The organism is Promicromonospora umidemergens (assembly GCF_024171995.1).
GTDB lineage: Bacteria > Actinomycetota > Actinomycetes > Actinomycetales > Cellulomonadaceae > Promicromonospora > Promicromonospora umidemergens.
Window position 1 is genome coordinate 55,699 of sequence record NZ_JAMTCT010000013.1, and the last position, 110,626, is coordinate 166,324.

The 110,626-nt window shown below is 69.8% G+C and carries 121 protein-coding genes and 1 tRNA gene (2 of these 122 running past the window's edge); 57 read left to right on the top strand and 65 right to left on the bottom strand.

What is annotated here, in order from left to right; translation table 11 throughout:
* The 44 genes from APR04_RS18875 to APR04_RS19085 form a co-directional block, all read left to right on the top strand.
* Positions 1-23, top strand: partial view of a helix-turn-helix domain-containing protein gene (locus APR04_RS18875; protein ID WP_253873016.1) — the end only. The gene continues 226 nt to the left of window position 1, outside the view; 23 of the gene's 249 nt are visible here — the last part of the coding sequence; its start codon lies beyond the left edge, outside the window; the stop codon is at positions 21-23.
* 87 nt (positions 24-110) lie between these two features.
* The gene (locus APR04_RS18880; protein WP_253873018.1) at positions 111-404 is read left to right on the top strand and encodes a hypothetical protein; all 294 of its coding nucleotides are present in this window, start codon (positions 111-113) and stop codon (positions 402-404) included.
* A complete protein-coding gene (locus APR04_RS18885) occupies positions 401-580 on the top strand; it encodes a hypothetical protein (RefSeq protein WP_253873021.1) in 180 nt (59 codons plus the stop codon). Before APR04_RS18880 ends, APR04_RS18885 begins: the two co-directional genes overlap by 4 nt.
* Entirely contained in the window at positions 580-1,245 is a 666-nt protein-coding gene (locus APR04_RS18890; protein WP_253873023.1) for a hypothetical protein, read from the top strand. Before APR04_RS18885 ends, APR04_RS18890 begins: the two co-directional genes overlap by 1 nt.
* Positions 1,242-1,508 (top strand): hypothetical protein, encoded by a 267-nt coding sequence (locus APR04_RS18895; RefSeq protein WP_253873025.1) that lies wholly within the window; start codon positions 1,242-1,244, stop codon positions 1,506-1,508. The genes APR04_RS18890 and APR04_RS18895 overlap by 4 nt, the downstream gene beginning before the upstream one ends.
* Positions 1,508-1,915, top strand: coding sequence for a hypothetical protein (locus APR04_RS18900; RefSeq protein WP_253873027.1), 408 nt, complete (start codon positions 1,508-1,510; stop codon positions 1,913-1,915). Before APR04_RS18895 ends, APR04_RS18900 begins: the two co-directional genes overlap by 1 nt.
* Positions 1,916-2,000: 85 nt before the next feature.
* Positions 2,001-2,534: a hypothetical protein gene (locus APR04_RS18905; RefSeq protein WP_253873030.1), complete on the top strand. Its 534-nt coding sequence runs from the start codon at positions 2,001-2,003 to the stop codon at positions 2,532-2,534.
* On the top strand, positions 2,531-2,824 hold the full coding sequence (locus tag APR04_RS18910; protein WP_253873033.1) for a hypothetical protein: 294 nt from the start codon (positions 2,531-2,533) through the stop codon (positions 2,822-2,824). Before APR04_RS18905 ends, APR04_RS18910 begins: the two co-directional genes overlap by 4 nt.
* Entirely contained in the window at positions 2,821-3,165 is a 345-nt protein-coding gene (locus APR04_RS18915) for a hypothetical protein (protein ID WP_253873036.1), read from the top strand. The genes APR04_RS18910 and APR04_RS18915 overlap by 4 nt, the downstream gene beginning before the upstream one ends.
* Positions 3,165-3,467 (top strand): hypothetical protein, encoded by a 303-nt coding sequence (locus tag APR04_RS18920; RefSeq protein WP_253873039.1) that lies wholly within the window; start codon positions 3,165-3,167, stop codon positions 3,465-3,467. Before APR04_RS18915 ends, APR04_RS18920 begins: the two co-directional genes overlap by 1 nt.
* Positions 3,464-4,090 carry an Lsr2 family DNA-binding protein gene (locus tag APR04_RS18925; RefSeq protein WP_253873042.1) on the top strand — a complete coding sequence of 209 codons (627 nt, stop codon included), beginning with the start codon at positions 3,464-3,466 and terminating at the stop codon, positions 4,088-4,090. The genes APR04_RS18920 and APR04_RS18925 overlap by 4 nt, the downstream gene beginning before the upstream one ends.
* 313 nt (positions 4,091-4,403) lie before the next feature.
* Positions 4,404-4,604, top strand: coding sequence for a hypothetical protein (locus APR04_RS18930; protein ID WP_253873044.1), 201 nt, complete (start codon positions 4,404-4,406; stop codon positions 4,602-4,604).
* Positions 4,601-5,098 (top strand): hypothetical protein, encoded by a 498-nt coding sequence (locus tag APR04_RS18935; RefSeq protein WP_253873047.1) that lies wholly within the window; start codon positions 4,601-4,603, stop codon positions 5,096-5,098. Before APR04_RS18930 ends, APR04_RS18935 begins: the two co-directional genes overlap by 4 nt.
* Positions 5,091-5,645, top strand: coding sequence for a hypothetical protein (locus tag APR04_RS18940; protein ID WP_253873050.1), 555 nt, complete (start codon positions 5,091-5,093; stop codon positions 5,643-5,645). The genes APR04_RS18935 and APR04_RS18940 overlap by 8 nt, the downstream gene beginning before the upstream one ends.
* 3 nt (positions 5,646-5,648) lie before the next feature.
* Positions 5,649-6,035: a hypothetical protein gene (locus APR04_RS18945; protein ID WP_253873052.1), complete on the top strand. Its 387-nt coding sequence runs from the start codon at positions 5,649-5,651 to the stop codon at positions 6,033-6,035.
* On the top strand, positions 6,028-6,519 hold the full coding sequence (locus APR04_RS18950; RefSeq protein WP_253873056.1) for a hypothetical protein: 492 nt from the start codon (positions 6,028-6,030) through the stop codon (positions 6,517-6,519). Before APR04_RS18945 ends, APR04_RS18950 begins: the two co-directional genes overlap by 8 nt.
* Positions 6,512-6,946: a hypothetical protein gene (locus tag APR04_RS18955; RefSeq protein WP_253873059.1), complete on the top strand. Its 435-nt coding sequence runs from the start codon at positions 6,512-6,514 to the stop codon at positions 6,944-6,946. The genes APR04_RS18950 and APR04_RS18955 overlap by 8 nt, the downstream gene beginning before the upstream one ends.
* Positions 6,947-7,325: 379 nt before the next feature.
* Positions 7,326-7,946, top strand: a complete 621-nt coding sequence (locus APR04_RS18960) for a hypothetical protein (RefSeq protein ID WP_253873061.1) — start codon at positions 7,326-7,328, stop codon at positions 7,944-7,946.
* Positions 7,943-8,836: a hypothetical protein gene (locus APR04_RS18965; RefSeq protein WP_253873063.1), complete on the top strand. Its 894-nt coding sequence runs from the start codon at positions 7,943-7,945 to the stop codon at positions 8,834-8,836. The genes APR04_RS18960 and APR04_RS18965 overlap by 4 nt, the downstream gene beginning before the upstream one ends.
* Positions 8,836-9,114, top strand: coding sequence for a hypothetical protein (locus APR04_RS18970; RefSeq protein WP_253873068.1), 279 nt, complete (start codon positions 8,836-8,838; stop codon positions 9,112-9,114). Before APR04_RS18965 ends, APR04_RS18970 begins: the two co-directional genes overlap by 1 nt.
* A gap of 249 nt (positions 9,115-9,363) precedes the next feature.
* Positions 9,364-9,723, top strand: coding sequence for an HNH endonuclease (locus APR04_RS18975; RefSeq protein WP_253873070.1), 360 nt, complete (start codon positions 9,364-9,366; stop codon positions 9,721-9,723).
* 128 nt (positions 9,724-9,851) lie between these two features.
* The gene (locus APR04_RS18980) at positions 9,852-10,367 is read left to right on the top strand and encodes a hypothetical protein (RefSeq protein WP_253873073.1); all 516 of its coding nucleotides are present in this window, start codon (positions 9,852-9,854) and stop codon (positions 10,365-10,367) included.
* The gene (locus tag APR04_RS18985) at positions 10,357-11,850 is read left to right on the top strand and encodes a terminase large subunit domain-containing protein (protein ID WP_253873076.1); all 1,494 of its coding nucleotides are present in this window, start codon (positions 10,357-10,359) and stop codon (positions 11,848-11,850) included. Before APR04_RS18980 ends, APR04_RS18985 begins: the two co-directional genes overlap by 11 nt.
* Before the next feature lie 11 nt (positions 11,851-11,861).
* Positions 11,862-11,993, top strand: coding sequence for a hypothetical protein (locus APR04_RS30625; protein WP_301312714.1), 132 nt, complete (start codon positions 11,862-11,864; stop codon positions 11,991-11,993).
* Positions 11,993-13,345, top strand: a complete 1,353-nt coding sequence (locus tag APR04_RS18990) for a phage portal protein (RefSeq protein WP_253873078.1) — start codon at positions 11,993-11,995, stop codon at positions 13,343-13,345. Before APR04_RS30625 ends, APR04_RS18990 begins: the two co-directional genes overlap by 1 nt.
* Complete coding sequence (locus tag APR04_RS18995) at positions 13,323-14,105, top strand: HK97 family phage prohead protease (RefSeq protein ID WP_253873081.1); 783 nt, start codon at positions 13,323-13,325, stop codon at positions 14,103-14,105. The genes APR04_RS18990 and APR04_RS18995 overlap by 23 nt, the downstream gene beginning before the upstream one ends.
* A 5-nt stretch (positions 14,106-14,110) precedes the next feature.
* Entirely contained in the window at positions 14,111-15,535 is a 1,425-nt protein-coding gene (locus APR04_RS19000) for a phage major capsid protein (protein ID WP_253873083.1), read from the top strand.
* A gap of 88 nt (positions 15,536-15,623) precedes the next feature.
* The gene (locus APR04_RS19005; protein WP_253873086.1) at positions 15,624-16,001 is read left to right on the top strand and encodes a hypothetical protein; all 378 of its coding nucleotides are present in this window, start codon (positions 15,624-15,626) and stop codon (positions 15,999-16,001) included.
* Positions 16,002-16,004: 3 nt separating this feature from the next.
* Positions 16,005-16,538 carry a hypothetical protein gene (locus APR04_RS19010; RefSeq protein ID WP_253873089.1) on the top strand — a complete coding sequence of 178 codons (534 nt, stop codon included), beginning with the start codon at positions 16,005-16,007 and terminating at the stop codon, positions 16,536-16,538.
* Positions 16,535-17,011, top strand: coding sequence for a hypothetical protein (locus APR04_RS19015; RefSeq protein ID WP_253873091.1), 477 nt, complete (start codon positions 16,535-16,537; stop codon positions 17,009-17,011). The genes APR04_RS19010 and APR04_RS19015 overlap by 4 nt, the downstream gene beginning before the upstream one ends.
* A gap of 2 nt (positions 17,012-17,013) precedes the next feature.
* Positions 17,014-17,241 carry a hypothetical protein gene (locus APR04_RS19020; RefSeq protein ID WP_253873093.1) on the top strand — a complete coding sequence of 76 codons (228 nt, stop codon included), beginning with the start codon at positions 17,014-17,016 and terminating at the stop codon, positions 17,239-17,241.
* A 4-nt stretch (positions 17,242-17,245) separates the two neighbouring features.
* Positions 17,246-18,283: a phage tail tube protein gene (locus APR04_RS19025; RefSeq protein ID WP_253873095.1), complete on the top strand. Its 1,038-nt coding sequence runs from the start codon at positions 17,246-17,248 to the stop codon at positions 18,281-18,283.
* Complete coding sequence (locus APR04_RS19030) at positions 18,283-18,891, top strand: hypothetical protein (protein ID WP_253873098.1); 609 nt, start codon at positions 18,283-18,285, stop codon at positions 18,889-18,891. Before APR04_RS19025 ends, APR04_RS19030 begins: the two co-directional genes overlap by 1 nt.
* Positions 18,891-19,355: a hypothetical protein gene (locus APR04_RS19035; RefSeq protein ID WP_253873100.1), complete on the top strand. Its 465-nt coding sequence runs from the start codon at positions 18,891-18,893 to the stop codon at positions 19,353-19,355. The genes APR04_RS19030 and APR04_RS19035 overlap by 1 nt, the downstream gene beginning before the upstream one ends.
* Complete coding sequence (locus tag APR04_RS19040) at positions 19,355-19,528, top strand: hypothetical protein (RefSeq protein ID WP_253873102.1); 174 nt, start codon at positions 19,355-19,357, stop codon at positions 19,526-19,528. The genes APR04_RS19035 and APR04_RS19040 overlap by 1 nt, the downstream gene beginning before the upstream one ends.
* 32 nt (positions 19,529-19,560) lie before the next feature.
* Entirely contained in the window at positions 19,561-21,726 is a 2,166-nt protein-coding gene (locus APR04_RS19045) for a phage tail tape measure protein (protein ID WP_253873103.1), read from the top strand.
* A 4-nt stretch (positions 21,727-21,730) separates the two neighbouring features.
* Positions 21,731-23,260, top strand: a complete 1,530-nt coding sequence (locus APR04_RS19050; RefSeq protein WP_253873106.1) for a phage distal tail protein — start codon at positions 21,731-21,733, stop codon at positions 23,258-23,260.
* 1 nt (position 23,261) lies between these two features.
* Positions 23,262-24,371 carry a hypothetical protein gene (locus APR04_RS19055; RefSeq protein ID WP_253873109.1) on the top strand — a complete coding sequence of 370 codons (1,110 nt, stop codon included), beginning with the start codon at positions 23,262-23,264 and terminating at the stop codon, positions 24,369-24,371.
* A complete protein-coding gene (locus tag APR04_RS19060) occupies positions 24,368-25,342 on the top strand; it encodes a hypothetical protein (RefSeq protein WP_253873112.1) in 975 nt (324 codons plus the stop codon). The genes APR04_RS19055 and APR04_RS19060 overlap by 4 nt, the downstream gene beginning before the upstream one ends.
* 1 nt (position 25,343) lies before the next feature.
* Positions 25,344-26,357, top strand: coding sequence for a hypothetical protein (locus APR04_RS19065; protein ID WP_253873115.1), 1,014 nt, complete (start codon positions 25,344-25,346; stop codon positions 26,355-26,357).
* A 34-nt stretch (positions 26,358-26,391) separates the two neighbouring features.
* Positions 26,392-26,790, top strand: a complete 399-nt coding sequence (locus tag APR04_RS19070; RefSeq protein ID WP_253873118.1) for a hypothetical protein — start codon at positions 26,392-26,394, stop codon at positions 26,788-26,790.
* Positions 26,791-26,858: 68 nt separating this feature from the next.
* Positions 26,859-27,191 carry a hypothetical protein gene (locus APR04_RS19075; protein ID WP_253873120.1) on the top strand — a complete coding sequence of 111 codons (333 nt, stop codon included), beginning with the start codon at positions 26,859-26,861 and terminating at the stop codon, positions 27,189-27,191.
* 3 nt (positions 27,192-27,194) lie between these two features.
* Positions 27,195-28,094, top strand: a complete 900-nt coding sequence (locus APR04_RS19080) for a peptidoglycan recognition protein family protein (RefSeq protein ID WP_253873122.1) — start codon at positions 27,195-27,197, stop codon at positions 28,092-28,094.
* 90 nt (positions 28,095-28,184) lie between these two features.
* On the top strand, positions 28,185-28,490 hold the full coding sequence (locus tag APR04_RS19085) for a hypothetical protein (protein WP_253873125.1): 306 nt from the start codon (positions 28,185-28,187) through the stop codon (positions 28,488-28,490).
* A gap of 82 nt (positions 28,491-28,572) precedes the next feature.
* Here the strand turns inward: APR04_RS19085 and APR04_RS19090 are convergent, their stop codons facing one another.
* From APR04_RS19090 to APR04_RS19105, 4 genes are all read right to left on the bottom strand, one after another.
* Positions 28,573-29,340, bottom strand: coding sequence for a helix-turn-helix domain-containing protein (locus APR04_RS19090; protein WP_253873127.1), 768 nt, complete (start codon positions 29,338-29,340; stop codon positions 28,573-28,575).
* A gap of 77 nt (positions 29,341-29,417) precedes the next feature.
* The gene (locus APR04_RS19095) at positions 29,418-29,747 is read right to left on the bottom strand and encodes a hypothetical protein (protein WP_253873129.1); all 330 of its coding nucleotides are present in this window, start codon (positions 29,745-29,747) and stop codon (positions 29,418-29,420) included.
* Between the two features lie 181 nt (positions 29,748-29,928).
* The gene (locus tag APR04_RS19100) at positions 29,929-30,084 is read right to left on the bottom strand and encodes a hypothetical protein (RefSeq protein WP_253873132.1); all 156 of its coding nucleotides are present in this window, start codon (positions 30,082-30,084) and stop codon (positions 29,929-29,931) included.
* A gap of 69 nt (positions 30,085-30,153) precedes the next feature.
* Entirely contained in the window at positions 30,154-30,951 is a 798-nt protein-coding gene (locus tag APR04_RS19105; protein ID WP_253873135.1) for an HAD family hydrolase, read from the bottom strand.
* 134 nt (positions 30,952-31,085) lie between these two features.
* Here APR04_RS19105 and APR04_RS19110 point away from each other — a divergent pair, with 134 nt between their 5' ends.
* Complete coding sequence (locus APR04_RS19110; protein ID WP_301312729.1) at positions 31,086-32,294, top strand: helix-turn-helix domain-containing protein; 1,209 nt, start codon at positions 31,086-31,088, stop codon at positions 32,292-32,294.
* A gap of 178 nt (positions 32,295-32,472) precedes the next feature.
* Here the strand turns inward: APR04_RS19110 and APR04_RS19115 are convergent.
* Positions 32,473-32,545: transfer RNA gene (locus APR04_RS19115), tRNA-Lys, on the bottom strand.
* Positions 32,546-32,766: 221 nt separating this feature from the next.
* Here APR04_RS19115 and APR04_RS19120 point away from each other — a divergent pair.
* Entirely contained in the window at positions 32,767-33,051 is a 285-nt protein-coding gene (locus APR04_RS19120; RefSeq protein WP_129782914.1) for an iron-sulfur cluster biosynthesis family protein, read from the top strand.
* A 157-nt stretch (positions 33,052-33,208) separates the two neighbouring features.
* Here the strand turns inward: APR04_RS19120 and APR04_RS19125 are convergent, their stop codons facing one another.
* Positions 33,209-33,976: a M50 family metallopeptidase gene (locus tag APR04_RS19125; RefSeq protein ID WP_253873139.1), complete on the bottom strand. Its 768-nt coding sequence runs from the start codon at positions 33,974-33,976 to the stop codon at positions 33,209-33,211.
* 153 nt (positions 33,977-34,129) lie between these two features.
* Here APR04_RS19125 and APR04_RS19130 point away from each other — a divergent pair, with 153 nt between their 5' ends.
* Positions 34,130-35,665, top strand: a complete 1,536-nt coding sequence (locus APR04_RS19130) for a DEAD/DEAH box helicase (RefSeq protein WP_301312715.1) — start codon at positions 34,130-34,132, stop codon at positions 35,663-35,665.
* Between the two features lie 122 nt (positions 35,666-35,787).
* Positions 35,788-36,186: a peptide-methionine (R)-S-oxide reductase MsrB gene (msrB, locus tag APR04_RS19135; RefSeq protein ID WP_253873144.1), complete on the top strand. Its 399-nt coding sequence runs from the start codon at positions 35,788-35,790 to the stop codon at positions 36,184-36,186.
* 16 nt (positions 36,187-36,202) lie between these two features.
* Here msrB and APR04_RS19140 read toward each other — a convergent pair whose 3' ends face one another.
* From APR04_RS19140 to acs, 11 genes are all read right to left on the bottom strand, one after another.
* Positions 36,203-36,748 (bottom strand): MarR family winged helix-turn-helix transcriptional regulator, encoded by a 546-nt coding sequence (locus APR04_RS19140; RefSeq protein ID WP_253873147.1) that lies wholly within the window; start codon positions 36,746-36,748, stop codon positions 36,203-36,205.
* An 83-nt stretch (positions 36,749-36,831) separates the two neighbouring features.
* Positions 36,832-38,448, bottom strand: a complete 1,617-nt coding sequence (locus APR04_RS19145) for an MDR family MFS transporter (RefSeq protein WP_253873150.1) — start codon at positions 38,446-38,448, stop codon at positions 36,832-36,834.
* Positions 38,445-38,948, bottom strand: coding sequence for a MarR family winged helix-turn-helix transcriptional regulator (locus APR04_RS19150; RefSeq protein ID WP_253873153.1), 504 nt, complete (start codon positions 38,946-38,948; stop codon positions 38,445-38,447). Before APR04_RS19150 ends, APR04_RS19145 begins: the two co-directional genes overlap by 4 nt.
* 482 nt (positions 38,949-39,430) lie before the next feature.
* Complete coding sequence (locus tag APR04_RS19155; protein WP_253873156.1) at positions 39,431-40,873, bottom strand: sugar porter family MFS transporter; 1,443 nt, start codon at positions 40,871-40,873, stop codon at positions 39,431-39,433.
* Positions 40,874-40,969: 96 nt separating this feature from the next.
* Positions 40,970-41,974 (bottom strand): inorganic phosphate transporter, encoded by a 1,005-nt coding sequence (locus APR04_RS19160; RefSeq protein WP_253873159.1) that lies wholly within the window; start codon positions 41,972-41,974, stop codon positions 40,970-40,972.
* 1 nt (position 41,975) lies between these two features.
* Positions 41,976-42,593 (bottom strand): DUF47 domain-containing protein, encoded by a 618-nt coding sequence (locus APR04_RS19165; RefSeq protein WP_253873161.1) that lies wholly within the window; start codon positions 42,591-42,593, stop codon positions 41,976-41,978.
* 338 nt (positions 42,594-42,931) lie between these two features.
* Positions 42,932-43,531 carry a hypothetical protein gene (locus tag APR04_RS19170; RefSeq protein WP_253873325.1) on the bottom strand — a complete coding sequence of 200 codons (600 nt, stop codon included), beginning with the start codon at positions 43,529-43,531 and terminating at the stop codon, positions 42,932-42,934.
* Positions 43,532-43,614: 83 nt separating this feature from the next.
* Positions 43,615-44,568: an NUDIX hydrolase gene (locus tag APR04_RS19175; RefSeq protein WP_301312730.1), complete on the bottom strand. Its 954-nt coding sequence runs from the start codon at positions 44,566-44,568 to the stop codon at positions 43,615-43,617.
* 77 nt (positions 44,569-44,645) lie between these two features.
* On the bottom strand, positions 44,646-47,072 hold the full coding sequence (locus tag APR04_RS19180) for an RNA degradosome polyphosphate kinase (RefSeq protein WP_253873166.1): 2,427 nt from the start codon (positions 47,070-47,072) through the stop codon (positions 44,646-44,648).
* Positions 47,073-47,186: 114 nt separating this feature from the next.
* Positions 47,187-48,152, bottom strand: a complete 966-nt coding sequence (gene mshD / locus APR04_RS19185; protein WP_253873169.1) for a mycothiol synthase — start codon at positions 48,150-48,152, stop codon at positions 47,187-47,189.
* Positions 48,153-48,244: 92 nt separating this feature from the next.
* On the bottom strand, positions 48,245-50,275 hold the full coding sequence (acs, locus tag APR04_RS19190) for an acetate--CoA ligase (RefSeq protein ID WP_253873171.1): 2,031 nt from the start codon (positions 50,273-50,275) through the stop codon (positions 48,245-48,247).
* Positions 50,276-50,432: 157 nt separating this feature from the next.
* Here acs and APR04_RS19195 point away from each other — a divergent pair, with 157 nt between their 5' ends.
* Complete coding sequence (locus tag APR04_RS19195; protein WP_372496137.1) at positions 50,433-50,771, top strand: oxidoreductase; 339 nt, start codon at positions 50,433-50,435, stop codon at positions 50,769-50,771.
* Between the two features lie 503 nt (positions 50,772-51,274).
* Here APR04_RS19195 and APR04_RS19200 read toward each other — a convergent pair.
* Positions 51,275-52,117, bottom strand: a complete 843-nt coding sequence (locus tag APR04_RS19200; RefSeq protein ID WP_253873173.1) for an HAD family hydrolase — start codon at positions 52,115-52,117, stop codon at positions 51,275-51,277.
* 291 nt (positions 52,118-52,408) lie between these two features.
* Between APR04_RS19200 and APR04_RS19205 the strand changes: the two genes are divergently transcribed.
* The 3 genes from APR04_RS19205 to APR04_RS19215 all read left to right on the top strand — a co-directional run bounded on the left by APR04_RS19205 (position 52,409) and on the right by APR04_RS19215 (position 55,522).
* Positions 52,409-53,197 (top strand): CpaE-like family protein, encoded by a 789-nt coding sequence (locus tag APR04_RS19205; protein ID WP_253873176.1) that lies wholly within the window; start codon positions 52,409-52,411, stop codon positions 53,195-53,197.
* On the top strand, positions 53,194-53,805 hold the full coding sequence (locus APR04_RS19210) for an ATPase, T2SS/T4P/T4SS family (RefSeq protein WP_308292372.1): 612 nt from the start codon (positions 53,194-53,196) through the stop codon (positions 53,803-53,805). The genes APR04_RS19205 and APR04_RS19210 overlap by 4 nt, the downstream gene beginning before the upstream one ends.
* A gap of 217 nt (positions 53,806-54,022) precedes the next feature.
* Positions 54,023-55,522 carry a recombinase family protein gene (locus tag APR04_RS19215; protein WP_253873178.1) on the top strand — a complete coding sequence of 500 codons (1,500 nt, stop codon included), beginning with the start codon at positions 54,023-54,025 and terminating at the stop codon, positions 55,520-55,522.
* 486 nt (positions 55,523-56,008) lie between these two features.
* On the opposite strand, the gene APR04_RS19220 is transcribed toward APR04_RS19215, so the two are convergent.
* The 11 genes from APR04_RS19220 to APR04_RS19270 all read right to left on the bottom strand — a co-directional run bounded on the left by APR04_RS19220 (position 56,009) and on the right by APR04_RS19270 (position 66,703).
* On the bottom strand, positions 56,009-56,452 hold the full coding sequence (locus tag APR04_RS19220; RefSeq protein WP_253873180.1) for a hypothetical protein: 444 nt from the start codon (positions 56,450-56,452) through the stop codon (positions 56,009-56,011).
* Positions 56,453-56,597: 145 nt separating this feature from the next.
* Positions 56,598-57,125, bottom strand: coding sequence for a hypothetical protein (locus tag APR04_RS19225; RefSeq protein ID WP_253873183.1), 528 nt, complete (start codon positions 57,123-57,125; stop codon positions 56,598-56,600).
* Positions 57,126-57,423: 298 nt separating this feature from the next.
* A complete protein-coding gene (locus APR04_RS19230; RefSeq protein ID WP_253873185.1) occupies positions 57,424-58,554 on the bottom strand; it encodes a class I SAM-dependent methyltransferase in 1,131 nt (376 codons plus the stop codon).
* On the bottom strand, positions 58,554-59,384 hold the full coding sequence (locus APR04_RS19235; protein ID WP_253873188.1) for a hypothetical protein: 831 nt from the start codon (positions 59,382-59,384) through the stop codon (positions 58,554-58,556). Before APR04_RS19235 ends, APR04_RS19230 begins: the two co-directional genes overlap by 1 nt.
* 14 nt (positions 59,385-59,398) lie before the next feature.
* Positions 59,399-59,869, bottom strand: a complete 471-nt coding sequence (locus APR04_RS19240) for a single-stranded DNA-binding protein (protein ID WP_253873191.1) — start codon at positions 59,867-59,869, stop codon at positions 59,399-59,401.
* Between the two features lie 190 nt (positions 59,870-60,059).
* On the bottom strand, positions 60,060-61,130 hold the full coding sequence (locus tag APR04_RS19245) for a hypothetical protein (protein ID WP_253873194.1): 1,071 nt from the start codon (positions 61,128-61,130) through the stop codon (positions 60,060-60,062).
* On the bottom strand, positions 61,102-62,946 hold the full coding sequence (locus APR04_RS19250; RefSeq protein WP_253873197.1) for a type IV secretory system conjugative DNA transfer family protein: 1,845 nt from the start codon (positions 62,944-62,946) through the stop codon (positions 61,102-61,104). The genes APR04_RS19245 and APR04_RS19250 overlap by 29 nt, the downstream gene beginning before the upstream one ends.
* On the bottom strand, positions 62,943-63,284 hold the full coding sequence (locus APR04_RS19255; protein WP_253873200.1) for a hypothetical protein: 342 nt from the start codon (positions 63,282-63,284) through the stop codon (positions 62,943-62,945). Before APR04_RS19255 ends, APR04_RS19250 begins: the two co-directional genes overlap by 4 nt.
* A complete protein-coding gene (locus APR04_RS19260) occupies positions 63,281-64,438 on the bottom strand; it encodes an ArdC-like ssDNA-binding domain-containing protein (RefSeq protein WP_253873202.1) in 1,158 nt (385 codons plus the stop codon). The genes APR04_RS19255 and APR04_RS19260 overlap by 4 nt, the downstream gene beginning before the upstream one ends.
* Before the next feature lie 219 nt (positions 64,439-64,657).
* A complete protein-coding gene (locus APR04_RS19265) occupies positions 64,658-65,659 on the bottom strand; it encodes a DNA-processing protein DprA (protein WP_253873205.1) in 1,002 nt (333 codons plus the stop codon).
* Positions 65,660-65,683: 24 nt separating this feature from the next.
* Positions 65,684-66,703 carry a class I SAM-dependent methyltransferase gene (locus APR04_RS19270; protein WP_253873207.1) on the bottom strand — a complete coding sequence of 340 codons (1,020 nt, stop codon included), beginning with the start codon at positions 66,701-66,703 and terminating at the stop codon, positions 65,684-65,686.
* A gap of 299 nt (positions 66,704-67,002) precedes the next feature.
* Between APR04_RS19270 and APR04_RS19275 the strand changes: the two genes are divergently transcribed.
* Positions 67,003-67,149, top strand: coding sequence for a hypothetical protein (locus APR04_RS19275; protein ID WP_253873210.1), 147 nt, complete (start codon positions 67,003-67,005; stop codon positions 67,147-67,149).
* Between the two features lie 119 nt (positions 67,150-67,268).
* On the opposite strand, the gene APR04_RS19280 is transcribed toward APR04_RS19275, so the two are convergent.
* Together APR04_RS19280 and APR04_RS19285 are read right to left on the bottom strand one after the other, a co-directional pair.
* Complete coding sequence (locus APR04_RS19280) at positions 67,269-67,691, bottom strand: hypothetical protein (RefSeq protein ID WP_253873213.1); 423 nt, start codon at positions 67,689-67,691, stop codon at positions 67,269-67,271.
* 72 nt (positions 67,692-67,763) lie between these two features.
* On the bottom strand, positions 67,764-68,723 hold the full coding sequence (locus tag APR04_RS19285) for a class I SAM-dependent methyltransferase (protein ID WP_253873216.1): 960 nt from the start codon (positions 68,721-68,723) through the stop codon (positions 67,764-67,766).
* Between the two features lie 180 nt (positions 68,724-68,903).
* Between APR04_RS19285 and APR04_RS19290 the strand changes: the two genes are divergently transcribed.
* A complete protein-coding gene (locus tag APR04_RS19290) occupies positions 68,904-69,290 on the top strand; it encodes a hypothetical protein (RefSeq protein WP_253873218.1) in 387 nt (128 codons plus the stop codon).
* Positions 69,291-69,385: 95 nt separating this feature from the next.
* On the opposite strand, the gene APR04_RS19295 is transcribed toward APR04_RS19290, so the two are convergent.
* From APR04_RS19295 to APR04_RS19380, 19 genes are all read right to left on the bottom strand, one after another.
* Positions 69,386-70,870 (bottom strand): putative type IV secretion/conjugal transfer ATPase, encoded by a 1,485-nt coding sequence (locus APR04_RS19295; protein WP_253873221.1) that lies wholly within the window; start codon positions 70,868-70,870, stop codon positions 69,386-69,388.
* A complete protein-coding gene (locus APR04_RS19300; RefSeq protein WP_253873223.1) occupies positions 70,867-71,340 on the bottom strand; it encodes a hypothetical protein in 474 nt (157 codons plus the stop codon). Before APR04_RS19300 ends, APR04_RS19295 begins: the two co-directional genes overlap by 4 nt.
* A gap of 62 nt (positions 71,341-71,402) precedes the next feature.
* Positions 71,403-72,263 (bottom strand): hypothetical protein, encoded by an 861-nt coding sequence (locus APR04_RS19305; protein ID WP_253873225.1) that lies wholly within the window; start codon positions 72,261-72,263, stop codon positions 71,403-71,405.
* Positions 72,264-72,302: 39 nt separating this feature from the next.
* Complete coding sequence (locus APR04_RS19310; RefSeq protein ID WP_253873228.1) at positions 72,303-73,334, bottom strand: hypothetical protein; 1,032 nt, start codon at positions 73,332-73,334, stop codon at positions 72,303-72,305.
* 53 nt (positions 73,335-73,387) lie between these two features.
* A complete protein-coding gene (locus tag APR04_RS19315) occupies positions 73,388-74,512 on the bottom strand; it encodes a hypothetical protein (protein ID WP_253873233.1) in 1,125 nt (374 codons plus the stop codon).
* Between the two features lie 20 nt (positions 74,513-74,532).
* A complete protein-coding gene (locus APR04_RS19320; protein WP_253873236.1) occupies positions 74,533-75,978 on the bottom strand; it encodes an SCO6880 family protein in 1,446 nt (481 codons plus the stop codon).
* Complete coding sequence (locus APR04_RS19325) at positions 75,978-77,525, bottom strand: conjugal transfer protein TrbL (protein ID WP_253873238.1); 1,548 nt, start codon at positions 77,523-77,525, stop codon at positions 75,978-75,980. Before APR04_RS19325 ends, APR04_RS19320 begins: the two co-directional genes overlap by 1 nt.
* Before the next feature lie 37 nt (positions 77,526-77,562).
* Positions 77,563-79,962 carry a TniQ family protein gene (locus APR04_RS19330; RefSeq protein WP_253873240.1) on the bottom strand — a complete coding sequence of 800 codons (2,400 nt, stop codon included), beginning with the start codon at positions 79,960-79,962 and terminating at the stop codon, positions 77,563-77,565.
* Entirely contained in the window at positions 79,962-81,137 is a 1,176-nt protein-coding gene (locus tag APR04_RS19335; RefSeq protein ID WP_253873242.1) for an ATP-binding protein, read from the bottom strand. Before APR04_RS19335 ends, APR04_RS19330 begins: the two co-directional genes overlap by 1 nt.
* Positions 81,134-83,284: a TnsB C-terminal domain-containing protein gene (locus tag APR04_RS19340; RefSeq protein ID WP_253873243.1), complete on the bottom strand. Its 2,151-nt coding sequence runs from the start codon at positions 83,282-83,284 to the stop codon at positions 81,134-81,136. Before APR04_RS19340 ends, APR04_RS19335 begins: the two co-directional genes overlap by 4 nt.
* Entirely contained in the window at positions 83,281-83,991 is a 711-nt protein-coding gene (locus tag APR04_RS19345) for a TnsA-like heteromeric transposase endonuclease subunit (protein ID WP_301312716.1), read from the bottom strand. The genes APR04_RS19340 and APR04_RS19345 overlap by 4 nt, the downstream gene beginning before the upstream one ends.
* Before the next feature lie 572 nt (positions 83,992-84,563).
* Complete coding sequence (locus APR04_RS31330; protein WP_372496138.1) at positions 84,564-85,133, bottom strand: anti-sigma factor family protein; 570 nt, start codon at positions 85,131-85,133, stop codon at positions 84,564-84,566.
* 721 nt (positions 85,134-85,854) lie between these two features.
* Positions 85,855-86,328, bottom strand: a complete 474-nt coding sequence (locus APR04_RS19350; protein ID WP_253873248.1) for an acyl-CoA thioesterase — start codon at positions 86,326-86,328, stop codon at positions 85,855-85,857.
* Between the two features lie 214 nt (positions 86,329-86,542).
* Complete coding sequence (locus APR04_RS19355) at positions 86,543-87,658, bottom strand: GDSL-type esterase/lipase family protein (RefSeq protein WP_253873250.1); 1,116 nt, start codon at positions 87,656-87,658, stop codon at positions 86,543-86,545.
* A gap of 251 nt (positions 87,659-87,909) precedes the next feature.
* Entirely contained in the window at positions 87,910-90,087 is a 2,178-nt protein-coding gene (locus tag APR04_RS19360; protein WP_253873252.1) for a GMC oxidoreductase, read from the bottom strand.
* A gap of 69 nt (positions 90,088-90,156) precedes the next feature.
* Positions 90,157-90,576 carry a Dabb family protein gene (locus APR04_RS19365; RefSeq protein WP_253873254.1) on the bottom strand — a complete coding sequence of 140 codons (420 nt, stop codon included), beginning with the start codon at positions 90,574-90,576 and terminating at the stop codon, positions 90,157-90,159.
* A gap of 18 nt (positions 90,577-90,594) precedes the next feature.
* Positions 90,595-91,449, bottom strand: a complete 855-nt coding sequence (locus APR04_RS19370) for an SDR family oxidoreductase (RefSeq protein ID WP_253873256.1) — start codon at positions 91,447-91,449, stop codon at positions 90,595-90,597.
* A 29-nt stretch (positions 91,450-91,478) separates the two neighbouring features.
* A complete protein-coding gene (locus APR04_RS19375; protein ID WP_253873259.1) occupies positions 91,479-92,879 on the bottom strand; it encodes an MFS transporter in 1,401 nt (466 codons plus the stop codon).
* 60 nt (positions 92,880-92,939) lie between these two features.
* On the bottom strand, positions 92,940-93,488 hold the full coding sequence (locus APR04_RS19380) for a TetR/AcrR family transcriptional regulator (protein ID WP_253873260.1): 549 nt from the start codon (positions 93,486-93,488) through the stop codon (positions 92,940-92,942).
* Positions 93,489-93,639: 151 nt separating this feature from the next.
* Between APR04_RS19380 and APR04_RS19385 the strand changes: the two genes are divergently transcribed.
* Positions 93,640-94,515, top strand: coding sequence for an alpha/beta fold hydrolase (locus APR04_RS19385; RefSeq protein WP_253873262.1), 876 nt, complete (start codon positions 93,640-93,642; stop codon positions 94,513-94,515).
* Between the two features lie 73 nt (positions 94,516-94,588).
* Here APR04_RS19385 and APR04_RS19390 read toward each other — a convergent pair whose 3' ends face one another.
* From APR04_RS19390 to APR04_RS19400, 3 genes are all read right to left on the bottom strand, one after another.
* The gene (locus tag APR04_RS19390) at positions 94,589-94,957 is read right to left on the bottom strand and encodes a nuclear transport factor 2 family protein (protein WP_253873264.1); all 369 of its coding nucleotides are present in this window, start codon (positions 94,955-94,957) and stop codon (positions 94,589-94,591) included.
* Between the two features lie 49 nt (positions 94,958-95,006).
* Complete coding sequence (locus APR04_RS19395) at positions 95,007-95,846, bottom strand: DUF1684 domain-containing protein (RefSeq protein ID WP_253873266.1); 840 nt, start codon at positions 95,844-95,846, stop codon at positions 95,007-95,009.
* A 143-nt stretch (positions 95,847-95,989) separates the two neighbouring features.
* Positions 95,990-96,580: a helix-turn-helix domain-containing protein gene (locus APR04_RS19400; protein ID WP_253873268.1), complete on the bottom strand. Its 591-nt coding sequence runs from the start codon at positions 96,578-96,580 to the stop codon at positions 95,990-95,992.
* A 266-nt stretch (positions 96,581-96,846) separates the two neighbouring features.
* On the opposite strand from APR04_RS19400, the gene APR04_RS19405 reads away from it, so the two are divergent.
* The gene (locus APR04_RS19405; protein ID WP_253873270.1) at positions 96,847-98,325 is read left to right on the top strand and encodes an MFS transporter; all 1,479 of its coding nucleotides are present in this window, start codon (positions 96,847-96,849) and stop codon (positions 98,323-98,325) included.
* Between the two features lie 131 nt (positions 98,326-98,456).
* On the opposite strand, the gene APR04_RS19410 is transcribed toward APR04_RS19405, so the two are convergent.
* Positions 98,457-98,780: a DUF6112 family protein gene (locus APR04_RS19410; protein WP_372496140.1), complete on the bottom strand. Its 324-nt coding sequence runs from the start codon at positions 98,778-98,780 to the stop codon at positions 98,457-98,459.
* 139 nt (positions 98,781-98,919) lie between these two features.
* On the opposite strand from APR04_RS19410, the gene APR04_RS19415 reads away from it, so the two are divergent.
* Positions 98,920-99,285: a hypothetical protein gene (locus APR04_RS19415; RefSeq protein WP_253873274.1), complete on the top strand. Its 366-nt coding sequence runs from the start codon at positions 98,920-98,922 to the stop codon at positions 99,283-99,285.
* Positions 99,286-99,365: 80 nt separating this feature from the next.
* On the opposite strand, the gene APR04_RS19420 is transcribed toward APR04_RS19415, so the two are convergent.
* The 11 genes from APR04_RS19420 to APR04_RS19470 all read right to left on the bottom strand — a co-directional run.
* The gene (locus tag APR04_RS19420) at positions 99,366-99,650 is read right to left on the bottom strand and encodes a DUF6112 family protein (protein WP_372496139.1); all 285 of its coding nucleotides are present in this window, start codon (positions 99,648-99,650) and stop codon (positions 99,366-99,368) included.
* Between the two features lie 32 nt (positions 99,651-99,682).
* Positions 99,683-100,852: a M23 family metallopeptidase gene (locus APR04_RS19425; RefSeq protein ID WP_253873276.1), complete on the bottom strand. Its 1,170-nt coding sequence runs from the start codon at positions 100,850-100,852 to the stop codon at positions 99,683-99,685.
* Between the two features lie 17 nt (positions 100,853-100,869).
* Positions 100,870-101,547 carry a hypothetical protein gene (locus APR04_RS19430; RefSeq protein WP_253873278.1) on the bottom strand — a complete coding sequence of 226 codons (678 nt, stop codon included), beginning with the start codon at positions 101,545-101,547 and terminating at the stop codon, positions 100,870-100,872.
* Positions 101,544-102,671, bottom strand: a complete 1,128-nt coding sequence (locus tag APR04_RS19435; RefSeq protein WP_253873280.1) for a ParB/RepB/Spo0J family partition protein — start codon at positions 102,669-102,671, stop codon at positions 101,544-101,546. The genes APR04_RS19430 and APR04_RS19435 overlap by 4 nt, the downstream gene beginning before the upstream one ends.
* A complete protein-coding gene (locus APR04_RS19440) occupies positions 102,664-103,509 on the bottom strand; it encodes a hypothetical protein (RefSeq protein WP_253873282.1) in 846 nt (281 codons plus the stop codon). The genes APR04_RS19435 and APR04_RS19440 overlap by 8 nt, the downstream gene beginning before the upstream one ends.
* Positions 103,510-103,604: 95 nt before the next feature.
* Positions 103,605-103,991, bottom strand: coding sequence for a hypothetical protein (locus APR04_RS19445; RefSeq protein ID WP_253873284.1), 387 nt, complete (start codon positions 103,989-103,991; stop codon positions 103,605-103,607).
* Positions 103,988-104,935 carry a bifunctional DNA primase/polymerase gene (locus APR04_RS19450; protein WP_253873286.1) on the bottom strand — a complete coding sequence of 316 codons (948 nt, stop codon included), beginning with the start codon at positions 104,933-104,935 and terminating at the stop codon, positions 103,988-103,990. Before APR04_RS19450 ends, APR04_RS19445 begins: the two co-directional genes overlap by 4 nt.
* A gap of 797 nt (positions 104,936-105,732) precedes the next feature.
* A complete protein-coding gene (locus APR04_RS19455; RefSeq protein WP_253873288.1) occupies positions 105,733-106,128 on the bottom strand; it encodes a hypothetical protein in 396 nt (131 codons plus the stop codon).
* Positions 106,129-106,237: 109 nt separating this feature from the next.
* A complete protein-coding gene (locus tag APR04_RS19460; RefSeq protein WP_253873290.1) occupies positions 106,238-109,699 on the bottom strand; it encodes a LysM peptidoglycan-binding domain-containing protein in 3,462 nt (1,153 codons plus the stop codon).
* Complete coding sequence (locus APR04_RS19465) at positions 109,696-110,085, bottom strand: pilus assembly protein (RefSeq protein ID WP_253873292.1); 390 nt, start codon at positions 110,083-110,085, stop codon at positions 109,696-109,698. Before APR04_RS19465 ends, APR04_RS19460 begins: the two co-directional genes overlap by 4 nt.
* A gap of 89 nt (positions 110,086-110,174) precedes the next feature.
* Positions 110,175-110,626: the 3' portion of a TadE/TadG family type IV pilus assembly protein gene (locus APR04_RS19470; RefSeq protein WP_253873294.1), read on the bottom strand. Its footprint extends 19 nt past the window's final position; 452 of the gene's 471 nt are visible here — the last part of the coding sequence; its start codon lies beyond the right edge, outside the window — the gene reads right to left on this strand; its stop codon occupies positions 110,175-110,177.

A 110,626-nucleotide genomic window follows, 5' to 3' on the forward strand; every position in this document is an offset into this window, starting at 1 on the left:
GCGCGGTCCACGCCTCCGTCTGAACACCGACGCCCGGACGGTCTCCGGGCAAAGAGCAAGGCCCCGCGCGCTACCGACGCATTGCGGGGCCCCACCGAAGGGATCTTCCCATGAACAGCAGCATCACGACCAGCAAGCCGGCCCCGAAGGCAGGGCCGAAGACGACGCCCCGTGCGCTGGCGATCGCCACGCTCGAGGCCGCACAGGACCGCGGGCTGAACGCGGACGACGCGATCAAGGAGGCCCGCGCCAAGGTCTGGGCCGCGCGGTGGAAGGCGGTCCTGGCCGGTGACGACACGATGGCCGCCGTCTGGATCCAGGCCCTCGCGCTCCTCGGTGACAAGGGTGCTAAGCGTGCCGTCGCCGACCTCGCCGCCGCCGCTGCGAAGGAGGCCCGTCGATGAGCACCAACGACCCGTGGCGCAAGGGCTCCGTCGAGGAGGGCCCGCTGCCCCAGCGCATCACCGGCGCCAACCTGGACGACCTGACCGACGCCGAGGCGCTCGCAGCCATGGACCTCCGCGACGAGAAGATCGCCGCCCGCGTCCGCGCCGAGGGTGACCAGGGAGGTGTCCTCTGATGGCCCGCCGGAACCCGGTCGAGGTGGACGCCCGCCGGTACGCGCTGGCCGACCTGCTCACCGAGCGGAGGTACCGGAGCGAGCGGACCGCGGCCGAGTTGCTCACGGACTCGGCCGACAGCCTGGCACGCGAGGCTGCCCGCCTGCTCGTCGCCGGCGACATCCCCACCGCGCGTCGGTACGCCCGCGCCCACCAGCTCGTCGCCCAGTCGGGTGCCCGTCTGGTCACACGACAGCGCCGCGCCGTCGAGGCGAAGTACGCCCGCGAGGCTGCGGTGCACGGGATCACCGAGGGCACCGTCGTGCGCACCACGCGAGGCAATGCCCTGGTGCCGGCAGGGATCGTGTGCAAGGTCGAGACCGTCCGCGGTCCCGCCCTGTTCGCCACGATCGACGGCGAGAGGCGCGTCGTGTGGGGCTCCGACGTCGAGCGCGTCGAGCCGATTCAGGAATCCGGAATCGGCACCGAGCGCATCGACGTCGACGACACGGTGCTCACCCCGTCTCGCGGCATCGGCGTCGTCGAGCACGTCGACACCGTGTCCGGTGTGACAGTCCGCGTCGACGGCGAGCAGTGGCGCTACAACCCCGAGCAGCTCACCCGCGTTTCCGCCGTTGCGCCTGACGGCGCCGCTGGCAGCTGCCGACCGGCGGTGGCCCGATGAGCCTCAACCACCGCCCGCCTCGTGGCCAGGTGCCCGAGCAGCGCCTGCACGACGGCTTCCGGGCGCGTCTGGCTCGTGGTGGGCAGCCGCTCGTGGCGCTCCCGCTGCAGGACCTCCTGCCCCGGCCGCGCCGGTTCCGCCCCGCCCGGTTCCTGTACCTCGCCCGCCGGATCGTCATCGAGCTCCTGCTCGGCACGGTCCTGGGCCTGGTATCGGCGGCCGTCGTCGTCGGCCGCGTGGGCCACGAGATGGGGTGGATCTGATGCGCAAGCCCGACCCCGTCCTGCTCGCCCAGAGCGCCCTGTGCATCGCGGCCGCGGCGGCCTTCACCGGCGCCGGCATCGGCCTCGGCTTCCGCCTCGACGAGCCCAGGACCGAGACCGAGACCGTGATGCTCGACGCCCCGCCGGCGTGCCAGGAGATCGCACCCGAGCTGCAGGCCGAGCGGGCCCGCACCGAGACCCTCGCCGCCGCCGTCGACGCCGTGCAGATCGAGTCGGCCGCGCTGGCCGAGGTCGCACTGACGGCCGACCCCGACGCGATCGTCGAGCAGGCCGACCGGCTCGACGACGCCAAGCGCAACGAGCAGGAGCTGCGCCTGGCGCTCGCGACCGACGAGGCCGCGACCAACGCGGTCGTCGACAACTGCGCACCGGAGCGTGAGCAGTGAGCCCCGTCGAGACGTTCCTGTTCCTGATCACGCTCCTGGCGCTCGCCGTCCGGCTGTTCGCCCACTACCTGCGGAGGCACTTCTGATGGATGCCCGAACCCTGGACATGGCGCGTGGCGCCCGTCAGGCCCGCCTGGCCGAGGCCGCCGACGCCCCGCCGGTGCCGGTTCTCAAGCTCCGCCACGTCATCGCCCAGTGCACGGCGTGCGATACCTGGTACGACATCGACGTGGGCCACCTGTGCCCCACGGGCGGCGCCGCGGCACCGACCCTGCCGTCGGCCGTCGTCGACGTCGCGGAGGTCCCGGACGTGGACCGCCCGCACCCGGCCAGCCTGACGTGGGTTGCGCCGCTGGAGGCCCGCCCGATCGTGCTCGGTCCGTCCGCGGATCACCCGGACCTGCGGCCCGTGCTCGCCCTGGACGGGCACCGGTTCTGGTCCGGTGCCCGTCACGGGCTCGCCGTCGGCCGGGCCCGTGCCCGGTTCGACGAGGCCGCCAAGAAATACGCGTTCGCGCCGGACCTGCACCGCGCGCCGGCCGAGGCCGTCGAGCTCGCGCAGGCTGCGGCCGCGTGGGACGCCAAGGTCGCCGACTACTCGAGGGACCTCGCAGCGTGAGCGCCACCGAGTACACGCGCGTCTGCGGGGCGCCCCCGTGCGGCAAGTCGTTCACGACGACGAACGTTCGCAAGAAGTACTGCGACCACACGTGCCGTGCCGTCGCGCAGCGCGCGGTGGTTGCGGCGAACGCGGTGAACGTTCGGGTGCTCGCGGCGAAGAAGGCCCTGCGCGCTCTCGCGGAGACCGCGGACGCTGCCGGTCCGGAAGCGTGGAATGCCGCGTGGGACGAGGTCGAGGCTGAGGTCGACGACATCGTCCGAACGTTCTTCCCGGGGCGCGCACCGTGACGCGCACGCTCAAGACGTCACGGTCACCGTTCGAGACGGTGGCGTGCAAGGCCGGGTGCGGCGAGCAGATCCGTATCGTGCGGTTGCTCGCCGACGTCCCGTCACGGACGGCGACGTACGTCCCGCTCGTGACGGGCTACCCGACCTATCACGGTGACGTCCCGCCGTCGCACGCGCTGTCCGCCGGTCGCAAGACCTGCCGACAGCTGCGCCACGGCGAGTCCCCGGACACGACCGAGGTCCCGGCCCTGATCCACCACGCCGTGTGCGCGGCGACCAGGCGGCCGGCCCCGGTCCCGGACTTCGACGACTTCGACCACTACGCAGGAGGAGACGACTGATGCCGTGGATCCGGATCAACTCCGACGTGGCCACGGCCGCGGAGATCGACCTCGACGTCCTCACGATCCCGCAGGTCGACCTCCGCGCCGCCGTCCCGTGCTCGAGGGCACGACGCGGTTGCCCGGACCCCGCACGGTGGGCGACCTGCCCACCGTGCGGGCACCCCGTCCTCGGGTGCGACGCCTGCCGTGCCTTCACTGACGCGGCCATGGCCGCCGAGCTCGCGCTCGGCTACACCACGACCAGCTGCAACACCTGCAGCGCGCCTGCCGTCATGCCCATCCCGTGGAGGGAACTGTGACCACCACCGACACCACCACCACCCCCGCGGGCGGTCAGGTCCTCGACCTGCTGCCCGCGACGATCCGCCAGTGGGCCAGGACAAAGGACCTGGACGTCGCGCCGTCGGGCAGGATCCCCGAGTCGATCGTCGACGCGTACCGCGTCGCGCACGGCATGCCCCGGCCTGCACCGAAGCCCGCTGCGCCGGCGAAGCCGATCGCTACCCCGACGGCGACGCAGCCTGCCGGTGCGGCCGAGGTGGCGCGGCTGCGGCGTGAGCTGCGTACAGCGGGTGAAGCTCTCACGGAGGCCCAGCACGACGCCGAGACTGTCCGGGCCGTGCTGCTCACCACGGAGGAGCAGCGCGCCCAGGCCCGCGTCGAAGCCAACGGGCTCGCCGTCGAGCTCGCCCGGCTGCAGGAGCTCGTGCCGCCCACCGTGGTGTCGACGCTGTCCGGCCCGCTGCCGGACGAGATCGTCGAGCTGCTCGATGCGTGGCACGCCCTGTTCGCGAAGGCGACCGAGGTCGACACGGCCGCCGGTCACACCCTGGCCGAGGTCGCGCTGCCGGCGCTCGTCCGTGAGGTCGCCGACCAGGCCCACGACCTGGTCCGCCTGCTCGACGGCGACACGACCCGATGAGCACACGCACGCGGACGACCCGCCGGCCGGCCTGCCAGTCCTGCCGCCGCGGGTGGGACACCGTCAGGTACCACGGCCGCGGGCTCTGCAAGGTCTGCCACTCGGCCGCGCGGTGGCGCGCCTCGGCTGGCGAGCCTGTCCAGCAGAAGATGCCGGAGCGGTGCATGTCGTGTGGTCAGAGGCTGCGGTCCCAACGGGCCGCGAGGGTCGCAGGCACCGTCAGGTACGCCGGCAAGGGCCTGTGCGGGTCCTGCTGGAACAGGACGGCCCGCGAGGAGCGGGCGCTCCTGGCCTACGTGCTCGGGACCGCCTCGTGACGGCCGTCGCGGAGGCGCCGGTCGAGGCGCCCACGTCGACGGTCGTCCGGCTCTGGTGCGGCACCTGCCATGCGCTGGTGCCCATCCGGCCGACGCGGGCATCACAGCGGCCTCGCGGCCCGGTCGTGCAGCACGTCACCCCGGCCGCGTGGGCCGACCACCGCGCCACCCACACCACTACCAAGGGAGCAGAATGACCCTCGACCTCACGGTCCGCCAGGCCGAGATCCTGGCCCAGCTGCAGGACGCGTACGGCGGGATCACGGTGTACGTGATCCCCGGTGGCAACACCGACGTCGCGGACCTGCACACGTACGGTCCCGAGAACGAGCACCTGCACTCCACGGGCACCACGTACTCCCGTGTGCTGTACCCGCTGCGCGACGCCGGCCTGCTCACGATCGCGGAGGACCGCACGACCTACGGCCGCCTGGTGAAGATCACCGACCACGGCCAGACGACCCTGACGGCACGCACGTCCCATGGCCTGCCCGGGATCGAGGCCCGCCTGCAGCTCGCGCCGAGCCGCGCGTTCGTCGAACGGTTCCTCGACCTCGGCACGGACGCCCGCCGCATGGCCCGGGTGCTGCGCGAGATCGAGCACCGCCTCGACGTCGCGCAGCGCCTGGGCGGTACCACGGTCCCGATCTCCGTGATCCGTCACCACTTGAAGGAGATCAGCCGTGGCTGACGAACACCTCACGCAGATGTCCCTCACGATGCCGGACACCGGCCCGGCCGAGCCGTGGCCGTTCAAGCCGGGCGACGTCGTGCGCGCCGGCGTTGAGGTCGACGAGCTGGAGTGGCTGGACATCGCACCGCCCGGCGTCGTCCTGCGCGATGGGTTCGAGCTCGAGTGGAAGCGGCACGCGTCCGGGTGGGCGGCCCCGGCCGCACTCCCGGCCGAGGTCGCCGCCGGCCCCGCGACCTCGGCCTACCTCGCCGGTCGCGAGCCGCTCACCGTCGTGAGCGTGCCGGAGCCGTACGTGCTCAGCCCCGAGCCGACGCGGGCGGTCCGCCGGGCCGCTGCCGTGCTGTTCGAGGCCGAGCTGTCCGGGCTGATCTTCGACGACGTCCGCGCCGGCCTGGCCGCCGCGTTCGACGTCGGCGAGGTGGCGCGGGCGCTGTTCGCGTTCGAGTACCCCGACCGGTCATGGACGGACGCGGAGGGGTGGATGCAGGCCCGGTATGTCGAGCGCGCCACCGCCCTCCGCACCGCGATCGTGGGCGCGAGCTGAGCCGTGAGCATCTACCAGTCCGAGACCGCAGTCGGGTGGGACGACGTGCCCGAGTCCTGGGAGCAGCCCGTGGGCGACGTCCGGACCTACGCCGGGTCGCACCTGTACCCGACCGACGAGAAGCCCGCCAGCATCGGCCTCGGGTACATCCCGCCGTGGTGCGTGCCGGGGAACACCGACCACGAGCCCGACGACGGCCCGTGGTGGGGTCCGTGGCTCCGCATGGACGTCGCCACCTGGAACGCCAAGCACGACCGGCCCATGGTCGCAGCCACCGTCGTCATGGACCCCGCCGCCGCCCGCGCGCTTGGCCAGGCCCTCATCGCCTGGGCCGCCGGCGAGCACACACAGCCGAAGAACCAGACCCCTGGAGAGACCACTGATGACTGACCAGACCACCCCCACGGCTGTCCTGCCGGACCACGTCGCCGTGACGGACACCGTCGTTGCCCGACTTGCGCAGTGCTCGCAGATCAAGTTCCACCACACCGACGGCGCGACCGGCAGCATCCCGCGGTACATCGCCGACGAGATCGGGCAGGCCGTGCTCGCGCTCGTGCCCGACGCCGCGCCGGTCGAGCTCACGCCGGTGCAGTACGCCCTGCTCGACGCCCTGCGCGAGGTCGCACTGTCGTCCGAGGCGCCGTCCGGGAAGTACGCCGGCGAGCAGTTGGCGCGCCTGGTCGCGGCCGAGTTCGGTCACCCGCTGCCCGAGCCCGTCGAGCGCGACGGCGGCCTCACCAACTTCCTCTACGGCCGTCCCATCGTGACGAACCCGAAGACTCCGCTCGGCACGTCGCCCATCGACCACGCGGCCCGCCAGGCGCAGGCCACGGGCGGCCCCATCAAGGGCGCGGAGGCCGACCGTGGCTGACCCCCGCATCAAGGTGCGCCCGCCGTCCGACGACCCCGGGCGCCCGCCCCGCGGCCCCGCCGGCGTGTCCACCCCGAAGCCGCCCGTCATCTTCGTGCAGCCCGAGATCATCGCCGCACTCGACCGCATCGCCACCGCGTTCGAACAGACCGCCGCGGCGCTCGCGGCCCGGCCCGTCGACCCGCCCGACCTTGTTCTGAACCTGCCCATGGGCGTCCCGTGCTGCGCCGGGATCTACCGACGCGGGGACCCGGCCGTCTATCGCTGCAACCGGGAGAACGGTCACCCGGCCGCAGAGCACGACGCCGGCCACGTCGCCGAGGTCGACGGCAAGGTCCTCGCCTGCTCGACGTGCACCGAGTTCAACCGTCGCACCACCGGCATGGTCTGCGAGACCTGCGGCACCGACTACGCCAAGGAGGTCTGAGTGGGTCCTGTGCACATCCCCGAGCTCGCGATCACGTACGTGGTGGTCTGGGACGAGCTCGGCATCGTGAAGGTGGGCCGCGCCTACAAGGCGTCGCGCCTGGGCAACCTTCACGCCACCGGCGGGCGGGTCGTGATCGCGCAGCGCGACACCCCCCGCGGGTGGGAGCAGTACGCGCTCAAGGAGCTCGCTGCGGCGGGGTTCGAGCGCGCCTTCGCGAACGAGGTGGAGGCCGCCGGCGTGCTCGCGCCGGCGGGGCGTGGGTGGACCGAGTGCTTCCGCGTCACAGCGGGGACGTTCGAGGCAATGTTGAGAACTATTTTCAGGGGGTTCGCCCGTTATGGCCGTGACCAGCAGGCAGCGAAGCGTGCCGTCGAGCATGTTCGCCGACGAGATTCTGTTGGAGCTGCCGACCGACGTCCGATTGACGGGCCTCGGGTTGAGATTCTTCGCAAACGAGTCGGGCAGGCAAACGGCGAACCCGATCTTGCTCAAGGGGTCGCTGTACCCGCTGACGGACGAGGTGACCACGGAGGTGATCGACGGGCACCTGCTCGCCCTCGAGTACGTCGGGTACATCCAGCTCTACACCGTCAACAAGCGAACGTACTTCCAGGTCGTGGACTGGCCTTCGGTGGACAAGCGCGGGATCGACATGTCGCGGGTACCCCCGCCGCCGCCAGACCCGTCAATCACCGGTCAAACCAACCCGGATACCTCTATACAGACCCTCGCGGTAGTGGAGAGAGAGGAAGAGAGAAGAGAGGAGAGAGGGAGAGAGGGAGAGAGGGAGGAGAGTGCCGAGGGAGCGGGCGAGGCCCCGCAGGGCGCCCGATCAAGTCTCCTGGGTACGCCCAAGCCATCCCCGTTCTGCACGAAGCACCCCCGGGGGACCAACCGACCGTGCCAGCCGTGCGGCCGTGCCCGCCTGCTCAGTCAGGAGTGGGTAGAAGCAGAGATAGAAGCCGCGGATCTCGAAGAACTGGGGGAAGCATCATGAGGCTGTCCAAGTGCCAGGTAGGCGGTGGCCGGTGCAACGCGCTGGTGCCGCCGGGGATGGTGGTGTGCGGGTCGCACGCTGATCAGCTCGCGTTGGAGTTGCTCGGTGCGAGCTCGCTCCTCAACGCGCTCGAGGACGCGCACATCAAGGGGCAGCGGTTCTCGACCGGCTCGACGTCCGCCGGCGTGCTGGACGAGGCCCCGGTGCCGTTCAACCGGCTCGCGAGCGAGGCCCGTACCGAGCTGCTGACCGCGCTGACGTCGGCCGCCGACCGGATCGCCGAGGAGCGCAAGATGTTCCAGGCGTTCAACAGCGACCGGGCGTTGGGTCCGTGGTTGGCCCGGCAGGTCCCGTGGCTGCGTGCTCACCCCGAGGGCGCCGAGCGGGTCGAGTACCTGCTCGACGTGCTCTACCGGGCGGCCCGTGTCGTGGACCGTCCGCCGGACCGCGTCTACCTCGGTCGGTGCGTCGGCAGGGTGGTGCCCGGGGGCGATCCGGTCGAGCCGTGCACCGAGGAGCTGTACGCCGTGCCGACCCGGCCGGAGTTCTCGTGCCCGCGCTGCGGTTGGATCTACCAGCTGGCCGAGCGGCGTGCGCACCTGCTCGGGATGACGACGGGCCTGCAGCTGGGCGCGACTGACTGTGCTCGTGCGCTGGCCGGCCTCGGCCTGGACATCACGGCGTCGAGGGTCCGGGTGTGGGCGTCGCGGCATCTGATCAAGCCGGTCGAGGACGGGGACGGCAACCCGGTCCGCCGCCGTGGCCACGCGGTGTACCTGGTGGCCGACGTGCTCGCCGTCGTCGAGCGGATGGCCCGCGACCGTGGTCGGGACACGTCCGTGGTCGATAGTCTGCGTCGCATGGTGAGCCCCGACGGAAGGACGGCCTGATGGTCAACGAGCTCTCGCCCACGGCTATGGGTGCGCTCGTGGCCGCGACCGTTCCGTCGCCGATCGCGCAGGCGATCTTCGGGCCCGCGCTGGCGTACGAGAAGGACCTCGCCGAGCGGGCCGCGCGTGGCGAGGAGGTCGACCTGATGGAACCAGCGGTCGGGGAGTGCAACCGGTGCCACCGTCAGACCTGGGATGAGGTGAACATCGGCACCGAGGACCGCATGACGCAACCTGACGGCGGCCCGTGCGGTGGACGATTCGAGCCCACACACTAGACACCCGCTTCAATGAAGCGGGTGCGCAGGCCATGGAATAGCGCCTTGACCTGCACTTATGCCCTATGGAAGGGCGCTCCTGTAGGCGGGCAGTGAGCACATGGTGAGCCGGACGCGCCGAAACCGCAGGTAGATCCGTGCATGCGTGGGCCGTGTGCGCTAAGTTATGCCACGGTAAGAAGTACTGACGAAAGGCCCGGACATCCCCCAGGGTGGCCGGGCCTTCGTGCTGCCCGCCGGAGGTGCACCGTGGGTCAGGTGCACAACGGGCACCGCTGGCGGAAGCTGGTCACCGAGCTGTGCCCGCCCGGATCGTGGTGCGAGATCGAGGAGTGCTGGGCCCCGAGCAGGGAGATCCAGTACGGCCTGCGCCCTCGCCATCCACTGGGCCCGAGCCTCGACCACATCGTCGAGGTATGGCAGGGCGGCGCCGAGTACGACCCGCGCAACCTGCGCCCCTCGCACCTGCGATGCAACGTCATCAAGTCGAACCAGCTGCGCGCCGCGGCACGAGCTGACGCTGTGCAGCCTCGCCGGCAAGGCAGGGCACGGGCGGCCGCGATGGGCACCTCGGGACGTCGACGACGGTCCTCCGTGGCCCTCGACTGACCCCCGATCCGTGCATCTTCCCAGGTCAGCGCACATTTTTAGGTTTTGCCCACTGCAGAGACCCGCGCATGTCCATTTTTCTAAACACGCACGGGGCTAGACGTGTAACAGGTTCGGGGGTGTAACACGTGGCCAAAGCCCGCAAGTTCCTCGAAGGCGTGAAGCATGGCCGCTCCTGCTACGTCGCGGGCTGCGACTGTGCGGTCGGCCGGCAGGCCAACTCCGAGTACCTCAAGGACTACCGGGCACGGAAGCGCGCCGAGCAGCTCGAGGCCGCCGGCGTGCAGCTGCTCGACGTCGAGCCACCCGAGCCCGAGCCGGAAACGACGCCGGCAGATCCGCCCGTCGTCGGCCCGATCGAGCAGGCGCTCGCGGACGACCTCGCGCGCAACGACGGCACGGCGACGTACCTCGAGCAGGTCGCCGTCACGGTCGCTCGCTCGCTGGACATGGCGGTCCGCACCTACCGGCTCGACCTGATCTCGCCGCTCGCGCAGCGCCTGGTCGACGTCGGTGTCCGGCTGTGGCCGCCGGCGCCCGCCGAGCCCGCCGGCGACGACAAAGACAAGCGCGCTGAGCTCCTGCTGCTGATGGGCGGCGAGGGGCAGACCACTGCCGAGCCGGAGGCTGCCGGTGGCGCGTGACCGCGCCGAGGCCGTCCCGCTGTTCCACACCCCGCGACACCCGACCCGGGACACGACCGGCAACCGCAAGGCCGGCGTCGCCCGCGCACTGGGTATGCCGTTCATCCCGTGGCAGCGCGAGATGGCCGACGTGTGGGGCGAGCTTGACGGAGCCACGGGCACCTACTGGTACGACACGCTCGTCCTGCTGGGCCTGAGGCAGACCGGCAAGACGACGTTCACGCTCACCGACCAGCTGGAGACCGCGCTCTACTTCCCCGGCTCGGTGATCCGGTACACGGCCCAGACCCAGACCATGGGGCTGGCCCGGCTGGAGAACGACTTCTACGTCCCGATCTCTGACTCGCCGCTGTCTCTGTTCCTCGACAAGCGGTACGGCCGGCGGACACAGAAGCTCGGATGGGACGGGCGCACGGGCTCCGAGCAGATCCGGTTCCTGAACCGGTCGCGCTGGGAGACCGAAGCTGTCAAGGAGGAGAGCGGCCACGGCCCGGCGCTGACCAAGGGCGTCGTCGACGAGGCCTTCGCGCACGAGACAGGCGCCGTCGAACAGGCCATGCGGCCGGCCATGCAGACGATCGACCACGCACAGATCATCATCGCGTCGGCCGCCGGCACCGCGAAGTCGAAGTACCTCGCCGGCAAACGCGAGCAGGAAGAGACAAGATTCCAGTCGCTGGTCGAGCAGTACGGGCCGCTCGGCCCGACCAGGTCCCGCACCATGTTCGTGCAGTACGCGGCACCGCTCGACGCTGACCCCGCTGACCCCGCCACCTGGTGGGGGTGTCACCCCGGCCTCGGCTGGCTGACCACCGAGGCGAAGATCTCTGCCGCGCTCGAGGCGACCGAGAACGACCCGTGGGAGTTCTACCGCCCCTACCTCGGGTGGTGGAAGCCGACCGGCGCGGACGAATGGGTCATCCCGCAGGCGTCCGTCAAGGCCTGCATCGTGGGCGCCGACGACCCCAACGACTGGACTGGCGACCCGGTCTGGGCCGTCGACGTATCCCCCGACCGGTCCCTGACCACCGTGGCGCTCGCGGGCGTCACGCCCGGTGCCCGCTGCTGGGTGGAGATCGCCGAGCAGGACGCCGGAACGGCATGGGTTGTGAGCCTGCTCAAGCGGCTGCGCGGCGAGCTGGGCGGCAACACCGTGGCGATCGACGGTGCGGGCGGCGCCGGCGCCCTGGAGCAGGACCTGATCGATGCCGGATTCGACGTCGTGCGGCTGTCGCACCAGCAGAAGGTCGACGGATGCGGCGGCTTGTTCGACGACTTCGCCCAGCAGAACGTTCGGTTCGGCGGCGACTCCGAGATCGTCTCCGCGATCAAGGCGGCCGCGAAGAAGAAGACCGGCACGGACGCGTTCATCTGGGCCAAGGGCAAGAGCCTCGGCGACATCACCGCGCTGTACGGCGTGACCCTCGCCAGGCAGGCCCTGGTCATGAAGGGCGTCTACGACCCGATGGAACATCTTCGATGAGAGGAGCCACCTTGCGACTCGTCCGCTATCTACCGGGCGTGCTCGGCGCCCTCCTGGTCGTCACCGGCGCCGCCCTCGTGTACATCCCGGCCGGCCTCCTGGTCGCCGGCGTCCTGCTGCTGCTGCTCGATCGGAGGATCTGATGGGGCTGTTCAGTGGGGAGTCTCTCCGTGGTGCGCCAGCTGCGCAGCACGAGGACCGCAGCCGGTCCTACCAGGCGGTCAAGTCGCCGGTCGATATCGGCTCCTACTCCGACGTCGTGGTCACCGCGGACACCGCGGTGCAGTCGGTCGCGGTACGTACGACGGTCGACCTGATCGCGTCCCTGGTCTCCGAGCTGCCGACCACGGTCTCCACCATGCGCGCCGGGACCAAGCGCGCGGTGGCCGCGCCCGACAACATCCTCGACCCGGGCGGCGACGGCAAGGGCTATGAGGACTGGGTCTACCGGGTGCTGAGCTCGTGGCTCCTGTCGGGCAACACGTACGGCATGGGGATGGTCTCGGGTCGCGACCTGTTCGTCGACCTGTGGAATCCCAACGAGGTGACGTGCTCTCTCGTCGAGGGCCAGGAGCAGTGGTACTTGCGGGGTGAGCACGTCACGGAAGCCGCGCTGTTCGCGCACTGGCGGGTCAACCCGCAGGCCGGCCGGGTGCTGGGCCTGTCCCCGATCGAGCAGCACGCGTCCACGCTCGGGGTGTCGCTGGCCACCACCCGGTTCGGTCGCTCCTGGTTCGCTGACGGAGCCCACCCGTCGGGCATGCTGACCAACTCTGACGCGGTGCTGGACGACGCCCAGGCGGACACGGCCAAGGGCCGGCTGAACGCGTCGCTACAGGGCACACGCGACCCCCTGGTGCTGGGCCGCGGCTGGGGTTTCAAGGAGATTCAGATCTCCCCGGAGGAGTCGCAGTTCCTGCAGACCTCGAAGATGTCCGAGGCGCAGTGCGCGCGGATCTTCGGGCCGGGCTGGGCCGAGCTGCTGGGGTACGAATCCGGTGGCTCGATGACGTACTCCAACGTCGTCGACCGCCGCCTGGACGCGCTCGTCCTCTCGGCGAACCGGTGGATCCGTCGCATCGAGCGGGTGCTGCGCGAGCTCGCGCCCGGCATGCACATCGAGATCAACCGCGAGGGTCTGCTCGAGGCCTCGACGCTGCAGCGCTATCAGTCGCACGCGTCCGCGCTGACCAACAAGTGGCGCACCATCAACGAGGTGCGGGACATCGAAGGCCTCGCCCCGGTGGCGTGGGGCAACGACCCTGACGGGGTCGCACCGGCCACCGGCACCGCGCCGGCCCCTGGCACCGAGCCGGCCGACGATGCCACGCCGACGGAAGCCGAGCAGGCGCGTGCTGCGGCCGAGCTCATCCAGAAGATCTACCTCGGAGTGGGCGTCGTGCTCACCGCCGAAGAGGCCCGGAACATCGCTAACCGTGCAGGCGCCGGCCTGCCTACTGGAGGAATGCCAGATGGAAACGCTGCCGGGCTTTGAGGTGGTGCGCGCGCACTCGGCGCGCTCGCTGCTCCGTGCGGAAGATGACGAAGGCCTCGGCATGCTCGAGGTCCGGTTCTCCGTGTTCGACGAGTGGTACCGGATCCGCTCGTGGTGGGAGGGCGACTTCCTCGAGCGCATCCAGCGTGGTGCGTTCGCGAAGACGATCACCGAGAACAGGGACCGGATCCGTGTGCAGTTCCAGCACGGCATGGACTGGCAGATCGGCGACAAGTTCCTCGGCACGATCGACGACCTCCGGGAGGACCAGGACGCCGGCGTCGCCGACGTCGGCCTGTTCGACACCTCGTACAACCGCGACCTGCTGCCCGGCCTGCGCGCCGGCCAGTACGGCGCCTCGATGCGGATGACCGTCATCAAGGACGAGTGGAACGAGGAGCCGGGCCGCACGGAGCACAACCCCGACGGCGTGCCGGAGCGGTCGATCACCGAGGTCCGCCTGCACGAGCTGGGTCCCGTCCCCTTCGGTGCGAACCCCACGGCCTCGGCCGGGATGCGTTCGGGCACCGACGACTTCTACGAGTGGCTTGCGCGCCGTGACCCCGAGCGGGTCGACGCGCTGCGCTCCACCCGAAACACACTTCGCACTCCACCTGACGATGCAGCCGGTTCGACCACTGCGCCGTCCGACGGAGCCGCAACCAGCACGACCCACGACGAGCCGGGTTCGCCCCACTCGGGTGGTCTGTCGGCCGCGCAGCGCGACCGGCTTATCACTCTCAAGATGAAGGGAGCGTGACGGTCATGGACCCGATCGCCGTTCTCCGGGCACGCCTGGAGGCAGTCACCACCGAGTTCCGTTCCATCCACGACACCGCGGGGGAGGCGAAGCTCGACGAGGCACAGGAGGCCCGCTGGGCCGAGCTCGACGCGGAGGAGACCGAGGTCCGCGCGGAGATCGAGAAGCTCGAGGTCGCCGAGGTCCGCGCGGCCAAGATCGCCGAGCAGCGCGCGAAGTTCCAGTCGGTGCAGATCGGGGCCCCGGTCCCGTCCGACGACGTCGACGTGCGGAGCCTGTCCCGGCCCGACGCCCAGTCCCGCGCGCTCAAGCGCTCGGAGGAGACCTCCAAGATGCTCGGCCTGCGCGCCGACCAGGAGTCCAAGATCGAGCGTCTGCTGCGCGCCTCGAGCGGCAACATCAGCGGCGACTTCCTCGCCCGCCGGCTGCTGCTCACCGAGACCGACGCGTACCGCTCGGCCTACATGAAGGGCATGACGTCGGCTTCCCCGGCGTTCACCCCGGAAGAGGCCCGTGCGCTCGCGGCGTTCCGTGCGCTCGAGGAGCGTGCGATGAACGAGGGCACCGGTTCCGCCGGCGGCTTCGGCGTCCCGGTCCTGATCGACCCGACGATCATCCTCACGGCGCAGGGTTCGCTGAACCCGTTCCGTGCGATCGCCCGGGTCGAGACGATCACCAACAACGAGTGGAAGGGCGTCAGCTCGGCGGGCGTGTCGTGGTCCTACGACGCCGAGGCCACCGCGGTCTCGGACGACAGCCCGACGCTCACGAACCCGTCGGTGCCCGTGCACATGGCGCGCGGCTTCGTGCCGTACTCCATCGAGCTCGGACAGGACTACCCCGGGTTCGCGCTGGAGATCTCGCCGCTCCTGGCCATGGGGTACGACGAGCTGCAGGCGGAGTCGTTCGCGACGGGTACCGGTGTCGGCCAGCCGACCGGAATCCTCACGGCGCTGGACGCCAACCCGGCATCCGAGGTCGCCGTGATCACCAACGACGCGCTCGTCGCTGCTGACATCTCCAAGGTCTGGAACGCACTGCCGGACCGCTGGAAGCAGGCCGCTACCTGGGTGATGTCCCAGGCCGTGGGCACCGACATCGCAGGCTGGGGCGACGCATACGGCACCCGCACCGTCGACGCCACGGGGACGCTCGAGAAGCTGCGCGAGCGGCCGATCGCGTACTCGTCCTACTTCCCGCAGTTCGCGGGCACCGCCTCGCAGAACATCCTGGCAGTGGGCGACTTCCGCAACTTCCTGATCGCCGAGCGGGCGGGCATGACGACCGAGTTCGTCCCCCACCTGTTCGACACGACGACCGGTCGCCCGACCGGTGAGCGCGGCTGGTTCGCGTTCGCCCGCCACGGGTCGGACTCGATCAACGACGCCGGCTTCCGCCTGCTCAAGAACCAGGCCACCGCGGACGTCTGATCCGCTCCCATGCCCGCGGCCCCGACAGCTCCGGCTGCCGGGGCCGCGGGCATACCCCGCAAGCCCACAAACTTCCACGAGGTGAATCGTGAGCAACATCGTCATGGCCCTGCAGTCGGCGACCATCGTCGGCCGCCAGGGCGAGAAGATCTCCGTGCGCCGCGGCGAGGCGTGGTCCTCGGACGCAGTAGTGGTGCACTCGCACCCGGACCTGTTCACGTCCGACCCGGGCGACGCGCTCGGCGTGCACATGGAGGGGCTCCCGGCCGAGCTCGTCGAGCGCACAGAGCCAGCCCCCGACCCGACGCCCGTCACGCCCGAGCCCGAGCCCGAGCCGGAGCCGGAGCCGGAGCCCGAGCCGGAGCCGGAGCCCGTCGCCGACGACGACGACGCGGACGCGAAGCCGCGCCGCCGGCGCTCACGTGCGGTCGCCGAGGCCGACGCCGAGAAGCCGGCCGAGGCCTGACCGGTGGCGCTGTCGTGGCCCATCACGGGCGAGGACGTGTGCACCGCCTTGAAGTGGGACACGGCGCGCGCATCCGAGGTGACCGACTATGCCGAGGCCGCCGTCGCACGCGTCGAGCGGGAGTGTGGCCCGTGGCAGGGGCAGCCGATCACGCACCGCCTGACGACGCGGGCCACGCGCGCAGCTCTGCGCCTGCCCTGGCCGATCGCGCACGACAGTGTGCCGACGGTCACCGTCGACGGCAGGGCCGTCTCTCCGGTCACTCCTGACCCCGACGCCGGCCTGATCTACGGCCGGTTCCCCGTCGGCCAGGTCGTGGTCACTGCGACCGCCAGAGCGGCCGACACCGTGCCCGACGACGTGATCCTCGCCGCCCGATACCTCGGCGCTTTCTGGGCCAAGCAGGAGAAGGTCGGCAACCCGTCGCGCAGCTCGCGCGGCACCGAGCCCGACACTGACGTGCAGCAGGGATTTGCGATGCCGCGCCGCGTCTCCGAGATGCTCCGCCCCTACATCCTGGTCGGTGGTTTCGCATGAGCACCGGCATCCACCGCTCGCTCGGCGAGGCAGCGACCGCCGTGAAGACTGGCCTGCACAACGTCTCTGTCTCGGCGCTCGCAGCTGCGGCCCGGACCGACGTGCAAGCCGCGTTCGGGTACCCGTGGCCGATCGAGCACGACGACACCATCGCGGTGACGGCGGTCCGTGCCGCACCGCAGGACGGGACCGTGTCGTCGACGCGGCAGCGGCAGCAGGACATCTACGTCGACGTCGAGATCGACAGCTACCGGCAGACCGCGTCGGACCGCGAGGTGCACGACATCGCGTACGGCGTGCTCGACATCTTCGACCGGGCAGTGCGCGCCGACCCCACCCTCGGCGGCGCTGCGCTGTGGTGCTTCTCCGACGACCTGGTGTCTGACGGAGCGACCGAGGACGAAGAGACCGGCGAGGGCCGCATATGTGCGATCCGCGCCACGTACAAGGCCCGCGTGATGGTGAGGAGCTGAGCATGCCCAAGTTCAAGAACGTGTCCCCGCTGGGGGCACTCGACCTGCCGCTGATCCGCCGGGTCGTCGACCGCGGCGAAGTCATCACGGTCACCGCCGCCCAGGCGAAGCACCTGCACGGCCAGACCGCCACATGGAAGCCGGTCGCCAGCAGCAACCGGACCGGCGGCCAGACGCCGCCCGACCCCGACGCCGGCGCCGCCGGCGACGACAACCAGAGCGAGGAGTAACCCCGTGGGCATCCAGAGCGACTACACCCTTGGCATGGCCCAGGAGGCCGAGTACGGCACCGCCGTGGCGCCGACCCGGTTCTTCGAGCCGGAGACGTTCTCTCTCAAGGAGACCGTCGCCACCGCGCAGGGCACGGGCATGCGCCCCGGCCAGCGCGTGGCACGGTCCGCACGCCGCGCGATCGTCAAGCGCGAGGCCGCCGGCGACATCCAGCTCGACGCGACCACGGTCGGCCTCGGCTACCTCCTGTCTGCGTTCTTCGGCGTCACCACCAACACCGAGACCGCCGTCGCGTCGGGTGTGTTCCAGCAGGTACACACCCTCAAGACCGAGGACTGGGCCGACTCCTACACGATCCAGCAGGGCATCCCGCGCCTCGGCTCGGCAGTCACCGACGCGTACACGTACACGGGCGCACAGTGCACCACCCTGTCGCTCGAGGCGCCGGCCGACGACATCGTGTCCCTGTCCACGTCGTGGGTCGCCCGCGCCCTGTCCCTCACCGAGGCGTACGCCGCACCGTCCTACCCGGCCGAGCTCGACCTGTTCACGTTCGTCGGCGGCTCGATCTACATCGGCGCCGCCGCGTTCGTCGCACCCACGGCCACCGCCCTCGCGTCCGCCGGCGCCGAGCTCGCGACCGTGCGCACCGCACAGGTCAACCTCGACAACGGCCTCGACAGCAACGGATTCAACCTCGGCGGCGCAGGCCGGCGCTCGCGGCCCGCGGCGTACACGGGCGGCAAGAACGACGCCGTGGCCGGGTCGTTCGAGCTGGAGTACACGAACCGGGATCTCGTCGACGCCTACCTCGACCAGGCCGAGCTGTGCATGCTCCTGACGTTCGAGGGCCCGACAGAGATCGCAGCCGGGGAGAAGCCGACCCTGCAGATCGCGGTGCCGAGCGTGTTCCTGGACGGTGACCTGCCCGAGCCGAACGGCGGCGACGTGATCACGACGTCGCACGACTGGACGGGTCTGCAGGGCACGGACCCGCAGCCGGTGTACGCGGTCTACCGCTCGGCCGACCTGGTCCCCTGATGGCCAAGAAGCGGCCGTCGGCCTCGACGGCCGCGGCGTCCGGCTTGGACTTCGAGCTGGACGTGTCGAACCTGCGCGAGGTCCTCGGGGCGGTGAAGGAGTTCTCGCCGGCCCTGGCGCGCAAGCTCCGCAAGGAGCTGCGCGGCACGGGCGACGAGATCATCGCCGACCAGCACAAGGAGCTCGACGGTCCGCTGCCGCCGGGTGTGGCGGTGACCGGGAAGCGCACACGGCTGATCGTGCCGAACGACGGCAGCAAGCCGTACTTCCGTCGCGTGAACGTGTACGAGGAGCGGGAGCGGGCGGCCAACAACCGCCCGAGCCGCGGCATGCGGCAGGGCATCAAGCGATCGCTGAAGACCCGGGTCGTGGCGGGCAAGACGAGGCAGGGCGTGCAGGTGCGCGCCAACTCGAAGGTCTCGGACATGACGCACGCGTGGCAGGCCAAGATCTTCCGCCACCCCGTCTTCTCCCACACCGGGAAGTTCGTGCACCAGCGCGGGCAGCAATATTTCTGGGGCCCCGCGGTCAGGGGCCGCGACCGGGCCGCGATCAAAGTGGACCAGGTCATCGCCCAGGCGTTGACCGAGATGAGCAAGGGGAGCTAGTGCGTATCACGATTGAGGGCCAGACGATCCGAGCGGTCAACCTGACCACCGCGCCGGGGCGGGCCGTGATGGCCCTGCAGCAGCAGACCGGCTACGGCCTCGAAGAGATCGCGGCGATGGGCGAGGACACGGCCCGGCAGACCGAGTGCAACAAGATGATCGAGTTCCTGTCCGAGCACAACCGCGGCCGGTTCGTGACGTGGGACGAGGTCCTCGACCGGCCGCTGCCCGCGATGATCCCTGACAAGGACGAGATCGCCCGTGCCGAGGCGGCCGAGGCGGAGGCCGAGGGCGGGGCCGACGGTGAGGGCCCTACGCCAGCGTCGACGGATTCCCCCTCCGTCGACGCCGACCTCGCCGACGAGCCGGCGCCGGCAAAGCCCGCACGGACCCGGAAATCCTCAAGCTCTACCAAGACGAGCCGTGGCTCGACCAGCAAATCACGAGCCGCATCGTCACAGTGATGCGGCTTTTCCCGGGCCTGGTCCCGGGAGTCGTCTACGACCTCGAGTGGCGGGTGTGGACGGCGGTAGCGCTGTCGGTGGACAGGCACGTCGAGCAGGCCAAGAGGGACCGCGAAGAGGCCGACAGGGCTTCCCGTCACCGGCGCCCGCGCACAGCTGGCCGTCGTCGCTGACCCAGAGCTGAGACCGTGAGGGGGGTGCAGTCGTGGGTGCTGTGAGGGATTTCGTCGTCAACATCTTGGGCGACACGGGCGGGATCGACAAGGCGTTTCAGGCGCTGCAGGACAACGCCGGCAAGGCGGCCGTCGGCGCGGCCGCGGCGTTCGCGGGCGCGCAGCTGGGGCAGGCGATCCTCGGGGACCTGGACGCCGAGGTCGCCACCGACACGATGAACGCCGCCTTGGGTGGCACGCCGGCCGAGGCGGAGAAGTGGGCCAACGCCGCGGGCGACCTGTACGAGGGCGCGTGGGGCGAGTCGATGGACGAGGCCGCCGGTGCGGTCGACTCGGTGATCTCGTCGATCGCGGGCATGCGGGACGCCTCGGAGGAGGACATCCAGCAGGCGGCCGGCTACGCGCTCGACTTCGCGAAGGTGTTCAAGACCGACGTCGCGCAGGCCACGGGCGCGGTCGGCGTGCTGATCAAGGAGGGCCTGGCCGGCGACGCCACCGAGGGCTTCGACCTGATCACGGCCGCCATGCAGAAGGTCCCCGAGTCGATGCGCGGCGAGACCCTCGACGCCGTCAGCGAGTACAGCCGGAACTTCGCGGCGCTCGGGATCGACGGCGAGAAGTCGATCGGGATCCTGGCGTCGGCCGCGAGCTCGGGCATCACGTCGGTGGACAAGATCGGTGACTCCCTCAAGGAGCTCACGATCCGGGGCACCGACATGTCCGCGTCGACGGGCGCGGCGTACGACACGCTCGGTCTGGACTCGCAGGAGATGGCCAACGCGCTCCTGGCCGGCGGCGACCAGGCGTCCGGTGCGCTCGACAAGATCGTCGGTGGGCTGCAGGGCATCGAGGACCCGGCCGAGCAGGCCGAGGCGTCGATCGCCCTGTTCGGCACGCCGCTCGAGGATCTCGGCACCGACGAGATCCCCGCGTTCCTCGACGCGCTGTCCGGCACGAAGTCCGGTCTCGGCGACGTCGAGGGCGCCGCCGGCCGCATGTCCGACGAGCTCAACGACAACGCGAAGACCCGCGTCGAGGAGCTGACCCGCGGCTTCGAGGGCTGGAAGCAGGACCTGATCGAGACCGAGGGCCCCCTCGGTGACGTCGCGGTCGGTGTGCAGGCGTTCGGCGCCGACGCTGCGGCGGCGGCGACGTCGGTGGGCCTCGGGGTGATCGCCCTGTCACAGCTCAAGCTGGGCACGCTGGCGGCCCGTGGAGCGTCCATGCTGGGCGCGGCCGCTACCGGTATCGCTACGGCCGCTCAGTGGGCGTACAACGCTGCCTTGACCGCGAACCCGATAGGCGTCGTGATCCTCCTCGTGGCTGCCCTGGTGGCCGGCATTATCTGGTTCGCGACGCAGACCACCGTCGGGCGTGCCATCGTGGGCAAGGCGTGGGCCGGGATCAAGAACGCAGCCAAGGCCGTCGCGGACTGGTTCACCGGCACCCTGGTGCCCGGCTTCAAGAAGGTCATGGGCAACGTGACCGGATTCTTCAAGGACGCCGGCCGGAACATCAAGGCCGCGTGGAACGCCACGGTCACCTGGTTCAAGCTGATTCCTGCTCGGGTGGCGCTCGCCGTCGGGACCGTGGCGAGCAAGATCTCGGCGAAGTTCGACGACGCCCGCTCCGGCGCGCAGAACATCTTCAACCGGGCCGTCGACTGGTTCCGGAACGTCCCGAGCCGGATCGCCTCCGGACTCGGGTCGATCGCCGGGAAGATCGCCGTCAAGTTCCTCAGCGCGCGCGACCGCGTGTACGGGATCTTCAACGGCCTGGTCGGCTGGGTCGGCGGCCTGCCGTCCAAGATCGCCCGTGCCGCGTCCAACCTGTGGGACCCGATCTGGTCCGGAGCTCGCGCCGCGATCAACAACGTCATCGGTGCGTGGAACGGGTTCTCTCTCACGATCGGCGGCGGCACGATCGCCGGCGTCACCCTGCCCAGCGCCACCCTGAACACACCGAACATCCCGTTCCTCGCCGACGGCGGCATCGTCACCGCACCCACCCTCGCCATGATCGGCGAGGGCCGCGGCCCCGAGGCCGTCGTCCCCCTCGACCGGCTCGGCGACTTCATGGACAACGTCAACGCATCCGCCAAGGGCGGCAACGCCGGCGTGCACATCGAGAAGTTCTACGCCGGCACCCAGAGCCCCGGACAGATCGCGTCCGAGCTCGCCTGGCAGATGCGGAGCTGACCCCATGTCCTCACCTGCTGAGCAGATCCTCACGCCCCCGCCCGCCCTGACCGACTGGCAGGCATCCCTCAAGGGCCTCATCCTCGGCCCCGGCACCCCGTACGAGATCGCCGCGCTCGACGGCGTCGACGAGCTCCCCGCCATCCGGACCGAGGACGAGGCCCGCCCCTGGGCACACGGCGACTGGACCGCACCCGACTGGGCCGAGGCCCGGAGCATCACCGCGACCATCGAGATCGCCGAGGAACCCGGCCTCGGCATCACCTACCACGAGGCGCTCGCGGCGCTGCGTCGGGTGATGGTCCCGACCAGTGACGAGGACCTGGCGCAGATGTGGGTCAAGCTGCCGGGTCGTGACCTGATGCGGTGGGCGATCAAGATCCGCCGGCACCGGCTGCCGACAGACCAGCAGTACGAGCTGGGCCTGGCGGTGGGCGAGTGGATGGCGTACGCGCCGGACCCAGTCGGGTACGGCGTCGGGCTGTCCACCTCGACGGGGTTCCGGGAGCAGGCCGGAGGCCTCGAGTTCCCGCTGTTCTCGGACGGTGGGACGCAGCTCGGGTTGGAGAACAGGTTCACCAACCCGAGCATGGAGACGGACGAGGCCTGGTTCGAGAGCGGGTCGGTCTCCGCCGTGAACCGGTCGACTACCGGCGTCATCCAGCCCGACTACAGCGCGTTCATCATCGTCGACAGCGCACCCACGAGCACCGGCACCGGGGTTGGCCAGTCCGGCGGCGCGGTCGTTGAGGGTGACTGGTTCGCCGCTCGCATCCCCGTGCGCCCGTCAGGAGCATCACCGGCACCTCGTGCACGTGTCCGTATCCAGTGGTTCGCCGCTGCTGGTGGCGTCATCTCGGCTACCGACACGGCGATCCAGGACCTGCCCGCATTCAGCTTCACCAGGATCGTGCACGTCGCGCAGGCCCCGGCCGGCGCCGCGTCGGTGCGCGCGTACCTGTTCCTCTCAGGTGCCAGCACGACCGTGCCCGACCCGGACACGACAGCATCGACGGACACGTGGATCGGTGCGGTAGCGGACACCGAGAGCGCAGCGCTGGCCGCCGTCGACACCTACTTCGACGGTGGCACACCCGGCGCGCAATGGACCGGCACACCGAACGCCTCGACGTCCACCATGTTCACGACGGCCGGCGCGCTCGACGTCGGGCACCTGGACTTCGGCGCGCCCGGCGACGCGGGCGAGCTCACACTCACCAACCCCGGCACGGCCGAGTCGTGGCAGGTGTACCGCATCGACGGCCCCACACCCGCCGAAGGGTTCGACATCCTCGACGTGTCCACAGGACGGCGCCTGCGGTACACGCAGGAGATCCCGGCGGGTTCCACCGTGGAGATCGACGCAGCGACCGCTGACGTCACCCTGAACGGGGTAGCCGACCGGTCCCGGTTCCTCACGATCCGGGAGTGGACGCCGGTCCCGGCCGGCGGATCGACGACAGTCGCGTTCCTGCCGCTCGGCGCCTGGGCTGCCGGCATGCTCACCGCGGTGCACGCCCCGGCCTGGTGGTGACATGACCATCCGCATCATGGCCGGGCTGCTACGCACCGGCGAGTTCCTCACACAGGTCCCGACCACGAAGACCGGCGCCAGCTGGGCGATGTCCCTCAACCAGGCCGGCACCGTCGAGGCCACCGTGCCGCTGCGCTCGCTGCCTGACCGGGCGAGGGACGGGCTGCTCGCGAACCTCGAGCCGTGGCGGTGTTTCCTCGCTGCGGTGACGGACGCGGGCCGGGTGCTCGAGGCGGGACCGATCCAGCCGCACGACTACGACGACAAGTCCGGGCACCTCAAGGTCGGGGCGGACGGGCTGTGGTCGCTGTGGGATCACCGGTACGTCCTGGACCCGACGCTCGCGCACGTCGACCTGTCGTGGTCGGGCCTGTCGCTCGGCACGATCGGCAAGCGGATCGTCGAGACGGCGACCGCGCACGACGGCGGGTCTCTGCCGCTCGTGCTGCCCGACGACATCGCCGGCACGCACGAGCGGGTGTACCCGTGGTGGGAGTACGGCAAGGTGGCCGAGCGGCTCAAGCAGCTCGTCGAGGTGCAGCGTGGCCCGGACATCGCGTTCCAGCCGCGGCTGACGCCTGACGGGCTGGGCCTCGAGTGGGTGATGCGCACCGGCACGGACAACGACCCGCTGCTGCACCAGGTCGGCGCCGACTGGCAGTGGGACCGCGGCGCCGTACGTAGCCCGCTCCGGCTGCTGTCGGTCAAGCGCGACCCGTCCAAGATGGCGTTCCGGCAGATCATCACGGGCGACGGCATGGAGGACGACCGGCCGATCTCGCTCGCGCAGGACCTGACCCCGACGACCGACGGCATGCCGCTGCTGGAGAGCGTGGAGTCCACGAACGCGACCGACCAGGCCACCCTCGATGGGTACTCGTCCGCGTACCTGCAGGCGGCGCGGCGACCGTGGCAGACCTGGGCTCTCGCGACCGACCAGTCCTCCCCCGAGGTCGGCCTGTACCGGCCGGGCGATTGGGCCACGGTCCACATCCCGCAGGGCCACATCTACCTCACGGCGGGGGAGTACCGGACCCGGATCCTCGAGGTCTCTGGCGGCCTGGACAGCAAGGTCAATCTCCAGCTCGCACCCACATTGGAGAACCGATGAGCGACACCGACGGGTGGAAGGGCCGGCAGCACCCACCGCCGGGGAGCATGGGCTGGCTCGCCGCCCAGCTCCGCACCCTGCAGGCCAGGATCCGGGCACTGGAGAACTCGGCGCCGCTGCGGTCGGCGTCGATCAGCGCGGGCGACCTGACCATCAAGGACGGCGGCAACGTCGTCGTCCAGGACGGCGGCAACCTGCACATCCAGGACGGCGGCGACGTCGTCGTCGAGGGCGGCACGTTCCGTGCGGAACATGCCGACGGCACCCCGGGCGCCGCGTTCGGCCCGCTGTGGCTTGACTCCGATCCCGACGTCATCGAGTCCGTCGGCCTGCTCGTCCAGGCCGACCTCGCCGACGCGAACCGCGATGTGTTCCGCGCCAAGACCGTGCTCGCCTCAGGGTCGAAAGAGGTGTACATCGGGCAGGCCGACAACGACGGCGAGGTGGACTGGTTCGGCGTCTGGTCCAAGGACGTCGACATCCGCAGCACCGGGCAGGTCGAGATCGGCAGCGCCATCGGCGAGGTGTTCATCCACACCGGGCAGACCAGCGAGTCCGCGAACGCGTACATCTCCAACACGACCGGCTACACCGCGCGCATCGGATCCTCACTGCGGTACAAGCAGGACGTCGAGCCCCTCGACCTGGGCGCCCTCACGGCCGACGAGATCGTCGACGCCCTGCAGGGCTACACCTGGCGCGACAAGGCCCAGGTCGAGGCCGACCCCGACACCACCCGCCGCATCCCCGGCCACATCGCCGAATACCTGCACGAAGCCGGCCTCGGGATCTTCGTCGGGTACGACGACCAGGACCGCCCCGACAGCGTCACCTACGACCGCGTCACCGGCGCGCTCGCCCAGGCACTGCGCACCACCCGCGACGAGGCCGCCCAGCTGCGCGACACCGTCACCGCACAGGGCAAGGCGATCGCCACCCTGACCGACCGACTCGACGCCCTGGAGGCATGAGATGGCACAGTCCCGCTCGATCGTCCGGCCCGCCGGCGACCCCCTGATCGGCACATCCCCGACCGAGCTGCGCCAGGCGCTCGCTGCCGGATTCGCTCGAGCTGACGCCAGCGCGTTCGGTGTCCGCCCGGGGGTTCTGTGGGGTGGCGCTGTCTCCGGCACCGCAGGCTGGTCCTACAACGTCGCGCCCGCCGGTCTGGTCATGTCCCGCGGCGCGGTGCAGGGCGCCTACCCGGCCGCGATCACTGGAGTGCAGGCCGTGCCCACCGACCCCGCACCCGGCTCGGGAAGCCGGATCGACATCGTGTACGGCCTGCAGCCCGACGTCGACCTCGGCGACACCGGCAACACGCCGGTGATCGACGTCGCGATCGGCGTCGCTGCCGGATCTCCGGCCGCACCAGCACTTCCCCCCGGCGCCCTCGAGCTCGGACGCGCAACCATCAGCTCGGCCATGGCACAGACCCTCGACGCGACGGTCGCGTCCACCGCACCGATCACGACCGCCGCCGGCGGCATGTACGAGGTGCCATCCTTCTCGGCACTGTCCCGGGTCGTCGCACCGCAGAACCTCGACGTCGCACGCGTCGGGACCAATGCCCTCTACGTCTACCAGAGCGGCGCCTGGCGGACGATCTGGCAGGCACCCGGCGGTGTCGCCCGCCGCCAGACTTTCACCGGGGCCTCGGCGTTCGTCGGCGCCACGGGCGTCACGTTCAGCAAGCGGCTCGCGATCGTCGACCACGGCACCGACGGCAGCCGCACCGTGCACCTGGCCCTCGAGGCCAGCGCAGCCCCCTACGTCACCGGCGTGTCCACCGCGGTCTGGGGGAGCGTCGCCGCCGGGGTCCCGGCTCCCGACTCAGACGCCGGGGCGATGTTCATCCACAACTCGAACATGGGCTTGGGCATCGTGGCACCCTCCCGCGTCCTGCAGATGCAGTGGGGGACCTTCAACTCGTCCGGCACCACCAACCTCCGCGCGACCGCCAGCTACCCGGTCGCCGCCCCCTGACCCCCGCCCGCACCCGAAGGGAAAACCCGCACCCATGCTTGACACCACACCCGAGCACCCGTACGCCGCCGGCGTCATCCGCTTCCCCGCCACCGGCCCGGAGTGGTACGCCAACTCCAGCCACATCACGCGGGGGTTCGACACGAGCATCCCGCCGGAGATCGTCAGCAGCGGGCGCCTGTACGTCAGGCTCCTCACGTCGATGCCCGTCTCGTTCGCGACCGCATCGCCCGACGAGACGTTCGCTGAGCGCGGCATCACCGTCGGGATCTCCGGTGCCGTCAGCGGCTGCAACATCGGCCTGTCTGTGCCCGGCCACCGTGACGGCCCCGTGCGCCGCCGCCTGCAGCTGGACGACCCCGACGAGTACGCCCTGGTGGCCAGCGACCTCGCCAACCTCTGGCTCTACCTCGCCCGCGTCCCGACCGCCTGACCCACCCGCCGAGGCCCGGATCCTGACAGGTTCGGGCCTTCGCCATACCCGCACCCGAAAGAGGCGCCATGCCCGACCTCACCCTCGCCGCGGCCGCCGTGCCCGACGCCGCCACCATCAACTCCTGGCCGGCGCTCGCTGCCTACGCCGTCGGTGCGCTGGCGCTCGGGTACAGCCAGTGGCGTCAGAGCCGCGCGACGAAGGACGTGAAGCACCAGGTGACCAATAACGGCGGCGGATCGATGAAGGACGCGGTCGACCGCACAGAGGAGCTCATCACCAAGCACATCGACGGCGAACCCGCCCGCCGCTGGCGCGCCCGGGGCGAGGCTGCCGGCTTCGCAGCACTGGCCGCCGTCGTGTCGGTAGCCGTGACCCTGTCCAAGATCCGGAGGCATTGACCCATGACCGAAGACATCCGTTCCCGCCACAGCTGGGGCGCCCGCTACCCCGACGGTGACCTGACCCTGTCCGGCCTCGCCCTCGAGGTGTTCGTGCACCACTCGGTGACGACGCAGCTCTCCCCGGGCGCGAGCGTCGCGGCCGAGGAACAGGAGATGCGCCAGCTCGAGGCAGTCGGGCAGTCCCGGTTCAGTTCCGGGATCTCGTACAACGTGGTGATCTTCCCGTCCGGCCGCGCGTACCAGGGTGTGAGCTTCCACCGCCGCGGCACCCACACGGGCGGTCGCAACAGCAAGGCGCGGTCGATCTGCCTCGCCGGCAACTACGAGACGCACAAGCCCACCGACGCACAGATCGCGACGGCGCACGCGATCTACGACGACGGCCAGGGCAAGTGGTGGCGCACCCGTGCACCGCTGCGTGGCCACCGTGACGTGTCGCAGACCGCGTGCCCCGGCCGGCACCTGTACTCCCGGATCGACGACATCCGCGACGGCGGCAAGCTGGTGAGCAACCCGAAGCCGACCGCACCCAAGCCCGGCCCGAAGCCCGGCGGCGGCGGCCTGGTCGTCGACGGCCGGTGGGGCAGCTCCACCACGTGGGCCCTGCAGGACGAGCTCGGCACACCGGCCGACGGCCGCGTGTCCTCGCAGGCCCTGCGCTGGCGTGACGACAACCCCGGCCTGACCACGGGCTGGGACTGGACACGCGACCCCCGCGGCTCGCAGGTCATCACCGCACTGCAGGCCCGCATCGGCGCCGAGCGTGACGGCGTCCTCGGGCCCGACAGCATCCGCCGCCTGCAGCGCCACCTCGGCGTGATCGCCGTCGACGGCGAGATCTGGAACCCGTCCGCCACCGTCAAGGCGCTCCAGCGCCGCCTGAACGCCGGGCGCATCTGACCCGCCCGCATCGGTAGTAGCGGGAGTCGCGCGCGACTACCGCTACTACTAGCCCGCGCGCCCCGCGCCACACCTGACAAAAGGAGCACCATGACCACCACCCAGCAGGCGCACCCTGCCCGCGCCGCCGCCCGTACGTTCGTGCAGTCCTGGCTTCCGCAGATCGCGGTCGGCCTGGTCCTTGTACCGCTCGTCGTGGGCGCGGTCACCGACACGGCCGCCGAGTACGGCATCCTCCTGCCCGACTGGCTGGGCCTCGCGCTGGCCGGCGTCGTCACCGGGTGCGCCGCGCTGTCTGCGCTCCTGGCCCGCCTCATGGCGATCCCCGGCGTAGACGCGTTCCTCGAGCGCTTCCGCCTCGGGTCCGCGCCGCGGCGTGTCAGTCGCTCGGAGTAGCCTGACCCCGACACTCGCCCAAGAGGTCGAAAAAGAGCCCCCCACCGCCTCGAGCGGTGGGGGGCTCTTGCCTTGCCTGGGGTCAGTCGCGGTCGGTGACGTCGCGCCAGAGCACGGTGACGCGGAGGGCCATCTCGCCGGCGGGTCCGCCGTCCCAGGTGTCCTCGCCAGCGACGATCCGGCGGGCGAGCTCGCGGGCGGCGTCCGGGTCGCCGTCCGGGTCGTCGTCCGGGTCGTCGTCGGCGAGTCCCTCCAGCCACTCCGCGAGGTTTGCGGCCTGGACGACATCGCCGAGCGGCCCTTCCCAGCTACCCCCCTCGACCTCGCCGTCCTGGGCGATCCACACGCGCGTGCAGGGCACGCCCAGGTGGCGGTGTAGCTCGATGACGGCCGGCAGGTCAGTGCCCGACCTGAAGTCCTCGCGCGCCTGATCGAGCGTCGTCCCCTTCAGGCCGCGCGTATCGTCCGGCAGGCCCTCGACCTCGTCGGGATAGCAGACGACGACACCGGGCACGTCGTGGACGGCGCGTGCGACGACGTGGCGCCACCACGGCGCGCCGAAGCGGGCGACGTCGGGCCGGTCGGCCGGCATGTCCTCCGTGTCGCGGTAGACGACCACGACTGCGTCTCGCGCGGACTCCAGCTCGGTGATCAGCTGCCCGACGGCGTCAGTTGTCACGGCCTCGATGGACTCGATCTCCTGGCGGACGCGCTCCGGGACACGCTCGCGACCGGTCTCCCAGCGGCGCACGGAGTCTGGGCGCACCTCGAGCAGGCGCGCGAGGGTGACGGTGGACAGGCCGAGCCACTCGCGGATCACGCGCAGCTCACCAGCGGGCATGTGGGACATGAAACTCCTTCGGGGATTGAATCCATTCAACGGACCGACCGGACTAGCCCCCGCCTCCGGAGAGGCAGGGGCGGTCCTCACCGGCGCCCGAGCCTGACCGCCAGCAGGTGGACGTTCTCGCCGCCCATGCGGAGCGCGGCGGCCCGGTCGGCCGGCGTCAGGGTCTTCTGGTTGAACTCCGGGATGATCATCACGGCCGGCTCGCGGGCCATCTCCAGGAGGGCCGCGTCCAGGTTGGCGCGGGGCACGTCGGCCAGTGCAGCGCGCAGCCGGGCCAGGCCGACCCAGGCGCCCGGCTCGCAGGCGAGGCTCTCGTAGGTGGCGCGGATGTCTCCGACCAGCTCGGCACGGCGCTCGGCGCGGTACTGCTCGATCTCCTGGGCCTCAGTGCGGGCGATGTCGGTCATGGTGGCCTCCTGGCCTCATGGTCCGGGGCTGTTCCCCTTGACCTGATGCCTCAACCCTACCCCACGCGACGTGGGGTAGCAAGGCCGGAACGAGATTGACCGGGTGAATACAGGTGTTCGATTAATGAATGGATTCAATCCGTCGCCCGATCAGTGAGCCCGGCGCAAAACGCGCGTTCGCTCAGACCCGCTCGCTCCGCGCCCGCGCGAGCTCCTCAGCGAGGCTGTCGGCCTGGACCGCCAGGCGCTCGGCGTGGGCGCGGAGAGTGGCCGGGACGACGCGGGCGTAGGCGCGCATCTCGTCGCCGAGGTGGCTGGCTGCAGGGTTGTCGCTCATGGCCTGATGATGCCGCGCCCGATGTACTAATTGACAGGGTGCGGCGGGGTGAACAACGCGCGCCCGGAGTCAGCCCAGCAGCGACAGCAGGGCGCGCGCGGCGCCGTCGTCGTCGATGGTGCCGGTGACGTGGTCGGCGGCCGCGATCACGAACGCCGGGGCGTGTGCCATCGCCCAGCCGTGAGCGGCCCAGCGCAGCATCTCGACGTCGTTCTCGGAGTCGCCGACCGCGCTCGTGTCGCCCGGCTCGACGCCGAGCTCGGTGCGCACCTTCTCCAGTGCGCTCGCCTTGGAGATCCCGCCGGCGGTGACGTCGACCCAGTCGCTGCGCGTGCGGATCGCCGTCAGCCCGAGCGCCTGCAGCGGCCACACGAGCCGGTACGCGTCGGGCCCGTAGAAGGCCAGCCGCGGCGTGGGGCGCGCCCACAGCTGCTCGAGGCCGGTGACGCTGTGCTGCTGGCCGTTCAGCTGCCCGTCGGGGAACGGGATGTTGACGCGGTAGCCGGCGCCGACGACCTCGGCCGCGATCCGCACGCCGGGCGTGGCCGCGACGGCAACTCTGATCGCCGCCTCGGCGTCGACGTCGTGCTGCTCGGTGACCTGGTAGCGATAGCCGACCAGGTGCGCGGTGACCGCACCGTTGGACGAGGCGATCCACACGTCGTCGAGGCCGAGCTGCAGGGCGACGGGCAGCGCGCCGACCAGGCCGCGCCCGGTCGCGAGCACGATATGGTGCCCGGCGGCGCGGACGGCGGCGCTCGCGGCGACTACGGCGTCGGTGGCGGGGCACCCGGTGCGCACGAGGGTGCCGTCGATGTCGCAGGCGATGAGACGGGGCGCCGTTGAAAACGAAGCGTGGGTTGTCATGTCAGGACGGTAAAGACTTTCACTGTCGGCAAGGGGGACAGGTTGTCCCCCCTAGGCTCACGCCGAGGTTCGGACGTACGCTGGAAATGTCGCCCCTACACCAGGGAGTACCCATGACGGACCTACCCGAAGGAATGACAACCGGCGAGCGGATCCGAGTATTGCGAGAGCGGCGAGGGTTGTCGCGCGCTGTGCTTGCGGGTCTCGTCGGCCGGTCGCCGGACTGGCTCAAGAAGATCGAGACCGGGACTCGCGACCTGACGTCCATCACGCACCTTGTGAGGCTCGCGAATGCCTTGCGTGTACCCGACGTCGCCATGCTGACCGGCGGGGATCTGAGCATTCCCGCTCGCGACGTCGGCAAGTTCTCGCACGGCGCTGTGCCGGACATCCGGGCCGCGATGCACTCCGTCTCATTCGTCGGCCCGGTAGCGCTCGGGGCTGTGGGCCCTGACGTGCTCCGAGGGCGCGTCGATGGCGCCTGGCGGCTCTGGCATACCAGTGCCCACCAGCGAACCGAGGTCGGGACGCAGCTGCCCGCCCTCATCCGGGACGCGCACGGGTGCATCAAGGCCCACCACGGCAAGGAGCGGCGGGCCGCCCACGCTGCTACGGCCGACCTGTACCGGCTCGTTCAGCGGCTCCTGGCCCACATCAGCGAGCCCGAGCTGTACTGGCTGGCCCTCGATCGCGGACGCAGCCACAGCGAAGAGGCGGACGACCCCGTAGCGCTCGCGCTGGCAGCGTGGTCCACGGCCATCGGGCAGCGCGCCGGAGGATTCACCGACGAGGCCGTCCTGACCGACGAGGCCGGCATGGCACTCCTGCGTGACCGGCTGGAGGGTGGGTCCGCCGAGGTTCTGGGCGTCTACGGTGCCCTGCAGCTACAGGCGGCCATCTCTACCGGCTTGGACGGGCGCTCGGGCGATGCCGAGCGTTACCTGGCCGAGGCCGACCGCACGGCGCAGCGACTTCCGGCCGGCTACACCCACATGGCCTCGGCGTTCGACGCGTCCAACGTCGCGATCCATGGTGTCGGGGTCGGCGTCGGATTGCTGACGCCCAGCGAGGCACTGCGCCGATCCGAGTCCATAGACCTCGAGCGGATCGGCTCCCTTGAGCGCCGGTCGCGCCTGCTGCTGGACATCGCGTCTGGGCACCAGCAGAAGCGCGAGACGGCAGCCGCCGTGCAGTACCTCGGGCAGGCATACCGCGTGAGCCCCGAGGGAGTCCGCTACGTGCCGACGGCGAGGTCACTCGCCGTGCAGCTCGCGAGGTCGGCCACTGGACCGCTGAGGCGTGAAGCGGTCGAGCTCGCGGAGGCCATCGGCGTAGCGGCATAGCCCCGACACGTCCGACAGGGCGCCCCCACCCAGCTGGGTGGGGGCGCCCTGTTTTGCGTCTGCCTGGCCTACGCGCTGACCGGATCGAGGCCGTGTCGTGGTTGCTCGCTGCGCCATTTCTGCGCCATCTGCGCCGCGCACTAGGTAAAGCGTTGATCAAACATGCAGGTCATAAGGGTGGGCCCCCCGGGGATCGAACCCGGAACCCGCGGATTAAAAGTCCGCTGCTCTGCCAGTTGAGCTAGAGGCCCGCGCGCCCGGCATCCAGGCGGCGCGAGAGGAAAGCCTACCGGTCCGGTCGCCGACGCCGTGGATCTCGATCAGCGGGGCACGGTACGGCTAATGCGGTCGGCTGTCATGCGCTGTCTCACCCACCGGGAGATATCGGGCTAAATGCGTCTCACGCTTGCGGTGAGCCGATGGGCTTGGTTCGGTGGACGGGACCGCGGAGAACCAATGTGAGGAGCTCAACGTGCTCACCGTGACCGACAATGCCCGCACGGCCGTCCAGGACCTCGCCCAGCAGGCAGGCGTGCCGGTCGAGGGTGGCCTGCGCATCGCGCAGGCGTCCGGCCAGCCGGGCAACTTCGAGCTCGCGCTGGTTCCGGCCCCGCAGCCCGACGACCAGGTCGTCGACGCCTCGGGTGCCACCAACGTGTTCGTCGAGGCGCAGGCTGCCCCTGCTCTGGAGACGCTGACTCTTGACACCGACCCCGGTGCCGAGGGCCCAGGTTTCGTGCTCACGCCCAAGGCGTGACTCCTGGCGTCCTTGACCGGGCGCCGACATCGTCGAAGAGCCCCCGGGGCGCTGCCGATCAGGCAGCCCCCGGGGGCTCTCCGTCGTTGGTGCGCGTCTACCCAGCGATCGGGCCCGGAAATCACGTGGATCCGGGCCCGATCGCTGAGTAGACGCGTTAGAGCGCGACGCCGAGGATCCATGCGCCGCCGAGCGCCAGCGCACCCAGCGTGACCAGCAGGAACATCGCCACCCAGAACAGGCCGGGGACACCTGTCAGCCGGGCGAGCATGTCGGCGTCGGACGTCCGGGCGCGGCCACGGGAACGCTGCACCTGCAGCTCGAACACGGGCCGCACGGCGCCGAGCAGGAGGAACCACGTGACGGCGTAGGCGACGGCGCTCTGCACGGCGGGTTCGAGGAACCACGTGACGAACACGAGCGCGGTGCCGCTGACGAGGATCGACCAGAGCCCGAACCAGTTGCGGATCTGCAGGAGCAGCAGGGCGAGGAGGACGACGAGCAGCCACAGCAGCCCGACGGCGTAGCCGAGCTTGAGGAGCCACGCGGCGCCGAGACCGATGAGGCCCGGCCCCACGTAGCCGACGAACGCCGTGATGACCATGCCGGGGCCGCGCGGCTTGCCACGCGACACCGTGAGGCCGGAGGTGTCGGAGTGCAGCCGAATGCCCTCGAGCTTGCGGCCCGTGAACAGCGCGCCGAGGCCGTGCGACGCCTCGTGGGCGATGGTGATGACGTGCCGCGTCACGTGCCACAGGGGCCGGAACAGCACGACGACCAGGGCGACCGCGCACATGCCGAGCACCATGAGCTGCGGCGGAGCCTCGACAGGGGTGACCGCGTTGGTCCAGATGGTGCCGACCACGTCGCCGATGGCGGCAAACGGTCCGGCGGAGCTGGTCGCTGCGGGAATCATGCGCCACATAGAACCACACCGAACGTGACGTGCGCCGCAGCCCACTGCCCGGCGGACGTGAGAGACTGGGCGGTCGTGGGCGGTTTCAGCTGCCCGACGTCGTGGCCCCGGCCCGGGTTAGCATCCCAGCCGCCGGTGTGAGCACGGCGGACCACCGGCGCGATGCGCGCCGCCACCGAGCCCGAGAGGCCCATCCCCTTGACTACCTTTGCCGACCTCGGTCTGCCCGCGCCCGTTCTGCGCGTTTTGACAGACCGCGGCATCACCTCGCCGTTCCCTATCCAGACGGCGTCCCTGCCGGACTCCCTCGCCGGGCGTGACGTGCTCGGCCGCGGACGCACCGGCTCCGGCAAGACGCTCGCGTTCGCCCTGCCGGTCGTGACGCGCCTCGCGACGTCCGGCGCTCGCTCGGCCGCTGCGGGACAGACACGCCGTGGGGCGGGCCGCCCCCGCGCACTGATCCTGGCCCCCACGCGTGAGCTCGCGAACCAGATCGACGAGTCGATCGCACCGCTGGCCCAGGCCCTCGGCCTGAAGACCACCACGATCTTCGGCGGCGTGGCGCAGTCGCGCCAGGTCACCGCGCTCAACGCGGGCGTCGACATCGTCATCGCCTGCCCCGGCCGGCTCGAGGACCTCCTCGGCCAGCGCCACCTCGCGCTCGACGACATCGAGATCACCGTGCTCGACGAGGCCGACCACATGGCCGACCTCGGGTTCCTGCCCGGCGTGAAGCGCATCCTCGACCGCACGCCCTCGCGGACCCAGCGCCTGCTGTTCTCGGCGACGCTGGACAACGGCGTGGACGTGATCGTCAAGCGCTACCTGCACCAGCCGGTCACCCACTCGGTGGACGACGCCGCCGCGCCGCCCCCCCTGATGACCCACCACATCCTCGCCGTGGCCGACAAGGACGTGAAGAAGAACGTGGTGCACCAGCTCGCGCAGGGCACCGGCCGGCGAGTGCTGTTCATGCGGACGAAGCACCAGGCCAAGAAGCTCGCCAAGCAGCTAACCGCCGCGGGCGTGCCCGCCGTCGACCTGCACGGCAACCTCGGCCAGGGGGCGCGCGAGCGTAACCTCGCAGCGTTCTCGTCGGGTGACGTCCGGGTGCTGGTGGCGACGGACATCGCCGCGCGCGGCATCCACGTGGACGACATCGAGCTCGTCGTGCACGTGGACCCGCCCGCCGAGCACAAGGCGTACCTCCACCGCTCCGGGCGGACGGCGCGAGCTGGTTCCGGCGGCGACGTCGTGACCATCATGCTGCCCGAGGAGCGCGGGGACGTGCGTGACCTGACCCGCAAGGCGAAGATCAGCGCCCGACCCCAGGACGTCCGTCCCGGCGACGCGACCGTGACCAGCCTGGTCGGGGAGGTCGCACCGTACGTGGAGTACGTGCCGCCGGCCCCGCAGCCGCAGGGCCGTCAGGGCCAGTCAGGGAAGCAGGGTGGGCGCTCGCGCTCCGGCGGCCAGGGCACAGGCCAGGCGAGCCAGGGTGGCGGCCGTCAGGGCCAGCCGCGCAGCCAGGGTGCCGGTCAGTCGACCGGTCAGCGCAGCGCCGGCCGGCCGGCCTCGGGCGGCGGGCGCACCGCTGCCGACCACTTCCCGAGGACGGATGGCGCGGGTGCTCCCCGTCGTCGGCGTGGCGGCCGTGGTCGCGGCGCGGGCAACGCGAACGCGTCCGCAGCGCGCTAGCCGCCAGTACCTCCTGAACGCGTCAGGCCTACCGGTCACCTCGGTGATCTGTAGGCCTGACGTGTTCGTCAGGTGGGAACAGCGTGCCCCGACCGGGAGTTGCACCGCACGGAGGTGTCGACATGACCTACAAGATCTCGAAGTCCGACCAGGAGTGGCGTGAGCAGCTCTCGTCCCAGGAATATGCCGTGCTGCGGCAGGCTGGCACGGAGCGGGCGTGGACCGGCGAGCTGCTCGACGAGAAGCGCGCCGGCGTCTACCGGTGTCGTGCGTGTTCCGCCGAGCTGTTCCGGTCGGACACCAAGTTCGACTCGCACTGCGGCTGGCCGTCGTTCTACAGCCCGCTCGCGGGTGACACCGTCGAGCTGATCGAGGACCGTTCGCTCGGTATGGCGCGCACCGAGGTGCGCTGCGCCGCCTGCGGCTCCCACCTGGGGCACGTCTTCGACGACGCGCCCCAGACGCCGACCGGTGACCGGTTCTGCATGAACTCGGTGAGCCTCACGTTCGAGGAGAGCTGACGACCGGCAGACCGGTTCAGCGACCGCTCTGCTTCCACGCCACGATGTCCGTCGAGTAGCGGTTGAGGAGTCTGGCCAGCTGGGCGACGTCCTCCGTCTCCCAGGTGGCGAGGGCTCTCTCCAGCATGGCGACCCGGCTGGTGCGTGCCTGGTCGAACCGGGCGGCGCCGTCGGGCGTCAGAGTGATGCGCTGGCCGCGGCTGTCCTCCGGGTCGACGGTGCGCTCGACCAGGCCGAGCTCGGCCAGGCGGCTGAGCTGTCGCGACACGGTGGCGCGCCCGACGCCGAAGAACGTCGCGAGGTCCGAGCCGCGTGCACCGGGCCGTTCGGCGATGTGCGCCAGGAGCGGGTAGGCGCTGGCGTCGAGCTCGGGATGGACACGCCGGGCGATCGACGCTCCGGACGACTGCGCCCGGCGGATGAGCAGCCGGATCTCACGTTCCAGGCCCTCGAACGGGCCTGGGCCGGCCTCGTCGTCACTGGCCACCAGGTCTCCGGCACCAGTGCCGGGGACCTGGCCTTCGGACGCGTCCGTGCTGGATCTGCCTGTACTCGGGAGCATGGGCCCATGATGACGGGTCGAGCGCCCCGAACACAGCCCGGGGCCGCGAAATCCTCCGGGTGCCGCGCGCAGGCCCCGCCCGGTTACGCCCCGGTGGGTTCCAGGTCCTTGAGCTGGTCGATTCCCGAGCGGTGGTCCAGCGGGACCTCCTTGATGAGGGACACGCAGATCAGCGCGATGACGGCGAGCGGGACGGCGGCGAGGAAGATCTCCGCGATCCCGTTCGCGTAGGCCTTCTCGATCACCTCGACCAGGATGGGCGGGAGCACCGACAGGTCCGGCAGCGCACCGCTCCCCGACTGCAGCGCGGACGGGTCGACGCCCTGCTTCGCCAGCTGCGGTGCGATCTCGGTGATGCCCTCCTTCAGGCTGCCCTGCACGCTGTGCCCGAGGATGGCGCCGAGCGCCGAGACGCCGAGGGCACCGCCGAGCGACCGGAAGAACGTCACCGTGGACGTACCGCTGCCCGAGTCCTTGATGTGCAAGGTGTTCTGCGTGGCCAGCACCATGTTCTGCATCAGCAGGCCCACACCGGCACCCAGGATGAACAGGTAGATCGACACCAGCACGAACGAGGTGCGGTAGTCGAGCGTCGACAGGAGCAGCAGGCCGGCCGTCAGGGACACCGCACCGCCGACCATGTAGGGCTTGTACCTGCCGGTCTTGGAGATCAGCTGCCCACCGACCGTGGACGACAGGAACAGGCCGACGACCATCGGGATGGTGTACAGGCCGGACTCTGTGGGCGTCTTGCCGCGCGAGAGCTGCATGTACTGGCTGAGGAACACCGACGAGCCGAACATCGCGACACCCACCGCGACCGAGCCGATGACGGCGAGCACCAGGGTCCGGTTCTTGAACAGGGACATCGGGATGAGCGGGGTCTTGACCCGCAGCTCGACGAGAACGGCGGTCGCGAGGACCACCAGGGCACCGCCGGCCAGCGCCGCCGTCTGCCAGGAGATCCAGTCGAACTCGGTGCCGGCGAACGTGATCCAGAGCAGCAGGGCGGCGATGCCCACGGAGATCAGCGTGGCACCGGCGATGTCGAGCTTCTCGGTACCGCGCGGCCGCTTGGGCAGCCGGAGCGTCATCTGCAGCACGATGATCGAGGCCACGGCGAACGGCAGGCCCACGAAGAAGTTCCAGCGCCAGTTGATGGCGTCGGTGAGGAACCCACCGAGGACCGGGCCACCGACCATGCCGATACCCATGATCGAGCCCATGAGGCCCATGTACCGGCCACGCTGCCGCGGGCTGATGATGTCGGCGATCAGGATCGCGGACAGGGACTGCAGGCCGCCCGCACCGATGCCCTGGAAGGCGCGGAACGTGATGAGCTGGCCGGCGTCCTGCGCGAACCCGGCGGCAGCGGCGGACAGCACCGAGATGATCAGCGCGATCTGGATCAGCGTCTTGCGGTTGGTGAGGTCGGCGAGCTTGCCCCAGATCGGGGTGGAGATCGTCGAGGTCAGCAGGGTGGCGGTCACGACCCAGGTGAAGGCGGACTGGCCACCGCCGAGGTCGGTGATGATCTTCGGCAGCGACGACGAGACGACCGACATCGCCAGGACCGAGACGAACATGCCGAGGAGGATCCCGGACAGGGCCCGGAGGACCTCGGGGTGGGTCATGGCGGGGGGTTCGCCCTGGAGGTGTTCGGGATCCGCCACGAGCGCTTGGGGATTGGGGCTGGTCATGCAAACTCCTGCTGGTTCTGGGGCGATCTGCGGTGCGTGGTGTCCGCACCGATGGTGTCGACGAGGCGGTTGAGCGTGCGCGTCGCTGCGGCGAGGTCTTCGGGCGACCAGGCGCTGAACGCCTGGTCGATCAGGTTCGTGTACGCCTCGGAGGCTTCGGCCGCGAGCGTGTGCCCCGCCGCTGTCAGCTCCACCGTGCGGACCCGGCGGTCCTCGGCGTCGACGGTGCGGACGACATATCCGGCGTCGGCCAAGGTGCTCACCTGACGGCTCGCGACGGAGAGGTCGACGCGCAGACGCGCGGCGACGTCCGTGAGGGAGACCGGGCCGCACCTGGCGAGCAGGTGCAGCACGGGCACGCCGGACCGGGGCCAGTCGAGCTCCTGGGCGATATGTGCTGCCGCCTCCCGCTGGGCGCGCGAAAGGCTCTGGAGCGCGGAGACCAGGGCGACGGCGGGAGCCTCGGTGCCGGACGGGGTCCGGCTCAGGTGGGATGTCATCATGCCTCGCGATTGGTTGCTTAAAGCAACTATATCTCGATGGTTGCAGGATGCAAGCGTTTCCGGGGTGGTGATCCGGATAGTGCGGTGTGACCTGCACGACACGGTTCCGGGAGCCGCGCCGGGCGCACGAGAACGGTGTCGCGTCCTCTGGTGGGGGTCGGCGGGGGCTGGTGGGGGCCGGGGCTCGTGGGGCTGGCGGGGCTGGCGGGGCTGGCGTGAGTCGGCGTGAGTCGGCGACGGGCGTGTGCGTCTGAGCTTGTGCTTGCCGTCAGCGGCCGAGTCGGTCCGGGAGGCTGGTGCTCCTCGGGTGTCGAGCCGCAAGTTGGTCGTCGCACGTGGCGTCGAGCCGAAGGCTGCGCGTCGATACGGACGTCCAGCGACGTGCTTGTTGCGGTTCGGCACTCAAGCCCACGAGCAGCTTGCGGTTCGGCGCCGGTGATCAGCCCGATCAACTCGTATCTTGCGGTTCGGCGCCGGCGTCAAGCCTTGGTGTGGCCCTTCTCGCCCATGTCCTCGAGCTCCATGCCCTTGGTCTCCGGCACCTTGGTGAGCACGAAGAAGAAGCTCAGTGCCGCGAAGGCCGCGTACATGAGGTACGGCACGCTGGCACCGAAGGCGGCCAGCATGGGCGGGAACGTCATGGTGATGGCGAAGTTGGCGATCCACTGCATCGCCGCGGCGACACCGAGGGCGGCTGCCCGGATGCGGTTGGGGAACATCTCACCGAGCAGCACCCACACGAGCGGCCCCCACGAGGCGCCGAAGAAGACCACGAACGCGTTGGCACAGATCAGCGCGATCACGCCCCAGGGCCCGCTGAGCGAGATGTCGTTGCCGGTGCCGGTGGCCTGCGTGAAGGCGACGGCCATGAGGCCCAGCGACACGGTCATGCCGGCGGAGCCGATGAGCAGCAGCGGGCGGCGACCCACCTTGTCGATGAGGGCGATGGCGATGAAGGTGACCGCGACGTTCGTGACCGCCGTGAACGTGGAGACCAGGAACGCCCTGCTCTCGTCGAACCCGACGGCCTGCCACAGGGTCGTCGAGTAGTAGAAGATCACGTTGATGCCGACGAACTGCTGGAAGACCGACAGGAGGATGCCCACCCAGACGATCGGCTTGAGGCCAAGGGTGCTGCCGCGGAGGGAGGCCTGGGACGCGTTGGCCTCGTCGACCGCGATGCTGCGGTGGATCTGGACGAGCCGGTCGTCGACGTCCTCGTCGGGACCGAGCACGCTGGTCAGGACAGCGCGGGCCTCATCATCGCGCCCGTTGGCGGCGAGGTAGCGGGGCGATTCCGGGATACGCAGCGCGAGAATGCCGTAGACGGCGGCTGGGACGACCGCCACCAGGAACATCCAGCGCCACGCCTCCCACCCGAGCCACAGCACGTTGGCGGCGCCGCCGGCCGACTCGGCGAGGATCTGGTCCGAGAGCAGCGCCGCGAAGATACCGACCGTGATCGCGAGCTGCTGCAGCGAGCCGAGCCGGCCCCGCATCGCTGCGGGCGCGATCTCCGCGATGTACGCCGGTGCGATGACGGACGCGATGCCGATGCCGATGCCGGCCATGAAGCGCCAGAGGCCGAGGTCCCAGGCGGAGAACGCGATGGCCGACAGGATGGACGACACGAAGAACAGGACGGCGCCGAGCACCATGACGCGCGTGCGGCCCCAGCGGTCGGCCAGCCGCCCGCCGGACCACGCGCCGAGCGCACAGCCGAGCAGCGCGATGGCGACCACGATGCCGGTGACCGAGGGGTCCAGAGCGAACTGGCCCTCGATGGCGTTGACGGCTCCGTTGATCACGGAGCTGTCGAAGCCGAACAGAAAGCCGCCCACCGCTGCGGCGATGGCGAGGGCCGTTGCTTTGCGATGGGCTGTTCTGGCGCCGGCGTGCGGCGCCGATGGGGCGTTGCTCATAGCCGATGCTAAGCAGCGTCCGGCGTCAGTCGCGCGCCGAGCAATCTGCTGTGAGAGCGTCTCCGCTCCGGCTCGCCCTGGTCAGAGCGGTCGGGGTCAGGCCAGGACCGGCCAGAGTGCCCACGTCGCGAGCGCTGCCACGAGGGCTGCCGCCGGGATGGTGAGAACCCACGCGACGGCGATGTTCTTGGCTACGCCCCAGCGCACGGCGGACAGCCTGCGGGTGGCGCCGACGCCCATGATCGCCGAGGTGATCGTGTGCGTCGTGGACACCGGTGCGTGCAGCGCGAACGCGTTGACGTACAGCACGAGGGCCGAGACGGACTCGGCCACGAAGCCGCGTGCGGGGTCGAGCTCGATGATCTTGCGGCCGAGCGTGCGCATGATGCGCCAGCCGCCCGAGTAGGTGCCCGCGGAGATGGCCGCAGCGGCGGAGAGCTTGACCCAGAGCGGGATGCCCTGGTCGGGATCGGCCCAACCGACGGTCAGCAGCGCCAGGTAGATGACGCCCATCGTCTTCTGCGCGTCCTGGAGGCCGTGGCCCAGCGCCATGGCGGCGGCCGAGGCGGTCTGCGCGATCCGGAAGCGCCGATTCGTCTTGGCGGGGGCCGCGTTGCGGAAGATCCACATGACGCCGACCATCACCGCGAAGGCGAGCCCGAAGCCCACCAGCGGCGAGACGATCATGGGCAGCACCACCTTGTCCACGATCGCCGACCAGTACACGGTCATGCCGCCGGCGATCCCCGCCCCGACCAGCCCGCCGATGAGGGCGTGCGTGGACGACGACGGGAGACCGAACCACCAGGTGATCAGGTTCCACGCGATCGCACCGAGCAGGGCGCACAGCACGACGGTGAGCTCGGCGTGGGTGCCCGCGCCCCCGAGGTTGACGATCGACGTCGCGATCGTCTCCGCGACCTCGGTCCCCAGCAGGGCTCCGGCGAAGTTCATGGTGGCGGCCATGAAAAGCGCGACGCGCGGCGTCAGCGCCCGGGTCGAGACCGAGGTCGCGATCGCGTTGGCGGCGTCGTGAAACCCGTTGGTGAAGTCGAAGGTCAGGGCGAGCGCCACCACGAGGACGACAAGGGCGACCTCCAACTCAGGACTCCTTGAGGGCGATGGTCTCGACCATGTTGGCGACCTTCTCGAAGCTGTCCGCCGCGTTCTCGAGGACCTCCACGATCTCCTTCAGCTTCATGAGCTGGACCGGGTCGCTCGCCAGGTCGTCGAAGAGCTGGGCGATGAGCTTGCGGTGCAGCTTGTCCGCCTGGTTCTCCAGACGGTTCACCTCGACCCAGTAGTCGGTGAGCTTGTCCATCGAGCGTAGGCGGGGCATGGCCTCGGCGGTCAGCTCAGCGCACCGCTGCAGCACCTGGACCTGCTCGGACACGCGGTCCGGCAGACCTTCGACCTTGTACAGGACGATGAGGTCGGCGGCCTCGTCCATGTCGTCCATGCAGTCGTCCAGCGCCGAGGCCAGGCCGGAGATGTCCTCGCGGTCGAACGGCGTGACGAAGGTCTGGTTGAGGCGGCGCATGATCGAGTGCGTTGCGTCGTCCGCCAGGTGCTCGACCTCGTGCATCTCTTCAGCGAGCTTCTCTCGTCCCGCCTTGTCCGCGCCGAGCAGCTCCGCCAACAGGGACGAGCCCCGGACGAGGTGCTGGGCCAGGGCGGCGAGAAGATCGAAGTACTTGGTGTCGCGCGGAGTAAGGCGCACGAGTGCTCCCCTTCTGAGGGCTCTGGAACAGGCTCAGCGTAGAGCTGTTGCCGACTATCGCCAATTTGCAAGGTTGCGCTTTGGTAACCCGTGACAAACGGCACAGGTGCCGGAGCAGAACTCGGCCGCCGGCCCATGCCGGTCAGGAGAGGGGAAGTTAGAGCGACGCCGAACCGGGAGCGCCTCTCGGCGCGGGGCCGCTCGTAGCGGCTTGAGGTGGAGCCCGGGGCTACCGCAGCCCGGCGTCGCCTGCACCATCCTAGTGGCGTGTGCGGATCTGCCAAGGGGGTCGGACGTCACAACGCTCCTGCGAGCCGTCTGCTTGACACGGCACAGGGCTACTCGAGGGAACCGGTTCGCCACAGGCCACCGGCGTGTTCCAGCTCTTCCGCGGTGCGCAGCAGGGAGCTCGCGCTACGGGTCATCCGGGTGGCGCCGGTGGGATCGGCGACCTCACGGGAGTCGGCGTCGAACGCTGCGCCGGTCGACAGGATGCGGCAGAACGCGCCTGCCCGTTCGAGAGCGACGGCGAGGTCGCCCGTGAAGACGCCGGACAGCACGGCGTCGGCCAGGATCTGCAGGTCACCGGGTTCCGGGGGGCTCGGGACACCCGCGACGGCCTCCTGGACGGGCGCGGCTTCCACACCCAGCCGATACCTGAGCATGACGGTAGCCATGTCGCGGCGCACCCACTCGCGCAGCACGTACAAGCGCCAGAGCGCGCCGGGCAGCGAGACGGGGGCGGCGTCCGCCCACAGCCCGGCCACCGTGTCGAGGCCCTCGTTCTCGACCAGGTGGATGAGCCGTTCCACGACCGTCGGGTCCTCGGTGGTGCGCGCTCGGTCCACGAGGGCACGCGCCGTCGCGTGCGCGACCTCGTCACGCAGGGCAGGGTCGACCTCACCCGGGAGCGCCTCGGCGTCCCGGGGGTCCAGCATGGCCGGCCGTCTCGGCGGTCGTTTGTCGCTGCTCATGGTGACCGATAGTGCGCCCGAAGTCGGGCGTGTGTCTACCACGACGCTCACCAGACCGGCGGGTTCACCTTCTCGATGGCCACGACGCGCGGCCCGGTCGCCGTGTCCGCGACATGCGCCACCAGCACCTCGCCCGGTTCGAGGAACGGGTCGCTCGTCGGCAGGCTGTCCGCCACCGCCCGTGGTGCATGCTGGCCCAGCACGTCCAGCACCGTCGGCAGGACCGGGCGGTGGGTGCAGATCACCGATGACTCGGTGGTCTCCTCCAGGAGGTCACGCACGGTGGCGGCGACGCGCGACGGCGACCGCTCGTGCTGCGCCTCGGTGAGGTACTCGCTGTAGCTCGGCCGCAGTCCGGCGGCCCGCACGTACGGATCGATGGTGGTGGCGCACCGCTCCCACCGGGAGCTGATCACGTGCTCGACGCCGTAGGCCGCCAGCACCGGGACCAGAGCGGCCGCCTGCCCGTGCCCGAGCGGGGTGAGGGGGCGGTCCCGCTCCGAGCCGTGCCACGCGGTGCGCGGTACAGCCCGGCCGTGCCGCGCGATGACGAGGGTCCGGGTGTCGAGCAGACCCTCCGACTCGGCGGCCACCAGGGCGTTCAGGGGGCCACGGTCCGACGGCCGGGTGAGTCGCCGCTCTGCCTCGGCCACGTCGATCCACTCCGTCCGGTCGACCTCCGCGCGATCGACCGGCGCGACCGGCGCCCGCGCCGTGAGGGCCGCGGAGTCGCGCCCTTTGCGGGCACGCCGCGACGCCCAGTAGTGCACGCGCTTCACGCGGCCGTCAGGCGTGAGGTACTGCAGCCCGGGCAACGGCCGGCCGAGCACTATCTGCTTTCCCGTCTCCTCGCCGACCTCGCGGATCGCGGCGCCCTGGAACGACTCCCCGGTCTCGAGCTTGCCCTTGGGCCAGGACCAGTCGTCGTAACGGGGGCGGTGGACCAGCTGCACCTGGAGTCCGCCATGACGACGGCGCCACGCGACCCCACCCGCCGTCATGACGACCGGGGTGTGCAGCTCCGCGGTGGGGGAGGGAGCCGCCGCCGGGCCTGTGCCCACCACCGACCGGCGCCCGGTCACCGGGCAGGCTCGAGCCGACGTCGCTGCCGCTGGATCAGGACCGCCTGCAGGTCGCGAAGGCCGATGCCCTCAGGGCCAGAGGACGGGCGCTCCCACCGGCCGTCGGGCAGGAGGTGCCATGCCGCCGTAGTGTCGGCCATGGAGTCGTCCAGCAGGCCGAGCAGCTCGCTCACGTGGTTCGGGTCGGAGATCCGGATCAGCGTCTCGACACGGCGGTCGAGGTTGCGGTGCATCAGGTCGGCCGAGCCGATGAAGACCTCCGGACCGGACGCGGGCCCTTCGGCGAGAGCAGGGCCCACCGAGTTGGCGAACGCGAAGAGGCGGGAGTGCTCCAGGAAGCGTCCCAGGATGGATCGCACCCGGATGTTCTCGCTCAGTCCCGGGACGCCCACCCGGATCGCGCAGATGCCGCGCACCACCAGGTCGACCTGCACACCGGCCTGGGAGGCACGGTAGAGGGCGTCGATCACCGTCTCGTCGACCACCGAGTTGATCTTCATCTTGACCCACGCCTCGTGGCCGGCGCGGGCGGCCGTCGCCTCGCGCTCGATACGTTCCACCAGGCCCGAGCGCACAGCCCGGGGTGCCACGAGCAGGCGATGGAACGTCGACTTCGGGGCGTACCCCGAGAGCTGGTTGAACAGGCGGGTCAGGTCCTGGCCGACGTCCGAGTCGCAGGTCAGCAGACCGTGGTCGGTGTAGATGCGTGCGGTCTTCGGATGGTAGTTGCCCGTGCCGACGTGGCAGTAGCGCAGGAGCGAGCCGTCGGGCTCCTGGCGCACCACGAGCGACAGCTTGCAGTGCGTCTTGAGACCGACGATCCCGTACACCACGTGCACGCCCGCCTCCTCGAGCTTGCGCGCCCAGGAGATGTTGGCCTCCTCGTCGAACCGGGCCTTGATCTCGACCAGGGCGAGGACCTGCTTGCCCGCCTCCGCGGCATCGATGAGCGCGTCCACGATGGGGGAGTCGCCCGACGTCCGGTAGAGCGTCTGCTTGATCGCCAGCACGTGCGGGTCCGCGGCGGCCTGCTCGAGGAACGTCTGAACGCTCGTCGAGAAGCTGTCGTAGGGGTGGTGCAGGAGGATGTCCCGGCGCCGGATCGCCGCGAACACGTCGGTCGGCTTGGAGCTCTCCACCTCGGCGAGGTGACGGTGCGTGGACGGCACGAACGGCGGGTAGTGCAGCGACGTCAGGTCGAGGTCGGCGATGAGGGTGAGGCCCGTGAGGTCCAGCAGCGCGGGCAGCTCGTAGACCTCCTCCTCCTTCACGCCCAGCTCGCGGACGATCAGGTCCCGGATGCGCGGGCTGATGTCCTTCTCGATCTCCAGGCGCACCGGCGGCCCGAACCGGCGCCGGAGCAGCTCCTTCTCCATGGCCTGGAGCAGGTTCTCCGCGTCGTCCTCCTCGACGTCCACGTCCTCGTTGCGGGTGACCCGGAACGTGTGGTTCTCCCGCACCTCCATCCCGGGGAACAGGTAGTCGAGGTGCTGTGCGATGACCTCCTCGAGCGGCACGAACGAGAGCGGCCCGCGCTGCGGGTCGGCCTTCTTGGTACCGGGGCGCCGCGGCTTGCCCGACGCGTCCACCGCGATGAAGCGCGGCAGCAGCGGGGGCACCTTGACCCGGGCGAAGTGCTCCTTGCCCGTGGTCGGGTTGGCGACCACCACCGCGAGATTGAGCGAGAGGCCCGAGATGTACGGGAACGGGTGGGCCGGGTCCACGGCGAGCGGCGTGAGCACCGGGAAGATCTGCTTGCGGAAGAACTTGTGCAGGCGCTCCTGCTCCTTGGTGTCCAGCTCGTTCCAGTGCACCAGGGTGATGCCCTCACCGGCCAGCGCGGGCTGCACGTCGTCCTCGAACACGCGCGCATGCCGCTCCATGAGCGAGTGCGCCTCCTCCGAGATGCGCGACAGCGCCTGGCGCGGGCTGAGGCCAGAGGCGCTCGTGACCGCGATGCCGGTCGCGATGCGTCGCTTCAGGCCGGCCACGCGGACCATGAAGAACTCGTCCAGGTTCGACGCGAAGATGGCCAGGAAGCGCACGCGCTCCAGCAGCGGGATGCGCGGGTCCTCCGCGAGCTCCAGCACGCGCCGGTTGAACGCGAGCCAGCTCAGCTCCCGGTCCGCGAACCGGTCGACGGGCAGCGGCTCTCCGAGATGGGGCTCCAGCAGCGTGGTCCCGCCAGGGCTCTCCGCGATGTGCTCGGCGATGTGCGCGGCCAGGCTCTGGTCCAGGGAGTGCGGGTCCAGGATCTCCTCGGCCGAGGCCTCGCCAGGCTTGATCGCCGTGGTCTTCGGGGCTTTCGTGGTGACGCCGGTCGCGGTTCCGTCGCCGTTGCCGGACCTCTCTGCCGGGTCGCGGTGGCCGTCGGGCGCGCCGTTCACGGTCTCTGCGCTTGCCGTGCGGGGAGTCTGCTTCATGAATCGGCCGTTCTGGTCCCGGGTCCTTGCGGAGGTGTGCCCAGCGCTGTCCTTCATATGGTTCATCGTGTCACCGTTCGGTACACAGTGGGTGACGCTCTCGGAGAGCGTGCGTCACGGGCGGGCATACTGAACATGTACGGCCGCACGCGTGAAACCGGCCCGCTCGTAGGTGGCCAGAGCCGGTGCGTTGTCGCCCTCCACGTACAGCACGGCGCGCGTCGCTCCGGTGCGTGCGAGGTGCGCCAGCCCGACCTCGGTCATCAGCCGGCCCAGGCCCTCGCCCTGATGGCCCGGCTCCACGCCGAGCACATAGATCTCACCGTCGCGGGCACCGTCCGGCTGGCCCGGCTCCGTCTTGGTCCAGAGGAACGCCGCCGGGTCGGCGTCGTCCGGGCCACCCTCGGCGTCCTCGGGAACGAGCAGGAAGAACCCCTCCGGGTCGAACCACGGCTCGCTCAGCCGTGCCCGCAGGTCGTCGCGAGTCATGCGGCCCTGCTCCGGATGAGTCGCGAACGCGCGAGCGTTGACGCGGAGCCAGCCGGCGTCGTCGGCCACGGGGCGGAACGCGCGAAGGCGGTAGCCGGCCGGTGCCGCGGGAATCCGGGGCGCCCCCGCCGCGTCGAGCGGACGCGCAAGGAAGCGGAGCTCGCGCACCGCTCGCAGACCCGCCGCCCGGGCGAACCCACGGGCCGGCTCGAGATCACCGTGCGCCCAGACGCGCAGGGGCTTGCCGTGCTGGCCGGGCTCACCCGAACGGGACGGGAGCGTCGCGTCACGCTCAGCGGTCTTCAGGAGCATGCGGCCGTGCCCGTTGCGGCGGTGCTCCGGGTGGATCACCAGCTCGGCGCTCGCGGTCTCGCCGGAGCGGTCGACCTGCACGTAGCCGATGGTGCTGCCCGCCTTGGTGTGCGCGACGACGTGGGTGATCCACTCCGCGTCGGTGCCCAGGTTGAGCAGTGGTTGTTCGGAGAGCGGCGCGACGCCGTCGCGCGACTCGGTGGCCGCGGCCAGGGCTCGGACGGCCTGCTGGGCGTCGGCGTCGAGCGGGCCGATCTCGATAGGAGCAGCGATACGCATACCCCCCATCCTCCTGCACGCCGCGTTGAGTGCCGGCTATCCGTGGGCTCGCGGGCGGATCAGCCACAGCCAGCCGGCACTCAACGCAGAGGTCAGTCTTCCGACGCGGCCGACGGCACCGCCAGGCCCGCGGTGATCAGGTCCATCACCGAGGAGTCGGCGAGAGTCGTCGCATCGCCGACGGTCCGGTCCTCGGCGACGTCGCGCAGCAGGCGGCGCATGATCTTGCCGGACCGGGTCTTGGGCAGCTCCGGCACCACCAGGATCTTCTTGGGCTTCGCGATCGGGCCGATCTCCTTGCCCACGTGGTCGCGCAGCTCCTTCTGCACCTCGGCGGCGCCCTCCGGCGTCGAGGCCCGGTTCGCGTGCTCACCGCGCAGGATCACGAACGCGACGACGGCCTGGCCGGTCGTCTCGTCGTTCGCGCCGACGACGGCGGCCTCGGCCACTATCGGGTTCGACACGAGGGCCGACTCGATCTCCGTGGTCGACAGGCGGTGGCCGGACACGTTCATGACGTCGTCCACGCGTCCGAGCAGCCAGATGTCGCCGTCGTCGTCCTTCTTGGCGCCGTCGCCGGCGAAGTACAGCCCCTCGAACCTCGACCAGTACGTGTCCTTGTAGCGCTCCAGGTCGCCCCAGATCCCGCGGAGCATGGACGGCCACGGCTCGGACAGGACGAGGTAGCCGCCACCGCCGTCGGGCACGGGCTTGGCCTCGTCGTCGACGACGGTCGCCGCGATGCCGGGCAGCGGAACCTGCGCCGAGCCGGGCTTCGCAGCGGTGACGCCAGGGAGCGGGCTGATCATGATGGCGCCGGTCTCCGTCTGCCACCACGTGTCGACGACCGGGGCCCGGTCGCCGCCGATGACGCGGCGGTACCACATCCACGCCTCGGGGTTGATGGGCTCGCCCACCGAGCCGAGGACACGCAGTGAGGACAGGTCGAACTCGCCCGGGATGTCGTCGCCCCACTTCATGCAGGTGCGGATCGCCGTCGGCGCCGTGTACAGGATGGAGACCTTGTACTTCTGGATGAGCTCCCACCAGCGGCCGCGGTGCGGCGTGTCGGGCGTGCCCTCGTACAGGACCTGCGTGGCGCCGTTCACGAGCGGCCCGTAGACCACGTAGGAGTGCCCGGTGACCCAGCCGACGTCCGCCGTGCACCAGTAGACGTCGGTCTCCGGCTTCAGGTCGAACACGTACTTGTGGGTGTAGGCGGTCTGCGTGAGGTAGCCGCCGGTGGTGTGCAGGATGCCCTTCGGCTTCCCGGTGGTGCCGCTCGTGTACAGGATGAACAGCGGGTGCTCCGCCTCGACGGCCACGGGCTCGTGCACCGGGTCCGCGGCGGCCAGCGCCTCGTGCCACCACACGTCACGGCCCTCTACCCAGTCGACCTCCTGCTCGGTGCGCCGGACGACGAGCACCTTCTGCACCGAGGTCTCGGGCGCGCCCTCCTTGGGGGCGAGTGCCTCGTCGACGGCGGGCTTGAGGGCCGACGGTGCTCCACGGCGGTATCCGCCGTCGGCCGTGACGACCAGGGTGGCCTCGGCGTCGGCGATCCGGCTGCGCAGGGCGTCGGCGGAGAAGCCGCCGAAGACGACGGAGTGCGGGGCGCCGATGCGGGCGCACGCCAGCATGGCGACTACCGACTCCACGAGCATCGGCAGGTAGATGACCACGCGGTCACCGGTCCGGACGCCCAGCGTGGTGAGGGCGTTCGCCGCGCGGGACACCTCCTGCTGCAGGTCGGCGTACGTGACCGTGCGGGTGTCGCCCGGCTCGCCCTCGAAGTGGATGGCTACCCGGTCGCCGTGACCGGCCTCGACGTGCCGGTCCACCGCGTTGTACGCGGCGTTCAGCGTTCCGTCGCCGAACCACCGCGCGACCGGGGCACCGCTCCAGTCGAGCGTCTCGGTGAACGGGGTCTGCCAGGTCACGAGCTCCCTGGCCTGCTCGGCCCAGAACTCCTCGCCGGCTGCCGACGCCCTCTCGTACAGACCGGCCTTCGCGTTGGCCTGTGCCGCGAACTCCTCGCTCGGGGGGAAGCTGCGGGTCTCGTGCAGCAGATTTTCGAGGCTGGGGCCGGATGCCGGATCCGACGTCGGGTTGGTGTCTGTCACGGTGACCTCCGGTGCGCGTCTTCGCGTGTCGTTCGGGCAGGCGCTTGGCGCTGCCTTGACGTTCTCTCTGCCCGGTGAGTGTAGTCCCGGACGGTGACAGTCCTCACACCCCGGTGTCACGTGCTGAGATTCAGCACGGCTGCCTCGGAATGGCCCGGTGACCGGCCGTGTTGGTGGGTCTCGTGAGCCTCCTCTTCGACCCGCCCCAGGACACCGGGATCTGGAACGGCCGGGCTACCAGGTGCCGCACGCACGCCGCGTCCGGGAGGTGTCCGGGCTGCCGGTGAGCGCGGTCGGGCTCATCAGCGAGCCGGCCCAGGCCGAGCAGATCCTGGTGGAGGGTTCGGCGGACGCCGTCCTGCTCGGTCGTGAGGCGCTGCGCGATCCGTACTGGCCGCTGCGCGCCGCACACGCGCTTCGTGCGCAGATCGGTGTGCTGCCGGTGGAATCAGGGGTGGGAATGCAGCCGCAGTACGCGCGTGCTCAGTGGCGGTGACCGGTGGCGGGGGGTGTGACGAGCGCGATTCCCGTGCCTGCGGCGTCTCGACGCCGGGAGGAATGTCGAGCGCGGTGATTCTTTTCCAGGTGCGGCGCATTCCGCGAAACGATTCGCCGTGCGGCCGGGCTCCTCGCATTTTCCGTTCGCGATCCGGAAGTGCAAGGGCCCGGCCACTGCGGTGGCGAGATCTCGGTCTACGAGTACGGCGCCCGGGAGCATCCTCAAGCCGGGTGCCGCTCTCACCAGCTGGGTGGGGTGACCGTGCACTTCGCTTGCTGCCCGATCAGGTCAACACCCTTTCGGCCCCCAGGGCACGGTCCCTTCCGCCCTGAATGCTTGCTGTGAACACAATCACACTGCCTTCTGCTAATAAAAGCAACTGGAGCCGACTCATCTTCACAATTGCCAATTCCTGTCATGTCAGCAATTGGTTGGGAAAATCTTCGGCCTTGCCTTGGCTTGACCTGATGCGGTAGATCGGTCGACCGTGAGGTGCGCGTTCAGCCGTGCCGGAGCTGGCGTCGGGACCGGCGTCGGGCAGCGCGCCAGATCAGCCAGACCGCGACTCCGAGCGCAGCCGCGCCGACCACCGCGATGACCGGGGCGGGCTCGATGCGTGGGCGCAGCGCGATCGGACGGGTGAACGCTAGGACGCCCCAGCCGTGCTGCGCCGCCCGCCGCCTCAGACCTCGGTCCGGATTGACCACGTACGAGTGGCCGACGGCGGCCAGCATCGGGGCGTCGGTGATGGAGTCGGAGTAGGCGAAGCTCCGCGCGAGGTCGTACTGCTCGCGCGCGGCGAGCCGGTTGATACCTACCGCCTTGTTGTCGCCGTAGTTGTAGAAGTCGATCTCGCCGGTGAAGCGGCCGTCCTCGACGGTCATCTGCGTCGAGAGGACGTGGTCCGCACCCAGCACCGCGGCGATGGGCTCGACCAGCACTGCCGCCGACGCCGACACGACCACCACGTCCCGCCCCGCCGCGTGGTGGTCGGCGATGAGCTCGACCGCCTCCGCGTAGACGTACGGGTCGATGAGCTCGTGCACCGTCTGGGTGACGATCTGCCGGACCTTCTCCACGTCCCAGCCGGTGACCAGCGACGACAGGTGGGCACGCATCCGTTCCGTCTGGTCGGCGTCGGCATTGCCGATCATGAAGACGAAGTGGGCGTACGCGCTGCGCAGCACATCGGCGTGCGAAAGGAGCCCGCCCGCGAGGAACGGCTTGGAGAACGCCGCCGACGAGCTGGTAGCGATGATCGTCTTGTCGAGATCGAAGAACGCGGCCGTACGCGGGGCGTGCGACAGCGGTCGAGTGGCGATCTGGGGAGACTGCTCGGTCACGCGACGAGCCTAACGGGGCAACCCCCGTCGGAGGCTGTCTCCCGCGGGGTGTTCCGCCGTCGGGATGAAAACTCGTCCGCTCGACCCGCAGACCCTGGTGACGGCGGCAGGGGCGTACGAGCCCGACCACAGGCACCACTTTCCCCCGCCTGTGCACAGCCGGGCCGGAGGGGCGCGCCGGCGTGGAGCCGATCGCCCAACCTGATTCCGGAGCCCGGGCAGTCCGCCCGGGATGGATCCCGGGCAGCGTGCCCGGCGTAGGCCCGGGACAGCCGGGCGGGGGAGGCAGCGATGGTCCGCACAGTGGGCGGCGTGGTGCCGGAGCCGGGACGGGTGATCGGCGTGGTCGGGGCGTGCGGTGGGGCAGGCGCGTCAGTGGTGGCCGCGTGCGTGGCCCACGGTCTGCGCCGGGGCGGTGAGCGCGCCACGCTCGTGGACCTCGACGCGCACGCACCGGGCACCGACCTGCTGCTGGGGGCCGACGGCGGGCCTGGCGCACGATGGCCGGACCTGATCGGGGCACGCGGCGAGGTCGAGGGCACGGGGGTGGTAGCGGCGCTGCCGCGCTGGGGCCTGGTGCCGGTCCTGAGCGGCACGGCATCGGGTCCACCGCCGGACGACGAGGTGGTGCTCGATGTCTGCCGCGGACTGGTCCGGGCGGGCGAGACCCTGGTGCTCGACCTGCCCCGGCCGGGCGCCTGGGGCACTGCCACGCGCCGCGGCGTCGGTGCAGCGGCCGAGGCGCCGGGCAGCGCCGGCCAGGCGGTGCGCACCCTGCTGGCTCGCTGCGAGAAGGCGCTGCTCGTGGTGCCGCTGACGTTGCCGGCGACCGTCGGCGCCCAACGGGTGCGTGACGCCCTACGTGGGACCGGTGTGCCGGACGTGCGGCTAGTGGTGCGCGGCCCGGCGCCGGGATCGGTCGACGAGGACGACGTGTCCGCAGCCCTTGGGCTGCCGGTCATCGCGGTGATGGGCAGGGACGCAGGGCTCGCCCGGGCGATCGAGCGCGGCGAGGGGCCTGCGATGTCTCACCGGGGCACACTCGGCCGGTTCGCGGCCGACGCGGCAGGTGCGCTGTGAACGGGCCGTCCGGTGCGGCCACACTGCTCGACGACGTCCGCGCCCGCCTCGCGACCGGTCGCACCGGCGCTGGTGCCGCCGTCCGCGACGCGGTACGGGACTCCGGCCGGGTGCTCGGGTCCGACGCGCTCCGGGACCTGGAACGCGCGGCCCGGGCAGAGCTCACGGGCGCCGGCCCGCTGCAGACCCTGCTCGACGCACCGGACGTGACCGACGTGCTGGTGAACGGACCCGACGACGTGTGGGTCGATCGCGGCGCCGGGCTCGAGCAGGTACCGGTGCACCTCGGCACGGCCGCCGGCGTGCGTGCGCTCGCGGTCCGGCTCGCCGCGCTCGGCGGCCAGCGGCTCGACGACGCCTGCCCGACCGTGGACGCCCGCCTGCCCGACGGCACCCGGTTGCACGCGGTGCTGGAACCGCTCGCCGAGACGGGCGCGGTGATCTCCCTGCGGGTGCTCCGCAACCGCGTGTTCACGCTCGACGAGCTGGTTGCCGGTGGCGCCCTGCCGGGCCAGTGGGTGGGCCTGCTGCGCTCGCTCGTGCTGCGCCGGGCGAACGTGCTGGTCAGTGGCGGCACCGGCACCGGGAAGTCCACTTGGTGTTTCTGACACCCCTAATCAGTGGAGGTGGTGACCAGGTGAGCAGAAGGTCCGAACGACTCTCCCCTACCGGATCAGCAGCCGTGCCATGCGCTTGGGTTCGTCCTTGTATTCATGGGAGGAAGCCCAGATCCGAGAGCGCGGTGTCCATCGCAGGACAGCGAGCGACTCGTCGCTCGTGGGTTGGGCAGCACGCTGCCGTAGCGACTGAAGCGGGTGAGTTCAGTTGATCGAGAGTATTGGCCTGCGCTCCAAGCATGGGCTGTCGGTCGAGGTGGCTGAGCAGGTTCTGGTCTATCTGCGGATCAGTGAGGACCGCACGGGTGAGGCTGCTGGCGTCGAGCGTCAGAGAGACGATTGCCTCGATCTGTGCGCACGGCTCGGCTTGGTCGTGTCGGACGACGACGTCTATATGGACAACGACACGTCGGCGTATCTGAACAAGAAGCGAAAGAGCTTCGACAGGATGCTCGCCCGCATCAAGTTGGGGCCTTCGCGTGTTGTCGTCTGGCATGTCGATCGCCTCTATCGCAAGCCTCGTGAACTTGAGGACCTGATCGAGCTCGTCGAGTCCCATCCGATCCGCATTGAGGCTGTGATGGGCGGTGCGTTCGATCTCAACACTCATGAGGGGCGGCTCATGGCGCGCCAGCTCGTCGCGATGGCTGCGTATGAGTCGGGGCACAAGGCTGATCGGATCCGGCGTGCGAACAAGCAGAAGGCGGAGCGCGGTGACTGGCACGGAGCCCCAAAGTTCGGCTATGGCATCGGTGGGGTCCTCATCCCGGAAGAGGCCATTGTCGTTCGCGAGATGGCGGACAGGTTCTTGGCGGGACAGTCCCTCGGGGCGATAACCAAGTGGCTGAACGAAGAGTCTGGCGTGCCGTCGCCGCGTGCGGGAAAGGGCACACTCGGGGTGTGGCACGCGACCACGGTGAAGTCGATCCTTGTCTCTGCACGCATCTCTGGGCAGCGTGCCTACGATCCGTCGCTGGGGACCACAGATGGCCCCAATGGTCGGCAGATCTTGGGGCCGGGCAACTGGGAAGCGATCATCACCCCCGAGGAGACTGTCCGCATCCGAGCGATGCTCGGGAGCATGGACCGCAGGGTCGGCGCGTCGTCGGTCACTTTGCTCTCGACGATTGCCCGGTGCGGCAAGTGCGGTGCGGGTCTCGTGTCCGGGCAGCGTGGTCGCGGCAGCAGGAGAAGGGCGAGGCGGGACTACAGGTGCAAGCCGCACCCGGGCTACCCGGAACGGGGCGGCCTGAATGTCGCGGCACCGGCACTGGAAGAGCTTGTAAGCGAGGCAGTGATCGCACGTCTCGCGGTGACAAAACTGCCCGATACGGCATCTGACTCCTCTGGGATCGTGGCAGATGCTGTGGCGCAGATCGTCGCCGCCAGGGCACGACTTGAAGACATCGCCCGTGACTACGGGGCGGGGCTGGTGAGCCGATCCGAGGTATCTGCCGGTCGGGCTGCGGCGCAGAACGTGATCCACCAAGCCGAACTCATGCTTGGCAAGGTCAACCGCACCAGCGCTCTGAAGGGCCTCCCAATTGGCGACGAAGTGGCCCTGCGACGCGCCTGGGCGGAGGAGTGGTCGATTCCCCAGAAGCGGGCAATCATGTCCGCACTCATCGACACTCTTGTCGTCAACCCCGATCCGAATTGTGGGTCCCGCTTCCGGCCCGCAAGAGTCGAATTGACCTTCAAGGCGTAGGCGCCGCATGAACCGGTGATCTGGACTGTCAGCGACGGGCGGGAGGGTCCTGCCTGACAGCACACTCGCCGTTATGCCGGGTGCTTGGCCAGGTCTCGGAGCTTGAGCAGCGCCAGCGGGTCCTCCACTGCGAATGGCACCCCGGACGCGTCACAAGCTGCTCGTGTCCAGGCCTCGACGTCGAAGCCGTCTGGCAGTGCAGAGGGCCGGCGTGTGGTGTCGGCTGACGCGGGCGTCCTTGTCGGTGCTGCATCGTGCGTTGTCCGCCTCGGGGTCCTCATAACCACTCCTCTCCTCCGCCTGTGTCGGTCGTGACGGACGGGATCGGTGCTGACCGGCGACGCCCTCAACACCTGCACTCTCGATGGACAGGTGAACTGCGGGGTCCGAAGCGGTGTGCGACTCGCGCTGTGAGCTTCACGGTCGAGTCAGTAACCCGGCCGCAAAGGCGTCCATCCGATGTGCTCGGGACCTGATTCTCGGTGGTCAGCGACAAGTTAACCTGGACCGAACCTTTGATGGCGGAGACAGAGGTACTGCGCCCCCGGTGTTTGCCGTGTGTCGATTGGGCGCGGGTGGCACCGTGTCGTACCAGGCGATGCATCCCGAGTGCTTCGCCGCCAGGTCCAGGCTCGTGTGCGCCTGCCGCAGCAGGTCGGCCACTCGACGCAGGTGGGCCGCTGCGGTCAGTGCCTTGACTTCGCCGACGGCGGTCGAGCCGTTGTAGTCATGTGCCAGGTGCAGCTTCTCGCGGTGCGCGGAGGCGACTTGGATCGCGACCTGCTCCATGCGGCGGGTTGTGGCGGCCAGGTCGGACACCACCCAGTACGTGTCGCATGGGTCGACGAAGCTGCGGGTCGCGAAGACCAGGTTTCGCATGGCCTCGGCAGCATCCTCTGCGGCGTGCTGCGGGTTAGTGAGGGTCGGCATGTCCAGCTCCTGGGGATCGGCGAGAACGTGACACTCACAGGTGTCGGACCAGCACCGAGACGAGCCACATTTCGGCATCGCACGCAGCCGGCGGCGCTACGAACCGGGCACGATTGTGCGTGGCGCGCGCGAGGCGTCCGGGGTATCAACGCAGAGCTGGGTCTGCTCCTGACTGCCTTCCCGGCAACAGCAGCACCTCGGTTCGCACCCCGGTGACTCGCTCACGGACGCCGACCCGCCGCGTGATGCTGTGCCGGTCCAAGCCCAGCGTTTCAGCAACGGCGTCGAAGTCCTCGGCGTACAGTCGCGCGAGCGCGGGAACCCGGGTCGTAACTCGCACGGTGACGTGGGGATTGGTTCGGAGGATCGTGGTGATCAGGGTTCGCCGCATTGTCCGGACGGTGTCCGAGGAGGTCCCGGGAAGCTTGGCGTGATTGGACAGCTCGACGACGTCTCGGCCTGTGCCGGTGGCCCGCGCCTCGATGACCGCCGTCCCGTCCTGCAGCACGTAGGTCGCGCGCCGTGTGCGGGGCCGCGGGCACCGCGCCGGGACAGCGGTCTGTACGACGTGTGCGACAACGACAGTGACCAGCACGGCGTAGACGGCCCCGGCGACGATCGCCGCCGGCCAGCCCTGGGAGTACGCGGACGTCGCGACGATCAGCACGAACATCGACAGCACCAGTGGCCCGGTAGCCGAGGATATGGTTCGCAGCACCGGCCGCCGAAGGAGCCGGACGTGAGCTGGCGTGCAATGGTCGGTCAGACCGTCGAACGACGACGGGTCCGGAAGGACGACCCTCTCTGACGCGCTCATGGGGACAAGTCTCCAAGGCTCGGCGGCGAGCCTCCACCGCTGAGCTCTGCCGCCCCGACGCCTTGTTGCTGCTAGCCGGGGGCGCGGCAGAGCTGCGACAGGTGGAGCGCAGCGACCGGTTTGGGCCTGAGCTGCGTGTTCGCCCGTTCAGCGGTCACATGCCCGGACTGGGCTTCGTCCCGCCCGGCCGTGAGGGACCGTTCTCGGAGTCCGGGGCTTGCTGGGCTGAGCGGAGCTGGTTGATCCTGTCCCGGGCCACATCCAGGTCGACCCTGTGGGTATCTCCGGGCAGGTCCAGAGAGACGTACCTCTTCGGGGCGTCCAGGTTGGTCTCGTATGCCTCCAGTGGTGACGCGAGCGTGTCGGCGGTGAGCCCGGCCTGGCGTGCGTAGGTGACGATGGCGGACATGCCCACTGCGAGGTCGTGCTCGAGTCCTACGCTGTAGGGCCGGACGGTGAGTTCGGCGGGTGACCAAATGGTCTGCTGGATCGTTGGGTCGCCGAGGATTTGCTCGGGGTGTTTGAGGTAGTACTCGTTGAGATGAGCCTGGAGCCCGTTGCGTTCGTAGGCCAGGGATCGCAAGAAGGTGTGCGGGTTGCGGGGTGCTCCGAAGTGGCGGCGCAGGACGAGAATGTCGACGCAGCTGTCGTTGCCCGGATCGGTGCGCAGAGCGCCGGCAGGGAGACGCACCGCGCCGGCGAGCTCGCCCAGGTGGGCGATGTACTGGCGAAACTGCGGGTCGGGGTCGTCGAGCAGTTCCTGGGAAACCAACGCGACGGTGAACCCGCCCGGTTCCGTGGTTTCCAGCATCGTGAGCACTCCGATGGTCTGGGTGAGCTGGCGCTGGTCGGCGATGCCGGGGCGGCGCAGGGCGACATCGACGTACGGGGCGACGCCGATCACGGCGTCGTGCTCGTCGTGGAAGGTATCCCCGTCCATCACCCGCAGGATCGTTCCGTGATGGGGCCAGGACGTCGCCGGGTCGTGCCCGGCGGGGATCTGCCCCGTGAAGCCGTTCGCCTGTCCCGGCTCGAGGCGGCGTTCGGAGGGCGGCAGTCCTGCCAGCACCTCCGGGTCCGGGCCGTGGGCCAGGAATCTGCCTTCGTAGATGCCCAGTTCACGCAGCGTCTTCCACACGTGGCGGGCGATCAGGTCGTGGGCAGCTGTGGCGTCCGCGGCGTCGTGATCGTGCATCGCGGCGATGTCCGCGCGTGCGGCGGCCTTGGCGTGCTCGTCATCGTCGTAAGCGTCGTCGAGGAAGCGCTCGACTTCGTCGTTGAACATCATGACCTTCCCGAACCGGCCCGCTGCTGCGGCATGACGCTGGGCGCTCGGCGTCGCGTCTCGGACCGGACCCGGCCTTCGACCGCGCGTCGGGCGGCGATGTCCTGGGCGACCCAAGCCTCGAAGTCCGCAGCCCTGTCAGTGAACGGGCGGGGTCGGACAGCGTCGGAGTCCCAGGTCTCCTGGGAACCGAACCCGGTCTCGCCGGGCCACAGGGTGACCGGGGTCGGGCGGTCCTCGGTCAGCCCGGTGCCACTGTGAGAGACCCACTCGGCCAGTCGGACCTGTGCCTCGACCAGCTCGCGATGCCACGTGATGGGGGCGGAGGCCGATGTCTTGGGGTCGTACGCGGCCAGCCATGCGGTGTGCAGGGCTGACAGCTCCCACCGCAGCTCGGCGTGCCGGTGCCACAGCGGCGGGATCACCGTGATTCCGAGCCCGTAGTCGCGGCGCAGCCATGTCACCCACGCGTCCAGGTCCCGCCAGTACAGGCTGGCCTCCAGCGAGGACAGGAGGTTCAGGTTCATCGGCCGCAGCGGCAAGCTCGGTACAGCCGGCCGTCCCGGGCGATATGCGGACGCACCGCCAAAGCCTGTTGGTAGTGCGAAGGGGTCCTCATCGTCGGTGGGGTCGTCGTCCCCGTTGTGGTCGGTGCTCTCGTCGGGGCTGTCGAAGTCCTCATCCAGGGCCTCGACGTCGCTGGGCAGCATGAACGCGTTGTTCACGAAGTCGTCGAGCATCGTCTCGTCCGCCACGGAGCGCTCGGCCGAGTCGTGCGTGGGCCGATCGTTCTGGGCGTCGTCCGGAGTTGTGGTGTGGTTCTCATCCATGGCTGCGGGCTCCTTCACGCGGTCCAGGAATCGGGCAGGATTCGGCCGGCGACGATCAGCTGGTCCAGATCGGCAGGCTGCCCCGGGCGGTGGTTGTCACTGGCCTTGAGCGCGTTCGTCCCTCTGCGAGCGATGCGACGAGCCCGGGTGACGCGGTAGGTGGTGCGGGCGGCGTCGTGCCCGATCCGGCGGGCCACGAACCAGGCCTCGCCGTCGCTGGTGGTCTTCACCCGCCCGGAGGCGACGAACCGGTCGCCGAACCGGAACCGACTGGTCATCCGGTCGGCGGCCTTGCCGAACACGACCAGATCGCACGGCACCGCTGGGAAGTCCGCGAACTGACCGTCCCCCAGCGAAACCGGGACGGCCTCGGCCTCAACCCGCACCCGGACGAACGACCGACCGGCCCTGGTGTGCTGGAGCACGGGGTCTGCAGCCAGCCGACCCTCCAGGCTGACGGACGTGGGAATCGTCGAAGAAGACATCGCAAGCTCCCTGTCGTTCAACCCCCACCGGCGTAGCGGGGTGCTGAGTGACAGGTGCGTTCCCGGACCCGCCGAAGCCGTCCTCACGCCCCCCGTATGCACTTCCCGCCGGTCAATGGGGAGCGATTCGGGCGTGCGCCGACCAGCTGGTGCCGAACCTGTGCACCTGCACACCGCACCAGGAAGGGCTTCAGCAGCCAGGGCCGGGCGAGTCGTGCGAGAGCCGCTGCGGCGCGATGCGGAACCGATCGCGGTGGGGGAATGGTGCGGATGTGATGCGGCGATGGTTCTGCTCGTCGACGATGTCCCGGATGTGCTCCGTGGTGGTGATCAGGTTCACGACGACGCCACGTGACGCGGGCGTGCGTCCGGCGTGCCACTGATAGCGGTCTAGGTCGACGGCGAGCTCGTTGAGCTCGTCCTGCAGGTGCTGATGGCCGTCGGGGACGTTCTGGTCGGGGCGGTCGGCCACCAGGCGCAGCATCGCGCCGATCATGCTCCGCTCGATACTCACGCCTTGCGTCATGTCGCTACCGGAGGGCAAGTTGCGGGCGCAGTCCGCGAGATCACGAGCGATCAGGTACTGATCCAAGGCGCTCACAGGGAGCGAGCTGTCCAGGAACTCGTTGGGCAGCTCGGCGAGCAGGACGTCGGCCTCGACGGCCCACTCGGTGCGCAGCACGGGCACGTTGTCCGGGTCGGACCCGCTGTCGAAGTTCCACTGGTCGTACGCCTCACGGTCCTCAGACCATGCCGCGTCCATGCGCTCGATGAGCTCGTCGGCCATCGCGTGGAAGCGTTCGATTCGCTGGGCTGGCGTCATCGCGGTGACTTCGGCGGGGTGGGCTGCCAGCGTGGCTTGAAAGGCGAGCCAGGCGTACATGCCGCGTCGCCCGCCGACCACGGACGACGCGTCCAGCACAGGCCGGTAACTGGCCAGATGATCGCGCACCTTGTCCCATTGCTGGATGATCGGCGTGCGCAGCTCGGCAACGGTATGCAGACGGCTATCAGCGAGCGCGAGATGGGCGACGACGTCGCCCCATCGGGGCGCACCAGTCGCCTCCCAGTCCTCCACCAGGCGCAGATCGCGGACCGCATTCTCGGAGGCTTCGACGTAGTCGCGGTAGTCCGTGTCGGCCCAGTCCCTCAGATGCTGGTACGCGTCCAGGGACTCGGCGAGACTCCTGCTCGCCTGCACGGCCTGAGCGAAGGCGTTCTCCACCAGGGCCTCAGGCGGCAGCATCGTCTGCTCGCTCATCGACGTGGTCGCCTACTTCGTCAGGAACGGCGTCCCCGCTCGCGGCGGCCGTGCTGGCGCCGCTGCGGACGGTGGCTTCGAATGCCTCACGCCCGGCCGCCAGCTGCGCGGCGTCGGCGCGCTTGGTCCAAGGGCGCAGGGTGGCGATGATCGGCGGGGCCGAGCGCAGCAGGACCAGGTCGGTACCGAACGGCAAGGTCCGGATCGCCTCTGGCGGCATCACGGGCACCCGACGCAGGGAGCGCTGGATGCTGCGTGCTCCGGTCTCGTTGATCGTCACCGAGTCGGTGACCTCGTCCTTCTCGCCGATCAGGGTGGACAGGTCGCGTAGGTCCCCGGTGGTGGAGATCCCGCCCAGGACGATCTTGACGATCGCTGAGTCCCACATCGCTGCCGCGGTCTCGGCACCCCATTGGTCACGGGCCTGTGCCAGGGACTGGAACACCGGGATCGTGGTCATCCCGCTGCCACCGCCGTCGGCCATCAGGAACCGCAGCGAGGGCAGGGCAGCGATATTGCCGATCTCGTCCAGGGCAAGGAGCAGCGGCGGGTCCAGCCGCTGCCGCGGCGAGACTGCGGCCAGGCGGCGTGCGGTCTCGGTGATGTCCTCGATCAGCGCCGCGATCAGGGCGCCGGACGCGGAGGCCCCGGAACCGGTGGCAAGCAGGTACAGCGTGCCGCGCTCGCGCAGGAACGCCTCGGGATCGAACACCTCGTCCGGGCCCGGGCTGACGGCATCGAGCACATCCGGGTCGGCCAGACACGACAGGGCCTGGCCAACCCCCATCCAGATGTTGTCCCGGGTGCGGGAGTCACCGTTGAGCATGCCGTCCAGCCCTTCGCCCCACCCGTGCGCGGCACGCGGGTGAGCGCGCAGGATCGCGACGGCGTCCGCAGCAGCGGCCGGCGACAACGACCACACGTACAGATCCTTGGGAGTACGGCCAGCCAAGGCCGCGGCATGCAGCAGGGCCTGCAGGGCGCCGCGGGTCGTGTTCTCCCAGAAGCTGCCGTTGTCCACGCCCTTGCCACCCAGCCCGGTCTCCTTGGCCAGCCCGGCTGCTCGCACCATGGCGCGGCGCGGGGTCTCGCACCCACGGATCGGTGACCATCGCAGCCCGGCGGGCAGGTTCCCGGCCAGGCGCTGCGGATTGAACACCGCCACCGGTCCGACAGCCTGTCGGGCGGCCATGGTCACGGCGAGCGTGTCCGGCCGGGTCGCGGTGGTGATGACAGCGCCGGGTGCGTCCAAGACCGCCGAGATGACCAGGTGCAAGCCTTTGCCGGAGCGGGGCGGACCGAGCACGAGCATGGAGTCCTCCACCGACGCCCACAGCTCGTGCCCGTGGGCGTAGCCCAGCAGGTACCCGACGTCGGTCGGCTCGGCCCTGGGGACCGACGGGCGCAGCGTCCCCGACCGCTTCAGCAACGCCCGCCGGGACGCGGAGCGGGCCAGGTCGCGGGAGGTCGCAAGGCCCGCCTTGCTGGTGTGTGCCGACGGTGTGCGCAGGCTGGCCGCCGTGCGCCACACGACCCAGGCCAGCACCCCGCACCCGCCCAGAAGGACAGCGACGGCGAGCCAGTACACGAACGGGTTCAGGCCGGCGGCGCCCACCACCCGGCCGGGGTCAGTCGGACTGGCCAGTACGCCAAGGCCGGAGGCCGGACCGCCGTCGGGCACGGTGTGGCCGGTCACGAGCGCTGCCAGGTTCGCGGAGAACCGCAGCACCGCCGACAACGTCAACAGCGCGACGAGCGCGCCCAGGGCCAGGTTGGTCAGCTCGTCGCCCATCGGGCGACCTGCCGCGGGAGTCATGATGCACCCAGCCCGATACCACGCCCGCTCGGTGCCGGTCGGCGTGGTGGCTCAGGCGGACCGGTCGGGAACGTCAGGTCGGAGTGCTTCAGGTGTTCGGGAACGACCAAGCCCTTGAACGTGCGTCCTGCGCTCCTGGCGATGACCCACAGCGGCATGTCCTGCTCGGTCACGAGCTCTCGAAGGATCCACGGGACATCCGTGCGGCCCAGTGAGACGTCGGCATCGTTCGAGAGGGGTGGCCAGGGCTGGCCGTGGAGGGTGACCGTGATGTGGCCGTCCTGGTCGATGTCGAGGACGACGTCGGCGCGATCTTCGTCGCGCAGTTGGCGGGTCATCGCCCGATCCCCGTCGTTGACACCGGACGGGCACGGTCGGGTACCCCGAGTTCAGATCCGACGGAGTCGCCACCAGGGAGCGCCGTCGCTTCAGTCACGCCGGTTGACAGGGCGGCAGCGCGACGCCGTGTCCCGCTTCGGGCGGCCCGTTCCGGCTTCGCACTTTGGTCCAGGCCCGGCGGGTCGCTGTCGGGGACCAGGACCGTGTCCAGCGCGCCCAGGATCTCCAGGGCAGCTCGACGCACGCGGACTGCGGTCTGGGCAACCAGGGCGGACGGGTCCTGGCCCTCGACTCTGGACGCCCACGTCGTGACGTAGGGGATGGAGTAGTCGTCGGTCTGCATCCCGTGGGCGGCGGCGACCATCAGCGCGACCGATTCGGCCTCGACCTCCTTGATGCCACGGTGCTGCGCGGCATCTTGGTCCGTGCGGTCGTGCAGGAGGATGTGCCCGGCTTCGTGGATGAGCGTCTTGCAACGCTGCACGTCGTCCCGGTCGGCCCGGAGCTGGACGCTCTTCGTGTCGTAGTCGGTGAGCCCGTTACGGCTGCTCGGCCAGCCAGTGGCGGGTGCGTCACCGACGGTGAAGCCCTTGGCCTCGATGACCTTCTTGACTCCGTCGAACAGACCGGCCGGCGCCTGGCCCTGCAAGAGCTGCGGGCTGGGCGCGACGGGTTTGGTCGGGACCGGGTCACCGTCGGTCAGTGCCAGCGGCCACACGTACGCGGGCGCCCATCCGACCACCCGCGTGTCGATCGTCTCGTGCGGCTCAGGCGTTTCGCCGCGCGCCAGTCGGCGGTAGGAACCGTCCTCGGAGACGGCGACGCGTCCTTCGACGGGCGCCAGGATCTGAAAGCCCGCCATGTCCTTGATGACGTGGCGGCCCAGCTTCTTCCACTGCTTGTACCCGGCGACGTACTCCGGAGGGCCAGCGGGCACGAGTCCGGCCTCATGAGCCTGGGCGTTCTGGACCCAGATCAGCATCGTGTTCCCGAACGAGTACCTGCGGAACTTCGCCGCGAACTCGAGCGCACGCCGCCAGTCCTCCGGCGTGATCAGCTCGGCGACCGCGACGGTCAGCTTCTCGTGTAGCGCGTCGACCTTGGCCTTACGATCGGCGATCTTCTGATCCAGGGTCCGGCTGTCTTTGCGCATTGTTGCCTCCCAGACGTGTCTGGAAGGCAGGGGGAAAGACGGCCCCGCTGACCGAGCAGCGTCCGGCAGCTACGTCACTGGCGGCCAGCCGCGACGCTGCGGGAGGTTGGCGCTGGTCGCAGGATCGACTGTCGGGTCGTTCTCGTGCGCGGCGTAGTCGGCCTCGCTGACCGGTGCTGGGCTTGGTGCCACACCGTCCGCACGACAGACGTGCCGGTGTCACCTCAGCCGGCCGTGAGGAGGTGCCGGGCGCTGCGACGGCGCCGGACCCTCGAGGGGCACCGCGCCACGGCTGGCGCGGCGGAGCATCCGGGCGACGTCGTCGGCGTTCGTGACCAAGACCGCCTCCCCGCTGCTGATCAACTCGTGCGAAGCCACTGAGGTCAGGCTCGTGACAGGGCCCGGGAAGGCACCAAGGGGGCGACCCAGAGCGAGGGCTTCCTCGCACACGCCTGGGGTCTTGGAGCGGTTACGAGCCTCGATCGCGACCATCCCGCCGGACAGTGCGGCGGTGATTCGGTGCCGGGCTCGCGCAGCGGCATGGGAGGGGAGGATCCCGGGAGGTGTCTCGGTGAGCAGGACACCCCCGTTGTCACGGATCCGGTGAAACAGGCTCATGTTCGCTGGCGGGAGGGGGTTGTCCAGGCTGCCGGCCAGGACGACGATCGTCGCTCCGCCGGATACGTAGGCTCCGCGGTGGGCTTCGAGGTCGATGCCGTGCGCGCCGCCGGAGACCACCTGGAGGCCCCGGCCGGCCAGGTCGTGTGCGAGCTTCTGAGCCGTGACCAGTCCGTATTCGGTCGCTGCCTGACGACCGACGACGGCGACGCGGTCGGTATGGGGCGTGGCGAGCAGGCTGGTATTTCCTTCGGCCCACAGCGCCAGGGGCGCCCAGTGGCCCAGGTCTTCCAATCCGGTCGGCCAGTGCGGGTCTGACGGGATCAGGACCCGGGGATCAGGGGCGAGGGCGGTGAAGAACGCGCCCGCGATGTCGGGCTCAGCGAGGCGTTCCCGGATCGTGGTGCGCCACTCATCCACCTCCCAGAGCGTGTGCATGTCGACTGGCTCGCTTCCGAGCGCGAGGCGCAGGGTCTCGATGGCGCCGCGGGCAGAGACCCAGCCACCCATGACCGCGGCGGTGCCCGGCGGGCTGATCACTGCGAGCAACGCGCGGGCAGTGCGCTCGTCGACGTCGTCGAGGTTCAGGTCGAACGGGCTCATCATCGACTCCAATCAGTACGAGGCTCACATACCCGGGGCGCTGCCAGGGCATGGCGCAGTGCCGTCGGGGCGTCCTGGAAATGTGCTCCGCGTGGTGGCCCGGGCGGACCAGTCGGCCTGCGGGGCGAGTCTGGAATCGGGCGGGTTCCACGACGCGGAGACCGCCGTGAGCCCGCGGTCTCGGGCATCCCTGGTGATCTGGGCCAGGGCGGTCTCCAGTGCGCTGTCCCACGGGACCTCTCCGTGGTCCACGGTGTACTGGGTGCCGTCCCGGTCCGGGTCCGTGACCGCCCGGGGCTGGCCGATGACGTGATCAGGGTGGTGCACGGCGTACCACTCGTTGACGTGTGCGGTGCCACCAGGAAGGTCGACCGGGTCGACGCGCAGGCAGTCGGCCGGCTCGGGTGTCTCGTGGGGAAGTGGGCGTCGCAGAACCAGCACGTCGACTGGCGATGCCTCGTCGGGGCCATGGTGATGCAGCACCGTTCCAGGCAGACGGACCGCACCCAGCAGCTGGGCCTTCTGGGTGAACAGGAAGCGCCGGGTGGTGGTGGCCGGGTGGTCCAGGATCTGACGGGCCGTGATGGCCACGAGCACCCCGCCAGGGAACGTGCGCGCCAGTGCCTGGGCCAACAGGTCCCGGTGAACCTGCCCGATCCGGCGCGTGCCGTGCACGGACCGGGGATGCAGGCCGGCCAGCGGGACATTCGCGATCACGACGTCGTGCTGCGCCGGGTCGTACATGGTGAGCTCGGCCAGGCGCAGGGCCTGGTGCGGCCACCACACGGGCGGGATCGCAGCGGTCAGCTCCCGGTAGCGGGCATCGGTGCGTGCACCAGGAGCGCGCGGAGCAGGAGCCGGGACACCGGCAAGCGTCGCCGCATAGGGACCGGTCACCAGCATTCGACCCCGCGCGACCCCGAGGTCGCGCAGCGCACCCCAGATCTTCTCGGCCAGGATCGTGTGAGCTGTTCGAGAGGCGTACCGGTCGTGGCGGTGGATCGCCGCGGCGTCCAGGACGTTCAAGACCTCTTCTGTCGGCACGACGTCACCGTCCTCTCGTTGCCGCCTGCCGGACGAGGCGGTCGAGGATCAGGTACGGGCGCACGTCCGGGGCGCCAGCGTTTCGACCGGGCGGACGGTGTGCTTCGCACAGTGACTCTCGGAACGAGGGGGCTTCGGACGGCGGTGGCGCAGAACGCCGAATGACGCACCACACGCTCGATGGCGACGGCGATGGCGATGGCGGCAAGGCACGAGTCGTTGAGAGCGCCGCGGACGCGAGTAGGCTCGCTGCGCCCGCGTGGTCAGATCGGGTGGCGGGCTGCTGAGGAGGTCAGATCGTGCCGCGAGATCGCCGCGAGCGTTCCTGGGGATGGCCGGAGGTGGCGATCGTCGTGCTCTTGTCGATGACCGTGTTGGCTGGCCTCGCGATAGCTGCCGCCGTGTGGTTCGTGTCGAACGTCAACTGGGCCGGTTGGGACTTCTGACTCGACCGCGAATCTGATCCGCATGCCGGGCTCGCCTGGCGTACCGGCGGTGGACACATCCTCGGCACCTCAGCGGGATAACGCGTCCTCGTAAGAGGCTGAGATCGTCGTGAGCTGTCCTACAGTTTTGGCCCGAGTGGCCGGTGGGACCGGTGCGGCATGCGGTGGGGAGCCTCCTGGTGCGCTAGGGCGTTGCTCTCCCGGCGGGCCCAGGTCTGAGCTCGCACGAGCAGTTCCACGACATCTGGTGACGCCACCTGGCCCTCCTCCTCGACCACCAACTTGTAGGCGCCGTCTTGGTGGACGACTCGCCGGGTGTGCCAGGTCCACGAGGTCGGGAGACGGTCCTCCGGGTAGGGCCAGTCGATGCCCGTGTACTGCTCTTCGATCGCGAACAGCGCTTGGTCCTGTCCTTCGGAGTACAGGATGAAGTGCCCCGGCGAGAACCGTTCAGGATCGCCTTCGTCGTTCAGGTAGACATGCTGCTCATACGTGCGCGCGATGCGCGCGAGCCCGTCGGTGAGCACATACATGCTCAACACCAGTCGCTCCGTATCGGGTATCTCCTGTGTCATCTCCTGCACCCCTTCCCGCACGACGTAGCGGCCCGGTCTTCAGACGCCCGGGGTGTTGCTCGTGGGGAAAGCGCGGTCGCGACGACTTGGCGCCGAGGTGCGAGCGGACCGCCCAGCCTCAGCAGAAGGTGACAGCGACGCTGCGGTGAGTCCGTTGGCGCGGCCTTCCTGCGCGATCTGCCGCAGGCTGAGTCGCAAGGCAGGTTCCAGCTCGCGGTCCGGAGCTACAACGGTCATTCGCGGCGTTCGGTGGTCGCAGTCCTCGACGAAGTCGATCCGCCCGACGACGTGGTGCGGGTAGTTCGTAAAGTAGGTGTTGATGCTGGCCTGGCCGCTGGGGAAGACGCCCCGGCCGCTGTCGACCCAGGGAACCGACCGGTTCGGCTCTCCGTCGAGGCGACGGCGCAGCACGAGCAGATCGGTGGGCGAGGTCTGCTCGTGGGTGAGCGTGGGGTGGTAGATGGTCCCGGGCAGCCGTACGGCGCCCAGCAGGTCCAGTTCCTGGTCGATGGCCCGGCGGAACATTGGATTCTCGTGGTCCATGAGGTGCCGGGTGGCCAGGGCGACGAGGAACCCACCTGCGGCAGTACGCTCCGCGGCGGCGAACAGCAGCTCCTGGTGGACCTGGAGGACGCGTCTGGCGTGCGAGCTGCGGAAGTGCAGGTCGGCATAGGGCAGGTTGGCGATGATGACGTCCAGGGGCGGGTCGGTGTCGAACTGCGGCGTCAGCACGGCGTCGTAGATGTCGCCGGCGGGGCGGATGGGACCTGTCCACTCCGCGTAGGACCCGGCCTCGCCGTACTCCTCAGGCGTGGCGTGGCCGGTGAACGTCGCGGCGTCCATCCCGATACAGGTCACCGAGCCGTGCGTGAGGCCCAGTCCGCGCAAGGCGGTCCAGATCTGCCTGGTCAGCATCTGGTGCGCTGGACGGGTATCGAGCGCGTCGTGAGACTCCATGGCCGCGGCGTCGATCAGGTCCAGCTCATGTTCAGTGGGCATCCGACTCGTCCTTCTCGAACCTGGCGCGCACCTGGTGTGCGGCCGACTGCCAGGGAGGTGGTCTGTCAGGCCCGAGATGACCGCCGAACACGCGACACCCGGGCGGCCTAGTCACCGTCAACGTCAGTGGCCCGGTGTACGCCCCGACGTTCCTGGCTCTGGCGTCGCAGGGGGTGATCCATGAGCGCAGTTTCGAGCGTGCCGTCGCCCGGGCAGGTGGATGTGGCCGACACCTCGGGTACCTCGATCTGGGATCTTGACCTGGACACCACCAGCGGTGGCTTCTCGTCCGGTGTGGTGGACCCGCTCGCGTCCACCGCGTGGGAGGCCTACCGGGCTCTGGTGGCGCTGACTGTGTGGACGCTGGACCAGGCCATCGCGTTGACCTGGGCGCCGTATGTCCTGGCCCCGCTCGCCGGTGTGGCACGCGCTACCCGATATGCGGTGGAGGCCGTCAACCCCTTGGCCCTCATGTTGATCGTCCAGCCCTCTGACCGGCGTCGATGTGACCGTCCGGTCGGTTCTGACACGCGCCGACCTCGACGACGCATCCGGTCTCGCAGATGAGCATCAGGATGTTCCCGGAACATCTGCCCCCAGGTAATCTGAAAAGCAGGTGGATCTTGAAGTTCCCGCGAAACCTTCAAAATCAGCGCGAACTTCTAGGTTTTGGCGCGCATTCGCTGAGTGCTGTCGTAGAGCCGTGCTTCGACGTCGTGCAGTTGATGTTGCACGAGGACAGCGCGTTCGCGGATGCGCCACAGGGCCTGGCCGAGGCCGAGCATCGGGAGCCGGGCGCGCTCGGTTGCGGTCAGGCCGAGGGCCGCCGCGGTCGCGCCGAGCTGGTCGGTTTCCTGCCGGTAGATGATCCGAGTCTCGGCCAAAGCGAGCAAGGAGGTCGCGATGGCACGGGCTGCGGAACCCGAGTCGCCGACGTTGTCCAGGTCGGAGAGCTTGTGGACGACGAAAAGGTTCGCGATGCCGTAGTAGCGCGCCAACCGCCACTGAGCATCCATCCGACGCAGCAGGGCAGGTTGGCTCATGAGCCTCCACGCCTCGTCGTACACGACCCATCGCTGTCCACCGTCGGGGTCGGACAGCGCGGCTTCCATCCACGCGGAGCTGCACGTCATCAGGACGCTCATGGCGGTGGAGCTCTCGCCGACACGGGACAGGTCCAAGGAGAGCATCGGCAGCGACGGGTCGAACCTCACGGTGCTGGGGCCGTCAAACATCCCGCTCAAATCGCCGGCGACCAGACGTCGCACAGCGTGGGCGACCGACCGGCCGTCTTCGACCAGCCTGCCGTCCGGGTCGTCGTCGCGGTGCGGGGCCAGCAGGTGATCGACGACCTGAGGCAGGACCGGGGCGCCACCCGCGACGCGGTCGGCCGCGGCCAGAGCGACGTCGATCGCGGTGTGCTCCACGGGCGACAGCGGCCGGTCGAGCACGGTCTCTGCCAGCGCCCCGAGCAAGGTACGGCGCCGGGTCTGAACCTGGCCCGCCCAGACGTCGTCGGGCACAGACGCGGGGCGGTATCCCTCGTCCAACGGGTTGAGCCGGGCAGACATACCAGGACCCAGGGCGATGGCCCGACCACCGACCGCTTCGGCGACCACACTGTGTTCGCCCTTGGGGTCGCAAGGCACGTAGACCCGGCGTCCGAAAGCCAGGCTCCGCAGATAGAGCGACTTGGCCAGCGCAGACTTGCCAACACCGAGAATCCCCGCAATCAGGACGTTCGGGGCCGTGATGTGGCCGCGGGCGTACAGCTCCCACGGGTCGTACACGAACGAGCTGCCCGACGGCAGCATCTGACCGACGAACACCCCGCCGGCATCCGGACCAGCGTCGGCCAGGAACGGGTACGCGCTGCCCCAGGTGGCGCTGGTGTCCTGATGGCGTGGGACACGCAGCCCGACCGGCGAACGCAGTGCGGCAGGACCCGGTTCGCCCGAACGCGGCAGGTACCGGGTCGTGGCATTGCGTGTGGGAGCTCGCGAGGGTGCGTCGCCAGGGGTGTGCGGTGCTGCGGCGCGGGCCTGCAAGGTGCGGAGCGCTCGACGCCGCTCGCGGCGGTCCGCCCAGCTCTCGCGCTGCGGGGTCGTGAGCGTGGCGACATGGACCTGCTCTTGTTCGCGGGTCACAACTGCGGCCCTCGCGAGGGTGCGTCGCGTCGCACGGGCCCGGGCGGCGCGGCGATGGGCTGTGGCAGGTTGTCACCGAGGGAGGGCTCGCGGAGCTCGGGCTCAGCGGGGGTAGGGCGCGGAGGCGTGAGCCAGTGAATCCGGCTGGACCTGTCGGCCGCGTTCTGCAGAGTGGTGCGCGCGCCCTCCAGGTGCTGGCGGCACCCGTCCAGCTGGTCGCCCACGGCACCCGTGAGGCCGAGTCCGGAGGCAAATTCGTCGATTGGGACGGCGCGATCTGCGTTGTTGCGGTGGGCTGTGGCGACGTGCTGGGCGATCTGAGAAAGGTGCCGGACGCATGCCAGGAGATCCCGGATGGCGTAGTAGCTGTCGGCAGGCTCGAGCTGCTGGGTGGACTCGATCAGGGCGTGGAGGGCCCGAACGGCCTGCGCGCCGTCGTCCAGCGCCCTCGGGTCGCTGTCGGTCGCCATGGAGGTCCTCCTCAGACAACGGGGTTTGGTGACGGGGATGGACGCGGCACCGTCTGGAATGGCTACAGCGACGGCCCGTAGGCCTTGTCCGGGGCGTGCCCGACGGTTGGTGCAGGATCGGGGCTCGCGGGCGTTTCCGCGGTGAGCAGGTCAGCGCGGTCGAGCCACCAGATCGGCGGTTCGTGGTCCGGTTCGAACTGCCGCAGCAGGCTCACGTGCCCGAGACCCGTGTGCCAGACCAGGGCGTACGGCCCGGACTCGAGGCAATGGCCGCCCGGCTCGGTGGGGAGCGTGGTGTGGGTGTGGTCGTGGAACAGGGCCGTGTCCCGTGTCTCGGACCCGTAATCCCAGGCGGAGAGGTGCTCGATCCCAGCATTCGGCCCTTGCGCGTCGATCAGATCGACGACGTCGTAGCCTTCCTCGCCCTGCAGGAAGACGACGCTGTACCAGCGGCCCGGCGGCCATGACGCCTCGCCGGAAGGTGCGTGGTCGGTGGAGGCGGCGTTCCGGGCAGGCACGGTGGCGTGCTCCGGGCCGTGCTCCGTGGACGCGAGCTCGATGGCGAGAGCCGCCAGCTCGTTGGTGTTGTGATGCGCGGCTTCGGGTACCCAGGCGGCGAACCTGACCAGGCCGGCCGACGCCGAGCCGGGGTTCTGTAGCTGGTCGGCATAGCCGCGCCCAGCGATGGTCAGGAGCGCAAGGAGTGAGCGGAGAGCTTCGCGTGCGTTGGCTGGGCTCTGGCGTGCGGGATACAGGTCGACGCCTTCGGCGGGTGTCCGCTCTGGTTGTGCTGCGTCCTCGATCCGGTAGGTCCACCGGTGGCGGAGCCCGAAAGGCCTGGTGTGCGCAGCGCCGTCGTACCGGACCGTGATCGTCAGCGAGCCGCAGGTCCGGGTCAGGGCGGTCGGCCGTGGTGTGTCCATGACGGTCAGGTGCACCAGTACCGTCGGTCGTGGACCGGGTCACAAGCGGGGCGAGCCCGGCACAGGTCGCGGCCTGCCGGGACTTGGCTGATCCGGGGCGGTGGGCTCCTCGAGCGTGCGCGGGGCGGCCGGCGCTGGTTGTGCCATGTACGGGGTCGGTACCGGCGGTCGTTCGCTCGGTGTGGACGCTGAGCGCAGGTTCGCGGCGACCTCGTCCCGCAGACTGGTGACCAGGTCGCGGGCGGACTGCAGTTCCTCGGCGTCGGCCAGAGACTCGCAGGCGACGTAGAGCCCACCCGCGATCCGCCGACGTTCACGGGCGACCTCGAGGGCCTGGCCGACCTGCCTGGTGTGCCGGAGGTATGTCACGACGCCGGCCGCGATCCGGTACAACGTGGTCACGGGGGTCAGGTCCAACCAGCCAGTCAGTCCTCCGGCAGCCAGTTCGTCGCGCTCATCGGTGAGCAGCATGATGTCCTGGGCCAGTCCGTAGTCATCGTCGAGCCCCGAGGCGGTCAGCCCGCCCAGGCCGTGCTCGGCCGCGAACCGGTCCCGCTGCGCCTCCAGCTCGACCGTGCGCGCGTGCTGGGCTTGCGGGTCCTTCAACCATGCGGCGTCGTGCCCTCCCGCATGGGCGGCGCGATCCAGTTCCCGTTCCCGGAACTCAACCGCTGCCATGGCATGGTCGAGTTCATCGACCAGACGGTAGGCCTCACGTGCGTAGTGCAGTGCCTCGACCGCGGCGTGGAGCACGTGGCGGACCTCGAAGGCCGGTAGCTGCAGCACCCTCGACACGGCCGCGAGATCGAGCGGTGCCTGGGTCGCTGCTGCCGAGAACCGGACCCGGCCGCCGTCGACGGCGATGTCCACGACCGACTCTTCTTTGGCCCAGCGCAGTGCGATACCGATCGACGCCGCACCGGGTCCTGCTGGCCCCCACAGCTCGATGTCGTCCCTCGGGGCGATCAGGTCCCACCGGGCGTCGAAGGCGTTGACTGCCTCTTCGAACGGGGTCCCGATCGTGTCGGCGGCCTCAACCGTGCCAGGCGGTGTCGTACGTGGTGTGTCCATGGCCATCAGGTGTCTGGATGCGCCCGGACGCGCGGCAGGTCAGAGATTCGGGACTACACGGGCCACAGGCTGGGTGGTCCGGCCGGGCCACGGGCGTGGCCCGGCCCTGGGGTCGTGGGCGGCTCCAGCGTCCGAGAGGTCTGGGGCGCCGGACGCCCGGTGTACGGAGCCGCCGAGGTCGGTCTTTCGACGGGAGTGGCCGCGTCCTTGACGGCGGCGAGGACGGCATCGACCAGCCGCCGTTCCTCGAGACGGGCCGAGTGCAGTGCCTCGGCATTGGCTAGGCGTTCGTGAGCGTCCTCGAGCCCAGCGATGATCCGTTGGCACTCCTCCACCACGTGCAGGTCCTGTTCGAGCTGTCGGATGCGCGCGATGCGTGCGGCGACGTTGCTCGCCGCGCGCGGAAGCAGGGCCAGCATCTGGACGATGTTGCCGGGGCGCTCTGGTGTGCTGCCGGACCAGAGCCACGTCTTGATCGGGGCCGTCCACAGGGCATCCTGCTCCTTGACCAGGTCCCCGAACCGCCAGATCAGGTCGCTCCTTGCCCGGCTTCCTGTTGCAACTACGGTCGCCGGCCCATGCTCAGCGTTGAAGCGGTCTCGGGTGTCTTCCCACACCCCGACATGGCTGCGTTGAGCCCTGGGATCTTTCAGAACGGCGGCGTCGAGTCCCGCGGTGTGGGCCTCCAGGTCGAGGGTCCGCTCCAGGGCGTCGGCGTTGCTGCGCGCGCTGTACAGGTCGGTGGCCAAGCGCGCGACAGTCCGCATGTGACGCAGCGCAGTTGAGGCCGCCAGCAGAACATCGCTGGTCTCGTCGAGGGAGATCCGCAGCACTCGTGCCGCAGCGGTCATGTCCGCGGGGCGCTTGCTTTTGGAAACCGATAACCGGATCCACGTGGTGTGTTCCTGGGCGGACACGCGCACCACCTGGGAGCTCGCCGCTTCGCGGCGGGCGATCCCGATCGAGGCCACGTCCGGGCTGGCCTCCGGGTCCCGGAGCTCAAAGTCCTCGCTCCGGGCGTAGAGCTGCCATCGCGCGTGGAAGGCGTTCAACGCTTCTTGGGCTGGGGACTCCAGTGTCCCGGCAATATCGATCGGCCCGGGCACGCGCGCAGCGTTGTCCGCGTCGGGGTTGGGGTGGGTGGGTACGGGGTGGTTCCCGGTCGGCTGCTCCGACATCACAGTTCTCCCTACGTGGATTAGGCGGTGAGGGTTCGGGCGAGGGCCAGTGACTGCTGTCCCCACAGGCGGCGGGTCTCGCACCCGGCCTGGATCGCGGCCTGCTCGACAGCAGCGACGTCGTGCTCGAGCGTGTCCAGATCAGGGGCGCTGACCGTGACCAGGCCGGTGGCGCGCAGGACACCGTGTCCGGCGGCGAGCTCTGCTTCCTGGGTCAGGACGTCGTCGTACTCGGCGACCTGCGTGACATCCTCGATCTGGCCCACGCGAGCACGTTGAGCGGCCTCCGTGATGTGGCCTGTCTTCTTGCGCCGTAGGTCGCGGGCTGCTGCGTCGGCCCGCAGCGGCTCATACCGGAGGGTCATGGTGCGCTGCACGCCCGAGGTGAGCAGCAGCGGTGCGAGGAACCCGGGGTGGACAGCACTCTGCGGCCACTGGGAGATCCACAGCACCGCGTGCCAGGACGAGTCCGACCGCAATGTGCCCCACGACTCGGTCACCGCCACCGGACCCGCCGTGGCCAGATCTCTGCCTGCGGTTCGGTGCTGCTCCAGGACCGGTGCGGCCGGCGGGTCGTAGGCGGTGCGCAGCCACACGGCCAACTCACCTGTACCGAACGGGGCAGACGGTGTCAGGTCCGCCGAGCGCAGCGCGGTCGTCAGCGTCTCGGCCTCTTGCCGCAGCACGGCAGCCGCTCCAGCCAAGCCGCCCCCCGCGGCCCGCACCGCACGGCCCGCGGCCTGCATGTCGAGCGCGAGGCTGATCGTGGTCTGATGGCGTTCGGCCGTCGGCCCGGCCCGCTCGATCAGCTCCCCGTAGATCCGGGAGGCGAACTCGTGGCCCCCCGCCTGGTGAGCGTGCCACCACTCGACCAAACCGGCCCCGGACCCGGGCAGGGTCCGCTGGGTGACCTGCACCGCCTTGATGCGCCCGGATCGGCACACCGTGGCCAGAACACGCCCCCACCCGGCCACACGGCGGGCCTGGTCGGCCGGGTCGAGGAGCTCGAAGCCGGACGACGTCACCGGGATGGTCACGGTCAGCGTGCTCGCGTACGGGTCGTGGACCAGCGCCGCATCAGTAACCGGATCGACATACTGCCGCAAGGACGCGGCCCGACCGGGCAGTGCGAGCGTCCCGGCCGGACGCGGCTGATCGACCCGCACCCGGAAAATGAGCTGCCCGGTCGTCGACCGCCACGCCCACGCGACGCCGATCGGCAGCCAGTCGACCACGGCACGTCCGCCCACCGGCACGACAGCGACCACCACCCCGACCACTGTGAACGGCACCGCGAGCACGATCGTGGTCCCTCCGACGTAGAGGGCCACGATCAACGGCAGCACACCGGCCGTGATCGCTGCGAGCTGCGCCGCGGTCAGACCGAGCAACAACGCATGCCTCGCCAGCCGGGAGAACTTCACCGCCCTCAGCGCACTGTCCGACGACGTTGCCGGGGCGGTCATCACTTCTGCCCCTTGCTGAGCACGGACGGCACCTCACGCACCGGTGGCGCGGCCGGCGGACCGGCGCTGGCCGGCGGACGAGCCTGGGCGGCACCACCCTGGGAACCTGCCGCGCCGGACGATGCCGCGGCGTCGGTCTGCTGCCCGGCGGCACCCGCTACAGCTGTACCCGCCTTGGGCCCAGCGGACACTGCGGCCTTGGCCAGCTGCGCACCGATCACCAGCGGAGCAGCCACCCCAGCTGCGGCCCCTGCACCCGCCGCACCTGCGGCGGCCGACCCACCGGAGGCACCTGCACCAGCCGAGACCACCTTCGGAGCCGCGGCCCCAGCAGCCGAACCACCGCTCGAGCCACTAGCCGCTGGCCCACCGGACCCTGCACCCGCAGCGCCACCGCCCTGACCGCCACCTTGCCCGCCCGGCCGGCCGTCGGCGCCCAGCACCGTCTTGGCCTTGCGGCCCAAGAAGCCGCCCGCCGCAGCGCTTCCTGCGGTCATCGGCATGGGCCGGTTGAGCGCCGACTTTGCCTCCTGCTCCACGGACATCGCGTGGTACATGTCGATGCCCATGAACGCGACGGCCTTATAGGTCATGTAGGGCGCGAACCCAGCCACCAAGAGCAGGGTCACGCCGGCGAGCTTCTCCGACCACGTCGCCAGGTCCGCCGCAACCGGCGTCCCGGTGAAGGACACGGCCAAGAGAAAGACGACGACCAAGACCAACTTGGAAACGATCAGCGCCACAACGAACTGCGCCCATTTGGAGACCCACCCGCGGGTCGCGTCCCACGACGCCCCCGCCAGCGCCAGAGGCGCGAGCGCGATCGCAACCAGCAACAGCGCCTTGCGCACCAGCAGCGAGAACCACACGATCAGGACGGCCGCAGCAGACAGGGCGGCGAGGAACAACGACAGCAGCGCCCCGGGCAGGGGCGCCAGGGCCGATCCTGCGGTGGCCGCGACACCGACTGTGAGCAGCTGGGCGCCCATCGCCTCCATCGTCGTGCCGGACGCGCGGACGATCCCGAGGCAGACCTGGTCGGTGATCTCCAGCAACGTCGCCGTCAGCGTGACCACGACGAACGAACCCAACACGCTCTTGGCCAGCCCGAACACAGCACGGACCAGCGCACCGGGCTCGCGGCGCAGCATCCCGGTGATCAGCTGCAGCAGGAAAAGACCCAGCATGAGGAAAACCGCGACACCGAACACGAGGTTGTAGACGCCCGTGAACTCACCGCGGGTGACGTCCACGAGGGTCGTGGTGGCCATCAGATTCCACAGCTGGACGAGCAGGAACGAGGTCAGGGCGCCCACGCCGTCCGCGAGGGTGGTGAGCAGGTCGACGAAGACGGCGCCGATCTGAGTGGTGGCCTCTTCGGCGGCTTGCTGGCACACGCCGGCGGTGACCGGGTTGGAGCACAGTCCCATCGGGCTTGTAGGGAGTCCGTCGAGTTGTCCCTTGGGCGGTGTAGTTGTCACCCAGGAGCTGGCCGGTAGGCCGCTGGTGGCCCAGTTCTGGTAGGCCTGGTGCAGCAGAGCGTGCATCGAAGTTGTCCGTTCCCTCGAACATGGGCGGTTCTTCTCACGTGGTCGGCAGGATCGGTGAGATCCCGAGGTGTTCCTGGGCTTGGTGGCACAGGTCCTGTCCGAGAGGTGTGAGCGGTCCGACGGGGCGTGCTCCGGGGTACCGGTGGATGAGCGGTACCCCGACGACGTGTTCGAGGGTGGCCAGTTGGGCGTGCAGGTTCGCTGGGTTGCAGCCGAGGGCCTGGGCGGCCTGGTTGATGCTGGGCTGGTGGGCGAGAGTGACGAAGCGTTCGAGGCGTTGCCGGGTGCTCGTGCCGCGCAGTGCGTCGCGTAGCGGCTGCGGGAACTGTGAGGGGTGGCGACCGCCTGTAGCGTCCCGGTCGATGTTGCTGTGTGAGTCGGTTCTCGTGCGGATCGGGATGTCGTGGGTGTGCGCGAAGGCTCGGAGCGTGAACAGGCTGCAGCCGATCTCGTCGGCGATGTCGGGCAGGCCGCGCCACCAGGTGAGGTATTCCTCGCGGAGCCAGTCGGGGTCGACGTGGAACGTCTTCTTGTCTGCACCGGTGGTGGTCACGCTGATGGCGCTCGGTGTGGACGGGAGGATGGTGTGCTGGGCGGGTATCGGGTGCGGGGGTCGGGGCAGCGGATGACGGCGCAGGACTGCGCGCACGTGCTCGATCGAGAAGCCGAGGTCGGCCGCAACTGCCTGTACGGGCAGGCGGCGCTCGAGGATGGCGTCGTGGATCGCGGCCGGGTCGGTCTGGTCGGGGTCGGTGCCGGGCCAGTTCCTGGTGGTAGCCCAGCTCGTCGGTGGTTCCCAGGCGAGGGGCTCACCGGTGATCCGGGCGGAGTCCAGGAGCCGGCGGGCGTGGGCATGCAGTGCGTCGCGGACGTCGGTGGTCATGAGCGCGACGAAGGTTCGGTACTGGTCTCGTATGGCGCCCCGGCGTGTGAGCCGGTGCGGGGGCGGTGCGATGTAGAGGCTTCCGCCGGTGAGTAGCTCGTAGAGGTAGCGGCGAGCGTTGACGGTCAGCTGCCCGCGGCCGAGCCGGGGGTGGGCGATGCTGTTCCAGGTCTCGTCGTCGATCAGCTCGGCGCCTGTGGCCAGTCGGCGGCGCCGGGTGTAGTCGATCGGGGTGTCGTGGTCGTCGATGGCGAACGCGAGCTCGGTCAGGATCCGCAGTGCCGTGGTGCCGGTGGGCAGGTTAAGAAGGCGGACCATGTGGTGGGCTACGGTGGCCGCGTCGATCGCAGGGTTGACCAGCGCAATGATCTGAGGCTTGAGCTGTAGATCGCTGTGTGGGAGCAGTAGCGCGACCAGCGCCGCGGGGCCGAAGGTCGTGGCTTGTCGTGTGGTGCCTTGCCCGAGCCGGACCGCCCAGTTCACCCAGATCTGGTCCGGTAGTCGTGCCGCTCGCTCGATGGCGGGGTCGACCCGGTCGGCGGCTCGGTGCGGCAGCAGCTTGGGGGCAGGCAGGGTGATGGCGTGGCGGAGCTGGTCGATCGCTGTCATGGATCTGGAGCGGCCGTAGGCGATACGGGTGCGCAACGTCGGGCTGCCGGAGGCCCAGGTATGCGGGACCGCTTTGTGGACCAGGCGGCTCGGAGCGCGGGCCGCGACGAGGTCGATGAGCGGGTCGGCCGTCGCGTCGTGGTGGTCCAGGATGGTGGCCGCGGGGGTGAGGGTGTCGGCGCGCAGCATCGGCGCGGTCACCACGACCTGCTGCTTACCGGTCTTGCCTGCCAGGTCGGCGGCGATGTGGGCGGCGATCAAGCTGAGATCGCTCAGTGCGTCCAATGCGTCCTGCCGCGCGGCTGGCGTCCGGTCAGAGCCGCGGATCCCGGTCAGGAGATCATCGACGAATCCTTGCGCCGTCGCCGCGATGTCCGGGTCGCTGCAGCTGGGCGGATCGGTCGCCGCCAGGTCGTGCCCGCACCCGCAGCTGGTGCCGGTCACCGACAGCCCGGCGAGCAGGGACGTGTTGCCGGGCCACAGGTCTGGCCGGATCGGTGGGGCCGACGGCGGCTGCCCGCAGCCAGGACACCGGTCGGCCAGCAAGACGTCGTGGTTGTGGCAGAAGAACTGCAGCCGCAGCCGCCAGTTCGGTGACCAGTGCCCGTCTGCCAGGCACGCTGGGCAGAACCGGCTCGCCAGGCGGGGCGCCCACGCAGTGAAGGCGGTGTGCTGCGGCACGTGACTTTCGGCGTCGAACATGCCGCGCACGGCCTCGGTCGTCAGCCCGGTGGCTGCGCCGAGCGCGGCGATGGTGTGGTCGGTCGGGTCGGGGCGTCGCCAGCGTCCGCGCTGTAGCTCTCCGTGTGGGTCCGGCAGACTCAGGTCCTGGATCAGCCGGAGGGTGGGGACGCCCAGGCGGGCGGCGTAGGTGTGCAGCCACGTCTCGAGTGCCTCTCCGGGCAGTGGGTCCAGAGTGAACGGCAGGGGCCCGGCCCTCATCACAGGACGGGTTGTCGTGCGGGCTGCGGGGTCGGGGTCTGCGGCGGCGAGGACCGGGCGGTCAGCAGCCCGGCGTCGATCGCGGCGGCGAGGTGTTTTCGGGCGGTCTCCGCGGCCTGGTCGATGCGCACGGCGTCCAGCAGGTCGACCGTAAGCGTTTCGGAGCCGGTCTTGATCGCCCGGTAGCAGCCGCGGCCGATCAACGACATGAGCGAGGCGAAGTGCCCGCTGCTGCGTGCGAACAAGTAGTCCGACAGGTCCTGGCTGAGCATGCCGCGGTGGGCGTGGGCCAGGACGAGGTTGTGCTCGATCGCCAGCAGCAGCTGCCGCCAGGTGCGCCGCCCTTGTTCGGTGCTGATCTCGAACGTGTCCAGGTCCAGCACGGTCCAGCGGCGCGCGGTCTGGGAGAACGCGGCGTCCGCGCCGGTCAGGCCCTCCTCCAGCAGGCCGCGGGCGCGTAGCCCGACGCCGACGAACACGAACGTGACGGGGAAGGTATTAGCCAGCCACTTGAAGTGGTTGGCGACCTCGCGTCCGTCGCGGCGGTTCATGTCCAGGAAGTGCACGTCGTCCACGACGATCAGTCCGGTCTTGCAGGCCGCGATGGCCTCAGCGGCTCGGTGCGCGAGGTGCGCGGCGGTGCCGCGGTGTGCGCTGGGCAGCCCGTAGAACCGGCAGAGCATCGAGTTCAGGGACCGCATCGTCGTGTTCGACGTCAGCGGTAGGTAGGCGACCGGGACCCGCTGCCACGACCCGTCTGTGACGCGGGCGCGGGCCCCGTGCAGGTCGATCTGGTCGCGGTGGAACCCCCTGGCGAACGCGACCGCGGCGGTCGTCTTGCCCAGACCGGGAAGCGCGTCCAGCACCGCAGCTGGCTTGACCTTGTCGCCGTCCTGCAGGTTGGAGCCCACGATCTCGTCCAGCCCGTCGAACACTGCGTCCAGTGCCGGGGTGCGGATCGGGCCGAGGTTCGCATGCCAGACCGTGCGAGCGTGGTTGTGCCGCCGCAGCTCGAGCGCGCTCATCGCGCCCATCTCCTCGACCAGACGAACCGGTGGCCTGGCTCGTGGCGCCGTATTCACCATGGCGAGCCAGCCGTCCTTGGTCGACAGATCCCAGTCCCGCTCCGGTTCCGCGGTCTCGCGTTCGGGTTCGGGTGCGCCGGCGCGACTCACGTGAGCATCTCGAACGCGTCGGCGTAGAACTCCTCATCGCCGACGTCCAGCTCGTCGTCGGTGTCGTCGTCGCCCGCGCCGCTCACAGGCTGTGCCGACCCGATGACCTCAGTGTCGGGGTCAGGGCCGGGATTGGTGATCATGCGGAGCGCGGGCAGGTTGGCGACCTGCGGATCGGGTCCCGTCGCGGCCAGACGGGCCTGGCGCTGCTGGCTCGCGCGGACCGCCATGCGCCGCTCGGTCGGATGCCTGACCAGCCCTGCGTCCCACCGCTCCAGCAGCTCGGCCAGCGCCATCCGGCTGTCCACGTGCCGGCCCGAGGACAGCGCGAGCCGGCGGGCGTAGGCCAGTGCCTCGGCCGAGAACGGTGCGGCATCCTCGGTGTGATGCTCCCAGATCAGGGTGTGCCAGGTGTGGTCCGCCGGGTCCTGGAAGTAGATTCGTGAGACGTCGTCGGTGTCGTAGCGCACCGGCCACTTCCCGGTGTGCGGGCCGGTGAACCCGCTGATGCGGTTGCGGTAGGGGGTCAACGCGGGCCCGTTGTAACGCAAGCCGCCCACCTCGATCCCGTAGTGCTGGATCGTGCGCCAGGCCACAGGCAGGAAATCGAACACCAGGTCCGTCCGGGCGGGGACTCGCAGCGTGCCGGTGCGGGTGGTGCCGTGGTCGAACATCTCGGCCGGGGACAGGTCCAGGCCGGGCACGTGCGGGTCGGCCAGCCCGCTGTGCGGGCGCTGGTGGTAGGTCCCGGCGACCCATTCGCGCAGGATCGACTCCAGCTCGTCGATGAAGAAGTAGGTGCAGCCTTCCGGATCGGCGCCGCGGGAGTACACGTCCGGGCCGGTGTAGCCGGGCAGCGCCTCCAGCAGCTGTTCGCGCACCGTCCGGAAGAACCGCTCGACCGCGGCCTTGTCCGTCGGGGTCAGCGGGCGCGCCGGCTGCACCGAGATCCCCAGTCGCGCGCATACCCCCAGCAGATGATTCGACAGATAAACCCTGCCGTGGTCGATCACGACGGTCTCCGCTGCGACCCCCACCAACCCGCCGGCACCGGTGTCTGTGTCGTTGGTGTCGTCGCCACTGTCCGCGGCATCGTCCGTGGTCGGGACGACGACCAGGTCGGGCAGGCCTGCATAGGGCAGCAGGCCGCCGCCGGTGCGCGCCCGGGAGTCGGGGCGCAACGACTCGAACAGCACCAGCGCGGCATCCACCGACTTCGTCGACGACGGCGACAACCGCAGCCCCGTGATCGACCGGGAGTACAGATCCATCGCGATCGTCAGCTCGACCCGCACCCAGCGCAGCGTCACGGGCTCCATCGCGAACACGTCCAGTGGCGTGGTGTCCAGCAGCAGGTACTCGCCCGGTCGGGTCGGACGTAAGCGCCCGTAGACGCCACCCGGACGGGCCGCGATCGACCGTTTCCCCTTCGTGCTGCCGGTGAACGCGTTCGTGCCCCGGGCGATCTCGCCCAGCACTTTGTGGGCCTTGCGCCGCCCGGGCTCGGGCACCACACCGGCACCGTGCTCGGCGGCCAGGCGCGCTGCCACCCGCGCCAGGACGAGGTTCTGGGTGGGCCGGGCCGCGTCGGTGTGCTCGGCAAGCACCGTCCGGCACATCGCCAACCAGCGTTCGTCCACACCACGAAGCGGATCGCTCACCCGCAGGCTCCGCCGGTCGAGAAGACCCGCCGGACCGGCCTCGTTGAACGCCACCACCCACCGCTCCAGGGTGCGCACGGACACGCCCAGTTCGGTCGCCTTCGCCGCGTACCGGTCGGCCAGTGGCAATCCCGGGTCGAACTGCTCGCGCGGTTCACCCTCGACCGCGGACTCCGCAGAGCCCGACGCGTAGCCGGTGAGCAGCTCACGGACCTGGGCCAGCCGCCCCTCCATCTGCGTCTGCTGTGCTGCGGTCAGGTTCTCCAGCACCGGCCCCAACGCCTCGATCGGCGTCGCGCCAGCGTCCTCGATCATGGTCGACTGATCGGCCAGCAGTGTCGCGGTGTGCATCAGAACTGTCCGGCCATCTGGACCGCGAAGACGCAGCCGCTCGGCCTCTATCCCCAGCACCGTGAGCTTCTCACCACCGCTGGTCAGCCGGGACCCGATCGTGATCGTCGCGGCCCGCGGCCCTCCCACGCTCATGGCCGTTCCAGCAGCGTGGCCGTTGACAGTGGCGTGGTCAGATCGACGCGGAACACGCCCCGCCAGACCAGGTGCAGCGCCGCAGCGCGTACATCGGCCGGAAGCGGCCCACCGGCGTTCTCGAGGTCGCCGAGCCGCGCGCTCGTCACGGCCTGCTCCTCCAGCCACGACACCGTCGCTGGATCGACACGATCCGGATACCGGTAGGCAGCCAGGAACCGGACGTTCAACAGCACTGCCGGTGGCGCCCCTGACCACACCTCGTGCCGCCAGCCCTTCCCGGCGAACACGTCCCCGGCCCACGCCAGCGCCGCGGCTACCTTCGGTCTGGCGAGCTGGTCGGGCGGCTTGACGTTGACCACCGTGACCACGCCGTCGCCGCCCAGCAGCAAGAAGTCCGGCACGTGCCGACGGCGCACGCCCTCGACCTCCGCGCTCACGCAGAACGGCTGCGCCGCGATCACTGTGACCCGGGGATCGAAGTCGCCCAGTAACAGGCGCGCTAGCTCCAACCGGCTCTCGTAGACGACATGCGCGCCGGTCGTGGCCGACCAGTACCACCCCGAGTAGTGCGCCTGGCCGCGCCGCCACCTGAACATCCGCCACGGCGAACCTCCAGCCAAGGTCCCCGCCGAGACGTTCGCGAGATCCGCCGTCGACTGCCTGCCCGCCAAGTCCCTGAAGCTGACCGAAGTACCGGTACCCATTTCGAGCCCTTCGTCGGGAGACCGCCCGGACGGCGGAAACGCAACCTACCCAAACTGGTACAGACAGTGCCGATCGCCACGCGGAAGTCGACAGAAGAGCTGGCAACCCTGCGATTCCGGCACATTGACGCGCTTATGCATGCTTGAGGAATTCGGCGGTGAACCTACAGGGGCTCCCGCCTTGTCCGCGGTTGCGGAGAGAACTGCAGCTCAGCGAGAGGCAGGTCCACGCCGTTCACCGCGATACATGGCTGCTGCATGTCGGCAGGATCTGTACTGGCTGCCCAGCTCAGGAGGAGGGCGAGATTCTCCGCCGAGGGTGACCCGAGGACTGGGGCTTAGGCGCACAGGATTGGCCGCCGGAGTCGAGCGGCGCAACGCGCGCGGCGACGCGAGCGCGTGACTCGTGTGCCAGGGAATGAGCGGGAAGGCGCGGGCGCCACGGTCTGAGGTTGTCACCGGCGCGAAGATGTGGGCGGAGTCCCTTCACCGCAGAAGAGTTGCCGGACTTCGCTGCGGCACGTCTCGACGTGGTTCGCCGGGTCGCGGTATAGCGCTGGTACTACCGGGGATCAGCGTTCGCTGCCCGGAACATCTCGATCCCGCCCGAGACGTTCAGGGCTTGTGGAGCCACCACGGATGGTGCGGCGGTGTCGGCCGCCCGCGAGGCCGCTGGTAGCGAGCCGCTGGTTGAGGTGTCGACGTGTCCAGGAGGCTTCGCGTACGTCGGTGAAAGCGCGGGTGCACTCGGTGCAGCTGGCGATGTGGTCCTCGACGGCGTGTCTACGTGTGGGCCGGAGGCGTCCGTCGAGGTAGTCGTGGATCGAGGCGCGAGTCGAGCGGCACGCAGGTGCTTTGACACGGCGGGGAGGGATGCGACCACCGAGAGGTGACGCGGACGAGTGGATCGCGGTGGGGTCGGTGGCTTCGGACAGCGCCGAGCGCAGTATGGAAACGCTCACCTGGCACGCGGTGGACAAGTCGGGTCTCGTAGGGCTGGCGGCGTCCCAGATCCCGGGGACACCATGAACGGTGGTGTGCCCGGGAGAGGATCGGGGGGCGTCGATCGGCAGTTCATCTGGGGTCGTCACGCGAACCTGCCCTGTCTGCGGATTGTGTCCGATATAACTGCGCCCGCCCATTTTCGTCTGATATTAGGTGTCGCGGAACCTCCTGGCTACGGAGGTGAGAACGGGGAACGTTTGGAGCCCTGTTTCGGGAGCACTTGGGCTCCGGCTCGGATCGAAATGGAGATGAATTCGGGGAGCGCTGTCTCGCTGTCGGCGGGCCCAGCCAGCCGCCTACGCCGAGTGTCGGCCGTCCTCGCCGCCGTCAAGGCCCACGCCCCTGCGGGGTGCGGCTTCGCCGCAGCCTTGACAACGACTCCGGGCGACCTGGTGGGCTCCGGAAGCGACCGACGGGACAGTTCTGCGTCGGGGTGCTCCCGTAACTCAGCACCACACGATCTGCCGAGATGAGGGTGCTCCTCAAACTCGGCTCCAAACGCTCCCCGAACTGACCTCCATAGCCAACCTCCAGTTGTGATGAGGCCCGACCGCATCGGGCCGCTGTGCCCGCCGTGATGCCACGCGGCGGTCTGCTGAGCTCGCGACATAAGCAGCTGATGGACTCGACCTGGCAGAACACGGGCGTCAGGCCGTGGCCGCTGCGGCAATCATGATCGCTACCGGTGCGCCGTTTTTCCGTCGGCCAACGGAATCTCGGCACTGAGCAGTCCCGGCGACACCGTGCCGACGAGCGGCTGAAACGAGGCGGAGTCGCCTGATGGCTCCCAAGCGCCTGTCTGCCGCCCCGGGTCGATGTCTCCATCGAACCCGGAGCGGGAAAGGGCTGTGGCGGACGTTAGTCGACCACTGACTCGTTCGCCGTGACGTCGTGGTTCAGGGTCGCGGCCCACTCCGCGATGTCCAAAGGTAGCTCAGGGCTCTGCGGAACGGCGTGCCCTTGCTGCTGCGCCAGCAACCGCACGATCTCGTGCGGGCTGATACGTTCTCGGCTGCGCCGGTGCAGGAACCGCAGGCAGATCACGCCGCGGGTGTACAGCTCACCGCGCCGGGTGATCCGGTGCTCGATGTAGAAGACGCGGTCGTCCCACCCGAGCACGCGCGAGGTGTCCTCGAACCGGTCCCACAGGCGCAATGACCGGCGAAAGCGGATCGTGGAAGCGGCCACGACCCCGATCCACGACTGCTTGGTCGCCAGGCGCAGACCGCCGTTCTTCCCCATCTGCCGGTACCCGGCGACGTCCATGATCTGCTGGTACGAGCCGTTGTTGACCACCATCATGAAGTCGAGGTCCTGCGGTAGTACTCGCATCCTGGTCGTCGCCGGCTCTAGGAATGTTCTTGCGGATTCTGGCCGGCTCGGTACCAGCGCGGCCCATGCGAACTGAAACATCCTGCTCATTGCTTCTCTCCTTCTAACAGAGGCCGCATTGGTGCTGCGGCGCTGATGGCCCGCGATCGGGCGGTGCTGCGGGCGTGGGCGCGGGTGTGAGCGGTCACTATCGCGAATCGAAGATCAAGCGTGATCAAAGAGATTCGTCGTGCTGGGCCAGGGCGGGTAGGTGGACGGCCGCGGCCATCGCGCGGTATCCGGCGCTGCTCGGGTGGAGATGGTCGCCCGAGTCGAACGGAGCGGACAGCCGGGTGGGCGCTAGCGGGTCTCGTAGCGCCCCGTCGAAGTCGATGACCGAATCGGTGAGGTCTTGCTCGCGGATCCAGGTATTGACCGCGACACGCCGGTTCTCCGTTACCGGGGCACGCGCGCTGCCGGCGGTCGGCGTGAGCGTGCCCAGGTGGGCTCTGAGGCCTGCTTGTCGGGCGCGTTGGGCGAGCGTGGCGAGGCCCTCGATGAGGTCTTCGGCGGTGAGGTCGGCGTGTACCGCAAGATCGTTGATGCCCTCGAGAATGATGACGTCGGTGACGCCCGGCTGCGTGAGTGCGTCGCGCTCGAAGCGGCTCAGCGCCGAATCGCCGAACGGAAGAAGTCGCGAGGAACGGCTGAGCACCTGGTTGCCGGAGATGCCAACATTGACGACGCCGATCGAACGCTCCGGTTCCAGCCGTGCCAAGCGTTGCGCCAGGAAGTCGGGATAACGGGCGTTCTGGTCCAGCGCCATCCGGCTTTCCATCGGTCCCCGGACCCGGCCCTGATATCCGTCGGTGATCGAGTCACCGAACGCCACCACGACGGCCGAGCGCTGCTCGGCGCGAACATCGACGGCGTGCAGGAAGTACCAACCCGTCGAATAACCGAATGGTGAGCGGGCGCGGTGGAAGCGGCGACCCGATCGGTCCGCGGCCTGGTCACCACGGCCTGTCACGGAGACGTAGCTGGTCTGGTTGGTGATGAAGTGCTGGGTAGGCCGGACAACACCGCCAAGCACGTGGAGGCTCACCAGGAGGTCCTGGCCGCGTTGCACGTCCAGCCGCACGGCATCGCTCTCGACGAAGGCACCCGTGGCGAGACTGACAGACGGTTCGCCCCCGAACGTCAGGTCGCGCAGCGTGCCGGGCGCGACTGCCGCGCCGTCACCACGGTGGGCGACGGTGGCGTGCTCGATGCGAACGGGACCACCCGAGCCGTAGGCATTGTTCAGACGGATGCGGACGGCATCACCTGAGATCAGCGGGCGGACGACCATACGCAGGGTCTGTGCCAGGACCGGTCGTCCCAGTAGGCCCTGCGCGAGGCCTACACCGCTGGGCGGCGCGGCCCACGCCGCGACCCACCTCCGCCCGTCGGGGTCGCCGTCGGTAACGGTCGGCGAACCAGGGGCAGCCGCGACGTGCGGGGGATGGAGTGGCGACATGAGTTCCTTCGGATCAACGGGCCGAGAGGTCGAGATGCTGATGCGCGTCTGTCGTGGCACTCGCGCGACGGCGGACGGTCTGGTCATGAATCGTGCTGCGCCGAGCGGTTCGACGACCTCGGACCCCAGGTCCGCCCCACGGCCGAGCGGGCGAAGAACGTCGCGAAACGCGCTGCGGTACGGATCCTGCGTGCCCGGGTGAATCCGGTGCCGCGCACGGTGCCGAGGAGGCTCGCCAGGCCCCGCGGAGTGATGACGAGGATCGCATCGACCATGGCGGTCGGGTCGTCGACAGGGTGGGCGATGGCGTGCAGCCGTGTCAGGTCGACCAGGGGCCGCCACGGCGCCCGACCTTTGATGGTCTTGGTCCCGGTGAGCCGCCACGGCTGACCGGAGTCTGCGTCGAAGCAGAGCTCGTAGCGCATCGCCTCCGTGGACCGGTCGGCGAAGAGCGCGAGCGTGCCCGACGTGACGGCTGACGTCGCGACCTCGGAGACGTCGACGGTGCCCCGTACCGAGAGCGCGTGGTCCGGGTCGGCGAGGAACTGGTCGATGCTGCCCTGCTCGACGGTGAGGTGCAGGTCGATGCGCGACCCGTCACGATCGTTCGACACCATGCGCTCGTCGAATGCGATGCCGCCGCCGCTGGTGGCGGTGTTGAGGTCCGCCGCGAAGCTCGATGCGGTGTCCTCGGGCACAGTAGCCGGTACGACGTCAGGCCATTCCGGGGCACGCCACTGAGGGCACCCGTCTCGGCGGATGATCGCCTCGATCGACCTCTCGGCAGCGGCGAGGATCGTCGCGGATGGGTTGACGCCGGTGGAGGCGGGCAAGGTGGAGCCGTCGACGACGAAGATGCCGGGGTGACCGTGCACCTCGCCGATGTCGTCCACGACACCCGAGGTAGCGTCGTGTCCGGAGCGCACGCCACCGAGGGGGTGGACGGTGGTCGTGCGACGGAGCACGGACCAGGTGATCGGGTGGTAGAGGCGCGCGTCGAGGAGGCGAGCGAGCAGCGGCCCGACGCGGCGCTGCGATCGGTAGAGGTGGGTCTGCCAGCGGTTTCGCCAGGAGAGCACGAGGTTGCCGGACCGGTCGAGCCGGAGGGTCCCGTCTCCGGAGTCGTGCCCCATGGCCAGGACGGTGAAGACACGTCGGGCATCGGGTGCGGCGAACCGTCGCCGCCACCAGTTGCGTGCCCGTTGTCCGGGAATCATCGAGTCGAAGAGATCGTGCAGGACTGCAGGAAATGCGCCGTCTTGCACCTGGTACCAGACGGATCCCCGCCCCTCGGGTACGTCGAGCACGGTGTTGGTCGTGATCGTCGGGCCCGTCGTCATGTCTCCTCGCTGCTGGCGGAGCTCGGCGAGGGTGAGGAAGTCCCCGTTACCCGAGAAGCCGTGGCCGAGCAGCGGCGACAGGCGTGGGAGGGTGCGGTCGACCCGTGACCGCAGCAGCAGCTCGGTGGTGGCGACGGCGCCCGCGGCGAGGATGACCCGACGGGCACTCCACGTCCTCGGCGGGGCATCGGGGTCTGAGGGCGTGGTCGTGGTCACCCGGTATCCGTCGGCAGACGGCCGGATGCGGGTTACCTCGGCGTCGGTGACGCTGCGGGCGCCGTTGCGCTCGGCCGCGGCAAGGTAGGTGGCGTCGAGTGAGTTCTTCGCGCCGTGGTTACAGCCGATGACGCACTCGCCGACGAAGGCACAGCCGCGCCGGGGCACGCCGTGCCGGTTGGGGCGCCAGGTGTCCGGGTCGCCGAAGGTGACCGCGAGGTTGGGGCGCTCGATCGCATCCGGGCGGTCCGTGTGCTGCATGAGCTGTTCGATGAGCGTGGTGCGTGCGGGGGCTTGACCGGTGCGCGGGTCGTCGCCGACGGGCGCGACGCCGAGCATGTGGGCGGCGAGGTCGTAGTACGGGTCGAGCTCAGCCCGCCGCAGGTGCGCCGGCCAGCGGTCACTGAGTGCGGCGTCGAACGGGCGGGCGAACACGTTGGCGTACGCGAGCGATCCTCCGCCCCAGCCTGCGGCCTGGACGGCGAGCATCCCGTCGAGCCAGCGGATGTCGTACAGGCCGCGATCGACGGACCACAGCCACCCCTGGTCGAGCGCCGGCTCACGGGGGAAGTCGCCAGGGCGCCAGCGGCGGCCACGCTCCAAGACGGTCACGGAGTAGCCGGCCTGCGCGAGGCGGGCCGCGGCGACGGCGCCGCCGAAGCCGCTCCCCACGACGATGGCGTCGGCATGGACGGTGTCGGACATGTTCATTCCTCTCGGACCGGTGAGCGGTCCGTGGAGCGGCCGGGCCTGTGCCGCCCCACGGACCGGCGATCAGTCGTGGCCGGGGACGCCGCTGCCGCGGTAGTCGTCGACGCTGTTGACGAGCTCGAGCAGGTCCGGATGCGCCTCGAATCGACGCCGGTGGACATCGGCGATCTTGGCGCCGATCTCAGGGTCCGCGTCGTCGGTGATGTCGATCGAGTGGAAGCGGTCCACGAGCGGCAGGCCGATGCGGTCCACCTCGAGGTGGGCCGGGTGGTTCATCATCGCCTCGTATTGTTCGAGGGTCTCGATGCTCGACACCGATCCGAAGTCGAAGGTGTCGCCGAAGTCGCGGCCGAAGAGGGCAGACCGGGTGTCGTCACCGGAGGCCATCTCGGCCGCGGCCTCCTGCATGCGCTGCATGGCGGCGCCGACTTGTTCGGGCGAGACATCTGGCCTGATGGACATGCGGACGATGTGCGTGATCATGGGGTTCCTTTCGGTGGGTCAGGGGCGGGTGAAGGCGGCGGCATGGGCGGCGGCGAAGTCGGTGATGTCGCGCGCGGCGTGGCCGGTGAGGTCCCTGACAGCGGTAGTGATGTCAGCCGCCTCATCGCGGGCGTAGTGGGCGTAGTCCTCCAGGAGGCCGTCGAGCTGCCATCGGGGCACGAATGCCTCGAGTGCCGCGGCGAACTGCTCGGGGGGCACGTCGTAGAAGGCGATAGGTGACCCGGTGGCGACGCTGAGGGCAGCGGCTATGTCGCTGTGGGTCACCGCTCCTGGCCCGGTGAGCGTGTAGGTGCGGCCGTCGTGCGTGGTCGTCGTGAGTACATCCGCCGCGGCCTCGGCGATGTCCCGGGTGTCGATCGCGCTGACGGTGGCGTCGCCGATAGGCGCGGTGAGCACCCCGTGGGCGATCGTGTCGGCGAACGCGAGAAGGGACTGCAGGTAGAGGTTCGGGCGCAGCACGGTGCATGGGAGGTCGAGCTGGTGCAGCCGGTCCTCGACCTCGGCGTGCCAGCGCAGGAATCGCACCGGGGAGTCGAGGTGCGCGCCGTACTGGGACAGCAGCACGAGCCGCTGCACGCCCGCGTCGCGGGCCAGCTCGGCGAAGCGGATCTGTAGCTGTGCGGCGTCCTCGGTGGACGGTGAGTTGAGGAAGACGGCGTTGACGTCCTTCAGCGCGGCCGAGATCGTCGCGGGGTCGTGTAGGTCGGCCACCACGGTCTCGGCTCCGGCAATGTGGCGCGAGGGGTCGCGGGTCATCGCTCGTACCTGTGCACCTCGGTCGATCAGGGCGGGGACCAGCGCGGTACCGACTGTGCCGGTGGCGGCGGTGACGAGGATCGTAGGGTTGGTCATCGGGTCTTCCTCTCGGGTGGGTATGACGGTCAGAGCGTGGGAGCGGCGGTTCGTCGCCGGCTGAGCAGGGGGATGATCGACAGAGCGATCGCGAGGGCGACGAGGCCGGCTCCGCCGAGGAACGCGGCGGTGAAGCTGACGTCGCTGGTGCTGCCGGCGGCACTGAGTGCGATCGCGGCCAGGGCGGCGAGGCCGATCGCGCCGCCGAGCGACTGGGCGGCGTTCACTAGACCGCTGAGGAGTCCGGACTCGCCGTCGCCGCTGTCGCGGACGGCCATCGTCGTGCCGTTGACGATCCCGAGGCCCAGGCCGGCGCCGATGAGGAGGAACGCGCCCGTGTGCTGCCAGGTGAACGTGGTTGCCGGGTTGATCGCAATCCAGAGGATCCCGATCAGCAGCACGGTCAGCGACACGGGCAGCGCGCGGGCGAGGCCGAGCAGCTTGGCGAGCAGGGGGGCAAGGACGCTGCCGACGATGATCATGACGGCGATGGGTAGCTGTGCGAGCCCGGTCATCAGCGGTCCCATACCCAGGACGTCTTGCTGGTAGAGGGGGAGGAAGAAGAAGAGGCTGGTCAGGGTGCCGCCGGCGAGGACCATGACCGCGGTCGCGGTGGCGACCGTGGCTCGGCGGAACGCGCTGAGCGGGACGAGCGGGTGCGAGGAGCGGTGCTCCGCGGCCACGAACGCCCCGAGCGCTGCGAGACCGACGACGAGGGCGACCAGGGTGGGCGGCGCGGTCCATCCGGATTCGGCGGCGGTCACCATGCTGAACGCGAGGGCGGAGATGCTGAGCGTGATGCTGACAGCACCCGCGAGGTCGAACCGCCCTGGGCGGCCCGGGATCGGTGGCACCGTCCGCCATACGGCGACGGCCGCGACGATACCCAGGGGGACCGGGGTCCAGAACACCGACTGCCAGCCCAGTACCTCGGTGAGGGTGCCTCCCGCGAAGACTCCGATCAGGCTGCCACCGCCGGAGACCGCGCCCCAGATACCGATCGCACGGGATCGCTCGGCTGCGGACGTGTACAGCAGGAGCACTATGGCGAGTGCCGCCGGGACGGTGAGGGCCGCGCCGAGGCCCTGCCCGACACGTCCGGCGATCAGCATCGAGCCGTTGACCGCGAGCGCGCACAGTGCAGATGCAGCCACGTAGACGGACATGCCGATCAGGAACATCCGTCGAGCGCCGAGCACGTCGGCGAGGCGGCCGCCGAGGAGGACGAGTCCGGCGACCGCGATCAGGTAGCTGTTGGCCACGACCGTGAGCTCTGCGGCGGTCAGGCCGAGTCCGCTGCGGATGGTCGATGCGGCGAGGTTCACCATCGCGCCGTCGAGCACGATGAGGAACATCGACGTGGCGAGGACACCAAGGGCTGCGCCGCGTGGCAGGCGAAGGCCTTGAAGGAGTGGAGAGGTGGTAGTCATGTCTTCCTTAGTGAGTGGTCACTATCTTCGGATCAAAAAAGAGAGGGCCGGGGCGGGTTCTCATGATCCGGAGTCCAGGAACCGCTCGGCCCATGCGTCGCTGTCAGCGCGCGTGGGAAGGTCCATCGCCGCAGCAACCATGTAGAGCATGCCTGCGGCGAAGAAGTCGTGGGCGACGTCCTGCCCGACACCCGGCAGTGCCTCCATTCGTTCGAACACGTCACGGGTCCAGTTCTGCATAAGGTCGCGGATGACGGGGTCTTCGGAGGCTGCGTAACCCTGGAGGAGCATGAGCATGTTCTCCCGCTCCTCCATGAGCTTGCCCCACCCATCGGCCATGGCCTGCAAGGGCTGTTCGGGGTCGCGTTCGCCGGCGGCGAGCATCGTGGTCGCGACGTTGGTGAACACCCGCTGGAGTGTTGCGACGAAGATTTCCCGCTTGGTCGGGAAGATGCGGAAGATGTTGGGCTGCGAGACCCCGACCTCGGCTGCGATCGTCATGGTCGAACCACCGTGCAGACCCTTGTGGCTGAACTCGCGCAGCGCGGCCTGGAGTATCTGCTCCCTGCGCTCCCCGAAGGGCACTCGCGCGCGTCGCTCAGCTGCCATGGTGATAGTGAACGGTCACTACCAGTCGGATGTCAAGTCGTCGGCCAGGGGGTTGCGGTGGTCGCGCACGGCCTACGATTCGCGCCTGATACTTTTGATAGTGAGCGGTCACTAGCCGCGATTCAGGCACTTCCAAGAAGGGGAGAACTCGATGAGACATGTGGTACTCCTACCGGGGTTCTGGCACGGCACCTGGTGCTGGGGACCCGTCACGCTAGAACTCGCACGCCAGCAGATCCCGGCAGTCGCGCTCGATCTGCAGGGACAGGGCTTGCAAGGAACGTCTCCCTCCGCACGGTGGACGCGGCCGTTCGACGCTGCCGCCTTTACCACCGAGGAATCCAAGGCGGCGACCGTCACCGCCACGAGCGCCGCCCAACAGTTGGTCGCCCAGCTGCGGACGATCCATCATGGCGAACCGAGCGTCGTGGTGGCACACAGCATGGGTGGTGTGGTCGCGACACTGGCCGCGGAGATGGAGCCGTCGCTGTTCTCGCACCTCGTCTACGTCGCCGCGCTGGCGCCCGTCTCGGGGCAGCCGGCAGCTGTCGACGTGGGGAGCGCCACGAACGCGGGAGAACTGGGTACCGGCTTGCTCCAGGCTGACCCGTTCATAATCGGTGCCTCGCGGATCGACACGGGAGACGCGGCATCGCGCGAGCTCGTCCGTGCCGCGCTGTACGCCGATGTGCCGCTAGAGGCCGCGGACGCGGCGACGAGCATGCTCGGCGCGGATGCGCCGGTCGGGATCGCGACGGAACCAATCTCGGTCACACGTGAACGCTTCGGCGTCGTGCCGCACACCTACCTGCTGTGCACCGAGGATCGCATGCTGAATCCTGCACTTCAGCGCAAGATCATCAAGGACATCGACCGCACTTCCACCAGAGCCACACGCGTGGTCGAACTGCAGGCCTCGCATTCTCCGTTCCTCTCGCAGCCCCAACAGGTCGCCGAGGTTATCCACGCGGCATGGCACACGTCGTCCGAACCAACCCTCTCGTCGTCTCGCTCAGCCCTGAGCTAGGACGCAGCCGGGTCGTACCGTGCTCGGCAGCGCGGTACGACCCGGCTCGGTGGGACGTGTGGGTTCGGGTCGCTCAGGAAGCGTCAGTGCTGGGCTGGCCGGCGTACTCCTCGATCCGGGTGATCAGGCCGTCGTCGAAACGGAAGTACACGGCTGCGTCGACCCGGAAACGTCCCCCGTCCTTCATGACCACGTTCACGACGTGCTGCTGGAGGACTTCGTCGGGCTGGGACATCTGTCGGGTGATGTCGTAGCGCATCGACTCGATGGGGTCGACCTGCGCCGCCATGCCGGCGATGTTCTCCTGGATCGTGGAGTCTCCCTTGCCGTCGTTGTGCCAGACGGTGGCGGTGTCGGAGCACATCGCTCGCGCTTCGGCCCACTCTCTGTTCTCCAGGTGGCGGAGGTAGGCGGTCGCCTTGGTCTTGAGGTCTTCGCGCATGAGGCTGCTTTCTGTTTCCGAGGGTTCGGGTCGGGCTGCGAATCGGTGATTACTGCGTGGTGCGGACCAGGGCCCGCTCGCCGGCCTCGACACGCAGGGGCAGATGGTTGCTGGGCGGCGAGAGAGGACAGGTGAAGACGTCCGGCGCCAGGTGGTGATGGGAGAGGGTCGCCTGGTTGAGGTCGACCGTCAGGGTGCTGCCCGGTTCCAGCTGGGGCAACACGAGCCAGCGGCCGATCTCCGGTGTCCCGGACCCGTTGGTCTCGTCGGTGAAGACAATGAGGCGCTGTCCGGGCATGTCCTCAAGGACGGCCAACACGTGCTCGGTGCCGTCGATAGTGACGGCCAGGTCGACGGGCGCCAGGATCGCCTCGGTGGTGCGAGGGCTGGTCAGGCGCCCCACCTCGATGCGGCGGCCGTCCGGGGCAGGCCGGTACTCGCCTTCGAAGACCCATGCCGGGTCGTACGGATACGTGTCGATCCCGCTGAGACCCGATCGGGTGAGCGCGTCGTCGTCCATGACGACGACGCCGTAGAACCCGTCCGCGCCGCCCGCGAAGCCGACTCGGCCCCCGTCGAATGCAAGCGAGCTTCCAGAAGGCACCTCGACGGTTCCGTCCACGACGTCACCGTTGACGGTTACGTTGTCGTCAGCCGGGGCCGCGACCGTCAAGGCGCCTGCCTGAGTGATGCTCCACTGTCCGGGTACGCCCGGGATGCTGCGGGCTTCCCGTGCGGTGATCCTGGCGTTGGCGACGACCTTGGCCTTGCCGTTCGGTCCGGCAATCTCGTTCCACCTTGCCGCGCGCCATGCTGTGTAGTCGGCGGGTGGGCTGGTGGTGGCTTGCTTGGTCGCTTGCGGTCGCGGGGGCACGTGCTGTGTGTCCATGGGTGTCCTTCCCTCTTTGCCGAGCGCGCCGGTCCGGTGCGCTCCTGCTCAACGTAGGGTCGCCGTGCGCAAGAGGCGTGAGTTCTTGCCAACAACGCAAAAGGGAAGGGTGTGCAGCGGCCAGCCAGGCAACGCCGACGACGTCATGGACGGTCGGTCGCTGGGGGAGCCTTGGTGCTGGAGTTGTGCCCGCGGCGGGCTTCGCGGTCGAAGATGCCCAGGATCTCGCATGGTCCGCCCGCTGTGCCGATCGCGTGCGGCAGCATGGTGGGGAACTCGGCAGCTTGGTTGGTCTCCACCCGGAAGCGGCGGTGGCCCAGCAGGAGCACCGCGGTGCCGGACAGGACGACGAGCCATTCGCGCCCCGGGTGGGCACGCATGCCGTCCGGCTTGTCGGGTGGCGGGTTAGTGATGCGCTGGCGCACGACCGTCATCCCGGGCTCCGCCTTGATCGGCCAGCGCATGAGGCCGTGGGTGCCGTCGATCACGGGGTTGGCGATCACGTCGTCGGTGCCGGTCTCGACCAACTGGTCGAGCGAGGTGTCCAGGGCACGTGCGAGCGTGACGAGCTGATCCAGAGCGAGGCGGCGCTTACCATTCTCGATCCGGCTGAGTGACGACGGACTCAGCCTGGCCCGTGTGGCCAGCTCGTCCAGCGACCAGCCCTGCGCCACACGCAGGGCGCGCACGCGTTTGCGTACGAGGCTGTCCAGCCCATCATCTTCTTGCGTCATAGGCACGACCATATGTTCATCCCGCAAGGCGCGCATAGGTTGATGGTCTTGGCACTGATCGACGCTCCTGCCGCGATCTCCCGCCCGACCCTCCGTCCACGATCACGCACGGCTCTGCGGCGTGGATCGCCTAGCCTGCCGAGAGGAAAACAATGCAGACGAACCAGCCAGAAGTCACGGATCCTGGTCCGATTGGAACCGACCCGGCGACCGTGTCCGACGCCGGCACACGTCGCTCGATCCTGATCGCAGTCTCGGTCGCGTTGATGGCGGTCATCTCTTCGGTGACCGGCCTCAACGTTGCCCAGCCGGACCTGGCCGTCGACTTCGGGGTCTCACAGGGCGCAGTCCTGTGGATGATCAACGTCTACATCCTCACCCTGGCTGCTTTGCTGCTGCCGCTCGGCGCCGTAGGCGACCGCTGGGGTCGCAAGCCCGTGCTGCTCGCGGGGTTGGCTGTCTTCGGCGTCTCGAACCTGGCCGCCGGTCTCGCGCCCTCGGCTGAGGTCATGCTCATGGCGCGAGTGCTCAGTGGGGTGGGCGCTGCCATGATCATGCCCGTCACGCTCGCGGTCATCACCTCGACGTTCCCGGAGAAGGAGCGCGGCAGGGCCATCGGCGTATGGACCGCTGTCGCCGGCGGCGGCGGACTCCTGGGCATGTTTCTGTCGGCCGTGCTCGTCGACGTGGCGAGCTGGCGGTTTCTGTTCGTTCTGCCCATCGTGCTCGTGATCGTGGCGCTCATCATGGCCCGGCGCTCGGTTCCCAACTCCCGCGAGGTGTCGCAGCACCCGTTCGACACCGTGGGCTCGCTGGCGTCAGTTGTCGCCGTGGTCGGATTGTCCTTCTTCCTCCATGAAGGGCCCGAGAAGGGCTGGGCGGCCCCCGGTTCGCTCGTCAGCCTGCTCATCGGAGTCGTCGGCACTGTCGGTTTCGTGGTGTGGGAGCTTCGCCACCGCGCCCCACTGCTGGACGTTCGCCTCTTCCGTGAACGAGGTCTTGCAAGCGGCTCCGTGGCTCTCCTGGCGGTCTTCGGAGTTCAGGCGGGAGTCTCAATCGTCCTCTACCCGTTCTTCCAGACGGTGTTCGGCTGGTCGGGCCTGCTGTCCACCGTGGGGCTCCTGCCCATGGCCGGGCTGATGATGATCGCCTCCGGCCTCGCACCGCGCGTCGCTGAGCGCACCGGAGCCCGCGCGACGATGGCAACGGGTATCTTCCTGGCCGGTGTGGGCCTGATCCTGATGGCGGCACTCGTCTCGGTCGACGGCGGGTATCTTGCGGTCCTGCCCGGCATGATCGCCGTGGGCCTCGGCATGGGGCTCTCGATGCCCCCGGCGACCGAGGCGATCACCAGCGCGCTACCTCGGGAACGCCAGGGCGTGGCCTCCGCGCTCAACGACGTGACCCGAGAGTTCGGCACCGCACTCGGCGTCGCGCTGCTCGGAGCGCTGCTGTCGGCCGGCTACCGCACTTCCATCACTCCTCGGCTCGACGGCGTTCCTGATGATGTCGCCGACACCGCACGCGAGGGCATCGCCAATGCCCTCGACGCCGCCGCCAACTCTGGTGCCCCTTCGGCGGCCCTGATCAGAGCAGCTCAGGAATCCTTCGTCGTCGGCTGGCAAACCGCCATGTGGGCGGGCGCCGCTCTCATGGCGGCCCTCTTCATCTACATCGTCCTGCTCGGACCCAAGAACCCCCAACCCGCCCCCGGACACGACGCGGTAGCGCCCCAAACCGCATAGGTGCACCGACTTTCTGCCCAATTACCGACTCCATCGAACCCAGGCCGACTCACGACAAGAATCCGGCCAACCGACATCTTGCCGACAACAACACCGGTTGGACCGACATCTTCGATGGTTCCCTACAGGGCTCACCCGCCCGCGACGGCCTGGCCGACATCCCAGAAGAAGTTGACGGCGGTCACCGACGCGCCGCAGATGATCGCCGCCCCGAGCGCGACCAGCACACCGGTTTTGCCTCTTCCGGACATCTGGGGGTTCGACGAGTTGGCGCCCAGCGCCCACACGATCGCCGAGATGATCACGCCCAGCACCGCGCAGATCAACCCCACGGTCATCAGCGCGCCGACGATGTTCTTGAGCTGGTCGATACCAGGCAAGCCGTTCGTGTTCGGGTCGATCGAGATGCCACCGACCAGTCCGGTGGCCACACCCGTGATGGCACGGTGCAACATGGTTGACTCCCTCAGCAGCAGTGACACGGCTGTCTGAGAGCAGGGGCGAGAGAAACACCGTCAGACCGACGCCCAGCGGGTAGCGGTCCTGTCCGCGGTCGTGTGTCGCTGAGTGCGGGAGTGCGGGAGGATCGGTGCCATGACGCTCACCTGGCAGCAGAGCCTCGGCCTGTACGTGCCGGTGCTGATCGCCGCCCGCGCCTTCCGGCTCTCCATGACCACCCCCGCCATCCGGGTCGCCGACGACGCCGCGCAGAAAGCCTGTGACGCCGCGCTGGAGGCCCTACACGCCGCTGCGGTCCCGATCGACTTGGCTGCGCCCGACCTGGCCGATGAACTGCTGTCCGTGGTCCTGGCTAGCTCCGACGAACTGCGCCGTGTCGCCGGCCGTGGTGCCGACGGCGCCAAGGTCGACGAGCTCGCTGCGGACTACGACCAGGCCGTAGCCGCTCTGCGTGCGCGGATGCGCACCGACCTCGCCGCGGCATCCGCGGCGCAGGGCTGACCGCCGCACTTCGCACAGGCGGGCGGCGGCTGGTGGACAGGGCTGGACTGCCCTTCAGCGGTGGCTTCGGAATCGCCTCGTCAGAAGCGAGCCCCGGTCATTAGGAGCCAGTTCAGCCAGGCGATCCCTGCGCCGGCCAGTGCTGCGCCGCCGAGCGCAACCAATACCCCGACGCGGGCTTTGGCCACGGTCTGCCAGCTGCCCATGCTGGCCGCGACCCCCCAGACGAAGGCCGAGACCACCAGCACCGCGACAGCTGTGACCAGCACCACGGGTAGCAGTGCACCGAGGACTTCGGGGAACGATGTGCCGGTCACCGCGGAGAAGTCCGGGGCAACCATGTGGATCACCAGGTGCCCGCTCATGGGTGTGAGTGCGCTCGATCGCATTACCGCGGTCATGACGGACCTCCAACCGGGCAAGCCGCCGGGCGGGCTTCGGAGAGCGGCTCGGCGGCCTGGCCGGCCAGCCAGGGCTCGGGGTCGATAGCCGGCTTCGTGAACCCGCCGGGGTGGACCTCGAGGTGCAGGTGTGGTCCGGTCGAGTCGCCGGTGGAACCGACACCAGCGATCTGTTGCCCGGCCCGGACCTGGTCGCCGTCAGCGACCAGGAACGAGCTGTCGAGCAGATGGAAGTACGCGGTCGCGATGTCCTGGCCATCGACGTGGTGGTCGATGACGATCATGTTGCCCGCGCCGGGGTAGGGGCCGGCGAACGACACGATGCCGTCGGCTACCGCGAGCACCGGTGTGCCAGGCGGGGCCGCGTAGTCGGTCCCCTCGTGCAGACGGGTCGTCTGGTGGATTGGGTGGAACCGGTACCCGAACCCGCTGAGCCGTCTTCCGGCGCCGTGGGGCAACGGGAACACCACCTGCTCCGACGTCGGTGCTGTTGCTGCCGGCTCGTCCCTGGTGGGAGCGGATGCGTCAGCGCCGGGTCTGGTGATGGCCGTCAGGATCGCGCGGGCGACGGGCTCGTAGGCCGCATACCGGTCAGGGAAGGCGCTGACCTCGACCGCCTGAGCTGCCGTACCTTTGGGTAGGTCCCGCCAACCGGGCACGTCGAGCAGGCCACGCGGTGACCGATTGTTTGGCCCGTCGGGGCCGCCGAAAAAGGCCTTGGCTTGGTACTGCGGGTCCATGAGCTCGGCGACGCTGCCCCACCCGGCGGCCGGGCGCATCTGGAACAGGCCCAGGCTGTCGTGATCGCTCGCGTTACCGTCGTGCGGGAACCGCGCCGAGGAAGGGTAGGCGCCGGTGTTGGCCAGCATCCGCAACCGCGACTCGGTCAGCGCCGCCATCAACGCCACCAGGATCCCGTCCCGCCCGACGCCGTCGATCCGAGCGCCGACGTCGATGATGGTAGCCGCGTGCGAGAGCTGGACCCGGTCCAGGTGAACGCTGACACCATCAGCGGTGGTGGCGGTCAGCGCGTCGGGAACACCGGCCACGATTGGACCGCAGACAGCGCGCGACGTCGCCGAGGTGACCACAACGGCGCCGACCGCCACCAGCACCGGACCGGGCAGCAGCACCAGCACGGCCAGGAGCAGGAGGAGCTTGCGCATGGTTCACACCTCCCGGTTCAAAGCAGCCGCTCGCGGTCCAGGACCTCACCGGGGGCGCCCAGGCGCAGAACCGCACAGCCGTCCTCGGTGCAGGCCACGAACACCGTCAGCGCCATGTCGGCGGAGGCGGACTGGAGCTCCCCGGCGACGTCTCCGGCGCGATGGAGCGTGCCGGAGACCGTGACCGCCGTGGCGCCCGGCGGCAGACCGTCGGTCTCGCCCCTGGTTTCGGCGTCCGTCCACTCCTCGGGCACGGCGGCAGTCTCGATGTCGAACCACTGGGCCGCCCGGTACTGGCGCAGCTGGTTCCACCACGCCTCGTCGGGCAGGTAAGCCTCCAGGTCAGTCACCAGGCCTGGCGTCTCGACGCCGGTCGGGTCCGCGACGGCAAGGATCTGCTCGACGATCGCGTCCCGGTCGTCGGTCGTGGTGTCCCAGGTGAACAGAAGGTCCGCGACGTGCCGAGCGAAGTCCGACGGCGTGGGGTCCGGCGCGGACTTGTCTTCGTGCGTGTCGGGAGCCCGGCTCGGGAGCACAGGTTCGGGGGCGGGGGTACTGGGCGCCATGGGTGATGGATGGGCCCCAGCGAGACCTTCGCTGGTGGACAGGTGAAGTCCTGTCGCGATGCCGATCATCGTCAGAGCGAGGATCGCCCCGGCCACCAGCCGATGGGCACGGATCCAGGCGCGGATCATGAGCGCACTCCGATCGGGATGACCGAAGCCAGCCCTGAGGCAGACTCTGGTTCGGCCTTCCCGTCCGGCTGGTACGTGGTCCGGCGCTCGGGTTGGCCGTCCGTGTCGGGTGGTGTGGTCGGCAGCCCGGCCTCCTCGCGTGCCGCCTGTGCCTCGCGCAAGAAGCTGGCCAGGTTCTGTGACAGGTCGCGCACCGTGTTCCAGTCCGTCTCCGGCAGGGCAGGACCCAGGACGGCCGGGTCGTGCTCGTCCAGAAGGACCGCGGCCCCGCGCCACGTCATGACCCAGGCCCGCAACCCAGCCCGAGAGACCTTCGGTGCGGCCGACGACGACCGGGCCGGTGCCGACCGTGAACGGTCCGACGCCGCCTGCGACCGACCACCGGGCAGGCCGTCGGCGGCTGGGGCATGTGCGGCGAGCGCTGCCTGGACGCGTGCCCATTCAGGCTTGAGCGGGTGGCCCTCGTCGATGCGTGCGACGGCGTCGGCCGCCAGGGCTCGGACGTCCTTTGGTTGCTCGGGGTCCACTGCCAGGTCCATCAGCGTCCCGATCCGCTCGAGCGCGTGATAGCTCTTACGGCCCGCGACGAGCTGCGCGGCCTGTTCGCGAGCGTCGCCCGATGTGCCCAGTTCCTCCGGTTCCGGCTCGGAGCCGGAACCGTATTCGTCCGATTCGTCCAGCCCTTCGCTCCGGCCCCTGGTTTTGGTGCCTTGGCTCTCGGGACCGTCGCCGTTGTTGCTGGTGAACCAGTGCGCGGACTGTCGCCGTGCGGCTTCTTGCTGCAGGACGGTCTTCAGCTCCCGGAACAGCGTGGCCTGCTCGGACTTCGTGTAGGCCTGCTGGAGAAAGTTCTCGTCATGCTCAGCCAAAACCGTGGTCGCGCCGTCGGACAGGCCGGGGCGCCACCACGGGCGCGTGTGCGTCCAGCCGAGACGACGCATCGCCTCCAGCCGCCGCCACCCACACACCAGCACCAGCTCAGGCGTGAGCGTGATGGGCTGCAGCAGCCCGCGCTTGGCGATCGAGGCCATCAACGGTTCTAGGTCGCCGACGTCCTTGCGGTGCCGGACCCCGACCGTGATCGCGTCCAGCGCTACCTCCAGCGCGCCTATCTGCTCACCCATGACGCACCCCCACCGGGCGGGCATCCCGCTTGCTCAGAGCAGCCACCAGGCCGGCGTCGTCCAGCAGATCCACCGGACGCTCACCGAGGACCGCGCGTGCCAGCAGGCCCGGCTGTCCGGGCTCGCCGAGCAGGACGCGGCACAACCGAACCCAGATGCGGTGGTCCAGCCCGAGCAACTGCAGCGGAGTGACTTCGCGACGCAGGTACTCGAAGGCCGTGCCCTGGCTTCCCGCGATGCGCAGCCGCTCGCACACGTAATCCACGCCCACCCGGGCGACCTCCGGCGGCCAGCCCGTGGCGGTCAGCACCGTGCGGACCGTGATCAGCCCGACCCGCACATCCAGCGGCGTCATCTCGGCCCCCGCGGTCCCGGACACCGTTGCAGGCCCAGGGAGGTCGTCCTGAGGCGTCGAGGCGGCCCGCTCGACGGCGTCCGGAATGCTGGAGTCGGGGTCGAGGTCACAGAACCTGGCGATGTCGTGATCGCCGGAGTGCATCAGCCGGCGCGCCTGGTCGGTCGAGCACAGCAGACGGTGGGCACGATCCTGGGCCTGCAGGGTGCGCTGCACCGCCGTAGTGACAACAGCCCACGGGTCGTCCGCGTCCAGGATCGACGGCACCGCCAACACCTCGAACGCAGCGCTTACCGCGTCCTGCGGGCTCTGCCCGTTACGGCGGGCCAACGCGCCGTACTTGTCCTGGCAGAACGCCAGTAGCGCAGGCACGCCCGGGTGTGACCGCCACCCGTCCTTGCCGCCGCGGTAGACGGCGACCAGTAGCCGCCGCAGCCCTTGCGGATCAGCAAACCCTGGCCGGTCACCGCCTGTGTTCTTCATGCTCCGGATTGGCGTCGGCCTCGAGGGGCCGTGGTGCCGGGGAGCGGAGGCGCTCACGGCGCGGACCGGGGTATCCGTGGTCTCGATGACGGTCATCAGAGCTCAACCCCCTCGACACCTGCGGCCAGACGGCGGGCGGGCGCGGAGCTCGGGGCCAAGCGCCGTCGCGCCGCCTTGGCTGCCTTGAACGGAGCGTTGCGCACCGTGCGCAGCAAGTGCGCGTGCAGGTCCACGCCGCGCACCGCGAGTCGGGCGACCCGGGGGTCGGCGTACAGGTCTGCCAGCCGGGTCCAGTGCACGCGCCGGGACGCCTCGGCCTCCTCGCCGACGGCAGGGTCGGTGTGCTGGGACGGGTCGCCGTGCACCGCGAACGGGTTCGGCTCGGTCTGCTGCGGCGTGGTCTGCTGTGGTGAGACTGGCTTGGTGTCGTGCTGGACGTGGTGCTGGTACGGGGCGTGCTCCTGGTTGTACGGGGCGTTCATGAGATCACCGCCTGGGGAGGGTTCGGGCGGCGTCGGCCGCCCGGCGCGAACGTGCTGGATTCCCGACCCGGACTCGGGGTTGGGTGTGCGGCATGCGGGTGCGCATGTCGGTACGCGTTGCGGATCGTGCGTTCGGCCTCCCTGGGCGACAGGCCGAGCTGGACCGCCGCGGAGCCGAGCGTGCTCAGCGCGACGTCGTAGTCGTGGTTCTCCTCGGCCAGGCGGCACGCAGCCCAGAACAGGCGCGCGTGGCGGTAGCCGGGCTCGGACAGGAGGTAGCGGGCCAACCGTTCAGCAGCAGCCCGTGGGTCGCCGTCCGTGACCGGGGCGACGACAGGGCGAGGACGTGGCGGCTGCAGGAAGTCGCGCAGCGCACCCCCGTCGACCGGGGACGGCGGACCTGAGGCGACCGTGGCGAGCCGGTAGGTGCCCGACGTGCCGTCGTCGTACTCGACGTAGGAAGGCGGCACGACGATGTACCCGCCGTCGGACCGGAAGTCGACGTGCACCTTGGGAAGCTGCCACGAGCGCTGCTCGATCCCCGGGTTCGGGTGGAAGGCATGCAGGCCGTCGTGCGGGGTGTGGACGGTGAACGCCCAACCGCCGGTGAGCCCGTGCTGGATTGCCTTGTCGAACGCTGCCTCTCCGGAGCCGGTCTCGTGGGTGTCGACGTCCACGACGTCGAACCCGGAGACCCGACCGGTCGGGATCGCGACGTTCGCGTCCGGCCACTGCCGCCACATCCACGCCACCGTCCCGGGGTCAGTCGTGGCGTCCTGAAACCCGCGCCTGGTCCGTGGATGCTTCGCCCGCGGAACGCATGGGAAGACCGGGACGCCCGCCCGCGCCAGCGCATGCGCTGCGTCCGCGGTCGACGGCGCACGGAATGCCGCGACCACCGCATGGGTGCGCTGGTCGAGATCCGTGGGCTGGGGCGTGTCCATGCCAGCCACGCTGACACCCGAAAATCGCGTAAATCGCGACCAGTGCTAATCGCATATGGGTGATGGCGCGAATAGAAACTGCAGGTCACAAACGCAGTTGCGCGGCTGGCGCCCAGGGCGGCTTCCAACAGGGATGCGAGGTAGCGAATGCGGCGACGGGACCGTGTAGTTGTTGTGTCCCAGCGCGGGTGTCAGTTGGCGGATGGACGGCTGGTCGCTGCTTGCGAAGTTGATGTCGTTACTGCCGGACCATCTGACCACGGTGCCTTGTCGTTATCGCCAGGACCACCGGCGGGAAAGCCTGATGAAGGCGTTGGACCTCTCGTACGTGCCCTCCATGATCTGCGTTCGTTCGAGGGCGGAACGGCCCCCGTAGACGAACCAGATGAACCCTGCGTCACGCACGTCAGCGAGCCACCTCGCCGGCACGCTGGAGCGTGGGCAGGCGAACACGGAGTTCTTGTCGCCATCCAGCACACGGAGCGACGTTCGACCAATCGAGACTCGCCAGCGCCTCGTCATGGGTATCTGCATGCCCAGCTGTGGCGGCGGTACCCCCGCCGCCCCGCGCGCGATCCGTCATCCTGACCCCTTGGGTTTCGCACCAGCGTCAACGTGGCCAGTTCTACACGGAGCCACCGACATCGAAGTCTGACGAGTCCATGCCGTGCAGGCCCGCTCAACTTCCTAGGCGACCGCCAGTCGGAGCGCGAGATTCGTTGTGGTATCCGGCGGCCGGCACCGGACCCGAAGTCTGGCCTTTGATGGGGGCAGGTTCAACGACTTCGGTGGGAGGGTCAGCGCCAGTCGCGGGTCGTGCGAGTGCTGTTCAAGCGTTCTAGCTGGGCGGTGGCGGCATCGCGTACCCGCTGATCGGTGTCGACTGCGAGGATCTCTAGCGACGCACCAGTGACGGAGGGAAACGTCGCGATCCGAAGGCGGATGGCGGGGTCGCGGTGCGTCATGTACCGGGAGGCGATGCCCTCGCTGCATGACGGGTGATCGAGGATGGCATGGACGAGTTCGACGTCGGCGTCACGCTCGCGATTGCCCGGCGCGATTGTCGCGAGCATCTCCCCGGTCAAGGTGGGATCGGCGGCCAAGCCGAGTAGCTCAGTCAGGTCGCCGCGTCCGGCGGCCTGTGCGCATTGCTGGTACTTCGCGAGCAGTCGAGCCTTCTTCGTGGTGCCCATAGCGCAACTATCGAACGCTTGTTCTATTCAAGTCAAGGCGGACTACACCAGCCGTCGGCCGAAGTCTGCGATGAACGTCCGCGCGGCGTGGCAGGCAGCCCAGACCGCACTACTTCTCGTCGGGGCGAGCCGTGGCCTCTACTCGTTCGGCGGCGTAGCCGTCGTGGGCCTCGGTAATCCGTTGCGTGCGTTCGCTGGGTCCGGTCGGGCCGGTCTCGTCGTCATTGCGTGTCCAGAGCTCTGCGGCGATCTGCCGTGCCTGGTCGGGGTGCCCTTCGGCGAGGGTGGTGAGCCGGTCGTCGGCGGCGAGTGCTTCGCTGGCAGGGTCGCACGCGCGCCAGGTTTCGCACGCGCGGCGCGCCAGGGCCAGGTCGCCGTCGAGGATGGCACGCGTGACGACCAGGTGCGCCACGTCTCCGATCAGAGCGGTGTACTGATCGGCCAGGCCTTCGCTCTCGGCGGCCCACAGCCACCGGGGGTCATCCTTGGCGAGGGTGAAGGGTCTCCCGCCGACCAGTTCCAGGGCCGTCACGAGGTCGGGCAGGCCGTCCGCGCCGCGTCGGATGGCTCGCTGGTAGAGGCGGCGGAAGAGGTGGGCGTCGACCAGGGCGTTTTCGATTCGGTACAGGTGCGGAGGATCGTCTGCTTTTGGCCGGCCCGCCTTGCCGTGCGGAATGCGCGACGTGCCGTCAGGTCGGGTCCCGAGGTAGTGGCGCAGGCTCGTGATCCGGTAGCGGACGTCGTTGCTGACCGCGCCGGTGACCAGCTCGACCTGTTCGAGCGTCACTCCCCGGGGGTGCAGCGCGATGAACGCTGCCAGGTGGGTGAACATCGACTCTCGTTCCGTGACCGCCTTGATCGCCTTGCGCACGGTCGGGGTCGGGTCGGTGATCGCCGGTCCGGCGCCCCACATCGACACGGCGCCCAGGACCTCGATACGTGGTCTGTCGGTGTCCTGGTTCCACCAGTCGGCCAGGTCCTGATCCAGAGCCGCGTCCATGTCCGCCTGATCGTGTCGAGCGACCTCGTCACCGACACGACTTAGGCCCTCGCCGTCGGGGCGGGCGTCGGCCGGCTGGACGACGGGCGCGAGTCGGGAGAGGTCCTCGCGAGTGTTCGCGGTCCGGGTGATGTACTCGACGTCGGTGCCCGGCAGGATCGACCAAGGCCCCGCCGCGGTGTCGGGATCGTCCGGACGCTCGGTCACCTGAACCGTGGGCGCGGTGGCGTCGTCCGCGATCGCTCGTCCGGTGATGGTGTCGGCGAGCGGGTTGGCAACGTCGGACGGGTCCCGGGTGACCTCGACGAGACGGGCACAGGCGGCCAGCTCTTCGCCGCTTATCCGGGCCGGGACCAGGTCCAGGTCGAGTCCCGCGTCCGGCAGTTCGATCCGCAGTCGTCCGTCCAGCATTGCCAGGACGACGTCGTCGGGCCGTGGCTCGACGCCGAGCGTGATCACGACAGCACTGGCCCGGCCAGGGTGAGCATGGATCGCGGTTCCGAGGGCACTGAGCTCGTCACTGGGCTTGGTGGTCACGACGGCGTGGAACCACTCGTGGTCCTCGCCCGGCGTCTCGCTGGCGCTGTGGCGCACATAGGTGGTGATCGGGTCGAGGAACGCGGTGTCCTCGTCCTCCTCGACCCGGTACTGCGACAGTCCGGCGGCGCCGTGCCCGATGCCGGCGGCGTGGGTGGTGAGGTTGACCGTCCACGGGTTCACGGCGAGCTCGGCGACCAGGTGCCTGCCGAACGCGATCACGTTTTCGTCGTCTCCGGTCACCGCGACGGTCCGCAGGTGCTCGAGGTCGAGCAGCCAGGCGTGCCCGTCCTGGTCGACCCCGACGGTGACCAGTACCGGGTACGGCACCAGGTCCCGGCACTCCTGTGGAGCCGCGGCTAAGGGCGTCGCCCACCGCGTGCCGTCACCGGTCCATGGTTCAGGCAGTGTGGCGGGTGCGGTCAGGTGCAGGACCGCCTGGTCGGCGGTGAGCTCGACGGCGGCGAGTTGTGGGCGGGGGAGGCCGGACACGAGGTGGGGGCCGGCCAGGGCGCGCAGGAGGCGGTCCAGGCGCTGCACGTCGGACACGCGGTCGCCGCCGACGAATCTCGCCGTGGCGACGGCGGGCACCAGGTCGGGCGGGGTCGGCGCAACCATGCGGCCGGGCCGGCGCAACCGCTCCCGGCGGCTGCGCGCGCGGGTGACTGTGACGTGCAGACCGGCGGCCAGGATCGCGCCGCCGGCCGCGACACCGGGCAGTAACCACGCCGAAGCCTCGTCCTCGGCGTCCTGCGAGGACCCCTCTGCCTGGCCGGTCTCGTCGTCGTCCTCGTTGGAGCCCTGATCATCGACCTGCGGCGTGGGGGTGACCCAGGGGGAGTCTGCGCGCGAGCCCGTAGGCCCCGGCACGGCAGGACGATCCTCAGCCTGATCGTCGTTATCTGCGTCTGGACGGGGAACCGGGGCGGGCTCGCCGGATGCGTTCCGAGTCGGTTTGGGCTGCGTCGGATGGGCACCCTGGGACGGGAGCTCCTTGTGCGCGGCGAAGTCTGTCTCGGGCTCGGCGGCTCGAGAGCCGGGCAGCGTGAGGATCCACCCCGGCTTGATGTGGTCGGGATCGGTGAGGTGCTCGCCGCCGGGTTGGACGGTGTCCTTTGATGCCTGGGCGATGGTCGTGTACCTGGCAGGGTCGCCGTAGTGGTCCCGTGCGATCCCGGTCAGGGTCTCTCCGGGACGGACCGTGTGCTTCGCACTGTCCGTGCCCTCGGCCTCGTCATCACGGGTGTCCGGTGTTGAGTCGGGCAGCAGGATGGTCGCCCCGGCGGGCAAGAGACCAGGGTTGGGCCCGAGGGTGTCCCTGTTGAGGTCGTGGATCTCGGTGTAGCGACGTCCATCGCCAAACCTCGACTCGGCCAGACCCCACAGCGTGTCGCCCCGTCGCACCACGTACGACACAACCCGAGCCTCCGGACGACTGACGGCCTCGTCACCAGCGTGTCCCTTGGTCCTCGCCGAGGCGGCCGGCGCATCGGAGTTCGGGCTTCCGTCGACCGTGTCGGCTGTTCGCCCAGGCGCACGCTCGGTAGCCGGGCCAACGGCGGCGTCGGGGGCGGGCGCGACGCCGACTGCGGCCGACGGCGCAGCGAGAGCGGGGTTTAGGGGCAGGGACACGACCAGCATCGACATGGTGGCCACGAGCCGGCCAACCAGGCCCACGGGCACGGGTGCCAGGTGTGGGCGGTGCAGTTGCCGTGTCTGTCGCGCGACCTCGACCAGGACCTTCCAGGTCAGCCAGGCCCAGATGAGCCAGGCGACGGCGTACCCGAGCAGCAGGAGCACGCGGGACACATCGCCGCCGAGGAGCACGATGCGCGCCGTCTCCAGGTCCAACCAGGCCGGCAGCACCAGTGGCCGTGCGGCCAACAGACCGGCCGGGAGCCCGACTACCAGGAGCAGGACACAGAGCATCGCACCCAGGCCACGCAACCTGTCCGCCGCGGTGACACGAGCTGGCGGTTCGCCGGGCCGCGTAGCGGAGTAGACAGGGAGCTGGTGGTTGGTGGTGCGGGTCATTGTTCTGCTCCTCCCACGACGCGGACCAGACGAGCCGAGGCAGTCACCTCGACCGGGAACGGTCCCAGACCGATCCGGCCCAGGATCTGTGGCGTGTAGGTGTCGCGGACGGCGACATGGACCTGGTCACCCTCCACCCACGCGGTGCCAGGCATGTCCGACTCGGCTAGGAAGACGCTCGCGGCGTCGACGGCGGCGGCAGGGTCGACGGTGAAGTCGCCGCCGGCGAGCACGCTGGCGGCGTCCAGCTGCTGGCCGCCGGTCCGGGCAGCCTGGGCGGCCACCGCGTAGGCGTGCTGCTGGGCGTGCAGCTGGGAGCCGAGGTCCAGGACCACGCCGACGATCAGGATGAGGCCGACGGTGGCGGTGATCATCCACACGGACACCGAGCCACCCTGATCAGCTTCGCGGTCGCGGCGCGAGCACCAACGCCGAACGGGCTCGACGGGGCGAGTTGTATGCGGCTCGTTGCGGTTCATGAGGTCGACCTCCACGAATCAACCGGCGAGGTGGCTGCTCGGCTCACGGTGTGGGTGATGGGCCCGAGGGCGAGGTCGGTGAGGTTGACCTCGCACGACACAGTGACGGTGATCTGTGATGGCTCACCGGGGGTGGACGAGTACCGCGAGGTGTCCACGCTCGTGCTGCTCGACATGCATGTCAGGTCCTGGTTGGTAAGGCTCGCGCTGGCAGCTTCCTGCGCCCGCGCGGGGGCGAGCGTGATGTCGCGGGTGATGGAGGCGGTGCGGGCGGCGTCGTAGGCGGCGGTCTCGACCACCTGTCGTGCCGTCACCACCCGGCCTGCCAGCAGGACCAGGGCCAGCAGCAGCCCGAAACCCACCACATTCACGGCCATCTCGAGCGACGCCGAGCCCGCCTCGGTGTTTCCGGTGCGAGCGGCGCCGGTGTGCCTCTTGGCGGCGCGGG

What these genes read in the sequence shown, in the direction of transcription:
- APR04_RS19305 (WP_253873225.1), bottom strand. Translation starts at nt 72,263, where the DNA reads ATGGACACACCACGGCCGACCGCCCTGACCCGGACCTGCGGCTCGCTG.
- APR04_RS19350 (WP_253873248.1), bottom strand. Translation starts at nt 86,328, where the DNA reads ATGCGAGTACTACCGCAGGACCTCGACTTCATGATGGTGGTCAACAAC.
- APR04_RS19320 (WP_253873236.1), bottom strand. Translation starts at nt 75,978, where the DNA reads ATGACCGCCCCGGCAACGTCGTCGGACAGTGCGCTGAGGGCGGTGAAG.
- APR04_RS19180 (WP_253873166.1), bottom strand. Translation starts at nt 47,072, where the DNA reads ATGAAGCAGACTCCCCGCACGGCAAGCGCAGAGACCGTGAACGGCGCG.
- APR04_RS19100 (WP_253873132.1), bottom strand. Translation starts at nt 30,084, where the DNA reads ATGAGCGACAACCCTGCAGCCAGCCACCTCGGCGACGAGATGCGCGCC.
- APR04_RS19130 (WP_301312715.1), top strand. Translation starts at nt 34,130, where the DNA reads ATGCGCGCCGCCACCGAGCCCGAGAGGCCCATCCCCTTGACTACCTTT.
- APR04_RS19230 (WP_253873185.1), bottom strand. Translation starts at nt 58,554, where the DNA reads ATGTTCAACGACGAAGTCGAGCGCTTCCTCGACGACGCTTACGACGAT.
- APR04_RS19265 (WP_253873205.1), bottom strand. Translation starts at nt 65,659, where the DNA reads ATGAGCCCGTTCGACCTGAACCTCGACGACGTCGACGAGCGCACTGCC.
- APR04_RS19050 (WP_253873106.1), top strand. Translation starts at nt 21,731, where the DNA reads ATGTCCTCACCTGCTGAGCAGATCCTCACGCCCCCGCCCGCCCTGACC.
- APR04_RS19250 (WP_253873197.1), bottom strand. Translation starts at nt 62,946, where the DNA reads ATGACTCCCGCGGCAGGTCGCCCGATGGGCGACGAGCTGACCAACCTG.
- APR04_RS18920 (WP_253873039.1), top strand. Translation starts at nt 3,165, where the DNA reads ATGCCGTGGATCCGGATCAACTCCGACGTGGCCACGGCCGCGGAGATC.
- APR04_RS19430 (WP_253873278.1), bottom strand. Translation starts at nt 101,547, where the DNA reads ATGATCCGCGCCTGGATCCGTGCCCATCGGCTGGTGGCCGGGGCGATC.
- APR04_RS19225 (WP_253873183.1), bottom strand. Translation starts at nt 57,125, where the DNA reads ATGTTCGTGCTGATCGTCGCGACGTCCGCGTACTCCCAGGGCTGGCCG.
- APR04_RS18885 (WP_253873021.1), top strand. Translation starts at nt 401, where the DNA reads ATGAGCACCAACGACCCGTGGCGCAAGGGCTCCGTCGAGGAGGGCCCG.
- APR04_RS19370 (WP_253873256.1), bottom strand. Translation starts at nt 91,449, where the DNA reads ATGACCAACCCTACGATCCTCGTCACCGCCGCCACCGGCACAGTCGGT.
- APR04_RS18950 (WP_253873056.1), top strand. Translation starts at nt 6,028, where the DNA reads ATGACTGACCAGACCACCCCCACGGCTGTCCTGCCGGACCACGTCGCC.
- APR04_RS19065 (WP_253873115.1), top strand. Translation starts at nt 25,344, where the DNA reads ATGGCACAGTCCCGCTCGATCGTCCGGCCCGCCGGCGACCCCCTGATC.
- APR04_RS19095 (WP_253873129.1), bottom strand. Translation starts at nt 29,747, where the DNA reads ATGACCGACATCGCCCGCACTGAGGCCCAGGAGATCGAGCAGTACCGC.
- APR04_RS19455 (WP_253873288.1), bottom strand. Translation starts at nt 106,128, where the DNA reads ATGGGCACCACGAAGAAGGCTCGACTGCTCGCGAAGTACCAGCAATGC.
- APR04_RS19015 (WP_253873091.1), top strand. Translation starts at nt 16,535, where the DNA reads ATGAGCACCGGCATCCACCGCTCGCTCGGCGAGGCAGCGACCGCCGTG.
- APR04_RS19395 (WP_253873266.1), bottom strand. Translation starts at nt 95,846, where the DNA reads ATGGACACACAGCACGTGCCCCCGCGACCGCAAGCGACCAAGCAAGCC.
- APR04_RS19075 (WP_253873120.1), top strand. Translation starts at nt 26,859, where the DNA reads ATGCCCGACCTCACCCTCGCCGCGGCCGCCGTGCCCGACGCCGCCACC.
- APR04_RS19030 (WP_253873098.1), top strand. Translation starts at nt 18,283, where the DNA reads ATGGCCAAGAAGCGGCCGTCGGCCTCGACGGCCGCGGCGTCCGGCTTG.
- APR04_RS19375 (WP_253873259.1), bottom strand. Translation starts at nt 92,879, where the DNA reads ATGACTACCACCTCTCCACTCCTTCAAGGCCTTCGCCTGCCACGCGGC.
- APR04_RS19060 (WP_253873112.1), top strand. Translation starts at nt 24,368, where the DNA reads ATGAGCGACACCGACGGGTGGAAGGGCCGGCAGCACCCACCGCCGGGG.
- APR04_RS19080 (WP_253873122.1), top strand. Translation starts at nt 27,195, where the DNA reads ATGACCGAAGACATCCGTTCCCGCCACAGCTGGGGCGCCCGCTACCCC.
- APR04_RS19290 (WP_253873218.1), top strand. Translation starts at nt 68,904, where the DNA reads ATGAGCGCAGTTTCGAGCGTGCCGTCGCCCGGGCAGGTGGATGTGGCC.
- APR04_RS19410 (WP_372496140.1), bottom strand. Translation starts at nt 98,780, where the DNA reads ATGTTGCACCGTGCCATCACGGGTGTGGCCACCGGACTGGTCGGTGGC.
- APR04_RS19140 (WP_253873147.1), bottom strand. Translation starts at nt 36,748, where the DNA reads ATGCTCCCGAGTACAGGCAGATCCAGCACGGACGCGTCCGAAGGCCAG.
- APR04_RS19310 (WP_253873228.1), bottom strand. Translation starts at nt 73,334, where the DNA reads ATGGACACACCACGTACGACACCGCCTGGCACGGTTGAGGCCGCCGAC.
- APR04_RS19435 (WP_253873280.1), bottom strand. Translation starts at nt 102,671, where the DNA reads ATGGGTGAGCAGATAGGCGCGCTGGAGGTAGCGCTGGACGCGATCACG.
- msrB (WP_253873144.1), top strand. Translation starts at nt 35,788, where the DNA reads ATGACCTACAAGATCTCGAAGTCCGACCAGGAGTGGCGTGAGCAGCTC.
- APR04_RS19255 (WP_253873200.1), bottom strand. Translation starts at nt 63,284, where the DNA reads ATGACCCGCCAACTGCGCGACGAAGATCGCGCCGACGTCGTCCTCGAC.
- APR04_RS19070 (WP_253873118.1), top strand. Translation starts at nt 26,392, where the DNA reads ATGCTTGACACCACACCCGAGCACCCGTACGCCGCCGGCGTCATCCGC.
- APR04_RS19150 (WP_253873153.1), bottom strand. Translation starts at nt 38,948, where the DNA reads ATGACATCCCACCTGAGCCGGACCCCGTCCGGCACCGAGGCTCCCGCC.
- APR04_RS19055 (WP_253873109.1), top strand. Translation starts at nt 23,262, where the DNA reads ATGACCATCCGCATCATGGCCGGGCTGCTACGCACCGGCGAGTTCCTC.
- APR04_RS19420 (WP_372496139.1), bottom strand. Translation starts at nt 99,650, where the DNA reads ATGAGCGGGCACCTGGTGATCCACATGGTTGCCCCGGACTTCTCCGCG.
- APR04_RS19325 (WP_253873238.1), bottom strand. Translation starts at nt 77,525, where the DNA reads ATGCACGCTCTGCTGCACCAGGCCTACCAGAACTGGGCCACCAGCGGC.
- APR04_RS19445 (WP_253873284.1), bottom strand. Translation starts at nt 103,991, where the DNA reads ATGAACGCCCCGTACAACCAGGAGCACGCCCCGTACCAGCACCACGTC.
- APR04_RS19245 (WP_253873194.1), bottom strand. Translation starts at nt 61,130, where the DNA reads ATGAGCGAGCAGACGATGCTGCCGCCTGAGGCCCTGGTGGAGAACGCC.
- APR04_RS19020 (WP_253873093.1), top strand. Translation starts at nt 17,014, where the DNA reads ATGCCCAAGTTCAAGAACGTGTCCCCGCTGGGGGCACTCGACCTGCCG.
- APR04_RS18990 (WP_253873078.1), top strand. Translation starts at nt 11,993, where the DNA reads ATGGGGCTGTTCAGTGGGGAGTCTCTCCGTGGTGCGCCAGCTGCGCAG.
- APR04_RS19440 (WP_253873282.1), bottom strand. Translation starts at nt 103,509, where the DNA reads ATGAAGAACACAGGCGGTGACCGGCCAGGGTTTGCTGATCCGCAAGGG.
- APR04_RS18960 (WP_253873061.1), top strand. Translation starts at nt 7,326, where the DNA reads ATGTTCGCCGACGAGATTCTGTTGGAGCTGCCGACCGACGTCCGATTG.
- APR04_RS18880 (WP_253873018.1), top strand. Translation starts at nt 111, where the DNA reads ATGAACAGCAGCATCACGACCAGCAAGCCGGCCCCGAAGGCAGGGCCG.
- APR04_RS19240 (WP_253873191.1), bottom strand. Translation starts at nt 59,869, where the DNA reads ATGTCTTCTTCGACGATTCCCACGTCCGTCAGCCTGGAGGGTCGGCTG.
- mshD (WP_253873169.1), bottom strand. Translation starts at nt 48,152, where the DNA reads ATGCGTATCGCTGCTCCTATCGAGATCGGCCCGCTCGACGCCGACGCC.
- APR04_RS19145 (WP_253873150.1), bottom strand. Translation starts at nt 38,448, where the DNA reads ATGACCAGCCCCAATCCCCAAGCGCTCGTGGCGGATCCCGAACACCTC.
- APR04_RS19355 (WP_253873250.1), bottom strand. Translation starts at nt 87,658, where the DNA reads ATGGTCGTCCGCCCGCTGATCTCAGGTGATGCCGTCCGCATCCGTCTG.
- APR04_RS19205 (WP_253873176.1), top strand. Translation starts at nt 52,409, where the DNA reads ATGGTCCGCACAGTGGGCGGCGTGGTGCCGGAGCCGGGACGGGTGATC.
- APR04_RS19285 (WP_253873216.1), bottom strand. Translation starts at nt 68,723, where the DNA reads ATGCCCACTGAACATGAGCTGGACCTGATCGACGCCGCGGCCATGGAG.
- APR04_RS19405 (WP_253873270.1), top strand. Translation starts at nt 96,847, where the DNA reads ATGGCGGTCATCTCTTCGGTGACCGGCCTCAACGTTGCCCAGCCGGAC.
- APR04_RS19175 (WP_301312730.1), bottom strand. Translation starts at nt 44,568, where the DNA reads ATGACGGCGGGTGGGGTCGCGTGGCGCCGTCGTCATGGCGGACTCCAG.
- APR04_RS18935 (WP_253873047.1), top strand. Translation starts at nt 4,601, where the DNA reads ATGACCCTCGACCTCACGGTCCGCCAGGCCGAGATCCTGGCCCAGCTG.
- APR04_RS19460 (WP_253873290.1), bottom strand. Translation starts at nt 109,699, where the DNA reads ATGACCCGCACCACCAACCACCAGCTCCCTGTCTACTCCGCTACGCGG.
- APR04_RS18970 (WP_253873068.1), top strand. Translation starts at nt 8,836, where the DNA reads ATGGTCAACGAGCTCTCGCCCACGGCTATGGGTGCGCTCGTGGCCGCG.
- APR04_RS19090 (WP_253873127.1), bottom strand. Translation starts at nt 29,340, where the DNA reads ATGTCCCACATGCCCGCTGGTGAGCTGCGCGTGATCCGCGAGTGGCTC.
- APR04_RS19040 (WP_253873102.1), top strand. Translation starts at nt 19,355, where the DNA reads ATGCGGCTTTTCCCGGGCCTGGTCCCGGGAGTCGTCTACGACCTCGAG.
- APR04_RS18995 (WP_253873081.1), top strand. Translation starts at nt 13,323, where the DNA reads ATGGAAACGCTGCCGGGCTTTGAGGTGGTGCGCGCGCACTCGGCGCGC.
- APR04_RS19340 (WP_253873243.1), bottom strand. Translation starts at nt 83,284, where the DNA reads ATGAGCGTGGGAGGGCCGCGGGCCGCGACGATCACGATCGGGTCCCGG.
- APR04_RS18890 (WP_253873023.1), top strand. Translation starts at nt 580, where the DNA reads ATGGCCCGCCGGAACCCGGTCGAGGTGGACGCCCGCCGGTACGCGCTG.
- APR04_RS18895 (WP_253873025.1), top strand. Translation starts at nt 1,242, where the DNA reads ATGAGCCTCAACCACCGCCCGCCTCGTGGCCAGGTGCCCGAGCAGCGC.
- APR04_RS18905 (WP_253873030.1), top strand. Translation starts at nt 2,001, where the DNA reads ATGGATGCCCGAACCCTGGACATGGCGCGTGGCGCCCGTCAGGCCCGC.
- APR04_RS19365 (WP_253873254.1), bottom strand. Translation starts at nt 90,576, where the DNA reads ATGATCACGCACATCGTCCGCATGTCCATCAGGCCAGATGTCTCGCCC.
- APR04_RS19425 (WP_253873276.1), bottom strand. Translation starts at nt 100,852, where the DNA reads ATGCGCAAGCTCCTCCTGCTCCTGGCCGTGCTGGTGCTGCTGCCCGGT.
- APR04_RS19300 (WP_253873223.1), bottom strand. Translation starts at nt 71,340, where the DNA reads ATGGCGACCGACAGCGACCCGAGGGCGCTGGACGACGGCGCGCAGGCC.
- APR04_RS18900 (WP_253873027.1), top strand. Translation starts at nt 1,508, where the DNA reads ATGCGCAAGCCCGACCCCGTCCTGCTCGCCCAGAGCGCCCTGTGCATC.
- APR04_RS19390 (WP_253873264.1), bottom strand. Translation starts at nt 94,957, where the DNA reads ATGCGCGAAGACCTCAAGACCAAGGCGACCGCCTACCTCCGCCACCTG.
- APR04_RS18965 (WP_253873063.1), top strand. Translation starts at nt 7,943, where the DNA reads ATGAGGCTGTCCAAGTGCCAGGTAGGCGGTGGCCGGTGCAACGCGCTG.
- APR04_RS19415 (WP_253873274.1), top strand. Translation starts at nt 98,920, where the DNA reads ATGACGCTCACCTGGCAGCAGAGCCTCGGCCTGTACGTGCCGGTGCTG.
- APR04_RS19125 (WP_253873139.1), bottom strand. Translation starts at nt 33,976, where the DNA reads ATGTGGCGCATGATTCCCGCAGCGACCAGCTCCGCCGGACCGTTTGCC.
- APR04_RS19235 (WP_253873188.1), bottom strand. Translation starts at nt 59,384, where the DNA reads ATGGATGAGAACCACACCACAACTCCGGACGACGCCCAGAACGATCGG.
- APR04_RS19170 (WP_253873325.1), bottom strand. Translation starts at nt 43,531, where the DNA reads ATGCTGGACCCCCGGGACGCCGAGGCGCTCCCGGGTGAGGTCGACCCT.
- APR04_RS19345 (WP_301312716.1), bottom strand. Translation starts at nt 83,991, where the DNA reads ATGGGTACCGGTACTTCGGTCAGCTTCAGGGACTTGGCGGGCAGGCAG.
- APR04_RS19330 (WP_253873240.1), bottom strand. Translation starts at nt 79,962, where the DNA reads ATGAGGGCCGGGCCCCTGCCGTTCACTCTGGACCCACTGCCCGGAGAG.
- APR04_RS19000 (WP_253873083.1), top strand. Translation starts at nt 14,111, where the DNA reads ATGGACCCGATCGCCGTTCTCCGGGCACGCCTGGAGGCAGTCACCACC.
- APR04_RS19220 (WP_253873180.1), bottom strand. Translation starts at nt 56,452, where the DNA reads ATGCCGACCCTCACTAACCCGCAGCACGCCGCAGAGGATGCTGCCGAG.
- APR04_RS19380 (WP_253873260.1), bottom strand. Translation starts at nt 93,488, where the DNA reads ATGGCAGCTGAGCGACGCGCGCGAGTGCCCTTCGGGGAGCGCAGGGAG.
- APR04_RS19260 (WP_253873202.1), bottom strand. Translation starts at nt 64,438, where the DNA reads ATGCGCAAAGACAGCCGGACCCTGGATCAGAAGATCGCCGATCGTAAG.
- APR04_RS19155 (WP_253873156.1), bottom strand. Translation starts at nt 40,873, where the DNA reads ATGAGCAACGCCCCATCGGCGCCGCACGCCGGCGCCAGAACAGCCCAT.
- APR04_RS19400 (WP_253873268.1), bottom strand. Translation starts at nt 96,580, where the DNA reads ATGACGCAAGAAGATGATGGGCTGGACAGCCTCGTACGCAAACGCGTG.
- APR04_RS19450 (WP_253873286.1), bottom strand. Translation starts at nt 104,935, where the DNA reads ATGGACACGCCCCAGCCCACGGATCTCGACCAGCGCACCCATGCGGTG.
- APR04_RS19315 (WP_253873233.1), bottom strand. Translation starts at nt 74,512, where the DNA reads ATGTCGGAGCAGCCGACCGGGAACCACCCCGTACCCACCCACCCCAAC.
- APR04_RS31330 (WP_372496138.1), bottom strand. Translation starts at nt 85,133, where the DNA reads ATGGGCGGGCGCAGTTATATCGGACACAATCCGCAGACAGGGCAGGTT.
- APR04_RS19085 (WP_253873125.1), top strand. Translation starts at nt 28,185, where the DNA reads ATGACCACCACCCAGCAGGCGCACCCTGCCCGCGCCGCCGCCCGTACG.
- APR04_RS19105 (WP_253873135.1), bottom strand. Translation starts at nt 30,951, where the DNA reads ATGACAACCCACGCTTCGTTTTCAACGGCGCCCCGTCTCATCGCCTGC.
- APR04_RS19385 (WP_253873262.1), top strand. Translation starts at nt 93,640, where the DNA reads ATGAGACATGTGGTACTCCTACCGGGGTTCTGGCACGGCACCTGGTGC.
- APR04_RS19360 (WP_253873252.1), bottom strand. Translation starts at nt 90,087, where the DNA reads ATGTCCGACACCGTCCATGCCGACGCCATCGTCGTGGGGAGCGGCTTC.
- APR04_RS19110 (WP_301312729.1), top strand. Translation starts at nt 31,086, where the DNA reads ATGACAACCGGCGAGCGGATCCGAGTATTGCGAGAGCGGCGAGGGTTG.